General features: G+C 52.8%; 102 protein-coding genes. 49 read left to right on the top strand and 53 right to left on the bottom strand.

From position 1 onward, the window contains the following. Positions 1 to 68 precede the first annotated feature (68 nt). The 14 genes from AMM48_RS21730 to AMM48_RS21665 form a co-directional block, all read right to left on the bottom strand. Positions 69 to 842 carry a flagellar hook capping FlgD N-terminal domain-containing protein gene (locus tag AMM48_RS21730; RefSeq protein ID WP_102785776.1) on the bottom strand — a complete coding sequence of 258 codons (774 nt, stop codon included), beginning with the start codon at positions 840 to 842 and terminating at the stop codon, positions 69 to 71. Between the two features lie 21 nt (positions 843 to 863). Then, entirely contained in the window at positions 864 to 2,474 is a 1,611-nt protein-coding gene (locus tag AMM48_RS21725) for a flagellar hook-length control protein FliK (RefSeq protein WP_158246507.1), read from the bottom strand. Between the two features lie 297 nt (positions 2,475 to 2,771). Continuing rightward, positions 2,772 to 3,269, bottom strand: coding sequence for a flagellar export chaperone FliS (gene fliS / locus AMM48_RS21720; protein ID WP_102785774.1), 498 nt, complete (start codon positions 3,267 to 3,269; stop codon positions 2,772 to 2,774). 57 nt (positions 3,270 to 3,326) lie between these two features. Continuing rightward, positions 3,327 to 5,099, bottom strand: a complete 1,773-nt coding sequence (gene fliD / locus AMM48_RS21715) for a flagellar filament capping protein FliD (protein ID WP_102785773.1) — start codon at positions 5,097 to 5,099, stop codon at positions 3,327 to 3,329. Between the two features lie 106 nt (positions 5,100 to 5,205). Beyond that, entirely contained in the window at positions 5,206 to 5,571 is a 366-nt protein-coding gene (locus AMM48_RS21710; RefSeq protein ID WP_102785772.1) for a flagellar protein FlaG, read from the bottom strand. 84 nt (positions 5,572 to 5,655) lie between these two features. Then, the gene (locus AMM48_RS21705) at positions 5,656 to 6,825 is read right to left on the bottom strand and encodes a flagellin (protein WP_102785771.1); all 1,170 of its coding nucleotides are present in this window, start codon (positions 6,823 to 6,825) and stop codon (positions 5,656 to 5,658) included. A gap of 420 nt (positions 6,826 to 7,245) precedes the next feature. Continuing rightward, positions 7,246 to 8,418, bottom strand: coding sequence for a flagellin (locus AMM48_RS21700; RefSeq protein WP_102785770.1), 1,173 nt, complete (start codon positions 8,416 to 8,418; stop codon positions 7,246 to 7,248). Between the two features lie 278 nt (positions 8,419 to 8,696). Further along, positions 8,697 to 10,994 carry a class I SAM-dependent methyltransferase gene (locus tag AMM48_RS21695; RefSeq protein WP_158246506.1) on the bottom strand — a complete coding sequence of 766 codons (2,298 nt, stop codon included), beginning with the start codon at positions 10,992 to 10,994 and terminating at the stop codon, positions 8,697 to 8,699. Between the two features lie 16 nt (positions 10,995 to 11,010). Further along, positions 11,011 to 11,481, bottom strand: coding sequence for a flagellar assembly protein FliW (fliW, locus tag AMM48_RS21690; RefSeq protein ID WP_022731868.1), 471 nt, complete (start codon positions 11,479 to 11,481; stop codon positions 11,011 to 11,013). A 97-nt stretch (positions 11,482 to 11,578) separates the two neighbouring features. After that, complete coding sequence (locus AMM48_RS21685) at positions 11,579 to 12,808, bottom strand: flagellin (protein ID WP_022731869.1); 1,230 nt, start codon at positions 12,806 to 12,808, stop codon at positions 11,579 to 11,581. Positions 12,809 to 12,835: 27 nt separating this feature from the next. Beyond that, positions 12,836 to 15,244: a flagellar hook-associated protein FlgK gene (flgK, locus tag AMM48_RS21680; protein ID WP_102785768.1), complete on the bottom strand. Its 2,409-nt coding sequence runs from the start codon at positions 15,242 to 15,244 to the stop codon at positions 12,836 to 12,838. 17 nt (positions 15,245 to 15,261) lie between these two features. Beyond that, the gene (locus AMM48_RS21675) at positions 15,262 to 15,723 is read right to left on the bottom strand and encodes a hypothetical protein (RefSeq protein WP_022731871.1); all 462 of its coding nucleotides are present in this window, start codon (positions 15,721 to 15,723) and stop codon (positions 15,262 to 15,264) included. A gap of 4 nt (positions 15,724 to 15,727) precedes the next feature. After that, positions 15,728 to 16,072 carry a rod-binding protein gene (locus AMM48_RS21670; RefSeq protein ID WP_244271342.1) on the bottom strand — a complete coding sequence of 115 codons (345 nt, stop codon included), beginning with the start codon at positions 16,070 to 16,072 and terminating at the stop codon, positions 15,728 to 15,730. 2 nt (positions 16,073 to 16,074) lie between these two features. Then, positions 16,075 to 17,217, bottom strand: a complete 1,143-nt coding sequence (locus AMM48_RS21665; RefSeq protein WP_022731873.1) for a flagellar basal body P-ring protein FlgI — start codon at positions 17,215 to 17,217, stop codon at positions 16,075 to 16,077. Between the two features lie 387 nt (positions 17,218 to 17,604). Between AMM48_RS21665 and AMM48_RS21660 the strand changes: the two genes are divergently transcribed. Both AMM48_RS21660 and dksA read left to right on the top strand, forming a co-directional pair. After that, positions 17,605 to 18,048, top strand: a complete 444-nt coding sequence (locus AMM48_RS21660) for a flagellar assembly protein FliX (protein ID WP_101302049.1) — start codon at positions 17,605 to 17,607, stop codon at positions 18,046 to 18,048. Between the two features lie 150 nt (positions 18,049 to 18,198). After that, positions 18,199 to 18,615: an RNA polymerase-binding protein DksA gene (dksA, locus tag AMM48_RS21655; protein ID WP_022731875.1), complete on the top strand. Its 417-nt coding sequence runs from the start codon at positions 18,199 to 18,201 to the stop codon at positions 18,613 to 18,615. 293 nt (positions 18,616 to 18,908) lie between these two features. Here the strand turns inward: dksA and flgH are convergent, their stop codons facing one another. The 4 genes from flgH to AMM48_RS21630 form a co-directional block, all read right to left on the bottom strand. Beyond that, complete coding sequence (gene flgH, locus AMM48_RS21645) at positions 18,909 to 19,682, bottom strand: flagellar basal body L-ring protein FlgH (protein WP_101302052.1); 774 nt, start codon at positions 19,680 to 19,682, stop codon at positions 18,909 to 18,911. A gap of 173 nt (positions 19,683 to 19,855) precedes the next feature. Next, entirely contained in the window at positions 19,856 to 20,872 is a 1,017-nt protein-coding gene (gene flgA, locus AMM48_RS21640) for a flagellar basal body P-ring formation chaperone FlgA (RefSeq protein WP_102785765.1), read from the bottom strand. Positions 20,873 to 20,984: 112 nt separating this feature from the next. Then, a complete protein-coding gene (flgG, locus tag AMM48_RS21635) occupies positions 20,985 to 21,770 on the bottom strand; it encodes a flagellar basal-body rod protein FlgG (protein ID WP_101302055.1) in 786 nt (261 codons plus the stop codon). Positions 21,771 to 21,835: 65 nt separating this feature from the next. After that, a complete protein-coding gene (locus AMM48_RS21630; RefSeq protein ID WP_102785782.1) occupies positions 21,836 to 22,603 on the bottom strand; it encodes a flagellar hook-basal body complex protein in 768 nt (255 codons plus the stop codon). A 563-nt stretch (positions 22,604 to 23,166) separates the two neighbouring features. Between AMM48_RS21630 and AMM48_RS21625 the strand changes: the two genes are divergently transcribed. The 10 genes from AMM48_RS21625 (at position 23,167) to AMM48_RS21580 (ending at position 34,323) form a co-directional block, all read left to right on the top strand. Then, positions 23,167 to 23,703 (top strand): flagellar basal body-associated FliL family protein, encoded by a 537-nt coding sequence (locus AMM48_RS21625; protein ID WP_102785764.1) that lies wholly within the window; start codon positions 23,167 to 23,169, stop codon positions 23,701 to 23,703. Positions 23,704 to 23,745: 42 nt separating this feature from the next. Next, positions 23,746 to 24,885, top strand: a complete 1,140-nt coding sequence (gene fliM / locus AMM48_RS21620; RefSeq protein WP_102785763.1) for a flagellar motor switch protein FliM — start codon at positions 23,746 to 23,748, stop codon at positions 24,883 to 24,885. A gap of 3 nt (positions 24,886 to 24,888) precedes the next feature. Next, complete coding sequence (locus AMM48_RS21615) at positions 24,889 to 25,638, top strand: DUF6468 domain-containing protein (RefSeq protein WP_102785762.1); 750 nt, start codon at positions 24,889 to 24,891, stop codon at positions 25,636 to 25,638. A gap of 149 nt (positions 25,639 to 25,787) precedes the next feature. Continuing rightward, positions 25,788 to 26,504, top strand: coding sequence for a hypothetical protein (locus AMM48_RS21610; RefSeq protein ID WP_102785761.1), 717 nt, complete (start codon positions 25,788 to 25,790; stop codon positions 26,502 to 26,504). Between the two features lie 220 nt (positions 26,505 to 26,724). After that, the gene (locus tag AMM48_RS21605) at positions 26,725 to 27,111 is read left to right on the top strand and encodes a response regulator (RefSeq protein ID WP_022731884.1); all 387 of its coding nucleotides are present in this window, start codon (positions 26,725 to 26,727) and stop codon (positions 27,109 to 27,111) included. Positions 27,112 to 27,146: 35 nt separating this feature from the next. After that, on the top strand, positions 27,147 to 27,788 hold the full coding sequence (locus tag AMM48_RS21600; RefSeq protein ID WP_022731885.1) for a protein phosphatase CheZ: 642 nt from the start codon (positions 27,147 to 27,149) through the stop codon (positions 27,786 to 27,788). Between the two features lie 11 nt (positions 27,789 to 27,799). Beyond that, a complete protein-coding gene (locus AMM48_RS21595; protein WP_102785760.1) occupies positions 27,800 to 28,663 on the top strand; it encodes a flagellar motor protein MotB in 864 nt (287 codons plus the stop codon). After that, complete coding sequence (locus AMM48_RS21590) at positions 28,663 to 29,391, top strand: flagellar motor protein MotB (protein ID WP_022731887.1); 729 nt, start codon at positions 28,663 to 28,665, stop codon at positions 29,389 to 29,391. The genes AMM48_RS21595 and AMM48_RS21590 overlap by 1 nt, the downstream gene beginning before the upstream one ends. Before the next feature lie 2 nt (positions 29,392 to 29,393). Beyond that, entirely contained in the window at positions 29,394 to 32,903 is a 3,510-nt protein-coding gene (locus AMM48_RS21585; protein WP_102785759.1) for a hypothetical protein, read from the top strand. A gap of 97 nt (positions 32,904 to 33,000) precedes the next feature. Then, complete coding sequence (locus AMM48_RS21580) at positions 33,001 to 34,323, top strand: tetratricopeptide repeat protein (RefSeq protein WP_102785758.1); 1,323 nt, start codon at positions 33,001 to 33,003, stop codon at positions 34,321 to 34,323. Between the two features lie 129 nt (positions 34,324 to 34,452). Here AMM48_RS21580 and fliP read toward each other — a convergent pair whose 3' ends face one another. The 5 genes from fliP to csrA all read right to left on the bottom strand — a co-directional run bounded on the left by fliP (position 34,453) and on the right by csrA (position 37,080). Beyond that, a complete protein-coding gene (gene fliP, locus AMM48_RS21575) occupies positions 34,453 to 35,274 on the bottom strand; it encodes a flagellar type III secretion system pore protein FliP (protein ID WP_102785757.1) in 822 nt (273 codons plus the stop codon). Further along, the gene (locus AMM48_RS21570) at positions 35,271 to 35,657 is read right to left on the bottom strand and encodes a flagellar biosynthetic protein FliO (protein ID WP_102785756.1); all 387 of its coding nucleotides are present in this window, start codon (positions 35,655 to 35,657) and stop codon (positions 35,271 to 35,273) included. The genes fliP and AMM48_RS21570 overlap by 4 nt, the downstream gene beginning before the upstream one ends. Positions 35,658 to 35,828: 171 nt before the next feature. Next, positions 35,829 to 36,164 (bottom strand): hypothetical protein, encoded by a 336-nt coding sequence (locus tag AMM48_RS21565; protein ID WP_022731892.1) that lies wholly within the window; start codon positions 36,162 to 36,164, stop codon positions 35,829 to 35,831. Further along, positions 36,161 to 36,577: an EscU/YscU/HrcU family type III secretion system export apparatus switch protein gene (locus tag AMM48_RS21560; RefSeq protein WP_101302072.1), complete on the bottom strand. Its 417-nt coding sequence runs from the start codon at positions 36,575 to 36,577 to the stop codon at positions 36,161 to 36,163. The genes AMM48_RS21565 and AMM48_RS21560 overlap by 4 nt, the downstream gene beginning before the upstream one ends. Positions 36,578 to 36,801: 224 nt before the next feature. Continuing rightward, positions 36,802 to 37,080: a carbon storage regulator CsrA gene (gene csrA, locus AMM48_RS21555; protein WP_028791477.1), complete on the bottom strand. Its 279-nt coding sequence runs from the start codon at positions 37,078 to 37,080 to the stop codon at positions 36,802 to 36,804. A gap of 283 nt (positions 37,081 to 37,363) precedes the next feature. Between csrA and flgB the strand changes: the two genes are divergently transcribed. The 8 genes from flgB to AMM48_RS21515 all read left to right on the top strand — a co-directional run bounded on the left by flgB (position 37,364) and on the right by AMM48_RS21515 (position 44,925). Continuing rightward, positions 37,364 to 37,765 carry a flagellar basal body rod protein FlgB gene (gene flgB, locus AMM48_RS21550; protein WP_022731895.1) on the top strand — a complete coding sequence of 134 codons (402 nt, stop codon included), beginning with the start codon at positions 37,364 to 37,366 and terminating at the stop codon, positions 37,763 to 37,765. Positions 37,766 to 37,788: 23 nt separating this feature from the next. Beyond that, the gene (gene flgC, locus AMM48_RS21545) at positions 37,789 to 38,196 is read left to right on the top strand and encodes a flagellar basal body rod protein FlgC (RefSeq protein ID WP_022731896.1); all 408 of its coding nucleotides are present in this window, start codon (positions 37,789 to 37,791) and stop codon (positions 38,194 to 38,196) included. A gap of 45 nt (positions 38,197 to 38,241) precedes the next feature. Further along, a complete protein-coding gene (fliE, locus tag AMM48_RS21540) occupies positions 38,242 to 38,568 on the top strand; it encodes a flagellar hook-basal body complex protein FliE (RefSeq protein WP_022731897.1) in 327 nt (108 codons plus the stop codon). 173 nt (positions 38,569 to 38,741) lie between these two features. Then, positions 38,742 to 39,011 (top strand): flagellar biosynthesis protein FliQ, encoded by a 270-nt coding sequence (fliQ, locus tag AMM48_RS21535; RefSeq protein WP_022731898.1) that lies wholly within the window; start codon positions 38,742 to 38,744, stop codon positions 39,009 to 39,011. Between the two features lie 103 nt (positions 39,012 to 39,114). Beyond that, positions 39,115 to 39,879, top strand: coding sequence for a flagellar biosynthetic protein FliR (gene fliR, locus AMM48_RS21530; protein WP_102785755.1), 765 nt, complete (start codon positions 39,115 to 39,117; stop codon positions 39,877 to 39,879). A 52-nt stretch (positions 39,880 to 39,931) separates the two neighbouring features. Continuing rightward, positions 39,932 to 41,002: a flagellar biosynthesis protein FlhB gene (gene flhB, locus AMM48_RS21525; protein ID WP_102785754.1), complete on the top strand. Its 1,071-nt coding sequence runs from the start codon at positions 39,932 to 39,934 to the stop codon at positions 41,000 to 41,002. 279 nt (positions 41,003 to 41,281) lie between these two features. Further along, positions 41,282 to 42,088 (top strand): class A beta-lactamase, encoded by an 807-nt coding sequence (gene bla, locus AMM48_RS21520; protein WP_244271341.1) that lies wholly within the window; start codon positions 41,282 to 41,284, stop codon positions 42,086 to 42,088. 221 nt (positions 42,089 to 42,309) lie between these two features. Then, a complete protein-coding gene (locus AMM48_RS21515) occupies positions 42,310 to 44,925 on the top strand; it encodes a PAS domain-containing sensor histidine kinase (protein WP_102785752.1) in 2,616 nt (871 codons plus the stop codon). 23 nt (positions 44,926 to 44,948) lie between these two features. Here the strand turns inward: AMM48_RS21515 and AMM48_RS21510 are convergent, their stop codons facing one another. The 4 genes from AMM48_RS21510 to AMM48_RS21495 all read right to left on the bottom strand — a co-directional run bounded on the left by AMM48_RS21510 (position 44,949) and on the right by AMM48_RS21495 (position 48,513). Next, positions 44,949 to 45,986 (bottom strand): sodium:calcium antiporter, encoded by a 1,038-nt coding sequence (locus tag AMM48_RS21510; protein ID WP_102785751.1) that lies wholly within the window; start codon positions 45,984 to 45,986, stop codon positions 44,949 to 44,951. A gap of 200 nt (positions 45,987 to 46,186) precedes the next feature. Continuing rightward, entirely contained in the window at positions 46,187 to 47,401 is a 1,215-nt protein-coding gene (gene hmpA, locus AMM48_RS21505) for an NO-inducible flavohemoprotein (RefSeq protein WP_102785750.1), read from the bottom strand. 139 nt (positions 47,402 to 47,540) lie between these two features. Next, complete coding sequence (locus tag AMM48_RS21500) at positions 47,541 to 47,942, bottom strand: group III truncated hemoglobin (RefSeq protein ID WP_022731906.1); 402 nt, start codon at positions 47,940 to 47,942, stop codon at positions 47,541 to 47,543. A gap of 100 nt (positions 47,943 to 48,042) precedes the next feature. Beyond that, positions 48,043 to 48,513 carry an Rrf2 family transcriptional regulator gene (locus AMM48_RS21495; protein WP_102785749.1) on the bottom strand — a complete coding sequence of 157 codons (471 nt, stop codon included), beginning with the start codon at positions 48,511 to 48,513 and terminating at the stop codon, positions 48,043 to 48,045. Between the two features lie 500 nt (positions 48,514 to 49,013). On the opposite strand from AMM48_RS21495, the gene AMM48_RS21490 reads away from it, so the two are divergent. Further along, positions 49,014 to 49,601 carry a hypothetical protein gene (locus AMM48_RS21490; protein ID WP_146030439.1) on the top strand — a complete coding sequence of 196 codons (588 nt, stop codon included), beginning with the start codon at positions 49,014 to 49,016 and terminating at the stop codon, positions 49,599 to 49,601. A gap of 2 nt (positions 49,602 to 49,603) precedes the next feature. On the opposite strand, the gene AMM48_RS21485 is transcribed toward AMM48_RS21490, so the two are convergent. Continuing rightward, positions 49,604 to 50,377 carry a PH domain-containing protein gene (locus AMM48_RS21485; protein WP_158246505.1) on the bottom strand — a complete coding sequence of 258 codons (774 nt, stop codon included), beginning with the start codon at positions 50,375 to 50,377 and terminating at the stop codon, positions 49,604 to 49,606. A 211-nt stretch (positions 50,378 to 50,588) separates the two neighbouring features. On the opposite strand from AMM48_RS21485, the gene AMM48_RS21480 reads away from it, so the two are divergent. Beyond that, positions 50,589 to 51,488 (top strand): DMT family transporter, encoded by a 900-nt coding sequence (locus AMM48_RS21480; protein ID WP_102785746.1) that lies wholly within the window; start codon positions 50,589 to 50,591, stop codon positions 51,486 to 51,488. A gap of 17 nt (positions 51,489 to 51,505) precedes the next feature. On the opposite strand, the gene AMM48_RS21475 is transcribed toward AMM48_RS21480, so the two are convergent. Together AMM48_RS21475 and AMM48_RS21470 are read right to left on the bottom strand one after the other, a co-directional pair. Beyond that, entirely contained in the window at positions 51,506 to 52,039 is a 534-nt protein-coding gene (locus AMM48_RS21475) for a hypothetical protein (protein WP_102785745.1), read from the bottom strand. A gap of 61 nt (positions 52,040 to 52,100) precedes the next feature. Continuing rightward, positions 52,101 to 52,898, bottom strand: coding sequence for a DUF4198 domain-containing protein (locus tag AMM48_RS21470; RefSeq protein ID WP_102785744.1), 798 nt, complete (start codon positions 52,896 to 52,898; stop codon positions 52,101 to 52,103). A 99-nt stretch (positions 52,899 to 52,997) separates the two neighbouring features. Here AMM48_RS21470 and nikR point away from each other — a divergent pair, with 99 nt between their 5' ends. Beyond that, positions 52,998 to 53,477: a nickel-responsive transcriptional regulator NikR gene (gene nikR, locus AMM48_RS21465; protein WP_102785743.1), complete on the top strand. Its 480-nt coding sequence runs from the start codon at positions 52,998 to 53,000 to the stop codon at positions 53,475 to 53,477. A 283-nt stretch (positions 53,478 to 53,760) separates the two neighbouring features. Continuing rightward, a complete protein-coding gene (recA, locus tag AMM48_RS21460) occupies positions 53,761 to 54,834 on the top strand; it encodes a recombinase RecA (RefSeq protein ID WP_022731915.1) in 1,074 nt (357 codons plus the stop codon). Between the two features lie 78 nt (positions 54,835 to 54,912). Here recA and AMM48_RS21455 read toward each other — a convergent pair whose 3' ends face one another. Further along, complete coding sequence (locus tag AMM48_RS21455) at positions 54,913 to 55,983, bottom strand: helix-turn-helix domain-containing protein (RefSeq protein WP_102785742.1); 1,071 nt, start codon at positions 55,981 to 55,983, stop codon at positions 54,913 to 54,915. A 130-nt stretch (positions 55,984 to 56,113) separates the two neighbouring features. On the opposite strand from AMM48_RS21455, the gene AMM48_RS21450 reads away from it, so the two are divergent. The 6 genes from AMM48_RS21450 (at position 56,114) to alaS (ending at position 61,430) form a co-directional block, all read left to right on the top strand. Further along, positions 56,114 to 57,160: a hypothetical protein gene (locus AMM48_RS21450; RefSeq protein ID WP_102785741.1), complete on the top strand. Its 1,047-nt coding sequence runs from the start codon at positions 56,114 to 56,116 to the stop codon at positions 57,158 to 57,160. A gap of 298 nt (positions 57,161 to 57,458) precedes the next feature. Then, positions 57,459 to 57,599, top strand: coding sequence for an entericidin A/B family lipoprotein (locus tag AMM48_RS21445; protein WP_022731918.1), 141 nt, complete (start codon positions 57,459 to 57,461; stop codon positions 57,597 to 57,599). A 97-nt stretch (positions 57,600 to 57,696) separates the two neighbouring features. Continuing rightward, on the top strand, positions 57,697 to 57,873 hold the full coding sequence (locus AMM48_RS21440; protein WP_022731919.1) for a DUF1328 domain-containing protein: 177 nt from the start codon (positions 57,697 to 57,699) through the stop codon (positions 57,871 to 57,873). Positions 57,874 to 58,109: 236 nt separating this feature from the next. Continuing rightward, positions 58,110 to 58,250, top strand: coding sequence for an entericidin A/B family lipoprotein (locus AMM48_RS21435; protein WP_028791480.1), 141 nt, complete (start codon positions 58,110 to 58,112; stop codon positions 58,248 to 58,250). Between the two features lie 38 nt (positions 58,251 to 58,288). Next, positions 58,289 to 58,594: an NIPSNAP family protein gene (locus AMM48_RS21430; protein WP_102785740.1), complete on the top strand. Its 306-nt coding sequence runs from the start codon at positions 58,289 to 58,291 to the stop codon at positions 58,592 to 58,594. A 181-nt stretch (positions 58,595 to 58,775) separates the two neighbouring features. Next, positions 58,776 to 61,430, top strand: a complete 2,655-nt coding sequence (gene alaS / locus AMM48_RS21425; protein ID WP_102785739.1) for an alanine--tRNA ligase — start codon at positions 58,776 to 58,778, stop codon at positions 61,428 to 61,430. A gap of 109 nt (positions 61,431 to 61,539) precedes the next feature. Here alaS and AMM48_RS21420 read toward each other — a convergent pair whose 3' ends face one another. Continuing rightward, complete coding sequence (locus AMM48_RS21420; protein WP_102785738.1) at positions 61,540 to 62,877, bottom strand: DUF2254 domain-containing protein; 1,338 nt, start codon at positions 62,875 to 62,877, stop codon at positions 61,540 to 61,542. 250 nt (positions 62,878 to 63,127) lie between these two features. On the opposite strand from AMM48_RS21420, the gene AMM48_RS21415 reads away from it, so the two are divergent. Both AMM48_RS21415 and AMM48_RS21410 read left to right on the top strand, forming a co-directional pair. After that, positions 63,128 to 63,877 carry a TetR/AcrR family transcriptional regulator gene (locus AMM48_RS21415; RefSeq protein WP_102785737.1) on the top strand — a complete coding sequence of 250 codons (750 nt, stop codon included), beginning with the start codon at positions 63,128 to 63,130 and terminating at the stop codon, positions 63,875 to 63,877. Positions 63,878 to 63,947: 70 nt separating this feature from the next. Then, positions 63,948 to 65,207, top strand: coding sequence for an MFS transporter (locus AMM48_RS21410; protein WP_102785736.1), 1,260 nt, complete (start codon positions 63,948 to 63,950; stop codon positions 65,205 to 65,207). A 101-nt stretch (positions 65,208 to 65,308) separates the two neighbouring features. On the opposite strand, the gene AMM48_RS21405 is transcribed toward AMM48_RS21410, so the two are convergent. The 7 genes from AMM48_RS21405 to AMM48_RS21375 all read right to left on the bottom strand — a co-directional run bounded on the left by AMM48_RS21405 (position 65,309) and on the right by AMM48_RS21375 (position 72,606). Further along, positions 65,309 to 66,151, bottom strand: coding sequence for a tetratricopeptide repeat protein (locus tag AMM48_RS21405; protein WP_102785735.1), 843 nt, complete (start codon positions 66,149 to 66,151; stop codon positions 65,309 to 65,311). A gap of 207 nt (positions 66,152 to 66,358) precedes the next feature. Beyond that, positions 66,359 to 67,783, bottom strand: a complete 1,425-nt coding sequence (locus AMM48_RS21400; protein ID WP_102785734.1) for an aldehyde dehydrogenase family protein — start codon at positions 67,781 to 67,783, stop codon at positions 66,359 to 66,361. A gap of 73 nt (positions 67,784 to 67,856) precedes the next feature. Continuing rightward, a complete protein-coding gene (locus AMM48_RS21395) occupies positions 67,857 to 68,588 on the bottom strand; it encodes an MBL fold metallo-hydrolase (RefSeq protein ID WP_102785733.1) in 732 nt (243 codons plus the stop codon). After that, on the bottom strand, positions 68,585 to 69,700 hold the full coding sequence (locus AMM48_RS22540; protein ID WP_102785732.1) for an ABC transporter ATP-binding protein: 1,116 nt from the start codon (positions 69,698 to 69,700) through the stop codon (positions 68,585 to 68,587). The genes AMM48_RS21395 and AMM48_RS22540 overlap by 4 nt, the downstream gene beginning before the upstream one ends. Further along, a complete protein-coding gene (locus AMM48_RS21385; RefSeq protein WP_102785731.1) occupies positions 69,697 to 70,488 on the bottom strand; it encodes an ABC transporter permease in 792 nt (263 codons plus the stop codon). Before AMM48_RS21385 ends, AMM48_RS22540 begins: the two co-directional genes overlap by 4 nt. Positions 70,489 to 70,490: 2 nt before the next feature. Beyond that, the gene (locus tag AMM48_RS21380) at positions 70,491 to 71,354 is read right to left on the bottom strand and encodes an ABC transporter permease (protein WP_102785730.1); all 864 of its coding nucleotides are present in this window, start codon (positions 71,352 to 71,354) and stop codon (positions 70,491 to 70,493) included. Between the two features lie 163 nt (positions 71,355 to 71,517). Continuing rightward, on the bottom strand, positions 71,518 to 72,606 hold the full coding sequence (locus tag AMM48_RS21375; protein ID WP_102785729.1) for an extracellular solute-binding protein: 1,089 nt from the start codon (positions 72,604 to 72,606) through the stop codon (positions 71,518 to 71,520). A gap of 141 nt (positions 72,607 to 72,747) precedes the next feature. Here AMM48_RS21375 and AMM48_RS21370 point away from each other — a divergent pair, with 141 nt between their 5' ends. From AMM48_RS21370 to AMM48_RS21355, 4 genes are all read left to right on the top strand, one after another. Further along, a complete protein-coding gene (locus AMM48_RS21370) occupies positions 72,748 to 73,371 on the top strand; it encodes a TetR/AcrR family transcriptional regulator (RefSeq protein WP_102785728.1) in 624 nt (207 codons plus the stop codon). Positions 73,372 to 73,544: 173 nt separating this feature from the next. Continuing rightward, positions 73,545 to 74,528 carry a helix-turn-helix transcriptional regulator gene (locus AMM48_RS21365; protein ID WP_158246504.1) on the top strand — a complete coding sequence of 328 codons (984 nt, stop codon included), beginning with the start codon at positions 73,545 to 73,547 and terminating at the stop codon, positions 74,526 to 74,528. A gap of 111 nt (positions 74,529 to 74,639) precedes the next feature. Next, positions 74,640 to 75,485, top strand: a complete 846-nt coding sequence (locus AMM48_RS21360; RefSeq protein ID WP_102785726.1) for a MoxR family ATPase — start codon at positions 74,640 to 74,642, stop codon at positions 75,483 to 75,485. A 5-nt stretch (positions 75,486 to 75,490) separates the two neighbouring features. Continuing rightward, positions 75,491 to 76,678 carry a VWA domain-containing protein gene (locus AMM48_RS21355; protein WP_102785725.1) on the top strand — a complete coding sequence of 396 codons (1,188 nt, stop codon included), beginning with the start codon at positions 75,491 to 75,493 and terminating at the stop codon, positions 76,676 to 76,678. 42 nt (positions 76,679 to 76,720) lie between these two features. On the opposite strand, the gene AMM48_RS21350 is transcribed toward AMM48_RS21355, so the two are convergent. After that, complete coding sequence (locus tag AMM48_RS21350; RefSeq protein WP_022731938.1) at positions 76,721 to 77,137, bottom strand: Lrp/AsnC family transcriptional regulator; 417 nt, start codon at positions 77,135 to 77,137, stop codon at positions 76,721 to 76,723. Positions 77,138 to 77,275: 138 nt separating this feature from the next. On the opposite strand from AMM48_RS21350, the gene AMM48_RS21345 reads away from it, so the two are divergent. The 5 genes from AMM48_RS21345 to AMM48_RS21325 all read left to right on the top strand — a co-directional run bounded on the left by AMM48_RS21345 (position 77,276) and on the right by AMM48_RS21325 (position 83,006). Continuing rightward, positions 77,276 to 78,982 carry a M20/M25/M40 family metallo-hydrolase gene (locus AMM48_RS21345; protein WP_102785724.1) on the top strand — a complete coding sequence of 569 codons (1,707 nt, stop codon included), beginning with the start codon at positions 77,276 to 77,278 and terminating at the stop codon, positions 78,980 to 78,982. A 165-nt stretch (positions 78,983 to 79,147) separates the two neighbouring features. Next, positions 79,148 to 80,218, top strand: a complete 1,071-nt coding sequence (gene glpQ / locus AMM48_RS21340; protein ID WP_102785781.1) for a glycerophosphodiester phosphodiesterase — start codon at positions 79,148 to 79,150, stop codon at positions 80,216 to 80,218. Positions 80,219 to 80,349: 131 nt separating this feature from the next. After that, positions 80,350 to 80,952 (top strand): NAD(P)H:quinone oxidoreductase, encoded by a 603-nt coding sequence (gene wrbA / locus AMM48_RS21335; protein ID WP_022731941.1) that lies wholly within the window; start codon positions 80,350 to 80,352, stop codon positions 80,950 to 80,952. Positions 80,953 to 81,174: 222 nt separating this feature from the next. Then, entirely contained in the window at positions 81,175 to 82,038 is an 864-nt protein-coding gene (locus AMM48_RS21330) for a pirin family protein (RefSeq protein WP_102785723.1), read from the top strand. A gap of 185 nt (positions 82,039 to 82,223) precedes the next feature. Then, the gene (locus AMM48_RS21325; RefSeq protein WP_158246503.1) at positions 82,224 to 83,006 is read left to right on the top strand and encodes a transporter substrate-binding domain-containing protein; all 783 of its coding nucleotides are present in this window, start codon (positions 82,224 to 82,226) and stop codon (positions 83,004 to 83,006) included. Between the two features lie 50 nt (positions 83,007 to 83,056). On the opposite strand, the gene AMM48_RS21320 is transcribed toward AMM48_RS21325, so the two are convergent. The 7 genes from AMM48_RS21320 to AMM48_RS21290 all read right to left on the bottom strand — a co-directional run bounded on the left by AMM48_RS21320 (position 83,057) and on the right by AMM48_RS21290 (position 94,521). Next, positions 83,057 to 85,651: a hypothetical protein gene (locus tag AMM48_RS21320; protein ID WP_102785721.1), complete on the bottom strand. Its 2,595-nt coding sequence runs from the start codon at positions 85,649 to 85,651 to the stop codon at positions 83,057 to 83,059. Between the two features lie 37 nt (positions 85,652 to 85,688). Further along, complete coding sequence (locus tag AMM48_RS21315) at positions 85,689 to 87,563, bottom strand: type II and III secretion system protein (protein ID WP_102785720.1); 1,875 nt, start codon at positions 87,561 to 87,563, stop codon at positions 85,689 to 85,691. A 294-nt stretch (positions 87,564 to 87,857) separates the two neighbouring features. Continuing rightward, positions 87,858 to 90,401 (bottom strand): tectonin domain-containing protein, encoded by a 2,544-nt coding sequence (locus AMM48_RS21310; RefSeq protein WP_102785719.1) that lies wholly within the window; start codon positions 90,399 to 90,401, stop codon positions 87,858 to 87,860. 418 nt (positions 90,402 to 90,819) lie between these two features. Further along, positions 90,820 to 91,800, bottom strand: coding sequence for a helix-turn-helix transcriptional regulator (locus AMM48_RS21305; RefSeq protein WP_102785718.1), 981 nt, complete (start codon positions 91,798 to 91,800; stop codon positions 90,820 to 90,822). A 322-nt stretch (positions 91,801 to 92,122) separates the two neighbouring features. After that, the gene (locus AMM48_RS21300) at positions 92,123 to 93,124 is read right to left on the bottom strand and encodes a hypothetical protein (RefSeq protein WP_102785717.1); all 1,002 of its coding nucleotides are present in this window, start codon (positions 93,122 to 93,124) and stop codon (positions 92,123 to 92,125) included. Positions 93,125 to 93,214: 90 nt separating this feature from the next. After that, a complete protein-coding gene (locus tag AMM48_RS21295; RefSeq protein WP_102785716.1) occupies positions 93,215 to 94,000 on the bottom strand; it encodes a hypothetical protein in 786 nt (261 codons plus the stop codon). Further along, positions 93,997 to 94,521, bottom strand: coding sequence for an RNA polymerase sigma factor (locus AMM48_RS21290; RefSeq protein ID WP_102785780.1), 525 nt, complete (start codon positions 94,519 to 94,521; stop codon positions 93,997 to 93,999). Before AMM48_RS21290 ends, AMM48_RS21295 begins: the two co-directional genes overlap by 4 nt. Positions 94,522 to 94,707: 186 nt before the next feature. Between AMM48_RS21290 and AMM48_RS22250 the strand changes: the two genes are divergently transcribed. After that, on the top strand, positions 94,708 to 95,556 hold the full coding sequence (locus AMM48_RS22250) for a hypothetical protein (RefSeq protein ID WP_102785715.1): 849 nt from the start codon (positions 94,708 to 94,710) through the stop codon (positions 95,554 to 95,556). A 273-nt stretch (positions 95,557 to 95,829) separates the two neighbouring features. Here the strand turns inward: AMM48_RS22250 and AMM48_RS21280 are convergent, their stop codons facing one another. Continuing rightward, on the bottom strand, positions 95,830 to 97,044 hold the full coding sequence (locus AMM48_RS21280) for an NADP-dependent isocitrate dehydrogenase (protein WP_102785714.1): 1,215 nt from the start codon (positions 97,042 to 97,044) through the stop codon (positions 95,830 to 95,832). A gap of 409 nt (positions 97,045 to 97,453) precedes the next feature. Here AMM48_RS21280 and AMM48_RS22245 point away from each other — a divergent pair, with 409 nt between their 5' ends. Continuing rightward, positions 97,454 to 97,627 (top strand): hypothetical protein, encoded by a 174-nt coding sequence (locus AMM48_RS22245; RefSeq protein WP_158246502.1) that lies wholly within the window; start codon positions 97,454 to 97,456, stop codon positions 97,625 to 97,627. A 139-nt stretch (positions 97,628 to 97,766) separates the two neighbouring features. Here AMM48_RS22245 and AMM48_RS21275 read toward each other — a convergent pair whose 3' ends face one another. Then, entirely contained in the window at positions 97,767 to 98,327 is a 561-nt protein-coding gene (locus AMM48_RS21275; protein WP_102785713.1) for a MarR family transcriptional regulator, read from the bottom strand. A 93-nt stretch (positions 98,328 to 98,420) separates the two neighbouring features. Here AMM48_RS21275 and AMM48_RS21270 point away from each other — a divergent pair, with 93 nt between their 5' ends. Both AMM48_RS21270 and AMM48_RS21265 read left to right on the top strand, forming a co-directional pair. Further along, complete coding sequence (locus tag AMM48_RS21270) at positions 98,421 to 99,149, top strand: hypothetical protein (protein WP_102785712.1); 729 nt, start codon at positions 98,421 to 98,423, stop codon at positions 99,147 to 99,149. Between the two features lie 11 nt (positions 99,150 to 99,160). Continuing rightward, positions 99,161 to 99,865 carry a glutamine amidotransferase gene (locus AMM48_RS21265; protein WP_102785711.1) on the top strand — a complete coding sequence of 235 codons (705 nt, stop codon included), beginning with the start codon at positions 99,161 to 99,163 and terminating at the stop codon, positions 99,863 to 99,865. Here AMM48_RS21265 and AMM48_RS21260 read toward each other — a convergent pair. Continuing rightward, entirely contained in the window at positions 99,846 to 100,532 is a 687-nt protein-coding gene (locus tag AMM48_RS21260; RefSeq protein ID WP_244271340.1) for a TetR/AcrR family transcriptional regulator, read from the bottom strand. The genes AMM48_RS21265 and AMM48_RS21260 overlap by 20 nt on opposite strands. A 96-nt stretch (positions 100,533 to 100,628) precedes the next feature. On the opposite strand from AMM48_RS21260, the gene AMM48_RS21255 reads away from it, so the two are divergent. The 4 genes from AMM48_RS21255 (at position 100,629) to AMM48_RS21240 (ending at position 106,638) form a co-directional block, all read left to right on the top strand. Further along, positions 100,629 to 101,732 carry an HlyD family secretion protein gene (locus AMM48_RS21255; protein WP_102785709.1) on the top strand — a complete coding sequence of 368 codons (1,104 nt, stop codon included), beginning with the start codon at positions 100,629 to 100,631 and terminating at the stop codon, positions 101,730 to 101,732. Continuing rightward, positions 101,732 to 103,342, top strand: coding sequence for a DHA2 family efflux MFS transporter permease subunit (locus AMM48_RS21250; RefSeq protein WP_244271339.1), 1,611 nt, complete (start codon positions 101,732 to 101,734; stop codon positions 103,340 to 103,342). The genes AMM48_RS21255 and AMM48_RS21250 overlap by 1 nt, the downstream gene beginning before the upstream one ends. A 422-nt stretch (positions 103,343 to 103,764) precedes the next feature. Continuing rightward, complete coding sequence (locus AMM48_RS21245; RefSeq protein WP_198413578.1) at positions 103,765 to 104,595, top strand: transporter; 831 nt, start codon at positions 103,765 to 103,767, stop codon at positions 104,593 to 104,595. Positions 104,596 to 104,646: 51 nt separating this feature from the next. After that, complete coding sequence (locus tag AMM48_RS21240) at positions 104,647 to 106,638, top strand: alkyl sulfatase dimerization domain-containing protein (protein WP_102785708.1); 1,992 nt, start codon at positions 104,647 to 104,649, stop codon at positions 106,636 to 106,638. A 215-nt stretch (positions 106,639 to 106,853) separates the two neighbouring features. Here AMM48_RS21240 and AMM48_RS21235 read toward each other — a convergent pair whose 3' ends face one another. From AMM48_RS21235 to AMM48_RS21225, 3 genes are all read right to left on the bottom strand, one after another. Further along, positions 106,854 to 107,807 (bottom strand): EamA family transporter, encoded by a 954-nt coding sequence (locus tag AMM48_RS21235; RefSeq protein ID WP_102785707.1) that lies wholly within the window; start codon positions 107,805 to 107,807, stop codon positions 106,854 to 106,856. A gap of 180 nt (positions 107,808 to 107,987) precedes the next feature. Further along, positions 107,988 to 108,836 carry a carbohydrate ABC transporter permease gene (locus tag AMM48_RS21230; protein ID WP_181951602.1) on the bottom strand — a complete coding sequence of 283 codons (849 nt, stop codon included), beginning with the start codon at positions 108,834 to 108,836 and terminating at the stop codon, positions 107,988 to 107,990. Further along, entirely contained in the window at positions 108,833 to 109,726 is an 894-nt protein-coding gene (locus AMM48_RS21225) for a sugar ABC transporter permease (protein WP_102785706.1), read from the bottom strand. Before AMM48_RS21225 ends, AMM48_RS21230 begins: the two co-directional genes overlap by 4 nt. Positions 109,727 to 109,791: the final 65 nt, after the last annotated feature.

Here is a 109,791-nt window from a genome sequence, read left to right as displayed (position 1 = left end):
CACCAAAAAGGCTCATTTTTCTTCTCCTACACCTACAAGGTGTTCATCAAATCCAGTTGAATGCGGCCTTAGGCTGCTTCGTCTTGTTCATCGGTATCGGAACCATCATCCGTTCCCGGATCCGTTCCGGTATCCGTACTGTTCGCGCCCAGTTTAACGTTGGTAAGGGTCGAGAACGGTACAGCGACATCGCCGATGCGCAGATAAATGTCGTCATCATTAATGTCGACACTGTCGACAGAGCCAATGATGCCAATCGCCGTAGAGGCAGGCTTGCCTTTTTCATCTTTGAAGGTATCGCCGTTTGCAGCCATCGGTTTGAGAACCAGCGTGTATGCACCTTCAGCTTGAGCAACACCGCTGTTGTTCTTGCCATCCCAGTGGAAGCTCTGAAGGCCGGAAACATCGGTGAGTTCTTCGGAGTAGACAGTTGCACCGGACTGATCCTGAACCTGCAGCTGCAGGCGCGGAACTTCGGGCGAGATGTTGTATTTGTAATTAAGCTCGCCGCCATCTTTAAGCCAGTTGGTATCCCCAACAGCTTCAATTTCGGCACCGACATAGGACAGAGCGGATAGCTGGCGCTGCTGACTTTGCATGGCCAACAGGTTTTCGAGGTTCTTGTTGCTCTGAATACCTTGTTCAACTTGGGCGAACTGGCTCAACTGGTCAGTGAACTTGTCACTTTCCATTGGCGATGTCGGATCCTGATTCTTAAGTTGCGTGGTTAGCAGGGTCAGGAACGTATCAAAGTTCGCCGAAAGCTGATTGGCAGAGCTGTTTGATGCGGCGTTGGTATCATTCGTTGAAAGACCAACGTTGGTTAAGGATGAAATGGCCATGGGCTTGTCCCTCTACCTTTCCTATATCCGAATATCGACAAGGCCGTTGGGATTGATCCCATAGCCAATGCCAACATGTTCGGCGAGTTCGGCTCCGCTCAGGACATCGCCATCATCGGGGCTGCTGCCCTGATTGGCTGTCATCTGAGATCGACCATTGCCATCCTGACCTTGGCCACCTTCATTCCTGTGCTCGAAGGTGAAGCTTTGACTGTCTGCATTAAGGCCGGCATCTTTAAGAGCCTGCTGTAATGCACGAGAATCCTGACGCAGCATATCCAGCGTTTCACGGGTATCTGCCTGAATGACACCTTGAACACGGCCATCGTGACCGATTTCAAGTTTCACATCGACGCGACCCAGATGTTCCGGGCGAAGCTGGACCGAAATTTTATCGACACCTTCACTCGCAGCATTGCGGATTGAAACCGCGACCTGCTGCTGAACCGGCTGAGCCGGGGCCTGACGTGCTGTCTGACCTGTAAGGCCGTTGGTGCCAGCCTGATTTAGACTGTTGGTACTGTTGACTTGCCCGTTAACCGCTTGTGCCGATCCATCTGTAGCTGTTGTTGCCGTAACGGCGGTATTTCCATTAGCCGTCGCCGCCTGAGGCTGGGGCGATGTATTGGTGGGCGCTTGTGCGCCTGCCGCTGCGGCCATGGCTTGCTGTGCGGCCTGTGCCGGATTGCCTGCAGACTGTTGTGTGGTGCTGGCATTGGTGCCAGCTGTAGCCGTATTGGTCGTCGTCGCATTTGACGGCGTTTCCGTTTTGCCTTTGCCGTCTCCACTCATGGAGTCAACAACGCGCGAGAGGAACTTGTCGGATGACAGCTCGTCTCCCGTGGCATCGCCTTCACCTGCGGCGTTCATCGCCATTTTGACCGATGCGCCAGCGGCGGGCTGCGATAGTGCGGTTGAGCTCATCAATCCGTCGGTGGTGCCGTCAGAAGCAGCACCATTGGCCGTCATGCCAGCGGCAGGTTGACCATTATTCGCCGCTGCTGAGTTCTGTGCTGTACCAGATACTGCGACCGTCTGTGCCTTGGCATTTGCAAGAGCGAGTGCTTCTGGCGATCCCGGAAGTGGCACGGCCTGAACCGGCTGATTCGGGTCGACAACTGTGTTATCGGCGACGCCGTCTGTTTTTGTCGCTTCGCCTGTACTCTGGCTCTCTTCATTGGTTGCAGTATCAGAAGATGTTTCTTTGGCGGTGCTGGCGTCATCGCCCGATGCATCGGGTTCGTTGCTTGCCTGTGCGTCCGGATCGCGCGGCGTATCGTCGCTGCGATCAGCGCTGACATCTTGATGTTCATCGGGTTTCTGTTCGCGGACCTCGGCATGATCGTCTTTGTCGATATGGCGCGGTTCGTCGTCGCGGCGCGCGTTGCGTGCGTCGTACTCGTCAGCGGCATCGTTGTTATGAAGATGCGCTTTTGCGTCTGAGCGGCTTTTCTCCCAGTTGCTCTGGGCAGATTTTGCCGCGTCATTTCTGATCTGCGCGTTACGTTCAGACCAATTATCTTTGACTGAATTCATCACGTCGCCAAAGCCAGAACCGGCACTTTCCTGCACGCTGGAGCCAGGAATAGAGACGGTTGGCATAATGCTGTTTGTAATCGCAGAGCTGTTCATAATTTCGGTCCTCATCGAAACAGTGTCAGAACATTTGCAATTGGCGGGCCAGTTTTAAGTGTTAACAGAATCCTTATATTTTCAGTGAGTTAGCGCACATTAGGTCCTTGGGGTAAAATTTGCCGAGCGGATGCTCTTCATCCAACAGGGCAAAAACGCCCGTGTGAGTTTGGTGAGACACGTCTGATAGGTGAGATGGAAGATAGAGCAGGGCAGAGGACACAATAAGAAAAAGCCCCCGGCATGGCGGAGGCTTTCAAAATCTTACTTAATATGTCTGCGGTCTACATAGCCTAATTAGGCCGAGATCGACAACGTTGACTTGGCAGGGGCCGGAGTTTCATCGCCTGCCGGTTTTCTTTCGCCAGTCGGCTGTGCCGGCTGACCTTGCTGTACAGCCATGATCGCTTGACGAAGTTCGCCTTCACTTTTTTCAGACAAAACATACCAAGAATCTCTGATCGGCCTGAGAAGCCCGATGACTTCTTCTGCAGCCTGAGGGTCGTTGTGGCGATCAACATCCATCAACCGAATAAGACAATGGGAATAAAGCTGTTCAAGATTGAACGCGATTTCACCCCCTTGATCCATATCTAGGGTCTTTGACAAATGGGCGATCAGTTCCTGCGCGTTGGAGTTCGCATTACAACGGGCCTGAATATCTTTACGCTCAATTGCGTTTTGGGCTTCTTGCAGGCGCGACAAAATTTTCTCATACAACATGAACACCATCTTGGCCGGTGAGGCTGTATTAACTTGCTGCTGCTTGTAAGTATGGGCGGCGTGTTCGTTCATGAGACACTCCTTAGTCTACGGCTGGACATGCTAGTGTGCATGTATGGCGGACAAAAGTTAACTGTTTTCTTTGCCTGCAGCCATCAACTCATCGAGAGAACTCTGAATGTTCTTCATTCGCGCAAGGGCAGATTCCATCGCAATGAACTTATCCATAAGGACTTCTCGCTGTCCGGCGAGGCGTTCGTCAATCCTATCAACCTTGTCGCCATAAGATGTATTTTGCGTCTCGATTTCCGAGATTTCCTGAGACAAAAGCCCGTTTTCGTCGTCAAGAATGGAATCAAGTTCAAAGAAGAACTGAGATCCCAAACCTTTGCTGGTGGTAATGGTTGCAGTGTCTGCAGCCATTTTGTCACCACCGTAAAACAACTTAAGGCCGTCTTCGGTTGTAAAGCTTGATCCACTATTGATCGTTGCAACATTACCAAACGTTGTAACGCCATTGACCGTCTTGTCATAGGTGACACTGTTGATGTCACCAGCAGATGCATCAATGGTAAATTCGTACGTTGCGGCACTTGTCTTGCCACTAAAACTGGTCATGCTGACGTCAGAATTATCCGACTTGCCCCGGAATAGGAATAAGTCCATCACTTCGCCTGGATTGTTCAGAAGTGCTGCGTTTAAAGCGGTTTCGTCAATTTCCAGCGTTTTTGAAAGTGTTGGATCTGCATTTGCACCATAGCCAACGAAATCAATTCCAATTTCCGCAAGCACAGTATAATCGTCTTTGCCCGGTCGGTCGGTTACGCCGTCAGCAAATGAGCCAGCAATCTGTTGCAATGCGGCTTCAATACTCTTGACGGATGAGTTGCCCAGCAATATCGCATCGTCAGATGCCTTTCCTGTGGACGTATCGACAAATGTCTTTTCGTTCACAAAGGATTGAACTGCATTATAAGCTTCGACAAAATCAAGGATGGCTGTTTTGGCCTGATTAAGGTCCTGCTCAATGCCAATGGTCACCGTTGTTCCAGGTTCTGCATCATACAGGCTTATAGATAGGCCATCTATCAGATCGGAAAATTCATTTGATCCACGGGTTACTGAAATGCCGTCAAGCTTGATCAACGCATCATTGCCATCATCAATGACATTTGCTGCATCGATGGTGGTTGCATCGGTCAAAACACCAAGACTCTGAAGAACCGAACCCGTATCGTCGCTAAAGGACATACGATTGGCGACACCTTCTTCAGTTGACGTGAAGATGATTGTACTTTCGGTAGCGGAAACTTTGATAACAGATGCCTGTACGCCGGTGTTATCCTTGGCATTGTTGATTTTGTCTCGAATATCCTGAAGTGTATCACCAGCATTTACTGTAATGCTGGCACTGCCGGTACCACCCGTAATAGTAAATTCGCCTGTTCCGGTAAGGCCGGTAACGTCAGCGCCTGCCGCCACAGCCTGCGTGTCACTTGAAAGCTTGTGGTTGCTGGCAATTTGATCAATTTCGAAGGTGTAGCTACCGGACTCGGCGGCATTTGTTGCGGTAACACCGATCAGAGACGCTGCCGTCGAACCGTTGGAAGAGGCAAAGATTTGCTTTGATTCGAAGACATTTTTAGAATTGTCATAGCTCGTGGCACCATAAAGGTTTGCCATCGAGTCCTTAAGTGTTCCCATAAGCGTCTGCAGCTCTTTGAGCGCGACAAGCTTTTCGTCATTTTTCTCAATACGAGATTCAAGATTGTCTGCCGGAATACGACGTGCTGCAATCATTTGGTCAACGGTATCGACAAAGTCGATATTCGAAGACCCACCAGATAGCTGTACGCGACCATTTTCGCCGACATAAATGTTATTTAGGTTTAAGCTACTCATTGGTTTAGCTCCCTGGGCGCTATCAGTAGGCTTCGCTGTAAGCTTGCATTTCCATCAACCAATTGGTTGGAGCAAGAAGCGTGCCGACTGGTGCCCAATCACCTTATTAAATTTCTTCGTCCACAACACTGCCGAGGTATTCACGCATCTGGGAAAACAGCTGCTGCAGTTCTTTGGACGGAAGTTCGCGCAGGATTTCACCGCTGGCGCGATCTGTGATTTTTGCCACGACGCGTCCGGTGTCTTGATTGAAATTCAATTCAACACGCGCATCGTTGTTTGCAATTTCCGGAATATCAAGGTTGGCAAGAGCCTGCTGAAACTTTGAAGCTGGGCCATTGTCAGTGGTCTGAGGCCGTACGGCTGCCAGATCAAGTTGTTTTGGAGCATTGCTCGTCGTCGCAGAAGGAGCCTGAACAGAAGAACTGCTGCTCTTAGTGGTGCTTGAAGTATATGTGCTAACAAGTTCCATTTGACCCTCCTATGCCATCCTAGGGCAAAGGATAAACCGGATATGGGATGAGGGTTAACCCTCATCCCAACTCGGATATCCGGATTACTGCAAGAGACGCAGCAGGTTCTGAGGCATCTGGTTCGCCTGAGCCAGCATAGCCACGCCGGACTGAACCAGAATCTGTTTGGAAGTGAACTTGGTCATTTCCGCAGCAACATCAAGGTCCATCAGTGTCGAACGAGCTGCCTCGTTGTTTTCCTGTGACGAGGCCAAGTTTTTGGCCGCGAAATCAAGACGGTTCTGACCCACACCCACGTTAGAACGTGCAGTCTGCAGCGTATCAATCGCAGTATCAAGGCCTGCTATTGATGCCTGAGCACCTGCAAGAGTGCTGACGTCAAGTGCTGCAACACCAAGTGCGGCAGAACTGACCGAGGTCAAGTTGAAGGTGAGACGGTCAACCGCGGCATTGTTGCCGGAGCCGATCTGATAGGTCAGGGCGGCCGGGCCGGTCTGCGTTGCAACATCAAAGGTGTTGTTGGCGGTGATATCTGTACCGAACGCAAAAGCAGAGTTCAGAGTAAGGGTGATACCAAGTGCACCAAATTCTACGTCGGCAGTTTGAGCTCCTGCCAAGGCAGTAATACCAACATCGTCCAAATCAACCGACTGCGAGAAGTTCGCCTGGTTCGTATTGGTCAGGGTCATGATGTTCGTGGCGTTGTCAAAGGTGATCGAAATCGTGTCGGCAGCAACAAGACCAGCATCGGTGTTGATTTTGAAAGCCGCAATACCATCAGCAGCTTCGATGTTTGTACCAACAGCTGCAGGGTCAACACCAAAGGTGGTCTGGCCGGAAAGCAGCTGAATGCCGTTGAAGGAGGTTGAGTCCGCTACACGCGAAACCTCGGCATCGAGCGCCTGGAACTCGTCATTGAGGAAGCCGCGTTCGGTGGTTGACAAGTTGTCAGATGCTGCTTGTACGGCCAGCGTTTTCATACGAGTCAGAACGTCGTTGATGGTCGACATGCCACCATCGGCGATCTGAAGCATGGAGTTTGCCTGACCAACGTTAACCGTTGCAGTCTTGAGCGCTTCTACCTGTGAGTTAAGACGTGCACCGATTGCCATCGAAGCGGCATCATCGCGAGCAGAAACAACGCGGGTACCTGACGAAAGTTTAGTCAGCGAGCGGGTCGCCATTTCGTCAGAATTGCTCAGGTTACGGTGAGCAACGTTAGCGGCATAGTTGGAAATAATATTAAGAGCCATTGTATTTCTCCTACATGGATAGCTCGGAACAGCTTGCTGCCGTTCGAGGACTGGCAACATCGCCAGAACTGTTTCCAAAAAGATCTTCCTGATCACTTGGAAACGAATTTGTTTCTACGCTGAAATATACGTATGTATGGTTTTGTTGTCTAGCAAAAAGTGAATAAAAAATTAATGAATAAAAACAGTATGTTACTTCGGGTTCTGTGCTTCGAGTATCACGTTTTGGTTCAATGTGGTTATTAAAGTTACAGCTATTTAGTTCATTCTCATCTGATTCGCGAATCGATTTGGTCGACGCATGATCACTTAATGTTCTTCACAATTATATGTCTGTCTATCTGTGCAGGTAAAAGTAAAGAAGGGCTCGCGAGAGCCCTTCTTTAATAATTATTCGAAAGAGAACGCTCGTGGTGGCGGTTAGCCCTGCAGAAGACGCAGCAGGTTTTGCGGCATCTGGTTCGCCTGAGCCAGCATGGCCACACCGGACTGAACGAGGATCTGCTTGGAGGTGAATTGGGTCATTTCAGATGCAACGTCAAGATCCATCAGCGTTGAGCGAGCCGCCTCATTGTTCTCTTGTGAAGATGCTAGATTCTTAGCCGCGAAATCAAGACGGTTCTGGCCGACGCCGACGTTGGAGCGTGCTGTCTGCAATGTATCAATTGCAGTATCAACACCTGTAATAGCCGCCTGAGCGCCGGCAAGTGTGCCAATGTCAAGGGCAGCAACACCAAGAGCAGCCGAGCTCACTGACGTCAAGTTGAAGGTAAGGCGGTCAACTGCCGCATTGTTGCCGGAGCCAATCTGATAGGTCAGGGCCGCCGGGCCGGTCTGCGTTGCAACATCAAAGGTGTTGTTGGCAGTGATATCGGTGCCGAAGGCAAATGCAGAGTTCAGGGTAAGGGTGATACCCAGTGCACCAAATTCCACGTCTGCAGTTTGCGCGCCCGCCAACGCGGTAACGCCAATATCGTCCAAATCAACCGACTGTGAGAAGTTCGCCTGGTCCGTGTTGGTGAGGGTCATAATGTTAGTAGCATTGTCGAAGGTGATCGAAATCGTATCGGCAGCCACAAGGCCTGCATCGGTATTAATGGTGAATGCGGCAATGCCGTCTGCAGCTTCAATGTTCGTACCAACTGCAGCAGGATCAACGCCGAAAGTTGTCTGTCCAGAAAGCAGTTGAACACCGTTGAAAGATGTGGAGTCTGCAACGCGGCTGACTTCCTGGTCCAGAGACTGAAACTCGTCATTCAGGAAGCCGCGTTCTGTGGTTGACAGATTGTCAGATGCTGCCTGTACGGCCAGTGTCTTCATGCGGGTCAGAATATCGTTGATGGTTGACATGCCGCCATCGGCGATCTGAAGCATGGAATTTGCCTGGCCGACGTTGACCGTTGCAGTCTTGAGCGCCTCAACCTGCGAATTCAGGCGGGCCCCAATTGCCATCGAAGCAGCATCGTCGCGTGCGGAAACAACGCGTGTACCTGATGAAAGCTTCGAAAGTGAACGGGTTGCCATTTCGTCAGAATTGCTCAGGTTACGGTGAGCAACGTTGGCGGCATAGTTGGAGATAATATTAAGAGCCATCTTTCTATTCCTACGTTGGTTGCGTGCGGCGAGTTTACACAATTCACCGGTGTTTCACTGGGCTTTGCAATTACTTAGGAATGTTGCTCAAGCCCGTTGCTCAGGAAACCATCCTGAAAAAGTATACTATCTGCCAGATAATCATTCAATAGGTGTGCCAGTTTACGTCATATGTGCTGTAGAGGTTGTATTTGTTGGCGCGTTAGATCTATCTAATGTTTTTCCGTCATGTCTTGTGGGAATTTATAACCTGCCTTTATGCGGAGAGTCGGCAAATGTTACCTACCAGGTTTGCGACACCAAAACTGGTACATGCCCCTGAATGTGTCAGGGAAACGTTCCTCAAAGCGGCACCATCGATCAAGTTGAAGGCTTTCCGGGCAATTCGGGTTTTCTTTCCGGAACTGGATCAGTGTTTGTGGGGTTGGTGTTTCAAATCCCAGGAACTCCAACCCTAGTTTGTCGAGGGCGGTTGCTATTTCAGGAATTGTAAAACGATGCTCTTGAACATGAAAGATCAAGTCTCTGCAAGGACTCAGGCTGTAAAAGTCACCGCGCATGCAAAGCTGTATGAGTTGCGGGTCGCCTTTTTCCGCAGCGGCAACGATATCCTGCCGACATCGACGCATTTCTGCGGCAGAAGATCCATAGCCACCTTGCTCAATAAACTTACGGGCGGCGATGATGTCGGGACGGCCTTTTTCACTGTAAAGCCCGATTTTCATCAATCCGCCATCACGCAGGAGGTCGACCAGAACCTTCCATCCTGCCAGCGGATCCGCCATATGGTGAAGAACACCACCACATTCGATCATGTCGAATTGTTTGCCAATCTTGTCAAGTTTGAGAATATCACCCTGTATATATTCAAGATTTTTGATCCCGGCTTCACGTGTTTTACGCAGCGCATAGGAAAGACTGCCAAGACTTAAATCAACGGCAGTTACCTTTGTGTCTACAAATCGTGAGGCGGCCTGAATTGCATGTTGGCCGGTCCCGCACCCTGCAACGAGTGTCTCTGGATTTTCAGGTGCCGTGTAATCATCGAGTTTGAATGAAAGCGGCGGCGCGCAAAGCACGTCCTTTACCGGTTTGGGAATTAGATGCGAAGTGTGAATCCAGCGTGGATAAGGGTTTTCCTCATACTGAGCGCGAACGTTTTGAGAGGTTGCGTCCTCAATATCTGCTATCTGAGGAATTGACTTGCGTAATGTCTTTTCGGTCTCAGGTTCTGTGATCTGAAGGCGATACACGGCCGCGCCTTCATCGTTATCTTTAGTCTGCGGGATTTGCGACTTCCATGGCATGGTATTGAGCGGCTCATAGCACGCAATCAGCAACCACAGGTCTTTGGAAGCAGTTTTTCCTTGGGCAAAGAGGCCTTCGACCTTTTGTTTCAAATTCTTCAGATGTTCTTGTTCTTTCGCATCAACAGCGTAGGCGTATTCATTGATGAAACATTGCTGCGCCAATACCGATATGAAGTTTATTTCTTGATCGTTGTGTTCGCCGCAACATGCACGAGAAAGTAGGGCGCGCCTTAGATTGGTCAGCAGTCTTTCTATACGTAAATCCGCTACTGGAACCTTTGTCATCAAGCGCATGAAAAGCGTTATTTGGCTAAGACTCTTTATATCGTCTTGAATTGGAAAGTCTTCAACGATTGCTTTATCAGCGTTGTCGAGAAGGCGCGAAAATTCACCACGATGCCTTAAGGCGCTGATAATTGGGAACATCAGGCTGGCGGGCGACATGTCTTGCTTGTCGAGAAGTGCCAGCAATGATTGTTCCAGGCCGTCACTCGTGCTGGAAAAGGACATGCCAGCGACACAGTCACGAAAAGCGTCCCAATGGCGATCGTTATCTGGCTGAAAGTTAACGGCCTGACTGTGCAGTTTGAGGGCTTCCTGGTGGCGCGACAGATATTGCAGAGCGATGCCTGTTGATGTCAGGATATCCGCGTCCGTCGGGCTTATTGCCCGGGCTTTTAGAAAGCTCTCAAGTGCTTGATCGTATTTCTGCTGTTTGATAAGAATTTCGCCAATAGCCTTGAGGCCCTCGGCGTGGTTTGGTGCAATGCTTACCGTTTTGCGGTAGCATTCAAGTCCCGCGTCAAGTTTGTCTGCGGACGCAAGGAGCGCGCCAAGGTTTTTATAGGCAGCAGCATATTTGGGTTTCAACGCTATGGCGCGACGATAGCATTCTTCAGCCGCAGCAGTATTACCAGTTGTGTTAAAAACCACACCTAAGTTGTTATATGCTTCAGGGTTGTCGGGAAAAATCGAAAGTGAACCCTGCAAGCATTCGATTGCTTTGGCATGTTGCCCAGCTTGATGAAGTGCGATACCTGCCAAGTACAGCGCCGTCGGCTGTTTGGGGTCAATTGCCAGAATATGCTTATACACCTCCAACGCCTTCGAAAGGTTGCCGCTAGAATGGTGCTGTTTTCCTGCGGCAATAAGCTGCTGTATCTCAACAGATGGTGCTGGCATGCTCGCACGAAGGGGACGTGCCGATAATTTTGAAGAACCTGACGTGGACTTTTTTTCGTTGCGACGACGTTCACTTCTGTTCATTTGGTGCCTAGTCTTTTTAAAGGTCCATTTGTACAGGGTAGCGGTCATTGCCCATGACGTGTTGCCATGCTACTTGACGACCTGTATCAACGAGAATTGGCGCGCGCACGTTAGTGGACAGCCTGATGCCTTTGCCATCCGGTGCACTACGAATGGTGACGACCATTAAAATGGCCATGTCATCGGAATTAATAGCCAAGCTTTTATGCGCTATCATCAAATCCTTATCGTCATAAACTTCGCTTTCCATATTGTATGGTGCGACGATGAAAGACAGGTTGGCATCTGTCAGGCTTTGATAAAGCTTGAACTGATCAAGCGAACTATTCGGGATATTGGCAAGCCCAAAGACATGATGTTCCGGGAAGCCAAGTAGGCCAACAGGCATGTAAATGCCTTTTTCCCAGCTGAATTCGATATCGCCGAATCGTGTTTCTACAGTCACGAATTCAGGGGTTTCTGTCTCGGCAACGTTTTCGGTTTCCATGCCCGCTTTACTCCGACGGTCCAATGTTTTAGCTGTGCAACTGGCAAGTGATTGAACAGGCAAAACAGTTAAAGATACAAATTATTATATTAGATAATCAACGCAAATAGTTAGCCAATGATAAATCTGCAGCACGCGAAATCGAAATGAAACTTGCCTGGAGTGCCGTCTCATGCTGAGACAACTCAGCAAGGGTCAACGGCACGTCAACGGTTTCAATGTCGGAAATCGCCTGCGCGGCAAAAACTTTAAAGTCTTCGTGGCGTGCTTCGAAGCGTTCAATATTGGAGATATCAAGACCAATCTGTCCCTGTACGTTAGGCAGATTATCAATTGCGTCGGAAATAAAACCAATCGCGACGACAAGAGCATCTTCATCTTCGGTTCCGGCGGCAACGCCAAGTCCTTGGATCAATTTCTTGAATGCAGGATTGTCGGCCAGAATACCATAAGACACTTCATATTGATCATCAACGCGCGCATTGAGGATGAGTTGGTCACCGTCATAATAATCTGCATCTTCCCGCGGATTGGGGATTTTTTCCATTCCCAGAACCGTAAGAAGGTTGCCAACACCGCTTTCTGAGATGGTGATCGACCCATTTCCAACATTTTCGATATTTAGGCGTGGATCTCCTTCACCGCCCAAGCCCCGCATAGATGCAATTGCACCATTGGTCGTCACGCTGTTGATTGCGTCACGCAAGTCACCAATATCATCGGTTGCGGCATTATAGTTCACAGTGCTGGTAACACTGTTACCATCGACATCTGTACTGACAATCTGAATTTGCCCCGATGTAATGCCAAGCGAGGTAAGCGTAGTTGCGTCTGTCAGAGTAACATCTGCGTCGCTGATATAATTGTCCGGCGCATAAATCTTATCAAGATCAACAGCCGGTTCTTCAGAGCGGCCACCGGCAAACAGATACCGGCCGTCAAGGTTAGTATTGAGCAAGTTGGCGACTTGCTCCATGGCCTGACGAGCCTGTCCGCGAATATTAACGTCGTCGCCCTGTAGGGCAGAACTTGCTTGAATAAGAAGCGTCTTCATTTGCGTCGCAATGGTTATCATGCTGTCGACAGCTGTTTCCATGCTTTGAAGACGCAGCTTAGCTTGCGTCGTGTTGCGCAAATACTGTTCTGTGCGGGTATACTCACCCTCAAGATTAAGGAGGCGCTGGGTGCTGTCGGCAATGCCCGAATAGTCGCGTGATTTATAACCGCTCGATGCTTGGTTTTGCAGATCAGTTACGCGCGCTGCGTTTCGGAGCGCGAGATCCGAAAGCAATGTATGGTTCGTATATGTTGCGACGCGGGTTACCATGAGTGCCTCACTTTTCTAACTCGCAGTTTAAACTGCTCTGAGCAATGCATCAAACATTTCATCAACCGTCGTTATGACTTGGGCTGATGCGGTGTAGGCGCGCTGGAAGATGATAAGATCTGACATCTCTTCGTCAAGGTTAACGCCCGCTTCGTTCTGGATGCGTGTGCTCAAGTCAGTCACCAGGTTTGTCTGGAATTCATAACCACCTTGCGACACGGATGCCTTGGTTGCCGCAGTGGCAACAATGCCAGCAGCAAAATCGGTCAACGAGGTGCGTTCTCCAGAGAGGCCGCCAGCGGCTTCAAACTGGATGTCGGAGCGTTCAAAGGTGTTGCTTAGCGCTAGAGCGGAAGTGTTGTCGCCTTCGTGAACGCCAAAGCCAATCCCCAAGCCTAGAACGGTGGTGAGGCTATCTGCATTGGGTAGCCCACTATCGCTGAAATAGAAGGGGTCGCCGTCGGCATCTTTAACGCTTAGCGTGTAACCGCCAAGTTGACTGTTAAATACGACACTTGCAGTGATGTTGTTATCGGTCAGTGTTGCGCTGTTGTTGATTGCATTGGCGATATCGTCAAGCGATGTCGTACTGTCGTAGTCAATGTTAACGTCGGTGAAGCCACCGCTAACGGTCAGGGTGTAGTTAAGCGGCGGTGGCACCAGCGGACCAAGGTTTGGGATGGCCGCAGCGTTGTCTACGACCGCGGTTGACGTTTCATAGGTATCGGCATTCATCTGGCCGCGTACAATACGCGATGGGTCGTTTTGGATGGCGGCAGATACGTCCATGTTACCAGCGAGAGTCGGCTGATCTTCGGTCATGCCGATTTTACCTGTAAGTGTGCCTGCGTCCGTGATCGTCATGTTGGATGTGTAATCAAGCACAAGGCGGTACCTATTGCCATCTTCCACGATGAAGGCAGCTTCTTCTGAGGCAGCGACAGTCATGCCCGCCCCCTGAAGAGCAGTACGGATATTGTCACGCACATCTTCAAGTGAATCTGTTGCGGCATAGTTCACCGTGATCCCACCAGCCAGAACACCTGATCCAGCGGAGATAGTGAAGGAACTCGCAGTTGCATTCAGAGCTGTGGTAGAATTGCTTTGTGCCGAGGACGTCATCGTATCGGAACGTTTGACTGTGGCGACAAAGTCATTCAGACCAAAGTAATGTGAAAAACCTTGCTCGCGACCATCACTGGTCGTGATTTGTCCATCAAGTTCATTGATTGCGACACGGTTGCCGTCGGATCCTTCGATCACGAGTTGATTGTCAATCAGAGACGCCGTGAGGTAACCACCGGCGTCGGAACCGTTAATGGTGTCAATGATGCCTTGCACTGTTGCCGGGGTTGTCGGCAGCGTAATGTCGGACCAGCTATCGGCGGCGACAAGTTGACCATCGTCATCAAGTGCTGCGACCCGGAATGCCCCAGTTGCTGTCAAAGGGTCACTGGTGGCGACCATACGGTTACCTGAAAGGTTGGTCGGCGGTGGGAATGCCGTGCCTTTGTTATGTTCTTCGTTAATCGCGTCGCGCAATTCGCCTGCCAGTTCATTGATCTGGTCATTGAGGGCGGGAATTTCCGAATCGCGCATATCAAACAGGCCCTTCAGTGTGCCTGTACGCAGCGTATCAGTGATATCTGCACCACTGAGTGATATGCCGGACCCACCCGTGCCGGGTTCGAAGCCTGCGGTTTGGGTGAAGGACAGGTTATTCGGCGTGCGGTCCAGTAGCGTGTTCGCGCCATTAGCCGAATAGATTACGATCGAACCGTCGTTCCGACTGAACGTCGTGACGTCGATGATTTTAGACAACTTGTTGAGCTTCTGATCACGCTGATCTTCAAGTTCGGTCGTCGGCTGGTCAAGGTTGTTAAGGCGCACAATACCGGTATTGAGCTCGGAGATTTCACTCAGAAGTGTGTTGGCGTTGTCGACCTCATCGGTGATCTGGTCGTCAATATCATCACGCATGTCCTGAAGCTGGGTTGACAGCTTCTCGAACGATTCCATGACTTGAAGGGCGCTCTCGATGGCTTCGACGCGCGGCGAGTTCTGATCGGGAGTGACGCCGAGTTGTTCAAAGGCATCTGCCAGGTCATTAATGCGTTGGCTGATGGCGGCATCTGACTGCGGGGTGCCAAACAGGGTCTGGATACGCTGGAAGAATTCATAGCGGACTTCTTCGCGGCCGGCTTTACCCAGTTCTCCACGCATTTCACGCACCAGGCCCTCGTTCACGTTGCGATAGATATCAGCAACCTGTGAACCAGCTCCCTGACCATCAAGGGTAAGGGTTTCCTGTCCGGCGATCTTTTTTGAATAGCCCGGGGTGTTTACGTTCGAGATGTTCGAAGACGTAATCGCAATACGAGCTTGCGCCGTGTTAAGGCCTGAGATCGCTGTGTTAAGAGCCTGGGTTAGTGACATGATATTTGCCTTTAACCTTAAAGCGTTTCATTGACGCTGAATGAACCACCAGTCTTGTTGATGGTCCGGCCATATCCGCCAATTGATGCCTTGCTGGCCTGAGCTGAGCGGTTATAGGTCGTGCAGTCGTCTTTAGATTTATCGTTTACCGCACGGACAATGGCCTGCACCACACGTTCGTTGGTTGCCTTGGCGGCCTGAAGCACGGTCATATTGCGTCGGGCGGTCTCCTGAAAATCGGCCTGAAGATCACGCAGTTCCGCGCGTTCTTCTTCGGGTAGTTCCCGAAGTTCTTCGCCGCGGGCGCGCAATTTAACGACGATCTGTTCGTATTGCATCGACAGGGCAGATTTTTCCGACAGGAACTGCTCGTATTCATCGCGTGCGATGGTCCGAAGGCCCGTGGTTTCACGTTCCAGTAGGGACATCAGGTCGTATGTCACGCTTTTAAGTTCTGCAATCAACTCTTGAGTGGTCATTTTTTCACCCCTCCTGGATCTTAAGGATTTCACGTGTGACAGCATCTGCAATTCCGATGCCACCTGCACGGGTCATCTCTTGGGCATATTGTTCGACCAGCATGGAACGCATCATCGTTTCACCATGGCCACCACCAAACATTTCGTTGGTTTCGATGCCCGAGAACATATGATTGAGCATCTGGCCAAGAAACATGGATTCAAATTCTTCGCCGGACTTGATGGCTTCTTCTTTGGATTTAATATGGCCATCGGTCAGCGAGTTTACACGTGCCGAGATATTGTTCTGAGCGCCGTTCTGTGCACTTGCCTGTGCTTGCGCCATCAGGGCAGTGGAGCTATCAGCCATCATCACATCACCTCGATTTCAGCCTGAAGGGCGCCAGACGTTTTGATTGCCTGAAGAATGGTGATCATATCGCGTGGTCCGACACCAAGGCTATTAAGGCCATTAACCAGTTCCTGCAGGCTAACGCCGCTATTGAGGACACCAAGCTGGTTGTCTTCGCCTTCATCGACCTCAATATTGGTGCGGTCCACAACCTCGGTATTCCCGCCTTGAGAAAACGGAGAAGGCTGTGAAACCTGAGGAGTTTCAGTAACGCGAATGGTCAGATTGCCTTGCGCAATTGCGACCCGGTTAATGCGGACATTTTCACCCATCACAATCGTGCCGGTGTTTTCGTCAATCACCACGCGGGCGATCTGATCTGGCTCAACACGCAGCTGTTCGATATCGGTCAGCAGTGCAACGACATCCTGATTGTAGCTGTCAGGGATGACCAGGCGAACAGTGCCCGGATCGCTGGCGCGTGCTGCAACCTGGCCCAAATAAGCATTGATGGCATCTGAAACGCGGCGTGCGGTGGTGAAATCTGGATTTCGCAGAACAACAGACATGTCTTGCATGGAATTGAGATTGAAATCGATTTCACGTTCGACAATGCCGCCACTGGCGATCCGTGCGGACGTTGGAACGCCTTTGACAACTGTTTCTGCGTTGCCACCAGCCGAGAAACCACCAACTGCAAGGTTGCCCTGGGCGACGGCATAAACTTCACCGTCTGCACCAACCATCGGGGTTACCAGTAATGTACCGCCCTGAAGACTTTCAGAGGTGCCGATGGCACTAATGCTGACATCAATGCGTGATCCCTGACGGGAAAAGGGGGGCAGTGTTGCGGTTACCATGACGGCGGCAATATTATCAGAGTCAATATCTTCGATCTGATCGCGGACGTTGATCCCAAGACGCTCAAGCATGGCGACCATGCTTTGGCGGGTAAATTCTGCATCGCCCAGATCATCGCCGGTACCGTTCAAGCCGACCACAAGGCCATAACCAACCAGCATGTTGTCACGGACGCCTTCGAAATCGGCGATATCCTTGATGCGCGACTGAGCATGGGCCGGGGCCATCTGCGTCAGGGCGAGCATACCCAGCGCGACGGCGATCGTCGCTTTGCGTGCTATGTTGCCAAGACCTGTGATCATACTGTTTGTTCCGCTTCGACTTGGGATGCCTTGGCATCCAACAAATGGTGCGATCGATCATGTTAATCGCGTTTGTAAGCTGTTTTGCGAAAATCGTGCCAACTACCGCTTCGTGCGGGCTTGACCTGTAAGCTGTCGTCTTTGCCGAGTTTATCGGGCGAAAATTACGACTGTTTTTAGATATGGGGACCAAAAGTGCGGAGCCGTTTTAGCCACTCGGCATTTTTTTCCCGTTGCGCGGTTTCCCAGATTGAGGGAGACTCTATCTCATACGTATATAACGTATCGAGGCGTGGGTTTTATTTCGGCAGAATATAGCAGTTTGGAACCCAAACGTCATACGGCGTTAAATGCAAGATATTACCACAGACAGGACAGGCACGGGTCATGAAGGTTAGCGGTTCCAAGGCTGCCGGTACGAGCGGAGCGACGCGTAAAAAGGCGTCTGGCACGTCTGGTGGTGGCGGTTTTGCAGATGCCATGCGTTCGCTCGATTCTGGTGGAGAAGCCAGCGGTGCGGGAAGCGTTCATGGTGCTAGTGGTGTTAGTGCACTGGATGCGCTCCTCGCACTTCAGCAAAGTGGTGATGCACTTGATTCGCCCAAAAAAGCAGGCGTATTGCGCGCCAAAAGCGTGCTTGAACAGCTTGAGGCCGTGCGCGACGGGCTTTTAAGTGGGGCCTTGTCTGGTGCGCGTTTGCAGCAGTTGGTTGGGCTGCTTGATCAGCAACGTGAAAATATCGACGATCCGGAACTTTCCGCCGTACTCGACGAGATTGATCTGCGTGCACGGGTCGAACTGGCCAAACTGGAAGTTTCCGGGCTGATTTAAGTCTGAAATTTCCTGTGTGTCGCACCTGAGAACCCCAGAGTTCTGGGGCTATTCGTATTCATTCATATTTATTTGTTCAATCATCTTGCACCGTTGGCGTGCTGCATCTATATTGCCGCGCGATCGAACAGTCCTGTATAGAGGGCATACATGACTATCACTCTGCCACCAGACTATCGTCCTGCTGAGGACGAAGAATTCATGAACCCGCGTCAGCGCGAATATTTCCGTCAGAAACTTCTGACCTGGCGGGCAGAACTTCTGCATGAATCATCTGAAACATTAGCGAACCTGCAAGATGGCGGGCTTCAAGAAGCTGATCTGAGTGACCGCGCATCTGCGGAAACGGATCGGTCACTTGAGCTTCGTACTCGTGACAGGGCGCGCAAGCTGATTTCAAAAATTGATGCTGCTTTGCGTCGAATTGAAGACGGATCTTATGGTTACTGTGAAGAAACCGAAGAGCCGATCAGTTTGAAAAGACTTGAAGCTCGTCCAATTGCGACCCTGAGCATCGAAGCCCAGGAACGTCACGAACGGATGGAGCGCACACGTCGCGACGATTGATCGCGCCGGGTGATAAAAAAGATAAAGGACCGTGCGAATGCCGGTCCATGCCATGCAACGTCATGGCCTTGTGGGAGATTACTGGTTAGGGATAACCAAAATCAAAAAGCCCGGTCTTTATGGCCGGGCTTTTCTCGTTTCACACAATCAGCCAAGTTTTCAACTTACAAAACCAAGTTACGATAATGGCCTTCGGGCAAAAAAAGACCACCCGAAGGTGGTCTTTTGAGGGGGGGGCTTGTGCGGTCTGCGGGAACCCAGAACGGAGCAGGCCGTCGATCAATGTCTGTCGATTAGAATGGTAGAATGATGTCAAGTACTTCGCTGCCGTAACGCGGCTGCTGAACATCGGAGATGGTCCCGCGTCCACCATAAGAAATACGAGCTTCGGCAATCTTGTCGTAGCCGACTTCATTGGCCGAACTGATATCAGCCGCCCGGATCACGCCGGCAATCTGGACTTCTCGGACTTCGCTGTTGACGCGGATTTCCTGACGGCCGTGAATGACATAGTTCCCGTTCGGCAGAACCTGAATGACAAGGGCGGCGACACGAAGGTTGATATCTTCGTTTCGATCCAATGAGCCTGCACCACGGTTTGACGTGGCGCTATCCATGTCAAACATGGACGAAGGGTCAATCGCTTCGGGCAAGACCTTGGTCATTTCGGCTTCAAGGCCAAACAGGTTGGGCACTGCAAGATCTTCGCTGTTGGTGCGCGAACGGCTTGTGGTGTTGGCAAAGGCTGCACTGTCGGCCATATCGACAACCACGGTAAGGATGTCACCGACCTGACTGGCGCGCTGGTCCTTGAAGAAGGACCGTGCACCCGACCGCCACAGGGAGTTCGGGTTGCTTTCCGCGACCTGTGGGGCAGGCATAGGCAGGCTGACCGGTCGATAGGCTTCTGACTGGGTCGGGTTGTCGATAGATGACAGTTTTGGCGGTTCGCCAACTTCAGAAAGGCGTTTCATCGCGTTGCAGCCAGAAAGTAAGGCTGTCGCGCCGATCATTCCTGAGACAAGCGCGATACGCCGCCATGATATGTGTGTATTTTTTCCGGGCATGTCGTCCTCCTGGGTTCCTGCCAAACATTACGCAAGCAGCGTGCCAGTTTGAAGGTTCGCCTTTGGGAAATTGATGCCGTGCATGGGGATGAAGAGAGACTGATTTCAGCCATGTCTTTGGTCTTGCTAGGTATATTAGGTGCCAAACGTATCCGGCTCAGGTTGTTTCTGGTTTATTGGGACATGGCTGGTAATGCGCGGACGTCATTTTCGCCGACGACTTCCACCTGAACGGTCTTGTTGCTTGTTTGGTTTACGACCCGGATGACGTCACCCTTTGATCCATTTTCCAATGCTTTACCGCGTGCTGTCAGTGACATGTTCTCCGTCACGAGGCGAATGATGACCAGTGCGCCGCGTCGAACAAGGATGGGATTGGTAAAATCACGGAACATAAGCGGTTCATTCGGATTGGCAGGGCGGATCACTTCCTTGCCAATCAAATCGTTTATGTCGCGGATCGCGCCGGACGGAACGCGTTCTGTACGAAAATCACGATATTCCACCTGATCGGGCCGAATGATACTTCCGCGTGAGATGGGTTCAACCAGTACCGGTACGCTTGAAAGGGGGTAATATTTGCCGCTGATGCGATATGTGCGTCTTTGTGCAGTCTGTGCGCCAGTCGTAATGCTGGCGACAAAGCGGTTCGTGCGGCTATTGATATCAAGACCCGTGACGTCAACGGTGGTTTGGGCATCAACGGACAGGTGGATCTGGAAATTCTCGCTCGAAAGATCGACTGTAAAAGGCCGTTCAACACCGTGTTGCGTCAGGGCATCTTCGACAGCGTCCTGAATTTCTTCCATGGTGATAACTTGGCTTGCGCGCGTGATCAAGACTTGATCGGCCGTCGTGCGTGGGCGCCAGTTTATGTTGTGGCGCTGCGCGATGCCATAAAGCCAGCGGTAATCAAGCACAACCTGTTTACCTGGTTGCGGGGCATGGGCCACGGAGATGTCGGCCTGTTGCGGGTCGATCCCGGAAAATAGATCCCCAAGCGTGACATATTGCCCGTCAACCAGCGCGTCAGGTTTGAGCAAGATGTTTTCATCAAGCTGCTGACTGTTGCGAGACAGGCCACTTTTTCCGTTCTGCGAACTCTGCGCAAAGGCAATCTCAGGCCCCAGTCCAGAACCGAGTGCTAGAAACGCAATCGCAAGCGTGAGGATTATTTTCTTTGTATTCATGAGCCTACTATACCACGGAACTGTATATAGGGCGTAAACACAGTTTACGCAGACACACGTGCGGTCAGAACGTGGTCGGCGTAAATTTGGTACGATCAGTCAGGACGCCAAATTAACGTAGGTTGCTGACTGCGCTCATCATTTCATCTGTGGTGGAGATGGATTTGGAATTCATCTCATAGGCACGCTGTGCCTTGATCAAGTTGGTGATTTCCTGAACCACGTTGACGTTCGAAGCTTCGAGGTAACCTTGCAAAACCGTACCATAGCCAACATCACCCGGCGCGCCGGCATTTGCCTGACCAGATGCTTCGGTTTCAAGGAACAGGTTGTCGCCCAACGCATCAAGACCCGGTGGGTTGATAAAGGTGGCCAACTGAATTTGGCCAAGGTTCTGAAGTGCGACCTGACCATCAATCTCGGCAAATACTTCGCCATTGCTGTTGATCGTGACGGAAGTTGCATTGTCGGGAACGGTAATGCCCGGTTGAACGGCATAGCCATCCTTGGTCACCAGCGCACCATTGGCATCGAGCTTTAACGTACCATCGCGCGAATACGCAGTTTCACCGCTGGGCAGGTCGATCTGGAAATAGCCGCGGCCCTGAATGGCGATATCAAGTTCGTTTTCCGTCAGGCTCAAGGACCCTTGTCCCATGTAACGGCCAATTGCGGCCGTTTTCACACCAAGGCCAACCTGAACGCCGACCGGTACAATTGTGCCGGTGTCTGACGAGGGTGACCCTGCGCGGCGCATGTCCTGATACAGCAAATCCTGAAATTCGGCACGCTGGCGCTTATAGCCAGTGGTCGTCATGTTGGCGATGTTGTGTGAGGTTACATCCACGTTGGTGGATTGGGCCTGCATCCCTAGGGCGCCAATATCAAGTGACCGCATTTCTTGTCTCCTTCGTCTGCGCAGACTGTGCGCCAAATTTTACTCAAGGCCGTGTTCGCAAGCCCCTAGGCGCGAATATCACCAAGCTTGTTAATCATATTACGCATCCGTTCATTCTCGCTTTCGAGCGAACGGGTAACGGATTGATAGGTGCGAAGCACGTCAATCATCTGGGTCATGGCCCCGATCGAATTGACGTTTGATTTTTCAAGTGCGCCCTGAACGATGCCGGGGTTCTCGACAAGTTCCATTGCGGCATTATCCGGGTTGCCATCTGCATTATCCGGTGCGCGGTAAAGAGTGTTGCCCGTTACTTTCATTTCCTGAACGTTGTCGATGGTGACGACCTGAAGTTTGCCAACCTGACCAATGTCCGTGGAAATCGTGCCGTCGCCTTTGATTTCGATCTGCCCGTCTGCTTCGTTAAAGAACAGAGGTTGACCAGCGTCACTCAACACAGGATAGCCATCATTGGTGATAAGCTGCCCGCCCGGATCCAGGTTGAAATTGCCCGAACGGGTATACTGTGTGCCCGACGGGGTTTCGACGGCAAAAAACATGTCTGGTTGGCTCAGTGCCACGTCGAGTGGGCTATTGGTATGTTCAATATTGCCGACCGTCGTGTCGCGATACTGCGAGATGTCCTGAACCAGCGAAATTTCGCGTTCGCCGCGGAACGGGGCATCCTTGTTCTTGGCCACCCAGTCTGTGAACATCATCCGCTGTTCTTTGTACCCGGTCGTGTTCATGTTCGCCAGGTTCTGCGAAATGTTGTTCATCATGCTGCGGAGCGTCTTTTGCCGCGACAGAGCGATATATGAAACGTTTTCCATGGTCGACTTCCCAGTTGGGGCAGATGGGCCGATTAAGGCCGTGAATTTCCCAAAGACAAATGCGAACGGCATGCCAATATGATTAATGCATTGTTTTAAAAAGATAAAAATTAGATCCGGCATTTGTTGCCGGGCGCAATCATTGCGGTAATTGCAGAAAGTGCCGCTTGTCAGTGGCAGGGCGGAAAAAGTATTCCGGTTTGGGGGATGGTATGGTCTCAAACCTGCACCAAATCAAAGATACGCCGTCAAATCACAATGACGCTAAATCGTGGTTTAGTTGCTTGTGCAAAATTTTATGAAGACTAAGAATACAAAGAAAACCACAGAAAAATGGCAGTTCTTAAGCCGTATCCTGTAAGGAAGGTGTGCTGGTAAGAGTTTGAGCGCGTATGATGCCCTGACCCGGCAAGTTCTGACTGTCGGTCGTGGATGGCAAGTGTTACGAGCTAATGATCAGAAGAGAAACGGATTTTTAACGTGATAGCGTTATGGCTTTTAATCCGGCACAGTGTTTGCTGGATGGAAAGTCAGAAATCCAGAACGCAGGAATTTGCGAACCAATGGGCGAAGAAGCCGACGAAATCGAAATGGACGAAGGTGGCGGTGGGCGCAGCAAGAAGATGCTGGTCATTGTCATTCTGATCGTGCTGCTTTTGCTTGGCGGTGCTGCGGCAGCCTATTTCACCGGGTTGCTTCAGCCAGTCATTGATATGTTGTCGGGCGGCGATAGCGCGCCGACCGAAGAAGTGATTTCAGAAAGTTCGATCGAAGACGCACCGGGTGTTCCCGAAAACGTCGGCTTTGTTGATCTGCCCGAGATTCTGGTCAACCTGAATGCCGGGGGCGGCAAGCAGAGCTACCTTAAAATCCGGGTCAGTCTTGAAGTTGCCGATCAGGCAATGCTGCCGCAAGTCGAAGAAATGATGCCGCGTATTGTCGACAACTTTCAGGTTTACCTTCGCGAATTACGGCCCGAAGACCTGTCAGGGTCCGAGGGCATGTTCCGGCTGCGTGAAGAATTGCTGATCCGAGTCAGTGCGGCGGCGAAACCAGCTAAAATTAACGACGTTCTGTTCAAGGAAATGCTGGTACAGTAACCTTGTAAAAGCCCGAATGCCAAAATCAGGAACCAATTGCTGATGGCTGATGAAGACGAAGATGATGATGCACTCGCTGCCGAATGGGAAGCCATGGCCGGTGGTGATGACGAGGGTGGAGATGACGGCGGCGAGGATATGGCCGCCGAATGGGAATCCATGCTCGGCGACGATGATGAGGATGATGCTGGCGATGAAGCTGCGGTCAGCAGCGGGCCATCTGCGCGTGTCCTAAACCAGGACGAAATTGACAGTCTGCTTGGTTTTGATGATGGGTCTGGTGCGGGTGATCAGTCGGGCATTCAGGCCATCATCAATTCATCGATGGTGGCTTATGAACGTCTGCCGATGCTTGAGGTGGTGTTTGACCGCCTCGTACGTATGATGTCGACGTCGCTTCGTAACTTCACATCTGACAACGTTGAAGTGTCGCTTGATAACATCCTGTCGCTGCGATTTGGGGATTACCTTAACTCGATCCCGTTGCCTGCAATGCTGGGTGTGTTCAAAGCGGAAGAATGGGACAACTATGGTCTTTTGACCGTTGACTCGGCCCTGATTTATTCCATCGTTGACGTGCTGCTGGGCGGGCGCCGTGGTACGGCTGCCATGCGTATTGAAGGGCGTCCTTATACAACAATTGAACGCAACCTTGTCGAACGCATGATCCATGTGGTCTTGGGCGACCTTTCCGCCGCGTTTGATCCGCTGAGCCCTGTGACCTTCCGGTTTGAACGTCTGGAGACGAACCCGCGTTTTGCAACGATTGCCCGTCATGCCAATGCGGCCATTGTGGCCAAGTTGCGCATCGATATGGAAGATCGCGGTGGTCGGCTTGAGCTTCTGATACCGTATGCGACACTTGAGCCGGTTCGTGAACTTCTGCTTCAGATGTTCATGGGCGAGAAGTTCGGTCGCGATTCCATCTGGGAAAATCACCTCGCAAACGAGCTTTGGCAGACCCATATCAACCTGTTGGCAGTGCTCGACGAGCAGGTGATGTCGCTGGGCGATGTTATCAACCTTGAGGTTGGCAACCGTTTGATCCTTAATACCAGTCCGACGTCGCCAGTTGAGGTGCGTTGTGGTGACGTCCCGCTGTTTAAAGGGATGATGGGGCGCAAAGGCGACCGCATTGCGATCCAGGTACGTGATCGTGCGCGCATAAACGAGGAAGATTAGTCAATGGACTTCGCGTTCTATCTGGATCTTGTGATGATTGTTTTGCTAATCGCAACGATCATCTATGCCGTGATCCTGAACCGAAAATTGGCGGCTTTTCGGCGCAGCCGCGAAGACATGCAGAACTTCCTGACAGCATTTAATGCCGCAAACGAACGCGCGGAAACCTCGATCAGGGCGCTTAAGGAAATGGCCGAGGATTCCGGTGAAAAATTGCGCGAAGATATCGAAAAGGCTGAGGCGCTTAACGAAGACCTGACCTTTATGGTGGATCGCGGTGAAAGCATCGCCAACCGTCTTGAAAAAGCGGCAAGCGATGTCAACGCGGGCCGCCGGGGTGGAAATTCTGCGAGCGGTTCGAACCCATCATCAAAATCGGGCAACGCTGGGTCGGGCAAACACACTGCCGGGGCGTCTGATTTGGCGTCATCGGGCAAAGATCGCAACGATGTGATTGATGATCGCGACGGATATGGCGTGGAAACACGGGCCGAAGAATTAGCCGCCCGCATGGTGCGCGATATGGAACGCGGTGGCCGCAGTGACGCCCAAGACCAGGACCCTGAACCACGGATGGGCAAAACAGCCGGTGGATATGATGATGACGGTGGCCGGTCCAGAGGCGGTTATGGCAATGGTGGTTCAGTAACTGGTAACGGCGGCATGTCATCTGATGTCTATGATCAGGATGAAGACGCCGGTCGTTCCGAGGCAGAGCGCGAATTGCTCGCGGCATTGCGATCAGTTCGATAGAGGGGTGCCCGAACACTGTTTGGGGCTGCCGGACTTGTTATTATGACATTCGTTTTTATCTAAAGAGTGTGGTGTCATTCTGTTAGATTAAAGACAAAACAAGCGTGAAGGAGCATGGGCACAAGATGCCAAATTGCTTAGGTGAATAAATGTCTGGTGTGCGTATCCTGCCTTTGGTCGTTCTTGTCGGCCTGATGGTGTTGTCAATGCGGGTGGTCAACCTGTTCTCGGAAAGTTCGGATAAAGCCGAAATCGCCGAAAACACAGGTGTGAGCATGGTGCAGATGGCGCAGGCGCAGGCCCCTGCCACCGAAGAGGCGGCAACGCCGCCTGAAACACCGGATGCCGGGGATCCCGGCTTGGATAATCCGGCTGGCCTGACCATGGAAGGTGAACCCATGGAAGAAGGCGACGTTCCGCCAACACTTGGCGGTGATCCGACCCTTTTCACACAGGAAGAAATCGATCTGCTGCAGAACCTTTCGGTGCGTCGCGGAGAACTTGACCGTAAGGAACAGCGCCTTGATGAACGTGAAAGCCTGATTGCTGCGGCTGAAGCCCGCATTGATGCCAAGATCGACGAAATGAAATCGTTGAAAACGGCGATTGAGGGGCTTGTCGAGACCAAGGAAATTCAGGAAGACGACCGGATCAAAAAGTTGATCAGCGTCTATGAAAAAATGAAACCAAAGGATGCAGCCCGCATCTGGAATGATCTTGATATGAATATCTTGCTGCAGGTCGCTCTGGGCATGCGCGAGGCAAACACCGCAGCCGTGTTGTCAGAAATGACACCAGACCGCGCGCGGGCCTTGACCTCGGAACTGGCCTACAAGCAGGACATCAACATGCTGCCGTTGCAATAAGACGGCAGCTTAATTTGCACTAACGCGCGTTGCACCTTGTTATTGAAGGGTTGGAACGTGCAATTATTCGAGTATAGTCAATGTGATGGCGCAAACTGGTAATGGTCAAAAACCTTGATTAACCATTATTAAATATGTACATCACGATTATTAGGGGCCTTACCAATATGCGCGTTTCGTGCGGTAAGGGTAAGAGATCAGATAGCTGATGGAGTTGTGAATGGCCGTCGATCCGAATATGCCGATCCTGATTGTGGATGACTACAAAACCATGTTGCGTATCATCCGTAATCTTTTGCGGCAGCTCAACTTTACGAATATTGAAGAAGCGACCGATGGTAGTATGGCGCTTCGTAAGTTGCGTGAAGCTCCGTGCAGCCTCGTGATTTCTGACTGGAATATGGAGCCGATGACAGGGCTGCAGCTTCTTAAAGAAGTCCGTGCAGATGCCAAGTTGAAGGACCTGCCCTTCATCATGATTACGGCAGAAGCCAAGACCGAAAACGTGGTCATGGCGAAAAAAGCAGGTGTATCCAATTACATCGTTAAACCGTTCAACGCAGAGACGTTGAAGGGTAAAATGAAGACTGTTATTGGTGATTTCTGATCAGGGGCGCGGGACATTAGTCCCGCGATACCGTTATGTCCAAAGCGTCCAAGGACGAAATACGCCAATTGTTGAATGATCTTCATGCGCGTCTCGAAGGGGATGATCTGAAGATTGAACAACTCTCTGAACTGATGGATCAGCTGTCACGCTTTGTGGGTGACAAGCCGACCGGGGATCAGAAGCGTCTGTTTGGTGAACTTGACGAGCTTTCAGGCATCATTCGCAAGATGAAGTCTGAAATCGCGTCGCTGCGTCCGGACGATATCAAGGCTGAATACATTCCCAACGCAACAGACGAACTTGATGCGATTGTGGATGCGACAGCGGGGGCGACCCATGAAATTCTTGATGCCATGGATGCACTTGAAGAGTTCGCTCGGACGTTGCCCGCCGAACAGGCCGAAATCGTAACCAGCGCAACAATGCGTGTTTACGAAGCTTGTAACTTCCAGGATATTACAGGGCAGCGTACGACCAAGGTCATTAAGGCTCTTAAATCCATTGAGGAACGTGTTGAAGGACTGGTGGCGGCATTTGGTGATGAAATTGCCAAATACGCAGCAGCCAATCCGAAAACGAAAAAAGAGCCAGAAGGTGATGAGTCACTTTTGAATGGCCCGCAGCTTGAGGGCAAAGGCGTTTCGCAGGCTGACATTGACGCGATGTTTAACTAAGTGGCGTTGATATGGCGGAGATAGAGGACGACGGACCTACACCACCAACACCTCCTGCGAATGGTGCGGTGGCGCTGTTTCTCGCTCTCTATCTGTTGCTTTTGGCGTTCTTTATTCTGCTCAATACCATTTCGACCTTTGAAGAGGTCAAAACACGCGAAGTGCAGGAAAGTCTTTCTTCTGCGTTTGCGTCTATTTTACCCCCCACGACCAGTTTGCAGACCGTTACCTCAATCGAAGGTCCGGTTGTTGCGGCCGAGGACATGCAGGACAAACTGGGGCATCTTTTCCAGACGGCCATCAAAGTTGTTCGGGTTCAGGTCATCCAGCCCGGAAAATTGATGGAAGTCATCATGCATGTGGATCAGCTGTTTGATCCCAATTCCATTCTCATTCGCGAACGTCAGTCCGAGTTCATGGACCAGCTGGCAAGGGTTTTGGCCGATGATCAGGGCTATGCGTCTTATGAAATGGAAATGGTGATGGGCAGTGAAGTCGGCTCCAAGGGGACGGTCGAAATTGAAAACAACCTTCAAATCGCCCGTGCCGGATCATTCGCCCGTGAATTGATCGACGTTGGCGCACCACAGGATCATCTTTTTGTGGGTATTGATCCCGGCGCTGATCCATTTATCGTGACCTTCCGGTTTTTCTGGAACCTGGGGCCGAAAGAACCACCCCAGCCGATTGAGCGTGAAAGCGGTGCACCAAATGGTGCAAATGACGGTGCAACGCCTGCTGGCGTCGCGCCAACTGGAAACGGGAACACCGGTATCTTTGCGCCGCAAAGAATGACCATCCCGCTTCCGGGTGGGAACCAGCCTGCTGTCAATCAACCAATCCCGCTTGGACCGCAGGCAGGGGGAGGGAGCTGATGGCTGAAGAAGAATTCAAAAAGCACGAAACTCGAAGTGGTCCACCGGTCTGGATGCTCAGTCTGGCAGATTTGATTTCGTTGCTGCTGACATTCTTTGTCATGCTGTTTGCAATGTCGAAAGTCAAAATTGACCGCTGGGACGAGGTTGTCGATTCTTTGTCGCAATCGATCAAACCATCGCCGCGCGAAGAAAATGACGAACCGATGGCCAGCCTCAACATTCCGCGCGTTTATCGCAAACCGGCAATGAACCTTGATTATCTCAGTGCCGTTATTGATGATGCGATTGATGATAACCCGGTACTTGGCGATGCACGCATGTCGCGTGATGCCGACAAACTTGTGATTTCACTTCCGGGTGATCTGTTGTTTGTCAGTGGCAGTTCGGAAATGACCCAAAAGGCACGGCAGGCGCTTTTTGTGCTGGGTGGTGTTTTGCGAAACATCGGTAACCGTGTCGGTGTGCAGGGGCACACGGATCCCAGACCGCTCAGCGGACGAGGCGTTTATGCCTCAAACTGGGAACTTTCGCTGGCCCGTGCTGCGGCTGTTGCGAACGAATTGAAAAAATCAGGTTACACAGATTACATAAATATTTACGGATTTGCTGCATCAAGATACGACCAGCTTCCTGAAACGGTCGATGAAGATACGCGCTTTGAAATGGCGCGTCGGGTCGATATCGTCATCGAACCCCATGGCGGAAGCGGGATCGGAGGCACGTAAGTATGGCAAATCTTGCTGTGCGCATCCTGCTGGCGGCTGCGATCACGGCTGCCACGGCAATTTTATTGCCCATTAGCGGAATGCGCCCTGCAATGGCCCAGGCGGTTGATCCAGTGATCATCCGTTCCGGGATGCATAGCGGCTATGGACGAATTGTTCTGCAATGGAGCAAGCCGGTCAATTACACCGCTGAAATCATCGGTGATCAGCTCGTTGTGCGATTTGACGCGCCGCTCGTCGCATCCCTGCGCGGGGTGCTTACCCCGGTTTCTGAATATGTTGCAGACGGTTTCTTTGATCCGGATGGCCGCACAGTTGCCTTTGTGCTGCGTGATGATTTCGAAGTGCGGGCCTTTAATGTCGGCAGCAACGTGGTTCTTGATATCCTTGATAAACCACAAGCCACTCCACCTGCGCCAACACCGCCGCTGCCGACCAGCAAACCTGCTCAGCAAGAACAAACGTCACCGCAAGTGACACCTGCACCGACCGTGCCGGTTGAAACCACAAATATTGAAAACACTGATCCCGATTTGCGCACCCTTGATGTGCGGGTTGGCCGTCATCCAACATTCTACCGACTGGTTTTTGATTGGCCCAATCGTACCGAATATGAGTTAAGCGGCGCGCAAGGATCACAAACGGTTGAATTCGCATCCCCAGCACGCATTGACGGGGCGGCAATTTCGCGTCGTCTGCCCGAAGGGGTGCGCATTCGCCAATCGGCGACAAACCCGCTTGATGTGGCTATTGATACAGATCCACCGCGCTCGTTGCGCCATTTCCGATCTGGTAACAAGGTTGTCGTTGATATTATGGGCGCACAGCGCGCCCCGGTCAGCACCGCCGAAGACGACAGCCGCCCGTCAACGACAGCGACCCCCAGCACCGCTGCAACGCCGCCTGCACCCGCATCTCAAAGCAGTGCACCGGCTGCGCCAGCTGCTCCGCCAGCAACAGCCAATGCCGATTCCGGGCAAACGCCAGATGGGCTCAGTCCTGCGGCGAACGACGGGATTGATCCGACCTCACCAGAAGCCTTGGCAGCACAGGCGCTAGCGGATGCTCAGCAAAGTGGTGCGACGGTGGGGGGGGCACAGGAACGCGAAAGCATTGGCGATCTGTCGGTTACGGTTGAGCAAACGGCAACTGAGATGTCGCTTAACTTCCCGTTTGGGCAGCCCGGTGGGGCGGCAATCTGGTCACGTGCCGGGTTCTTGTGGGCGGTATTTGATGTTCGGGCCAATCTTGACCTTGAAGCCGTCCGTCAGGAAGCAGCCCAGATTGTCGGGGTGATTGAGCAGATCGACAGTCCCTATGCGACCGTTGTGCGCCTGACCATCCCCGAAGGGGTGGGGCTCTATACCACTGTCAATGACGCTGGCGATTGGCGGGTCACGCTGCAACAAGGTATTCTGCAGCCGATTGAAAAACTTGGCCCCTCGATTGAGCTTGATGAACAGACCCGTGCACGCCTGATTGTGCCGCTTGATGATATCGGGCCAACCATTCCGATTGATGACCCGGAAGTGGGCGATATGCTGCGTGTTGTAACCACATCTCAACGGGGTTATGGCATCGAGGTTGCCCTGCGCTATCCAGAATTCGAAGTGCTGCCATCCGTGCAGGGGGTTGTGGTCGCGCCCATGAACGAAACTGTACAGGTTACCAGTCGTAGCGACGGTCAGGCCGTGGTTGTTACCGCCGAAGATGGTCTTAATATCTCGCCTGAAGGTGCGCGGTTGCTGGCGTCCGCAACCGGGGTGCGGGCTGCGACGGGCGATGGTCGCGAAGGGTTGATCTTCGAGCTTGATGACTGGCGACGCGGGGGGCTGGATAATTATAACAACGCCATTCATAAGTTGCGCGGGGCGATTGCGCAAAGTGGTGACGAACATCGTAACAAGGCCCGACTGGAACTGGCGGAATATTATTTGGCCAATGGCCTTGGGCCAGAAGCAAATGCCATCGTTTCCGTTATGGAAGAAGACGATCCGCTGATTGCGCAGAAAGTCCAGTTCCGTGCCTTGAAGGCGGCGGTCAAATTCCTGAATCGTGATTACGCCGAAGCCGAACGACTGCTTGACGACGACCGCCTGAAGGCGATCCCGGAAATGCAATTATGGCGGGCCGTGACCCTTGCTGCACGCGGGCGACCGAACGAAGGCGCACGTGACTTGCTTGAAAGTGTCCATATTCTTGATTTCTATCCGCCAGAACTTCTGGGGCGGATCGGACCGATTGCGACCGAGCAGGCACTTTTGGTTGGCAATCCCGAAGCAGGCATGGACCTGATTGAAAAAATGCTGCTGACCAGCGGGTTATCCGAAAGCAAGATCATGGATATCCAGTATCTCAAAGGCATCTTCGAAGAGGAAGCTGGAGAACTGGAACAAGCAGTGGCGACCTGGGATCAGGTGGCCGAGGGCGAAAACCGCAAAGCCCGTGCCCATGCCATCTTTGACAGAACAGAACTTTTGATGCGTTTGGAGCGGCTGACAGCCGATGATGCGATCGAACAGCTTCAAAAGTTGCGGTTTGCATGGCGTGGCGATGCGTTTGAGATGGCGTTGCTCAAACGTATTGGTGAACTGCAGATCGAAAACAAAGACTTCCGCGATGGATTAAATACCCTGCGTCAGGTTGCGATCTTCTTCCCGAATATGCCGGTTGCCATAGAAGCAACTGACTTGATGCACAAGACGTTTGAGAACCTCTATCTGGGCGACGACATCAACAATATTTCGGCGATCAAGGCGGTGGCCCTGTATGACGAGTTCCGCGAACTGACCCCGGCCGGTGAAAAGGGTGATGAGCTGATCCGCCGTCTTGCCGACCGGATGGTCAGTGTCGAACTGTTTGAGCGCGCCGAAGAGTTACTCGAACATCAGGTTGATTTCCGCCTTGATGGGGTGGAAAAGGCACGTGTTGGGGCACGGCTTGGTTTGGTCTATTTGCTTGATAGCAAACCTGAACAAACCATCAGTGTCATTGAAAAGACCGAAGAAGCGGGCATTTCCGAAGAGCTTGATACCCAGCGGCGTCACCTTAAGGCGCGTGCTCTTTTGGATGTTGATCGCGGGGCCGAAGCCATTTCATCGCTTGAAGGTGATTTTTCCAAGAATGCCGAACTGCTGCGGGTCGACTACTATCGTGGAACACGTGACTTCTTATCGGCGGCAGAAACCTTCCAGCGTCTGGTCGGAGGGGATCAGGGCGATGTGATTGACGGGTTCTCTGACGAGCGTGCGCGCTATGTCTTGAACTGGGCAGTAAACCTCGCGATGGGGGGGCAGGAGCGGACGCTTAATATGCTCAAACGTCGCTATGGAGAGGTCATGGCCGCCAGCCCGTTTGCAGAGGCATTTAATCTGATTACCTCGTCACCGACACAGGGTTTGATCGATTATCGGACCTTGGCAGACAAGGTTGACGAGGTAGAGAACTTCCAGGGCTTCCTCGCAAATTATCGCGATCAGTTGGAAAAATCTCAGCTTAGTGCTATAAATTAAAGCTCGAACAATGGTGTGAGCCGCATGCGGAGCTAAAAAGCACCGATTTGCGCCCTTTTTCCGTTGATGTTTTGGTTATGGCGAAAGAGTTGCTGTGATGGATCGCGCTTTAAAGATGGTCTATTATGATGACGTAAAGGTGGAAAAAGACATCTTTGCGCAGCTTTCGCTTGCCGAAAAGCATTTTCAGGGCGCAGGAATGCCGCGTGATGAAAGTGCGACTCGACGTATCCTTGACCAAATTCACCGTCAAAGCCGTGCGTTTGCTGCGATCTGCTATGGCTACATGCGCAGCAAGGGAATCGGCGTTGCCGAGGACCTTGGCGAAGGCCAGCAATGGTACCGCGAAGCGGCGTACTGGTTTAACGAAGAAGCATCATCGGGTGAGTCTATTTCGGCCAACAATCTTGGCTATCTTTATGCCAAGGGGCTTGGCGTTCAGGAAAATGCGGAAACCGCCGCGCACTGGTTTGAAGAAGCCGTTGAATTTGGCTCCGTGGCAGCACTTTATAATCTTGGTGTGTGCTATCTGAACGGCTGGGGTGTTTCTCAGGATGATGAAACGGCAATCGAGTACCTGCAGCGCGCGAGCGCACTGAACGACCCGTCAGCAGCCAGTGTTCTTGCCTATCTTTATCTTGAAGGCCGTGGTGTTAGCCGGGACCCATCCAAATCTTTTGAATACAACATGCGCGCGGCACGTGCGGGCAGCGTCGAAGCCGCATCGGCCCTTGGCTATGCGCTTGGCGTTGGTCTTGGTGCTGAACGCAATGTGGCCGAAAGCATCAGTTGGTTTGAAATGGCCGCCAGCGAGGGTGATGCATACGCGCAGGCCAATCTTGCGATGTATTTCTGTCACTCCTCGGATCTTAAGCTGTTTAACCGCGGCTGGACGATGTTGACACATGCCTGTGATCAGGGCGATGTGTCCGCCAAATATCAGATGACGCAAATCCTGATTTTTGGTGTACCCCATCGTGAACCCGACTACGCCGCAGCACTTGATATTGCGATGGATTTGGCTGAGCTTGGCCATCCCGGCGGTTATCACCTGATTGGGGTGATGTATGAACACGGCCTTGGCGTGCCTGTTGACATGGTGCGTTCGGCGACGTGGTTTGAACGTGCCGCACGCAAAGGATCTGCCAACGGTCAGGCTGGCCTTGGTCGCCTGTATGCCATCGGCAATGGCGTGGAACAGGACAATGTGCTGGCGTATTACTGGCTACGTATGTCGTCCCCTGCCGAAGGCAGTCAGGCATACCGCGAAATGGAAGCCGTTTTGGCCCGCATGAGTGAAAAAGAACGTCGCGTGGCCGAAAAATACGTTGCCGAAAATCCCGGCCCACGCCGCGGCAGCTTTGGTTTGAAACCGCTCGAGAATGGTGTTTTCAAATCGGGTACCAAGTTCGGGAACTAAAAAGCGTAGCGTTTTCTTCGCGGAAATGACGGTCGGGACGATACGTCCAACGCACTAAAAAGCCGCCTGCACATGCAGGGCGGCTTTTGTTTTGGGCGGTTGGTTTTTGGGGTTCGGCGCTTTCGGGGGCTACCCCCCGAAACTTTCCACCAAAGATCCGGCAATCAAGTACCAGCCGTCGACCATCACAAAGAAAATCAGCTTGAATGGTAGCGAGATGATGACAGGTGGCAGCATCATCATCCCCATCGACATCAGGATACTTGCAACCACCATGTCGATGATCAAAAACGGAATGAACAACAAAAAGCCGATTTCAAACGCCCGGCGGAGCTCGCTGATCATAAAGGCCGGGATCAGGGCGCGCAGCGGAATGCTTTCGGGGGTGGTGACTTCGACCTTTGCCAAATTAACAAACAATTCGAGGTCGCGGTCGCGTACCTGCGTCATCATGAAATCATGCACCGGGCTTACAGAACGCTCAAACCCTTCGAACTCATCAATGTCGCCATTGATCATCGGCTGAATGCCCTCATCCCAGACCCTTTCAAGGGTTGGCATCATGATGAACAGGGTCAGGAACATCGCCAGGCTGACAAGAACCTGATTGGGTGGGGACTGCTGAATGCCAAGGGCTGTTCGAAGCAGGCTGAGGACTACGATGATACGGGTAAAGGACGTCACCATCATCAGGATGGCCGGTGCGATGCTCAGGATCGTGATCAGGCCGATCAACTGAATCATGCGTCCCGATGACGTCACCCCCGGGCCTTCGCCCAGATCAAAATTAAACGTTTGTGCATGAACCGTATCGCCACCGATCAGAATGGCAATCAGGGGCAACAGTGACCAGATCGCACATAGCGTCAACCAGCGCGGTGCGCGCCACCGTGCGGGCGACGACGCGGTCGTGTTGTGCGACGTATCGTTATGATCGAAAGAACGGCTCATACGGGGGTTTTCCTGTCGGTCGTGTCGATGGTCTTGCGGGTGGCAGACAGGATATCGGCATCTTTTTCCCCGGTTTCCGGGGGATCTGTAACGTCACTGTCGAGAAGGTCGGTAAAATGGGTGCCGATGTTGCGTTCAACGATCATATCGCCATTTGGCCCCAACAAGACCAGATGTTCGGTATCATCACGTTTGAGAAGTACAAGACGGCGTTTGGTATCAACAGGAACCACTTCGACAATGGACAGGCGGCGTTTAATACCGCGCCGGTTGATGTTGCGCGCACCAGGCACAAAACGCCGTGCAATCAGGGCAAACACCCCGATAATGCCCAGAACAAAAATCAGGGCAGCAACAAACCGGAAATAAGCGCTTAGTTCCATCAGGTAGTCATCCCCGTGATCGACCCGAGACTGTCCAAAAGTGACGTCTTACCCGCAACGACCATATTTCTGTTTACCGCGACCACACCGGTCACACAAGATGTCAAACCGATGTTCGCACCGGTAAGGCGTTTGAAATCAGCCTTTTGCCACCATGGAAATCAAAAACCCTTATCGGGTTTTGGCCGCATGGGCATAGGCGTTTGTTGCCTGTGCAGTGTTACTGATGCCACGCAGTTGACGTTGAAGGTCGGCGTATTCCTGTTCCATATTGGTTTCAAACAGGGCCAATTCATCGGTAAGGGCTGCAAGCAGCGGTGTCACATCGGTGCGTTGTTCCGGGTTCATGGAACGGGCCTGCGCACACAGATCGGCAACTTTGGTTTCAAGGGCTGAAAGCTCAACAACCTTGCCGTCTTCAAGATACCGCTGACTGGTTCGGATCAGCGACAATACGCGCTTAAGATCCTTCTTGAACTGATCGGGTTTGAAATGTTCAGGGCTCATGATTGGCCTTCCCCGTTTCGATCACCTGATGGTGCAGCCGAGACCCTGTCGGTCGGCTCGGTCTGACTGCGCGATGGATCGCCGTAAATACGGTTGATCCGGTATATATAGTTCAAAATCTCGGCGACGGCAGCAAACGCTTCAAGCGGAATTTCGCTTTCGACTTCAACCGCCATCAGTATTTCCGTCAGATCGGTGTCCTTGCGGACCTTGATCCCGTTGGCAAAGGCCACCTGCAATATCTGTTCCGCAACGCCGCCTTCGCCCTTTGCACTAAGGACCGGGGCGTTGTCACGACCATGCGCATAGCGAAGGGCAACAGCCTTTTGCTCAGACGTTCCGGGCGCGGCAAATTTTTCCGTTTTGGATGCCGGTGCGTCCGTTATGTCATATGTGGGTTTTTTCCCGCTCATACTGCCCTTCAACCCGGGACGCTTTTGCCTGAATTTCAAATCTCAGGTTCGACCATAGACCCGAGATGGTCAACAAATCGTTGTCGAACCAGTTCACCACAGAAAGTTGCAATATAGGAGGACAGATGTCCGGGCCGGATTTAGGATATCCGCGACGTTAACGACGGGTGTCGGTTAAACGGGCACTGGAAATGGTGCCGCCCGGCGCGGGGACGGATCAAATGTCAGCTATCATCGGCGTCCTTGCCGATGTCAGCTTCTTTTTCGACCGTTTTGGCGGATGGCGATGAAGATTGTCCGAGATGACGGATAAGGTCTTCGCTGACGGCGGCAGAACGGTTTTCTTCCTGAATGCGGTCATAGAGTTCGCGTCGCAGGACCTGAACGTCTTCAGGGAATGTGAAGCCGAGCTTAACGGTCTTGCCACGGACCTCAACGACAGTGACCTCGATATTGTCGTCAATGACAACGGAGTCGCCGACTTTTCGTGTGAGATAGAGCATACGGTGTCCCGGTTTCGCTAGATGGCAAACATAATTTACCAGATCGTGCACAATATGCCCGCTTTCAAACGCGCGGTCTAGTACCAGCCTTCATTTGCGGGAAATCTATGCGAATTCAAGGATGTTTTCGGCTCTGGCACGCTTCATGCATTTAGGTTGGCAGGATTGTTCGGCGCGGCAAAAATCGCCTCTTTGATCAAACCGGCCCCGCAAGGGCGATGGCGTTAACGTCGGCTTTACCCGCGCACCCAATACTGAGCAAAGCGCAGACAAGGAGCAGAAAATGGATATCGGCAAACTTGGCATGTTCGCCAACCTTAAAGAAAAGATGGACTGGCTGACACAGCGTCAGGAAGTCATTGCGCAGAACATCGCCAACTCCGATACGCCAAATTACCGCCCCGACGATCTGAAAAAGTTCGATCCGAAGAATATCGGCCGCGATCGCCAGTTCATTCTGGCCATGAACGCGACCACGCCGGGCCACAGCCAGGGCCTGCATAAACCGCAAAACTTCAAGGACGAGGAAGTGCGCAAGAACTACGAAGTCGCACCGGGTAAAAACGCCGTCATCCTTGAAGAACAGATGGTCAAGATGAACGAAAACCAAGTCGATTATCAGACCATGACCCGTCTTTATTCCAAGCAGAAATCGATGTTCATTTCCGCCCTCGGCCGCATCTAACCCGATCGTAGAGAGTTAAAATCATGGAACTTTACAAAGCTTTTCAAATCTCTGCTGCTGGTATGCGCGCCCAGGGGACCCGTCTTCGTATTGCCGCGGAAAACGTTGCCAACGCCGATAGCCTTCCGACCCAGCCGGGACAGGACCCATATCGCCGTAAACTTCTGACGTTTAAAAATGTCATGGACCGCGAAGTCGGTGTTGAGATGGTTAAGGTCAATAAGGTCGTGCCTGATCGCTCCGATTTTGGTATGAAGTACGAACCAAGCCATCCAGCAGCCAACGATCAGGGGTACGTTCAGACCCCGAATGTCGAAACACTGGTTGAAATGATGGACATGCGCGAAGCACAGCGTTCCTATGAGGCCAACCTCAATGTGATCCAGTCATCGCGCAGCATGTTGCTTAAGACCCTTGATATCCTGCAGTAAGCAGTCATATCTAAAGGACCAAGACAAGTTTAAGGATCTCAACCGATGGTCTCCAGTTTCAACGATGCCATTTCTGCCTACCGCAATGCGGCTGCGGGCAAGACCGATACCGTCGCCGAACGTGTCACCGGTACGGGCAATACCGTTGATCCGGGGGAGAGTTTTGCCGACATGGTGCGTGGGGCGGCATATGATGCCCGCGATACCATGGTCAACAGCGAACAGATGACCCAAAAGGCCATTACCGGCGATGCTGAACTCCATGAAGTTGTGACGGCGGTTTCGGCGGCTGAAGTGACCCTGAGAACTGTGGTTGGGGTGCGTGACAAAGCTGTTGAGGCGTATCAAAGCATCCTGAACATGCCGGTCTGAATGCAGGCATGATGGCGTAAAGACGAAACCGCACGATAGACCGTGCGGTTTTTTGTTTTTGAAGAACCATTTGATACAACAGGAAATCATGGCAATCGGGCGGCCATATCCTGTATGAAGAATGAACCGGCGGCATGATCGCCAGCAAGAGTACGACGAGGCGGGAAGACCAGATGGATCAAGCGGAAATCATGGATGTGGCCTATGACGCAGTTTGGACACTGCTCAAGGTGACCACGCCGCTGATGTTGATCGCACTTGGGGTCGGTCTGGTCATCGCGCTGTTTCAAGCCCTGACACAAATTCAGGAAATGACACTGACGTTCGTGCCCAAAATTCTGGTGATTTTTGTGGCTCTTCTGGTGTTGTTGCCGTGGATGATGACGGAAATGGTCGAATTTATGGGCCGGATGGTTGATCATTTCATCGGACTGCCAAATTAGCGACGGCTCGCGGGCACTTGTTTTTTTGTCCATGTGCAACACGCACGCGTTATCCCGCCACTGTCATTCGCCCCGTTTCGTAACCCAAGGCAGCCAAGGCAAGATGGATCTTCAGGAGTTTCTTACTCTTAACGTCTATGTCGTCCTGATGAGTTTCGCCAGGGTCGGGGCCGCTTTTATGTATATGCCCGGTATCGGGGCGAGAAGTGTCCCCGCACGCGCCCGTCTTTTATTTGCTTTTTGGGTCGCGGTCGTGATTTCCCCGCTTGCGGGGCCTTTGTTCCCGCCTCAGCCTGCGGATGCGGCGTCTTTGCTGTTGGCTATTGGGTATGAAATTACGGTCGGGCTTTTCTTTGCCTTGTTCGCGCAAGTCATGCTGGCCGGTTTGCAAACAGCGGGGGGCATTATTGCCTACCTGTCATCGATGGCTAATGCTTTTTCATCTGACCCGCTGTCGGGCGCGCAAAGTGCGGTGACCGGCAACCTGTTGATTCAGGTCGGGATTGTCTTGTTGTTTGCCACCGGGATGGATCACTTGATGATCCAGGCCTTGTTTGAGAGCTATACCCTGTTTCCGCCCGGCGGGGCCTTGCCGGTTGGCGATATGAGTGAGTTTTTCGCCCATGCGATCAGTGACAGCTTCATGATTGCCGCCCAAATATCGGCACCGTTCCTGATTGTTGCGCTGGTATTGCAAATCGCACTCGGATTGTTAAATAAACTGATGCCGCAATTACCGGTTTTCTTCGTTGCCATGCCTGTTCAAATTGGGTTGGCACTGCTTTTATTGACGCTGGCATTGCCATCCATGATGATGGTGTTTCTTGAATACTACGAAAACGGACTTGAGGCATTTATCAATCCGTAGGGCAGAGTGCTCCGATTGTCGGGGTGATGCTCTGGCCATGAATGGGTAGCCAATGGCAGAAGAAGACGACAGCCAAAAGACAGAAGACCCCACAAGTAAAAAGCTTGAAGACGCGCGCAAAAAGGGTCAGGTGCCGGTTTCCAAGGAAGTCGGTAACTTCATGCTGTTGTTTGGTGGCGGTCTTGTCTTGATGATGCTTGGGCCGAGCATGGCCGAAGCTGTTCGCGATCTCTCGCTTGGCTTTATTGAACATCCGCACATGATTGATGTTAGTCGGGCAGGCATGCCGATCCTGTTTAAGGATGTGATGCTGGGAATGCTGTGGGTTCTGGGCATCCCGTTTGTGCTTTTGGTTTTCTTTGCGGCGGCCGGCCATCTGTTACAGAACGGCCTTGTGGTGGCCGTCGACCGGATCGAACCAAAGCCAGAAAAGCTTAACCCACTCAAAGGGCTTAAAAATCAGTTTTCGATGAAAACGATGGTTGAGTTCGTCAAGAATGTCTCAAAGCTTTTGCTGGTCGGTGTCGTTCTTACACTTGTGATCATGCCAGAACTGGTTGACGTCGAACTGTACCCCCAAATACCATTGGCCTTAACGCTTGAGCGTCTCTACGACATGATCGTGATCTTGTTGATTGCGACCATTTCACTGACGGCCGTGATTGCCGGCTTGGACTTTGCCTACCAACGGTATGAGTTCAACAAGCAGATGAAAATGTCCAAGCAGGAAATCAAGGACGAATATAAGCAGACCGAAGGCAGTCCGGAAATCAAGGCCAAAGTCCGTCAAATCCGTATGCAACGCGCTCAACAGCGCATGATGTCAAACGTTCCCTCTGCCGACGTGGTGATTACCAACCCGACCCATTTTGCGGTCGCACTTAAATACGACATTGATACGATGGGTGCCCCGATGTGTGTCGCCAAGGGGCAGGACAACATCGCGCTTAAAATCCGTGAAGTGGCCGAAGAAAACGGCGTGACCGTCATGGAAAACCCGCCGGTTGCCCGTGCGCTATTTGCCACGGTTGAAATCGATCAGGAAGTTCCCCCCGAACATTACAAAGCCGTCGCCGAGATCATCTCGTTCGTGTTCCGTCAAAAAGGCAAGAAGCTGGGATAGCGGACTTATTGCTAAATTGTGAATTCCGCCCGGCTTCGGCGTTTCGACATTTTTCCACCTCAATTTCGGCATGATCCTGATTAAAAACGCGCAGCTTCTAAACAGCGTGCTCCGTTGGCATGCATGCCATACGGGGGATTCGTTGCGCCAACCAACTGAAAGTGGAAAATATTGTCTATTGTGAAAAATCATGCTGGCCGTCTTGTCGCGGGCAGTCTTGCGGTCCTGATATGTATCGCGCCCTTGTCTGTCAGGGCAGAGGACACCACGGATGACATCGTGCAAACCGTACGTGATCTTGAAGGCCGTCTTGACGCCCGGATCGGTATTGCGGTTATGGACACTCAAAGCAATCAGAACTGGCATTATCGCGGGGACGAACGTTTCCCGATGACCAGCACGTTCAAAGCCCTTGCCTGTGCCGCGATCCTGTCGCGGGTTGATGAGGGGAAGGAAAACCTTGAGCGTAAGGTGGTCTTTGCAAAAAGTGATCTTGTGACCTATTCACCGGTCACGGAAAAACATGTCGGGGCGCCGGGTATGACGATTGGGGCATTATGTGATGCTACCATGTCGCTAAGTGACAATACCGCGGGCAATTTGATCATGGATGCACTGGGCGGTCCCGATGGGGTAACGGCCTTTTTGCGTGATATCGGCGATAATACGACCCGTCTTGATCGACGTGAACCGGAACTGAACGAAGCCGTTCCGGGGGATCTGCGCGATACAACCACGCCCGATGCAATCGCCCGAACCCTGCGCGATCTGGTTTTGGGCGATGTGCTGTCCGATCCATCGCGCCAGCACTTAAAAAGCTGGCTGGTCGGCAATAAGGTTGGCGGGCCATTGATCCGGGCGGGCATGCCCGATGACTGGGTGATCGGTGATCGCACCGGTGCTGGTGGCTACGGATCGCGGGGTAATATTGGCATTATTTGGCCGACCGGGCGAAAGCCGCTGGTTGTGGCAGTTTATATTACCCAAACTGATGCGTCGTTTGATGCCCGTAATGCCGCGATTGCCGAAATTGGGAATGCCATTGCTACTGCTGTCGCGGTAAAGACCAACAAGGAGCCATTGTGACGGCTCGCCGGTATATAACTTGCTGGTATAAATAGAACCCTGAGTGGGGCGTCGGCACCTGCTGATCGCCCCGCCATATTATTTATCCTTGAGGCAAGGGGACAAAACCCGCCCGACGATTACAAGGTGGTGCCCGGTAAAACTTGCCGGTAGCCAGTCGTCTCATAACCAGCTAAAAGTATAGACTATTGTGATAAGTTATTGGCTTTAAAGGCGGTCGCGTGCTGTTTCGGGGGCTCATCCTTGCTGTAAGTGTCGCATTTGTTGCGTTTGTCTATGTCCTGCTTGAGGTCATGGCAAAGGCAGGTCTTGATGCGCGTCTGATGTGGATCATCGGGTCGATGGTGACCGGGGTCGCAATTGTTGCGGTCGGGGCATTGTCGCTGTCTGCGCGTTGGCGCAATGGCGGGCATGACGAACTCGGCCCCGTGATCAATGGTCTTTCGAAATCCGATATCGGCGTTGCGCTGATTGATGCTTATGGCCGGACGATCTATGCCAACCCGGCGTTCTCGCGCAAACTGGCGATCGAACCCGGGGCGGATATGCTGTCTGCCCTTGAAGCACGTCTTTCCTATCTTGATATCGGCAGTGCCGATCTGGCCGAACTTCGCACCCGTGCCATGCGCGGCGAAGGCGGGGAGATGTACATCGACCTGTCGCGATCTGAAAAGTTTGTTGCGGCTGATCATCTTGCGACACCCGATGATGCCCAGGGAGACCGCGAAAACATAACCAACGCCAGTGACGACACTGCGCCGGTCGCAATGGCAAATGGCGCATGCCTGCGCATCGCGGTTACGGCGGGTAATGCCCGTTCCGGCCAAATGTTATGGACGGTCGATGGTGTTGATCCGTCTGTCATGACAGAGTCCGGTGCGTCGGTATTGATGCCGTCGCATGGCGAGGATAGCCCATTCCAGATTGCCGCCCAGCAGGCCGACGATATGCCCACCATGTTGCCCGCTGTTGCCGGTGCGATTGCGGGTGGTCTTGAACATGCTGATCAAATGATTGAACGTCTGCCGGTCGGGGTGTGCGGGCTGGATGAAGAAGGCCGAATTCTTTACCTCAACCGCCGTTTGGCAAGTTGGCTTGGCGGCGATCCCGAAGATTTCAACAGCGGGTCACTTGAACTGGCTGACCTGATTGTCGGTGACGGGATCAATGGCGAGGTCAAGCTTAAGGTCAAGGGCGGCGAGCCGATCCGATGCTTTGTCACCCATTCGATCAATGCTCCGGGCACGGGCCCGGTTCGCAGTCAGGCCGTGATCTTCCCCGATCCGATGCCGGCCCACGAATGGGAACATGCACTGGCAGAAACCGAGCGCCGGGTACGCTGGTTCTTTGATGAAAGCCCGCTGTCGATTGTGCTGGCTGATATGTCGGGGACTGTGACCGATGCCAACCGGGCCTTTATCGTTACCGCCGGGCAGCGCCATGAAAATGTGGTGGGCCGGTCGATCCTTGAACTGATCCTGCCCGAAGACCGCGACGAGGTTGCGCGTTATCTGTCCAAGGCCGTTATGGGCATGGGCAAGGGCGGTCAGATCGAAGCCCGCCTTTCGGGCGCGCGCGGTGTTGCTGCACAGATTTACCTGCAACGGGTTGCCGGGCGTTCGGGCGAAGCCGGTGCGTTGCTTTTGAACTTCCTTGATACGACCGAGCAGAAGAACCTTGAGGAACAATTTGCCCAGTCCCAGAAAATGCAGGCGGTTGGTCAGCTTGCCGGTGGTGTGGCGCATGACTTCAACAATCTTCTGACCGCGATGATCGGGTTCTGCGATCTGTTACTGTCGCGCCATGGTCCGGGTGATCCGAGCTTTGCCGACATCATGCAGATCAAACAGAATGCCAATCGTGCGGCCAATCTTGTCCGGCAATTGCTGGCGTTCTCACGCCGTCAGACCCTGCAACCCAAAATTATCAACATCACCGATGCGCTGGCAGAAATGTCGAACCTGCTGCGTCGCCTGATTGGTGAGAAGATTGATCTTAAGGTCAATCATGGCCGTGACATCGGGTTGGTCAAGGTTGATCCGGGCCAGCTTGATCAGGTGATTATTAACCTTGTGGTCAATGCCCGTGATGCGATGGCAGGCGAGGGCGGCGTCCTGACGGTTCAGACCAGCACCGAAATCATTGACGAGCCAAAGGCAACTGGCACGGAAGTTATCCCGCCGGGCGATTATATCGGCATCAAGGTGTCTGATAACGGCATTGGTATTCCCAAGGACAATCTGACTCGCATTTTCGAGCCCTTCTTCTCGACCAAACAACGCGGCGAGGGGACCGGGCTTGGCCTTTCGACTGTCTATGGCATTGTCAAACAGACCGGTGGCTTTATCGCCGTTGACAGCGAAGAAGGCAAAGGCACGACCTTTACCATCTATCTGCCGCGCTATGAGGCGACCGAGGAAGAGCTGGCTGAAACGCAGGCCGTCGCCGAAGAAGCCCCGTCCCGTGATTTGACGGGAACGGGGGCAATCCTTCTGGTTGAGGACGAAGACGCGGTGCGGACCTTTGGCGCCCGTGCACTTCGCAGCAAGGGTTATGAGGTGCTCGAGGCCAATAACGGCGAAAACGCGCTTGAAGTCTTAAACAAGACCGACAAGACGATTGATCTGGTGATTTCCGATGTGGTGATGCCCGGGATCGATGGCCCGACCCTGGTCCGCATGCTGCGTGAACAGAAACCGGAACTCAAAGTCATCTTTATCTCCGGCTATGCCGAAGATACCTATCGCGATGAACTTGACGAAGAAAACGGCGTGCATTTCCTGCCCAAGCCGTTCTCGCTCAAGGATCTGGCGACCAAGGTCAAAGAAGTGCTTTAAGTCTGTTGGACGTCGATGCCCAGTTAAGCTGACAGGTAAAAGATCGAGCTCAGATAAAGTCCCAGCATCGCAACACTTTCCCATCCGATATTACCGATCCCGCGTTTCTCGCGGTTAAGCATGCCGAGCAACAATACCCCGGTCATCAGGATCACCAGCCCGATGGTAAACAGGTGCTGGTCGGTAAAGGCGGCATAAATCGATCCATCGCGATAGGCAATATCGGATGCGGCGAGGAACAGCACGTCAAATGCATTCCCGCCAATGATATTGCCAAGGGCAAGGTTCACCGCCCCGATGCGAACCGCAGCAATGGCCGAAACAAGCTCGGGCAGTGAGGTGGCAATCGCGGTCAGGAAGGTGCCCACAGCGGTTTCGCTCATGCCGGTTTTCTCAACAACAGCAAGGCCGCTTTGTCCGATGGTGTGCCCTGCAACCGCCGTCACCCCGGCAAGGATGAGAAATTCACTCCAAAGGCGCAGGTTACTTTCGGGGTGTATGTCTTCGTCGTCTTCCTTGGCATCTTCGTCTGTCACATCGGTTTTCTTGGGGTGCCACATCGGTTCGCTACGGATTTCTGCCAGCAAGGACAACCCGAAGCCATAGATGACAAACAACAGGATCGACGCCGGATGAATGTGAAAGATCATCCATTCTGGCCCAGCATAGGCCAGAATTGGCACGGCAAGCATGCTCACCAGCAAGGTTGCCTGCGCCAGACCGGTTGCACTGGCCGCAGCATGTTCAAGGTTGCTTTTGCGATAGACAATATCGGCCGCAGCCAGAAAAGTTGTCTGTGCGGCAATCCCGCCCAGCGCATTCCCAATCGCAAGATCGGTATATCCCTGCCATGCGGTGGTGACCGACAGCACACTGCCCGGAAGGCTGGTAGACATACCGACAAACAGGGCACCGGCGATGATCTGTCCCATGCCGGTACGCTCTGCCAGTTTGACGGCAACGCTGGCCAGTCGTACGCCAGCAAAACCAATGGTGATTGTGCAAATGGCAAATATCGTAATGATTCCGGGCAAGGGTAGCTCGGCGATGTCAAAGGGCATGCGGCGTCTTTCGAAAATGTCGGGTTCCCATGCCTTTAACTTCTGACGAAGCTTCTTGTTCCACGAAATGCTTGTCGTTCTAGAAGAAATCCGGCGCGGAAATAACCTGCAGTTCCTGTTCTGAAAACCTTCTGGTTTGCATTCATTCAAATTGGCAAAGGACGCCCGATATTATGGGGCGTCCTTTTCTTTTGCGGGCTTTATGCGGCAATTTCGTCGTCGGTCGGACCAAAGATTTCGTAATGAATCTGGTCGTGTGAAACGCCCTGTGTGTGAAGGTCATTGACCATTTTACGCAAAAACGGCTTGGGTCCGCACAGGAAGAAATCAGCCTTGGAAAACGGTGTGTTGTCCTTAAGCCAGTCGGTCGAGATATAGCCGGTCAGATCATGGGTGACACCGGGTTTATCCTGGGGTTCCGGGGCACTGTAAAACGTGGCGACAGACATGTTGCCATGCTGATGGGCGATCTTGTGAATATGGGGGCCCATCGCATGGGTTCGACTGTTTAGCGCACCATGCACATAGTGGGTTTCCACATCAGGATAATGCGCGCCGATGGTTTCAAGTATGCTGACCATCGGGGTTAATCCAACCCCCGCTGACAGCAACACCACCGGGCGTTCGGGCTCGTCGGGCAAATAGAAATCACCGGCAGGCGGGGTGATTTCAATGATGTCACCGATTTCGGTTGCTTCATGCAAGAACCGCGACCCGCCTTGACCTTTGGGTTCAAGCTTTACCGAAATTCGGTAGTCCTGATTGTTGGGCGCGCATGAGATCGAATAATTCCGCTTGATTTCAATACCATCGGCAAGACCAAGGCGCAGTGTAAGATACTGCCCCGGCCGATGTGCCAAAACCGGTAAATTATCGACCGGGGAAAGGATGAAAGAGGTAATAACCTCGCTTTCGGGGTATTTGGCCGTAACCCGAAACGGGCGCCAGCCTGTCCAGCCACCGGTCCGGCTTTCAAGGTCGGTGCGGATGTCAGCTTCGCGGCCAATCAGGATATTGGCCAAGAACCAATAGGCATCCCCCCACGCCGCGAGGATTTCATCATTGACCTTATCGCCAAGGACTTCGGCAATCGCCCCCAAAAGGGCGCGTGCGACATAGGCGTAATGTTCAGGAAGGATGTGATAACCGATATGTTTATGCGCAATGCGTTCGACGACGGGAACCAGCGTGTCCAGATTATCGATGTTGCGCGCATAAGCCAGAAGGGCCCCGGCAAGGGCATGGACCTGTGATCCACTGTCTCCTTGGTTGGAGTGATTGAACAATGCCCGGATGTGGGCATCCTCAAACAGCTTGCCATACATGATTTTGGTGATGTCCGTGCCATAGGTTGAAAGGGCGGGGACAGTGGATTTGACCAGCGTGATGGTGTGCGGCGAAAGGGGTTTTTGCATAACCGGATCTCCTCAAAGGTGGTGTCCAGACACAGCAACACTGTTCAGCTTTTGCGAAGCTGTGCGGGACAGGGCGAAAGAATGAAAAAGCGTTAGGAACGGCAGCCGGGAACCGGGGACGGAAGGCCCGAAAACGACGTTACCCGGATATTCCCGATGGATGTAGCCCGCCGTGGGTTGGCTCATACATCACATATTTCAGCCGGTCGGCGATGCGTGCGGCTTTTATCTGCATCAGTTGGGCAACCTCAACCGGCAACAATTCGGTGGTGGTTTGTGTCCATAAATGCAGCCAGCGATCGAACATTACCGGGGTGATTTCATGGGCGTGCAGGGCATGCAGGGCCAGTGGGTTTCCCTTGTATCGGCCCGTGGTCAGCATCAGTGACGACCAGAAATCCTCAAGCCGGGCAAGATGTTCATCCCAGTCCTCAATAACGCGGGAAAAGATCGGGCCAAGTTCCGGGTCTTGCCGGACACGCTGATAAAATACGGCCAGCACTTCGGGGAGCTTGTTGGGATCAAGGGCAGGAGATGTCATGACATGGGTCTCGTTTAATAAGTATTTAAAATGCATATATATGGTTAAATAGGTATTGTAAATGCAAATTAATATAACTCAAAAAATCATCGTGCTATGATTAACGTAGGCCATTGATATGTATTTGTTTTTCGGAATTCATATCAATCAAAAGATCGAACAAACCGCGCTGCCGCGACAGCACATCGGCCAATGTCATCTTATCGAGTGTTTGGAAAAACGACTCTTCGGCTTCCTTAAGGATCACGGCCAGCCCACAGGCCGGTGCCAGACGGCATTCACCACCGTCTTCGCGCATGCATTCAACCAGCACGGACTGGCTTTCAAGTTGGCGCACCAATGTCCCGATACAGATGTCTTCGGGTTTGCGTGACAGTGCAATGCCCCCGGCACGCCCACGCACGGTTTCAAGATATCCTTCTGCCGCCAACCACTGGGTGACCTTGGCCAGATGATTGTATTTGGCATTGTGAATGGCGGCAATTTCGCGGGTCGACATCAAGGCACCATTTGAGGCTGCCAGATGCATGATGACCCTAAGGGCGTAATCGGTAAAACGTGTAAGCTGCATACCGTCATTCTAGTCGAAAAAGATGTATTTGAAATACGAATAATACTGCACTGATCTGCAATGCTTTGTTTTATGCATGGTAACGGGCTTAACACTAAAAATTACCGGGCGCCGGATTTGTCTGGTCGCCTTAAACGGGGAGGGGGCTCAGAAATTTAAACCCCTGATTTTCTATGCCGTAATAAAGTCCTGTGAACTTATCCTTCCGATGTAGCCAAATGTAATCTTACCGATTATCGTGGTGCCATACCGGATCGGAAAATAAGGTTCGGACAGGCCGCAGGTCACAATTTTCTGCGGTTGTACTGGTTGGAACGGCATATGTCCCGCAAGGGATAACAACAAAAAAAACGAAATGCCGTGGGGTTTAGATGGCGCGTAATCCAAAGAACAGGTTCGTTCGATCCTGTTTCGTTGCCGTAATTTTTGTAATCGCTCTTTTCCTTTCTTTCAGTCTATTGCCCGCAGCGCATGCTGCGGAAAAATGCCTGCGCATCGGCATGCCTGAAATTTACACCGACCAACGCGGTATTGAGCCCTATCGCACTGTCATGGCCGAGGCCGGGCTTTGTGTCCAACCCGTTCCGATGCCCAATGCAAGATCCGTTCTTGCGATACGAAGGGGCGATATTGATGGCCTGTTTGCTGCTGTGAACGATTTGCCCGATCTTGCGGGTGTCGCCGTTGTTCGGGGTAAGGTTACACTGGGGAACGTCAAGGGGCTGTTGATTGTCCGCAGTGGCGATGTTTCCGGGATTGGGGATCTAAAAGACGAGCTCCTTGGTATCTGGCTTGGCGAAACCTGGTCAAAAAACCTGATTGCCAGTTACCCAAACGTCATTGGGGTTCCACGTGGCCCGCAAATGATGCAGCAAATGCTGCGCGAAGGTCGACTTGATGCCATGCTCATGGATGCCTATTCGCTTAAGATTTCTGGCGGGGTCCCCGACGGGTACAAGGGCATTCCGATTGCAGATATCGTCGTCCATAGTTGGCTGCGCGCCGAATTTGCCGAATTCCTGCCCAAGCTGGATGAAGGCACACGCGCATATCAAAAAAAGCTGTTTGCTCTATCGCGCGAGCCCTGACCCTAACGATCAAGATGTTCGATGCTGTCTTGGCTGTTGGTTGCAATCGCCTGATCGTGGCCACGATGGGTGATGTCAATCGGATCCCCGGTATTATGATTGGGGCGCACGCGACCAAAATAATCGGAAAGTTTCTTGGCAACATCTTCGGGTTTGCTGACCTGACGCAGGGTAAAGCTGTGCCCCAAACGGTCGGTGATGTGCAAGTTACCGTAATCAAAAATATTGCCGACGACACTTTTGCTGATCCGGGTCGATTTGATCGACTCAAACCCGCGATCATCCTGATCCTTGCGCAGCACACCGCTGCGCGTAACGATGCGGTTGTTGGTGATCACACGTTCAAAGAAAAACAGGTCCCGTATGGCCGTCAGCGGCAAAAGGATGCTGTCCTTTGCGGCCTGTGTCGAAATGCCAAGTGCGCGGCGCAGGATTTTCCAGACAATTGAAATCGCAGCAATGATCACGCCAAACAGGGCGATGGAAAAGACAAACTCGTATTCTTCCCAAACCTGATCAAGGGCGGCGAATGCTTCGGGCCCGGTCAACAGGTTTCTGAACTGTGGCATCAGGAAATCGTAAATTGCGCGCCAGTGATAGGACGCATAAATCAAAACTGAAATCCAGATGATTTTAATAGCCCCCGGCACCAGAACCGACACGCCGGAAATCGGCAAGTCCATGATCACGACTTCACCATCCTGAAGATGGCGGCGGATGCCTTTGAACGGTTTTCCAGTCGTTTTGTTCTGGGGGGTGTTACGGGGGGATGCCATTGGTGCTGCGATATCCAGATTGCGATGTGTTGAGATGAGCATACGGTGGGGTGGAAAAATCGCAAGCCATTGAGCGATTTGTTTGAGATGCGTTTTGTTTCACGCACCAAGCGTGTAATTTGAAGTTGCAACACCGTAAAAAATCGCGCTTATCATGGCGGCCTGCTGCCACCACTGCCGGTCACAAAAACACTCTTTGGAAACGCGCCCCATGGTTCCCTACCTCGGCGAAGCCGCCGCTTTTAGTGCCGCCCTGTGTTGGGCGACATCAAGCATGATTTTTTCCAATATCGGTGGCAAGGTCGGGGCGCAAACGGTTAATCGCGGGCGGCTGGCCTGTTCGATTTTTTGCCTGACGATCCTGCATTGGGTGATGGAAGGCCAACCTTGGCCCAATGCGGTGACATGGGAACAGCTTGGCTGGCTATCGCTGTCATCCATCCTCGGCCTTGTGATTGGCGATGCCATGCTGTTTCAGGCGTTTGTCATGCTGGGCGCGCGTCTTTCGATGCTGTTGATGTCAACCGTGCCCATCATGGGGGCGGTGTTGGCATGGGTGTTGTTTGATGAAATCCTCATACCAATTGAAATTGCCGGTATTGCCTGTGGCGTCGGGGGCGTTTTGTTGGTGATTGTCGGTAAAAAAGGCCGTCCGGTGGGATTGGCCGGACGAAATTATGTGATTGGTATTCTGTTTGGTCTTGGCGGGGCGATTGGTCAGGTCAGCAATCTGATCACGGCCAAATATGCTCTGATCGGCGGCTATTCGGCCCTGTCGGCAACATGGATCAGGACCATGGTGGCGGTGATTGCCATGTGGGGCTTTGCGCTTTTGCTAGGCCGGGTGCGCCGGACTGTTACCGCCTGTATTGCGCCTGATGTCGGCAAATGGCTGTTTCTGGGTGCGTTGATCGGACCGGCGGTGGGGGTGTGGTTGTCGATGCTGGCGGTGCAAAATGCGAATGTCGGGATTGCATCAACCTTGATGGCGCTGCCACCGGTGATCTTGATTGTCTATGAAGTGACGATCTTGCGCAAACCGGTCGGCTGGCAGGCGGTCATGGGCACCTGCCTTGCCTTTTGCGGTGTCGCGCTTTTGTTTATGCACTGATGTATTTTGGGCCGACCTTACGTTGGTTTGACCCGCCGGGACCACAGGAATACGCCACCAAAAAGATTGACCAAAAGGCTCATACCAAACAGAGCACCTGCCCAAACGGGCAAGTCAAACAGGGCGGATGTTCCGCGCAACGATGTATGCGGTTTCGTGGGGCTGGCCTTTGTCGCCGTTGCGTCGTTGGGGCCGAGTTCGGGTGCATGATGGGTCAGATTAACGATGTGTCCCATGCCATCGGCAACCTTGATCTGCCAGCCGTTTGACAGCGCACCGGATATATCTTCGCCGATGGTTTCCCGATCAACCCCAAAGGCAAAATGGCCGGTACGGTCAGTGCGGGCCTTTTGCCATGTTTTGCCATTTGGCCCGATGACGATGACCTCGGCAAACGCCATTGGCGTCCCGTCGGTATAGCCAAAGCGATAATTAATTGTATGACTATTGTCTGTAACCTGCCATCCGGCCCCGTGGGCATGTGCGGTTGACGACCCTGCACAAAGCAGGGCCGTCAACGCCATTACCACAGCGGGCAGCGGTTTGATCATTTGTATGACTATTCGTTTTGCCATGAGTCTGACCATGCATCTGACCTCTGAGGGCATCGATTTAATCTGCGACATTAAAGGTAAAGGTCGCCCGTAGGTTATGACCGCGAATGCCTTGTTCCTGATCAGAAACATCGGTGGCAACCCGCACCACCCACATGCCAGGCGCACTGATGCGGACCTTGGCAATGCCGCTGCCGCGTTCATCGGTCAGTGTTTCACTGGCATAGGCCCATGACGACGGCGTATCGGTAAATCCGCCGTAAGTCGCCAAGACCGTGGTTGTCAGCGGCTGCCCATCAAGCAGTATCTGGAACGTGGCATCCTGACCGATTGCGGTATCGCGTGGATCAGAAAGCGGGACAATTTCAAGTTTATCGCCAATCGGGGTTCTGACGAAATCATCGGCGCCATCGCCGGAAGCTGCGCCGACCAGATGTTTGGCAAATTTTTCATAGCGGACCGCGGCAATCGCATCGGTATGTTGATCAAGACCGCCTTCCTGCCAACCATCCGGGGTCTGCGACCAGACAACGGGTAGGCGATGCGCTGATAGCCACGCGGCCGTTTCTGGCACATCAAACGTCCCGATCAGGTTGGGGGCGTCGGGGTTGATTTTGAAATCAAGGGCTGTTTTCTGATCGCGCGTGATCAAAGTCGCACTAAGATGCTTGGCGGCTTCGGCTTCTTCCGGGCTGCCAAAAATATGGCTCGAATCAAGTGTGAAAGTCGCCGTATCGCCTGGTTTGACATCGGTTGTGCTGCTAATCGCGGTGAATTCGTGGGCGGTTGCCGCACCGCTCAAAATACAGCCAAGGGCGGCAATAATCACACCGGGTGCGAACTTTGATTGAAACATCTGCTATCCTTTGGGAAATTAGGTCTATAGAAAAGACGTTATGAACTTTTCAAATTTGTTCATACGAGTCAAGCTGATGATTTTGAAAAGGGAATTGAGATGACCCGCATCACCGTATCGATTGAAGATGATCTGATGGAGGCCTTCGATGCCTTTCTTAATCAGCGCGGCTATACCAACCGATCCGAAGGATTTCGCGACCTGATCCGTGAAAAGCTGCAAAACACCAAGCTTGCTGAAGATGCAAACGGGGTGGGGATTGCGGTCTTAAATTATGTGTATGATCACGAAGAACGCATGCTGGCATCCCGCCTGATGAGTACTCAGCACGAACATCATAATCTGACGGTATCGACAGTTCATTTTCACATTGATCATGATACCTGCCTTGAAAGCGTGACACTGCGCGGCAGTCTTGCCGAAATTCGCGCCTTTGCTGATAAGGTTCTGGCCCAGCCCGGTGTGCGCCACGGTGAACTTTACTCCGTGCCCGGCGAGATGCATGTGGAATCCCATCACCACGGCGGCGATCATCATGGTCATGCGCATAAGCACGAACATCTGAAAATCACGACGTAATTTCCTTATTTTCCGCAGCATTACGGTATGGCCGGGCATGAGAGTGCGGTCAAAACAGGGTTGTTTGATCTACATATTCAGAACCGCAAATGAGAACAAACTTGCAACATCAAGAATTCTATGTAAATGTTCGCATTATGTTCTCAAGCGCTCTGCTGGCGTGCACAGGCAATTCAATCTGTTAAGGCAGCAGGCTTCTTAAGCGGTGGCGTTCCGCATTTAGGTCCGGGGAACCGCCTGCGTTGCATCCTACCCGGCCCTGTGGAATAAGAGAGTTCGAGCAATGATTCAGACCGCGCTGCATTTGGTGGATAAGGATACTATGGATAAGCAGAAGGCACTCGAAGCCGCCCTCGGGCAGATTGAACGCGCATTTGGCAAGGGCTCGATTATGAAGCTCGGCCAGCGCGATAGCGGCATTGATATTTCCGCAATTTCAAGCGGTTCGCTTGGGCTGGATATCGGGTTGGGCATTGGCGGTTTGCCGCGCGGCCGTATTGTTGAAATTTACGGTCCGGAAAGTTCGGGTAAGACCACACTGGCCCTGCACACCATCGCCGAAGCCCAGAAACTGGGCGGTACCTGTGCGTTTGTCGATGCGGAACACGCGCTTGATCCGGGATATGCCCGTAAATTGGGTGTGAATACCGACGAATTGCTGATTTCGCAGCCAGATGCTGGTGAGCAAGCACTTGAAATCGCCGATACGCTGGTGCGTTCCGGTGCGATTGATGTTCTGGTCGTCGATTCGGTTGCTGCCCTTGTGCCGCGCGCCGAACTTGAAGGCGAGATGGGCGACACCCACGTTGGCCTGCAGGCCCGTTTGATGAGCCAGGCGCTGCGTAAACTGACCAGTTCGGTTTCGCGATCGAACTGCATGGTGATCTTCATCAACCAGATCCGTATGAAGATCGGTGTGATGTTTGGCAGCCCGGAAACCACATCGGGTGGTAACGCACTTAAGTTTTATGCGTCTGTCCGACTTGATATTCGCCGTATCGGTCAGATCAAGGACCGTGACGAGGTCGTGGGCAACCAGACCCGTGTCAAAGTTGTTAAAAACAAAATGGCACCGCCGTTCAAACAGGTCGAATTCGATATCATGTACGGCGAAGGTATCTCCAAGATGGGCGAAATCCTTGATCTTGGTGTTAAGGCCGGCATTGTCGAGAAATCAGGCTCCTGGTTCTCCTATAACTCGACCCGTATCGGGCAGGGCCGTGAAAACGCCAAGACTTTCTTGCGTGAAAATCCGGAAATGACCAACGAAATCGAAGCCAGCATTCGCGAGAGTGCCGGTCTGATTTCCGAGGCGATGACAAATATGAAAGAAGACGATCCGTCAAACGACGATTGATCTTCTTTGATCTACGACAAAAAAACGGGCGTGCTTTGGGTGCGCCCGTTTTTGTGTGTCGAGGTGTCTGGGGGCTGATTACTGTGAAATGCTGGTTTGCTGCGTCACGGTCGAATGGCTTTGCCATTTGGTTGGCGTGCTGCCGGTAATACGCAGAAATTCGCGATTGAAATTTGATTTGGTATTAAAGCCACTGGCCAGCATGGCGGTGGTGACGTTCTGTCCCGTTTCCAATTCCCGGCAGGCATGTTCAATGCGCAGCTTGTTGATATAGCGCGACACGTTTTCGCCAGTGACAAGATTAATCGCGGTTGAAACCTGCTTAAGCGGAAAGCCCAACCGCCGCGCCAGCCGTGCCAGCGTCAGATCAGGATCAAGATAAAGCTTCTTGCCAATGACCAGTGCTTCAAGCTGTTCCATGATGGCGTGAACGGGCACATCCTCATTGGTTTTATGAGGCGCGTTTTCCTGTCGGTGCATTCCGGGCGCGGTTGATGGGGCATCATATTCATCACCGTCCCCCTCAACCGGTTCGGTGACGATGTCGGGCGACAAGCACAAAAAACCGATCATCAAGAGCGCCACAGATGAAAAAACACTCAAAATCAGGCCTGGCGCCCCGTGGTAGCCATAGCTGAGCGCAAGTGTGATGCAAATGTCGCTGATCGCGGATGCAATCAGCGCAATGGCAATGATCCGCCAGATCACAGCGGGGAAATGCCCCGATGCCAGCCGCGTATTGGCAAGGTCATCGCTATGACGATGCAACATCACAAGGATCGCCACCCCATAGCCGACAAATATCACGGCAAGCAAAGCGTCGATGGTGACCGGAATGGCCAACACCGCACATGCCATCACACCCGGGATCAGAAAATGAAGCAGATCACGGGATTTGGGTTGCGATCTTATCGCGCCATCAAGGAAGGCGACCCACGCCAATGCCGGAATCAGTGATGCGGTGATCGGTTGGAGCAAGCGCAATTCGCTGACCTCGTAATATTGCACAACCGATACCGTCACACTTTGGCATGCACACGCCAAAAGCAACGCCGCCAGAAGCCGGGGCGTCTCGGTAAACAGGGTTGCGCGCAAGAACAGAAAGCCCAGCAGCAGGGCCACAACCATCGGAACGGGTAAAACGATCATCGACGTTTAATCAACTTATCAACCATGTCCCAAAACCGGTTTTGCGTGTCCTAAAACCGGTTCGAGGACGCCACACCGCGCAAACCGGCGCAATTTCAAACCGTTAAACATTAAAACACGGATTGAAATCATGAAACATGTAACTTCTGCGATGCTTCTGGCCTTGGGGCTGGGTCTTTTTACCGCGGGGACATCCATGCCTGCCACGGCCGGACAAGACATTGCCGGGTATGATCGGTTCGACGTGCAGGCTGCCCACCGGGCCAGACCGCTTGCAGCATCAATCTGGTATCCTGCGGGCAGTCACATATATGTGGCCCCGGTCGGCAAAAGTGCGATCTGGCAAAGTACGAATGCCTATATCGGGGCGGCAATCGAACCGGGGAAACATCCGCTCATTTTACTGTCGCATGGATCGGGGGGCAATATGGATGGGATCGGCTGGCTGTCATCGCAACTGGCATTGCGTGGTGCGATTGTTCTGGCAGTTAATCATCCCGGCACCACCACAGGCGACTCATCCCCGCGCCGGACGATGTATCTTGGGCAACGTTCGGCGGATGTCACCGCCGCCCTTGATCAGGTTCTCGCCAATCCTGAGTTTGCGCCCTATATCGACACCAACAACATATCTGCCGTCGGGTTCTCACTTGGCGGGACAACGGTTCTTAATCTTGCGGGGATGCAGTTTGATCGCGCTGCTTACCGCGACTATTGCGTTAAATATCAAGACAGCGCGCAAGATTGCATTTTCTATAAAAAGGGCGGGGTGGATTTCGCGCATTTGCCCGACGATTTCACAAACGGTTATCGCGACACGCGGATTAGCAAAACCGTCGCAATCGAACCGGGAATGTCCTTTGCCGTCAAACCCGACAGTCTGGCCGATGTGTCAAATCCCGTGCTGTTTATCAAGCTGGGTCAAGAGCACGGCTGGCTGGCGGGGGATGTCAGTGCGTCGGGAAGCAACCTTGTCGCAAAGGTAAAAGATGCATCCTTGGCGGTGTTTGCCCCAGCCTATCACCTGACATTTCTGGCGGAATGTGAACCCGGTGCCGCCAAGCTTCTTGAAGAAATGGACGATGATCCGATTTGCACGGACCCGGTGGGGACTGATCGCAGTTTGGTCCACCGGCAGGTTGCTGACGAAATCGCAACATTCCTTGGTTTGCCGTAAACAGCCAGTGGGGGCTTGGTGTGCGCCCCATACGATCAAGATGACTAAAACGGGTGTGCATTGGCACGCCCGTTCTTTCTATATGTCGAAAATACGGATTAAACACCCAGAGTTTCACGTGCCCCAAAATGATCACGATTGGTGTAAGGCAATAGAAAACCTATGATTTTACCTGCCTTAATCTTGCCAAATCAACAACTTGGCAGTGGGGAGTGGAACAAGTTTGCAACTGCCCCGTTTGTTTAGTGTGAACAGTTTAATCAATACAAACATCTGCAAGCAAATAGGAGCAAACAAGATGTCTGATATTATGAAAAAGATTTTCGCCATTGCAATGATTTCAGGTATGGGGCTCGGCCTTGCCGCCTGTGAAACTGCAGATGGCTTTGGTCAGGACGTTGAAGATGCTGGCGAAGCCATTCAGGAAGAAGCTGAGTAAGTCATTCATTCTTCCGTGCGTTGAGTTTGATCGCACCATCGGTGTGATCCCGTTCCGTTGGGGCGGGGAATAAAACGCACACAGTAAGGAGAAAGTTATGTTGGGTTGGGCAATCTTTTGTCTGGTTCTTGCCCTGATCGCCGCCGTTCTTGGTTTTGGTGGTCTGGCCGGGACATTCGTTGGAATTGCAAAGATACTGTTCTTTGTCTTTATCGTGCTGTTCCTCGTTTCACTTCTGGTCAATGCGTTGCGTGGGCGCGGCCCACCTGTCTGATCAGGTGCAAAAATAACACGAGCGAACCAGAACGGGCGTGCTACGGCGCGCCCGTTTTGCTGTGTGCCCATTGGGCAAATACCAAGTAAACAGTTGCCAGTTGCATGCTCCGGGGACAATATAACAACCTGATTTTTGCCGCTTTTAAGCATCATCAATCGTGTATAAACTTGGTTGAACCCGAAGCTTCGTGGCTTCAAAATCAACATGTCGTTAAAGGCAGGAGCAAAGAAACGATGTCGGTCCTTGTAAAACGTATTTTGGCGCTGGCGCTGATTGCCGGTTTTGGTATGTCACTTGCCGCGTGTGAAACCGCAGCCGGTTTTGGCCGTGATGTTGAAAAACTGGGTGAGCAGATTCAGGAAGGCACCAACTAGGCATTCGTTGATACATACGGTTTCCAAAGGGTTTGGCCGTGATCACCTGCTATCTGAAATACATCATTGATGGGCATAAAATCCCCGAGTTCGAGGATTATGCCCGTCGCTGGATTCCCATCGTCAATCGCATGGGTGGCACCCATCACGGCTATTTCCTGCCCCACGAAGGGGCAAGCAACATCGCCTATGCGCTGTTTAGCTTCCCAAGCCTTGCGGCCTATGAGGAGTATCGCAACCGCATGGCCGAGGACGGGGAATGCGTTGCAACGCTCGACCTTGAAAAACGCAACCGCAGCATCATCAGCTATGAACGCAGTTTTATGCGCCCGGTTCTTGAATAACGGTTTGCCCTGCGATGGCCTGACGAAGGCATATCTGCCGTATATAAATGCGGAAATCGCGACTTAAACACCGCAAAGCTTTTCCCCCGACTGGACAGCGCAGGGCCGAGCCGCTAAATAGGGCAGTCCTGCCCGCGGTGTTGCGGGTGTGTTTGTTCCGCGTTTTCCGGGTTGGAGAGATATGCAGACCGTTAATGATATCCGCACCACGTTTCTGGAGTTCTTCCGCAAGAACGGCCATGAAGTTGTTTCATCCAGCCCGCTGGTGCCGCGCAATGACCCCACCCTGATGTTCACCAACGCCGGGATGGTTCAGTTCAAGAACGTTTTCACCGGTCAGGAACAGCGCGACTATTCGCGCGCGACCACGTCGCAGAAATGCGTACGCGCCGGGGGCAAACATAACGACCTTGAAAATGTCGGACGGACCGCGCGCCACCACACCTTTTTTGAAATGCTCGGCAACTTTTCGTTTGGCGATTATTTCAAGGAAAACGCGATTGAATTTGCCTGGAACCTTATCACCAAGGAATACGGCCTCCCGGCGGATAAGCTGCTGGTGACTGTCTATCATACCGATGACGAGGCCTATTCGCTGTGGAAAAAGATCGCTGGTCTTCCTGATGACCGCATCATTCGCATTCCGACATCCGATAACTTCTGGTCGATGGGCGATACCGGTCCGTGTGGCCCGTGTTCGGAAATCTTCTTTGATCATGGCGAGCATATCTGGGGTGGTCCTCCGGGCAGTGCGGAAGAAGACGGCGACCGGTTCATTGAAATCTGGAACCTTGTCTTTATGCAGTATGAACAGATGGCAAATGGGGATCGGGTCGATCTGCCAAAACCGTCGATTGATACCGGCATGGGGCTTGAACGTATTGCCGCCGTTTTGCAGGGCAAGCACGACAACTATGACATCGATTTGATGCGTGCTCTGGTCGAAGCATCGGCTGATTTCACCAATACCGATCCTGATGGGCTGCATAATGTGTCGCACCGCGTGGTTGCCGACCATCTGCGTTCGACCAGCTTCCTGATTGCGGATGGTGTTTTGCCGTCCAATGCCGGTCGCGGTAACGTTCTGCGCCGGATCATGCGCCGTGCCATGCGCCATCTTCATATGGTCGGAACGCAAGACCCGGTAATGTATGAACTGGTGCCGACACTGGTGCGCAAAATGGGCGGTGCCTTCCCGGAACTGGTGCGTGCACAGGCCTTGATCGAAGAAACGCTCAAGCTTGAAGAGCAGGGCTTTAAAACCATGCTCGATCGCGGGCTTAAGATGCTTGACGATGCGACCGATGGCATGGACGAAGGCGCAATCCTTTCCGGTGATGTCGCCTTTAAGCTTTATGACACTTATGGCTTCCCGCTTGATCTGACGGCTGATGCGCTCAAGGAACGCAAAATCGGTATTGATGAAGACGGCTTTAGCACCGCCATGGAAGAACAAAAGGCCAAGGCACGTGCTGCATGGTCGGGTTCGGGCGAAGCGGCAACCGAAGAAGTCTGGTTCGATATTCAGGACCGCGATGGTGCGACAGAATTCCTCGGCTATGAAACTGAAACCGCGGAAGGTGTGGTCACGGCCCTGATCAAGGATGGTGCCGAAGTTAAATCTGCTGCCAAGGGCGACGAAATTGCCCTGGTTGCCAATCAGACGACCTTCTTTGGTGAGTCCGGTGGCCAGCAGGGCGATTCTGGCATCATCAAAACCGAAGCCGGTGCGGTGATTGAAATCACTGCGACCCAGAAAAAGCTCGGCACCTTGCATGTGCACCTTGGCAAAGTGGTTGAGGGCGCGGTTAAAGTTGGCGATGCAGCAGAATTCCGCGTTGATCATGCGCGTCGATCCTCGCTGCGTGCCAACCACTCGGCGACCCATTTGCTGCATGCGGTGATGCGTAAACATCTTGGCGATCATGTCACCCAAAAAGGGTCGCTGGTGGCCAACGACCGCCTGCGCTTTGACGTGTCGCATCCCAAACCGGTGACGGCCGAGCAAGCCGCGCTGATTGAAACCGATGTCAACCGCCTGATCCGTGAAAACAGTGAAGTATCAACCCGTTTGATGACGCCCGATGAGGCGATTGAACTGGGTGCCATGGCGCTGTTTGGTGAAAAATACGGCGATGAAGTCCGTGTTGTGTCGATGGGGCTGCCTGAGGCCAACGAACATGCCTATTCGTTGGAACTTTGCGGCGGTACGCATGTCAAACGCACCGGCGATATCGGCATGTTCAAAATCGTTTCCGAAGGGGCGGTTTCAAGCGGTGTGCGCCGTATCGAAGCCCTGACCGGATCGGACGCGGCCAATTATATGGCCGCACGTGAAAACGTGCTGAGCACAGTGGCCGCCGACCTTAAAGCCGCCCCCGAAGACGTCCCGGCCCGTGTGAAGGCGCTTGTCGACGAACGACGCCGTCTGGAACGCGAAGTTTCCGATCTTCGTAAAAAGCTGGCGACCGCAGGATCGGCTGAGGCATCGGGTGGCGATGCCTTTAAGGACGTTAACGGCGTTAAAATGGCCCTGCGTGCGCTTGACGGTATTCCGGCCAAGGAACTCAAAGGCATGGTCGATGAGCTGCGCGATCAGATGGGATCGGGCATCGTTGCGCTGATTTCCAACGATGGTGGCAAGGCATCCATCGTGGTTGGCCTGACCGAAGACCTCAAAGACACATATAGTGCTGTTGATCTGGTGCGTATCGGTGTTGAAAAACTTGGTGGTAAAGGCGGCGGTGGCCGTCCGGACATGGCGCAAGGCGGTGGTTCAGACCCGTCGCAGGCCGATGCCGCACTGGCTGCGATTGAAGCCCATATCGCAGGCTGATCGCCCCGCAACCGAATGTAAAAAAGGGTCCCCGCGTGGACCCTTTTTTAATGGGATTCAGGTAAGTGACTGAGACCGTACCACCAGGTAAACGGATCAAATGATCAGGTTAGGCCGTTCTCTTGCGCAAGATGCATTTAACAGCGCGTTCCACAGCCTGACGGTCTGATGCTTCGGGGATGTCACGTGCGGCAGCATGGCCGATCAATTTTGCATGACGACATAGAATATCACGCTGCTCGGTGTTTTCGGTCAAGCCAATCAGGCTTTCCAGTACTTCGGCCATCGGCAGCAAAACGTCTGGCTTTGCCGTGGCGGCTTGCCGGATTTGGTTAAAGGCCGCACCAAGCATGCCGCCAAAATCGGGAAGGTAGCCGTAAAGGCGGTTCTGATCATCGTCATCCTTCCACAACCCGACAGGGTAATGAAAAGACATTGCCTTTGGCAGGGCCCGACCCAGACGGTAAATCACGGCAATGGCGGTAAAGGGATCATTGATCCCTGGCGACAGGGCGCGCAAGGCAATCTCGACAAGTTGGCGCAGGGCAAACTCGATATCAAGCATCTCGGTGCGTTGGTTGCCGATCATGATGTGTTTGGCGGTGTCTTCCTGACAGGCCGACATATCGATGTGTGATGCGCCCCCATCGTCAGGGGATTTTATTTCACCTATGGTTTCGCCTTTAATGACGTGCTGTCCGGCATGGACAATCAGCGCGATCGTGATGTCATGTTTGATCGCAACATCGCGCAAATGATCGTAATCAAGTCCCTGCACATAGCCCGATTTTGCGGCGATGATAGCGCTAACATCGTTGATGTCGGTGCTCTTGGGCAGGGTGCAGTGATCTTTTTGGGCGGCCTCAATCGGGCTTTTAAGGGTATCAAGGGCAGAAGAAATTGTGTCTTCAAGGTTACTGCCAACCCGGTGAATGACTTGGTCGGCGACAATGGATCGTCCGAGGTTATGGACAAACAGGATCAGCACAAACAGGCAGATCACAAAAAGCCCGATGGCCGACATGGTTGCGATTTGTGGAACCTGATCGGGTTGGGTTGCACCCCCCATGATCACAAGCGTGCCGATGAAAAACAGGATTGATCCGACAAAGCAGCCAATCGCGTTTTGGGTTTTGGGATCACCCATGAAATTGCGAATGGTTCGGGGGCCAAGGGACCCGGCGGCCAAGGTCAGGACAACCATGGTAATCGAAAGGGCAAACGTCGTCATGGTGACAAGCGTCGCCAGCAAGGTCGATATCAAATCGCGTGCGGTTTCGGTGGTGCTAAACTGCGGCCAGAAGTCGGGCAGGCTTGCCGCAATATCCGCATCGGTAACACGGACAGAGAGCAAGGCCAGAATAACGCCGCCAAACGCATAGAGCAGTGGAGTGAACCAAAGGCTGTGACTTAGAAATTCCCATATTCGGATGAAGCGTTGGAACATTTCGAAACAGCCCCGTTCTTTTTGCTGCAGCCCAAAGAACTGCGGGTGAGAGGAATAAGTACCTTACTTTAAACGCTCAATAGGAAAATCAGTTCCCTTGTCGGTGTATTATATACCCGACACCCCTTCGTGTGCCCATCACTGAAAACAGGGGCGAATATCAGTTGGAAACCCACCTATGCAAAAACAGCGATTGTTCCAAATTAAAAAATGAACCAAATTCGATTTTACGTCATTTACGATCCAATGAATGGAAGACTGGTCTGATATGGTTGCGCAGAACCGTATGGAAAAACGCCAAAACCGCGAAGAATTAATCCTTGATAACGCAGGGAAACTGATTTCAGAAGTTGGTTTCTTTGAGCTCAAGATGTCGGATCTGGCAAAGATGTGTGACATTTCGGTTGGAACCCTGTACGGGCATTTTGCCAGCAAGGAAGACCTTCTGATCGGCTTGGCCGTCATGGCGGGGGCCAAGCGGGCGCAAAAATTTGACATTGCACGCAATCATGACGGCAGTGCGATTGAAAAATACATCATCGCCAGTTTGCTTGATCTGCGCTTTTCCATCGATCATCCGCAATTGTTCGAAGCCGAATATCTTGCGCTGGCACCATCGGTCTGGAAACGGGCAACACCGGCCCGTCATCAGGCCCAGCTTGACCAGATTGGTGCCGTGACCGAGATGTTTCAGACCTTTTTGAACGCCGGGGCCGATGCACTGGGTATTTCCGGTGATCTTCCCGAGCGGACGGATCGGGCCAGGAACCTTAACCTTGGCAGTTGGGGCTTGGGATACGGCATCAATGTACTGGTTTTATCAGAAATTACCGACCGGCATTACGGGCAGGAATTGCGCAAAAATGCGGTCAATATCCTGTGTGATGCGTTGGCCGATTTGCTGATTGGTGCCGGATGGCAGGTCGATGATGCACATGAAAAGGTGCGAGCCCTTGCCCGGCGGTATGCCACCCCGGCGACCGAAATGCCCCAAACCTGATTACGCCCGCCTGCCTCCACCACCTTGATCACGTTAATTACACATAATACCAAAGCCCCACGGAGTTCCCATGTCGCAGGAAAACAAGGCAATGTCGGCAGTCTTTCTGACTGTTCTTTTTGGCTTTGCCGGTTTTAGTTTGCCCTATCCTGTTTTCGGTCCGATGTTTTTAAAGCCCGAGCTTGGCTTTCTTGACCCGTCTGTTCCGGAACAATATCGCACCATTCTGCTTGGGGTGGCGATGGCACTTTATCCAATTGGGCAGTTTGTCGGTGCGCCATGGCTGGGACGGATGTCGGATAAAATCGGGCGCAAGCCGGTTTTGCTGGCGTCTCTTTTGGGGGCAGCCAGTGGCTATATCGTGGTGGCGGTTGGGGTTGCGACCGCGAACCTGCCAATGGTGTTGATCGGTCGATTTGTCTCCGGCCTGTGCGAAGGCAACATGGCCATCGCACAATCGATTGCATCAGACATCAGCACACCCGAAAACAAGGTGCGCAATTTCGGTCTTTTGACGGTGGCGATTAATGTTGGCTGGATCATTGGTCCGTTGATGGGCGGGTTCTTTTCGGACCCGACGATCCATCCATCCTTTAACGTGTCGTGGCCGTTCTTTTTTGCTGCGGGTATGTATGGCTTTAACTTGCTGGTGGTCGCAGTTGTTTTACGGATCCCCGAATACGCGCGGCGCCGGGGGCGCACGCCCGACGATGGTCCGCAAACCAGTCGGACTATCTGGCAAACCTTGACCGATCCGGGGCTGTTACCGGCCTTTGTCGTATCGTTCTTTAGTTATTGCGCGATCTTTTTGTTCTTCTGTTTCTTTGGGGTGTATCTGGTTCAAAACCACGATGTGACCAGCAGCTTCCTTGGCATGTGCTCGGCGATCATTTCGATCCCGTTGATAATTGCCGGCTTAACCGTCGAACGAGCCCAGCGTCCGATTGGATTGCGCGGGGTTGCGGTCCTTGGGCACTTGTTCCTTGGCATTGGGTTGTTGACCTTTGTCCTGCCCGATGGGCTGGTCTGGATATTCGTGCCGATGTGTATTGCGGCATTCGGGATTGCGTGGTGTGAGGTCACCACCAGCCTGTTTATTTCCAACGGAACCGGGGCGCATGAACAGGGGCAGGCACTTGGCATTTATCGGTCCGTCCACGTTCTGGCGGAAACCGTTGCCGTCTTGCTGGGTGGGGTTCTTGCCGGAATGAACAGCAATGCACCCTTTATCGTCGGATGTATTGCAGCCTTCATCTGTGTGGCGGGTATTCTGGCTTGGGTGAAAACCCGTTCGGTGACGCCGACCGCGGAAACTGTCGCGGTGTCTTAACCATCCAAATAAAAAAGGATGCGTCAGCTATATGCTGTGCATCCTTATGACTGTGTTATGATTTGGCAAATGCCCGTGCTGTTACACGGGCATTTGTTTTTTTAATAGGCAACTTTGGCCAAGGCGGCACGCGCTGTCAGGGCGGCGGCCTCGGAGCTGCCTTTGCGTTTGGCATCGGGCAGTTTGGCCAGCGTGTCGGCGAGGGCGCGGATGTCGTCAAGATCATCGATGTGGGCACAGACATCCATCACCCGGTTCCAGATGGCGTCATGATCCATGCCACCCATCACCGTCAGCGCAATGGCGCGGTTTAAGGTGGCTTGCGCATGTTCTGGCTGTTGGGCGAGGATTTTTTCAAACGTTTCAAACGCTGTCATCGGATGACCTTCGCGCAGATCAATCACCGCAAGGTCATTGGCCGCCGTCATCGACGTTGGATCAATCCGCAACAGCTGTTCGACAGCACGGCGTTCGCCTTCGCCATCTTCGTTGATCCGATAACATGCAGCCATAAGCCGATGGATTTTTTCCGACCCCGGATTGTGATGGGCTGCGGTTTGCAAGCTCGCCAGGGCACTTTCGGCGTGGTCAAGTTCCAGCAGGGCCTGCGCGCGCAATGTCAGAAATTCCGGGTCGGTTGGCTTGCTGCGTAAAAGGATATCAACATGGTTCAGCGCACTGCGCGCATCCCCCTTTTGCAGCAGGGCGCGTGCAATGTGATGCAGGCAGTCTTCGTGGCCTTCATCAGATTGCAGCACCGTACGATATTCGCCAAGTGCTTCGGTGATCGAACCTTTTTCATGCAGGGCCCGGGCCAAGCCAAACCGGGCATTCAAATTGTCTTCATCTTCGCCAAGTGCCTGTCGCAGCATGTTGATTGCCGCATCAAACTGTCGCCTTTTCAGGGCCGAAAGTCCCATTTCAGAAAAGGACATCGCGTTCATTTGTGGTCTCCCAATCCTTCGAAAATCCGTTGTCCGGATCCCTCAATTTATCGATTAACGATGGGATTATAATGCCCGGTTTGATCATTACCAGCCCTATATCATGTGGGGAGGATTGCAACCGGTTGCGCGGTATATTTTGTCACAAAATCAAAAGGCCCCGGAACATGCCGGGGCCTTGTTAAGGCAGGGGGTGCTCCACCGTGATCAGGGCTTGTGCAGCATTTTGATTTCCATGAAATCTTCAAGGCCAAACATGCCACCTTCACGGCCAATGCCCGATTGCTTATAGCCGCCAAACGGGCTTCCGGCGCGCGGGAAGGCACCATTGATGCGGACCATGCCAGCCCGCAATTTACGGGCAACCCGGTCAGCCTTGGCCGCATCGGGGGTCTGGATATAGGCCGCCAGACCATAGGGCGTGTCATTGGCAATCTTGATGGCGTCTTCTTCGGTGTCAAACGGGATCATGACGACGACGGGGCCAAAGATTTCTTCGCGTGCGATGCGCATATTATTGTTCACATCGGCAAAGATGGTTGGTTTGGTGAAGTATCCTTCGTTAATGCCATCAGGTTTGCCCACACCCCCGACCAGAAGTTTTGCCCCTTCGTCGATGCCGGCCTGAATAAGGGTTTGAACTCGGTCATACTGAATGTGGCTGACCAGCGGGCCGATATGATTGCCCTCAACCGTTGGATCACCGACGGTTGTAGCATCGCCAACGCGCTTGGCGACCTTGACCGCATCATCATAGATCGACCGTTGCACCAGCATCCGGGTTGGCGCGTCACAGGTTTGACCGGTGTTGTTAAAGACATCGAGAACGCTAAAGGTAATGCGGTCTTCGATATCGACATCATCAAACACGATGTTGGGCGATTTGCCGCCCAGTTCCAAAGTAACGCGTTTGATGGTTTCTGAGGCATCCTTGGTAATCGCCTTGCCCGCACGGGTCGATCCGGTAAAGGACATCATGGCAATATCGGGGTGGCGCGACATGGAAGCACCGGCAACCGGACCAGCCCCCTGAATAAGGTTAAAGCTACCGGCCGGGAAGCCGGCCTCATGGATCATTTCAGCATAAAGCATCGCGTTCAGCGGGGTGAATTCGGATGGTTTGAGCACGCAGGTACAGCCGGTCGCCAAGGCCGGAATGACTTTGAGCACAATCTGGTTCATCGGCCAGTTCCATGGCGTGATCAGGCCGCACACCCCAATCGGTTCACGCAAAAGCGTCTCACCGTTATACAGGGTTTCTTCGGTTTTAAGGTCACGGAGGGCTTTGATGAAATCTTCAAGATGATCAACGCCTGCCGCGGCCTGCTGTTCGTGCGACATGGTCGTTGGTGCGCCCAGCTCGGACGTAATGGTATCCGCGACTTCATGATAACGGCGCTTATAAATCGCAAGCAGGCGCTCAAGCATGCCAAGCCGTTCATCCACCGTTGTCTGGCTGTAGGTCACAAAGGCGCGCTTGGCTGCGGCGACGGCAAGATCGACATCTTCTTCGCTGGCCAGCGTAATCTGGGTGATGACTTCTTCGGTCGCCGGATTGATGACGTCCATTTTCTGGGACGAAATCGGATCAATCCATTTGCCATCGATATAGAATTTACCTGCGTTTTGCATCGGAAGTCTTCCTGATCATATTGGGTTGGTTGGCCGTGCCGTGGTGTTTGCGTTCAGTGCGGTAGGCCTGTTTTTAGGTCCGTTCGCGCAGCCAGTTTTTGATAATTTCGCGGTGGCGCTCACCACTGTAACTGGCGAAATGTCCGCCGTGAACCACACGGACAGGCAAGTCATAAAGCCGTTCCATGGAGCGCACGTAGTCCTTTGCATTGGCATGATAGGTGTCTTCGATCAACGGCCCATCATACACAATATCACCGGAAAACAGGATGCCGGTTTTGGCTTCCCAAAGGGCAATGCCACCCGGTGAATGCCCCGGCGTGTGAATGACTTCAAAATGCCGGTCTCCCAGATCAATCACATCGCCGTCCTCAACAATCCGCGTTGCCGGGGCGGCCTTGACCGCATAAGTGGTTGAGGCATATGGGGCGGGCGGCAGTTTGGTGAAAATGTCATCGGTGACATACGGATCGGCAAGCGTGTTTTGACGCGTCGGGTGGGCCAAAAGATCGGCTTCGCAGCGATGGCAAATCCGGTTGTCAAATTCGTGATGACATCCGATATGGTCAAAATGGGTGTGGCTGGCAACGGCCTGAACGGATCGTTCGGTCACGAGTGGCACCCATTCGGTGAGCGACACAACCCCCATGCCGCTATCAATCAGCATATCGCCATCACGTCCGCGGACGTGCCAGATGTTGCAACGATAGAACTCTTCGATAAACGGCTCCCCGATATAGGTGATGTCATCACCGACACGTTTGAGGCTGTACCAGTCTTCGGCTTTGGCGCGTTCGATACTCATGCCGCGTCCTCGGTTTTTGTGGTGTCGGGGTGCCCAGCCAGAACAACGACGGATGCCGGGTCAATCGTCAAATCAATCCATGCCCCGGCCTCAATCACCGCAGATTGGGGCATATGGGCGGTGAGGATGATGTCTGGCGCGTCAACCGGTTCAAGATGGGCGCGGTGATGGGTGCCAAAGAACGAACCATCGGTGACCTTGGCCTTGCCAAATGTAATACGCGGGCCGGTTCCCGTGCTGGCCCGGAAATGTTCGGGGCGAATGGCAAGGGTGACTTTTGCACCCTTGGTCAGGTTCTCATCGCGAAGTGCGGTTTCAGGAAGGCTGACCGCACCCAGCACAGTTTCAATATCGACGATGCCATCATGGCAGTTGCCAAGGGTACCGGGGATGAAATTGACCTCGCCCATGAAGCTTGCGGAAAACAGGGTTTTGGGCCGCATGTAAATGTCTTCTGGTCGTCCGACGTCCTCGATATTGCCAGCATTCATCACGACAATCCGATCGGCAATCGCCATGGCTTCTTCTTGATCGTGGGTGACGTGAACGAATGTGGTGCCGACCCGTTTCTGAATGGCTTTCAACTCATCCTGCATTTGACGGCGGAGTTTTAAATCAAGTGCGCCCAGCGGTTCATCAAGCAACAAAACGTCTGGTTCGACGGCGAGGGCACGGGCAAGGGCAACACGTTGACGTTGCCCGCCCGATAGTTCGTGCGGTTTTTTATCGGCCGATGATTTCAGCCCGACCATATCAAGAAGGTCTTCGGCCTTGGCATGGCGTTCGGCCTTACCGATTTTGCGCATTTTCAGGCCAAACGCGACATTGTCACGTAGGCTCATATGGGGAAACAGGGCGTAGTCCTGAAACATCGTGGTGGTCGGGCGTTTGGATGGCGGCACATGGCCCATATCCTGCCCGTTAATTTCAACTGTGCCAGAACTTGGCGACAGGAAGCCCCCCAGAAGCGACAGAAGGGTCGTTTTACCGCAGCCAGATGGTCCCAGCAGTACGATAAATTCACCGGCCTCAATCTCAAGGCTGACATCGCGAAGGGCGGTAAAATCGCCAAAGATTTTGGTGGCATTACGGATGGAGACTGGGGCGGTCATTTCTTTGCCGTCCTTCTAAAGATACTCAATTCAAGAATAAGCAGCAGCGCAACCGATACAAGGAAGACAATGCTTCCGATCGCGTTGGTTTTCGGGTTCAGGCCCGACCGCAGCATGCTCCAGATTTCAACTGGCAGGGTGACGTCAAAGCGCGACAGCAGGAATGAGATGATAAATTCATCCCAGCTAAAGGTCACCGACAGGAAGAATGCTGCCAAAATCGATGGCATCAACATCGGTGCGCTGATTTGGGTCATCACCTGCCATTCGGCCGCGCCCAAATCACGGGCGGCCCTTTCGATGTTTTTCTGATGGTCGCCCATGGATGCATAAATGATGGCAAAGCACAGCGGCAAATTAATCACCACATGGCCGATCGCGACTGTCCAAAGTGACAGTGACACGCCGAGCCAGTTAAAGGTGGAGAGCAAACCAAGGGCAATGATCAGGTAGCTGACCGTCATTGGTGCCACCAGAAGCCCGCGTTGAAGCCGCGATGCCGGCAAGATAAACCGGGCCAGACCATAGGCAGCACAGAAACCAAGGACGCAGGCAATGGTCGAGGACGCGATGGCGACCATCAATGAATTGCCAAGGGCTGACATCAGGCGGGTATCGGCGAAAACTTCCCCATACCATTTCAAGGTAGCACCGTTAAACGGCGGAACGGGCAGGCGGCCATCCTGAAACGAAAACAACACAAGGACGACGACCGGCAAAAAGATAAAACCATAAAGGGCAATCAGATAGGCCCATGACAGCAGTTTGGAAAAGCGCGATGAAATCATGGTCACGTCCTTTCCATTTTAAGCCAGCGCGCACAGGCAATATAGGCCAGTGTCACCACCACCATCAAAATGATTGAAAGGGTGGCGGCCATCGGGAAATCGGCGCGCCGACCAAGTTGCAGCATGATGATTTGCGGCAAGGCCAGTTCGTTATTACCGCCCAGAATTTGCGGGGTGATGTAATCGCCAATGCACAGAACAAAGGTCAGAAACGCACCGACCATAATGCCCGGCAATGTGAGCGGTAACACCACATGCCAAAACACCTGAAACCCGTTCGCGCCAAGGTCGGCGGCCGCACGTCGGTAGTTTGGTGGCATCTGCACAAGATTTGCATAGATGGTTAAGGTCAGCAGCATGACAAAGAAATGCACAAAGCCAATTACCGTGGCCGAGCGTGTGCTGGCCAGTTCAAGCGGTTCGGCAATCAGGCCAATGTGCATCAGGGTATTGTTGATCACCCCGTTTTTGGCCAAGACCAAAAGCCACGAATAGGACCGCACCACATAGCTTGTCCAAAATGGCAGGATCGCCATGATCAGCGCCATGCGCTGCCATTTTTGCGGGATACGTTCGGCAATGATCCATGCCAGCGGATAGGCCAGAACAACCGAAATAAGGGTGACGGTAAAGGTGATTTCAAGCGAAACAAAAAGCCCTTTAAGCAAATGGGCCTTTTCAAAAAACGTGATGTAATTGTCCAGATTCCACGCCATGACCAGTTCGCGGCCCTTGCGGGTCGCAAGGCTGATGGCGGCCATGACGATAAACGGGATTACGAAAAACGCGACGGTCCACAGCAGGGCCGGGGTCACAAAACCCCATGCCCGGCGATTTTCGCGTGTTTCAAGGGTGGCAGAAGCCATCACGGTATCCTTGTCTGCAACGATTAAGACCGGTAAAGGCCCGGTTGCTTTCTTTGGTGGCGTGGGAATGGGGGCGACCGTCGATCAAGCGTAACGCAAGTTCGAACCATTGCCCCGCAAAAAAGCGAGGCAATGGTGGGTGCACAATACGCAAGGGAGGTGCTTACTGTTGAAGCATCTCGACCCAGGCATCCTGCATCTGTGCATCCAGATCGGCATCCGGGATCGGATAAAGTTGCGAATTTTTAAGGTATTCTGCCTGATCATCCCAGCGAAGGGCGGCTTTTTGCGCATCTGTAAGGTTCGCACCAGCCTTGGCGTTGGCGGGCATCCCCCAATAGCATGATGAGGTCGCAAGGCGCGATTGGCCTTCGGGGCTCAGGATGTATTGAACGAATTTCAACGCAAGGTCGGGCTTTTCGGAATCCTTCATCACCGCAATTGATTGCGCCCAGCGAAGTCCGCCCTGTTTGGGAATGATCCAATCAAGGTTCGGCTTGTCTTCGGACAGAACTGCGGTGATCCATTCACCACCACCGACAAGAATATCGACCTCACCTGTGGCAAGGGCGGTTTGGGAAGACACAACTTCACCGACCTGTTTGGAGACCTTTTTCATGGCAAACAGCTTTTCCTTGATCGCGGGCATGTCATCCGCACCAAGGTCGGCTGTATCAATACCAAGTCCAAGCCCGACAAGCCCAATGACCGGCAGGTAATAATCATAAACCGCAATGCGTCCGGCATATTTGTCCGACCAGATTACCGACATGTCTTCCATGTCTTTGGGATCTACTTTGGTCTTGTCGAACGAAATGGTGTTGTAGCCAAATTTTTCTGTGACGGCATAGGTCTTGCCATCCATCATATTGTTGTCGGCCATCACGACTTCGGGGAATAGATCGGCCGTTGGCAGGGCGTCAGCCGGAATTTCGGCCAGAATGCCCATCTCAACAGCGCGGTGCACATCAACACCATCAATCACCATCACATCCCAATCCCCCGGACGTGATTGTTCAATGATCGAAAGGCCAGCGCCCGTGCCTTCGTATTCCTTCAGATTGACTTTGACGTCGTATTTTTTCTCAAACGGCGCGATCAAGGCCGGATCGGTATGGTCGCACCAGACAAGCGCGTTCAGTTCTTCGGTTGCCTGCGCAGATGGAACGATGGCAAGTGCGCCCAAAAGCATGGTCGTAGCGCCGCCCAGCAGCTTATTGCGGGTTTTCCCCGTGGAAACGTGACGAAACATTGGCTCTCCCTGATTTCATATTGAGGCCTCCCTTTGTTGGGTTTTCGACACTCATGCCGGTGTCGTTGAAAAAATATTGAACGTGTTCATTTTTTGAGTCAATGTAAATTTTGAACCTGTTCAGTTTTCGTCGGAGTAAGAATGTTAGGTTTGCGTGCCCAAAAGAAAGCCGATAAGAACCGCCGTATTCTTGAGGCCGCGACGACTTTGTTTCACAAGGTTGGCTATGATGCAGCGCGCATCGAAGACATTGCCGAGATGGCCGGTGTCTCGGTCGGAACGTTCTATAACTACTATAAAAACAAGGGCGACATGCTGATGGCCACCGTCTCGATGGAGGTCGAGGAAGTCCTTGAGGCGGGGAACGGGATCATTGCGCAAAACCATGATGACGTCGGGGCGGCTTTGGCCGAACTGATCGGCACATACTACGCCCATTCGCTTACGTATCTGTCGAAAGAAATGTGGCGGACAGCGATGTCTCTTTCAATCGGACAACCCGAAACACCGTTTTCAAAACGTTATACTGCCCTTGATTACCGCCTGTCCGAACAGGTTCGCGATCTGTTTGCAGCGTTGCAGGCACGTGGCATTATTCGACAGGACGTCGATTGCGATGCGATGGGCGAACTGATCTTTAACAACGTCAATATGATGTTCATCGAATTTGTTAAAAACGAGGACATGGATGTTGACGGGTTGCAGGCGGAAGTGGCACGGCAGAACGCGCCAGTTGCCTTGCTTGTTTCAAACGTCGCGCCCTGATCGACAGCCTACATCCATTGGGAAGCACGGGTCTTTAAACCAGCGTGCGCCTCATCACAGTTGAAATCGTCAATCAATGATAACAACTTCAATAAGATAAGCTGTGATAAAGCGATCATAAAGCCGTGGACAAAAAACGCGCGGTGTGACGTTGGGGTGAATGAATGCCGCAGATGAACAAAGATCAGACGCGTGATGCGTTTGACGATGTATCGGCGTACGAACGAGATGTTGATGTCGGCGACCTGATCCTTGCCGATGGCGACCTTTTTGAATTGCCCGGTGCGCAGGGCCGATTGGAACGTCTTGATTTTGGCAACGGCATGTATCTGCACCGCGCCGAACTTTATGTCCGCGAAGATTCATATTTTAACGTCAAAAATTCTTTGCCGCCGGGATGGTTGTCCGGGGCGATTAATGTGATGGGCAATCTTGAGGTTGAATGCCCGGAAGGCAAGCTGCATTTAATGTCGCCAGACGCGGCGATGGTGATGCGGGTTGATCCGCTTGGAACGCGGTATTTTCTGCCCGCCGGGCAAGTGATCCGGCATGTTGGTGTTGTTTCCACGCTTGATCCTTTGCGCGAAAGATTTGGCGACAGGTTGCCCGCGGCGATGGCGCCGTTTTTGTCGGATCGTCAAGATGTTGTTCTGATCAAGCCTGTGCCCACTTCCAACCGGATGCGCAGCATCGTCAGTGCGATGTTTTCACCGCATGTGACCGGGCTGGGCCACAAGTTCAAACTTGAAGGCCTATCGACCCTGTTTCTCGCCGAACTTATTGACAGTTACCGCGCTCTGTCCGAGGCGGACAATGTTGCACCAGAACTAACGACTTTTGAAAAATCCGCGCATGACGCTGCGGTTTCAAAGATCACCCGCAATCCGGGGGCGGCGATATCGGTTCCCCAGCTGGCCGTTGATGTTGGCGTGTCCGAAAGCCGTTTAAACAGCTTGTTCAAGGCCGAAACCGGTAAATCCTGCGGCGAATTTATCCGCAGTGAACGCATGGCGCTTGCGCAAGAACTGCTGATCGCAGGTGACATGACCGTCAAACAGATTGCCGAAAAAGTCGGCTTCAACCATGTCAGCAATTTTTCCCGGTCCTATCGCGACTGGTTTGGGGAAAGCCCAGCCAGTGCCTTGCGCAGAAAATAACGCTAAAGCCAGCTTGTCGACACCGATAATTGCGAAGTTTTTCTGATCCCTTGCTCAAAGGCGTGCAACGTCTTAGGTTAACGTAAACGTCAACCTTTACTGCAGGGCAACATGAAATTTCAAGGCACAGAAAATTACGTCGCGACCGATGATCTGATGGTTGCGGTCAATGCGGCGATCACGTTGCAGCGACCGCTTTTGGTCAAGGGGGAACCCGGGACCGGCAAAACCGTTCTGGGCGAAGAAATTGCCAAGTCATTGGGCAAAAAACTGATCACATGGTCGATCAAATCCACCACGCGTGCGCAGCAAGGGCTTTATGAATATGACGCAGTGTCGCGCCTGCGCGATAGCCAACTGGGTGATGCGCGGGTTCACAATATTGCCAATTACATCGTTAAGGGCAAATTGTGGGAAGCGTTTGAGGATGAAAGCGCGCCGGTATTATTGATCGATGAGATTGACAAGGCCGATATCGAATTCCCCAATGATTTGCTGCAAGAACTCGACCGCATGGAGTTCTTTGTTTACGAAACACAGGAAACGATTAAGGCGACCAACCGTCCGATCGTGATCATTACGTCCAATAATGAAAAAGAACTGCCCGATGCGTTTTTGCGCCGGTGCTTTTTCCATTACATCCGTTTCCCCGATGCAGATACCATGAACCAGATTATCGAGGTGCACTATCCCGGTATTCAGAAACGACTGGTCGCCGAGGCGCTTAATCTGTTTTACGACATGCGCGATGTGTCGGGGCTGAAAAAGAAACCATCGACGTCCGAACTGCTTGATTGGTTGAAACTTCTGATGGCTGAGGATCTCCCGCCCGAGGCGCTGCGCGCCACGGATGCCAGAACTGCTGTGCCCCCATTGCACGGGGCGCTTTTGAAAAACGAACAGGACGTGCATCTGTTTGAACGGTTGGCTTTCATGACCCGGCGCGAAGGGCGGTAAGCGCAATGTTCACCGGCTTTTTCTATAAGCTCAAAGAAAACCGCGTTCCGGTATCCTTGCGTGAATACCTGACATTGCTTGAGGCGGTGGAAAAGGGATTGGCGGGATATTCGGTTGAGGATTTCTATTATCTGGCGCGCGCAAGTCTGGTGAAAGACGAGCGCAACCTTGATAAATTTGATCGGGTCTTTTCCGAACACTTCAAAGGGGTGATTGATCTGGCCGACGGGATGGATGAGGTGGCTGAAACCGAGATCCCCGAGGAATGGTTGCATAAACTGGCCGAGAAATTTCTGTCTGAGGAAGAAAAGGCCGAAATCGAATCACTGGGCGGCTGGGAAAAGCTGATGGAGACGTTAAAACAGCGTCTAGAAGAACAAAAATCCCGTCATCAGGGCGGTAATAAATGGATTGGAACGGCAGGCACATCGCCGTTTGGCGCCTATGGCTATAACCCCGAAGGTGTGCGGATCGGGCAGGACAAATCACGCCATCGTCGCGCGGTAAAAGTCTGGGACAAGCGCGAGTTTAAGAACCTTGATGACAGTGTTGAAATCGGCACGCGCAACATCAAGATCGCACTTCGTCGATTGCGCAAATGGGCGCGCACAGGGGCGGCCGATGAGCTTGATTTGCCCGGCACGATCACATCAACCGCGCGTCAGGGTTGGCTTGACGTGCAAATGCGCCCCGAACGGCACAATTCGGTTAAGGTCCTGATGCTGTTTGATATTGGTGGATCGATGGATGACCATATCAAGGTTTGCGAAGAATTGTTTTCAGCGGTCAAAACCGAATTCAAACATCTTGAATATTACTACTTCCACAATTGCCCTTACGAAGGGTTGTGGAAGGACAACGCACGCCGCCGATCTGATCAGGTGTCGACGTGGGATGTGATCAATACCTATGGATCGGATTACAAGCTGGTGATTGTCGGCGATGCGACCATGAGCCCGTATGAGATTACGTATCCAGGTGGTGCAGTTGAACATTGGAACGAAGAAGCCGGGGCGGTGTGGATGCAACGCCTGCTTGATCATTTCGACCATGCGGCATGGATCAACCCGCAGGTGGAAAATTGGTGGCCGTACCATCAATCAATCCAGATCATGCATCAGTTGATGGCAGGACGCATGTTCCCGCTGACGCTTGATGGGCTGGATCGCATGACCGGGGAGCTTAATCGTTAAAGCCCGCACGCAGTCCATACATGCGTACATTCAGGCTCCCAATCAGGCCGGCCCAAGAAACAGGTAACTTTCGGTTTTGGCTATGCCTTCCATGGCGCGGACCGTGGTCACGGTCTGATGGAAATCGGAAAGGGCGGGCACCTGAATTTCTGCAATCAGGTCCCATTGGCCATTGGTGGTATGCAGGGCAGAAAATCCAAGGTTCTTGCGCAAGGTTGCCACCATGGATTTGACGTTCTTGCCCGACAGCTCAATCATCATCATCCCACGAATGGTCCCGTCCGCGGCATTGTCACGCAGGCGGACCGTGAAACCGGCAATCACGCCCTGTTCGGTTAGGCGGTCCATCCGGGTTTTGACTGTACCAGCCGCGACCCCCAAAAGTTGAGCCAGTTTCGGGACCGAAGCCCGGGCATTGATACGCAGTTCGGCAAGCAGGCGACGATCAAGATCATCCATGGCGGGCTCTTTGGATTTGACGATTTCAGCAATTGTTCTGATGAAAGTGTCAGTTTGTCGCGCAAAATTCCACTAAATTGACGTTTTAAATGATTTTGGCGCGGCATATTATTGCCTCTATCATTAGGGAGTAATCACATGACCACGTCTGACACTCCGTGGGCGCCTTATGCCCGGACTGCTGAAATTGCCGACCGACTGACCCGGTTTGGCAGTGTTACCGGCACGGCTGGCGAAGCTGATATCACCGGTTTGATTGTCGAAATTCTAAGTGAAATTCCCTATTTTCGGGACAATCCCGGCGATATCGCCGTGATCGACAGCCATCCGGTTGCCGGTGGTGCAAAAATGGCAAAAAGTGTCGTGGCGCTGGTGCGGGGCACCGGGCGACAGGCATCGAGACAGACACTGGCAATGGCTGGGCATTTCGATGTGGTGTCGATTGAAAACTATCACGATCTGAAACATCTGGCTTTTAGCCCCGATCAATTGCGTGATGCCTTGATACGCGATCTGTCCGGACGGGCGACGCCAAGTGAGGCCGAAAAACTGGCACTGCGTGATTTTCAAAGCGGCGATTTCATTCCCGGTCGTGGGTTGCTGGATATGAAAAGCGGTGATGCGGCAGGCATTGCCTTTCTCGAACATTTTAGCCAGCAAGCTGAGCGACAGGGCAATGTCGTTTTGTTCCTTACTCCGGATGAGGAACGCAATTCCTGTGGGATGCGCAGTTTGCGCAATGCCTTGCCCGAGCTATCTCGACGCTGGGATATCGAGATTGTCGGCGGGGTTAATCTGGACGCCAGCAGCGATCCGGCAAATGGTGAAATCGGCAGGGCCATTTTCCATGGATCGGTCGGCAAATTGTTGCCCTTTGCGCTGGTGGCCGGGTTGCCGACCCATGTCGGATATCCGTTTGACGGCATTTCTGCCCACGCGATGGCATCTGAAATAATGGGGGCGATTGAAGCCAACAGCGATTTATGTGACAGCGGTACGCATGAAACGGCCCCACCCCCGGTCTGTCTCGAAGCCCGCGACCTGCGCGATAATTATGAGGTCACCACGCCGGAACATGTTTGGATGGCGTTTAACTGGCTGGTGATGGGCAAAAGCTGTGCGGACCTGATGGCCGATTTTACCGACATCGTGACCACGGCCGGCAACCGGGCGTTGGAGCGGTTTGAACAAAATGCCAAGTCTTATGCCAAGGCCAACCAGCAAGCTGCCCCCGCACCGGTGCCGCCTTTGCGTGTTTTAACGGTGGCGCAATTACGCGATATGGCATTTGGCGCTGGCGGGAAGGGCGCGCTTGATCGGATTGATGCCGTTTCAACCGCAAGTGCGGCGGAGGGTAATCCACTGAACCGCAGCCGCAAGCTGGTGCGTGCGATGCTTGACGAGGCCCATTTGCGCGGTCCGGCCGTGGTGGTCGGGGTTGCCGGATTGCATTACCCGCCGGTCCATGTCGATCCGAACCAAGAAACCGACAGGGTTTTCCTGGATGCCATTGATCGGGCCCGGTCCACGATCGAGGCCCGCCATAAAACGGAGATTTGTCACCGTGGCTATTTCATGGGGATTTCCGATATGAGCTTTTTCGGGCATGCGCCGGATGTGGGCAATACTGAAATCATCGCCGCGAACACCCCGATTGCCGAATTGGTCGATCATCCGGTGGCGGATGCGCTACGCTATCCGGTGGTCAATATCGGACCATGGGGACGTGAATATCATCAGCGTCATGAACGGCTTTACGCGCCTTATGCTTACGGTGTGCTGCCTGATTTTCTGGCGGAGATTGCGTCGGAATTTCTTGGCAGTACGGATACACCCGACGGGTAATTGTGGAACTCAATCGATCACCATGCGTTGTCCCTAACGTGTAACAGTTTCATGAAGAACATAAAAACGGCGCATTGGCGCGTTTGTGTGTGATGAAGCTGAGCCTATAGTCCAGAAAACCCTGCCGGAAACATGGTGGGGCACATGGAATTTAAGGAATTTGGGATGCTGGTACAAAAAATGATCCGCACGGCGCTGTTGAGTGTCGGCCTGTCGGTCGCAGGATTTCTGATGGCGCCGGGACTGGGTGTTACACCTGCGGCGGCACAGGATATTACCCAGGAAAGAATGGTGATTGCCCATCGCGGGGCATCGGGTTATTTGCCTGAGCATACCTTGCCTGCTGTGGCACTGGCCTATGGCATGGGGGCGGATTACATCGAACAGGACGTGGTGCTGTCAAAGGACGGTGTGCCGGTCATCCTGCATGATATTCACATTGATACCACCACCGATGTCGCAGCCAAATTCCCCGATCGCAAACGCGAAGACGGGCGGTATTACGCGATTGATTTCACGCTTGCTGAACTCAAAACCCTGAATGTCACCGAACGGTTCAAGGCCGATACCGGCGAGCAGGTTTTTGGCGGACGTTTTCCCAAGGAATTCGGGATGTTTAAAATCCCGACCCTTGATGAAGAAATCATGATGATCCAGGGGCTGAATAAATCCAATAAACGTGAAGTCGGAATTTACCCGGAAATCAAGGATCCGGCATTCCATCATGCCGAAGGCAAGGACATCGCCAAGACCGTGATCACGGTGCTGGAAAAATGGGGATATAACAATCCTTCGTCCAATTCCTTTGTGCAGTCGTTTGATTGGACGGAAACCAAGCGCATCCGTAATGAGCTTGGCTATCAGGGTAAGCTGGTTCAGCTGATTGGCGAGAACAGGTGGGGCGCGCCCAAAGGTACCGATTACGACTATCTGAAATCCGACGATGGTATCGTCGAAATGGCCGGCGTGGTCGATGGGATCGGTCCATGGTTGCCCCAGGTTATCGAAGGGCTAAGTGCGGATGGTAAGGCCATCATGACGCCAACCCTGATTGCCGCCCAGCGTGCGCAACTGATGATCCATCCCTATACCCTGCGTGCCGATCAATTGCCGAAATGGGCGGGGGATATGGATATTGCGCTTGATGCAATTTTTGATGATGCCGGGATTGATGGAATCTTCACCGATTTCCCTGATCAGGTCGTGCAATATCTGGCCGAACATCCCGCATCCTGATGTGCTGATAAACTCAAACATTTTACAGTCTGTTGCGTTATGCGCACCAGACTGTTTCTAACTTTCACGTTCCCAATGCGTGCCTGCAACGGCACTATTGCAGGCGATGAAATTCAACCAAGGAGGCGATAATGGCTAAAGTTCTCGTGCTTTATTATTCGATGTACGGACATATCGAAACCATGGCGAATGCCGTGGCCGACGGCGCGCGCGGTGTGGCCGGAACCCATGTCGATGTTAAACGTGTGCCTGAAACCATGCCCGAAGACGTGGCAAAGGGTGCGGGTGCCAAGCTTGATCAGGCAGCCCCGGTCGCCACGGTTGACGAATTGCCTGAATATGATGCGATCATCTTTGGTGTGCCGACCCGCTTTGGCAATATGCCCGGTCAGATGCGCACGTTCCTTGATCAGACCGGTGGCCTTTGGGCCAAAGGGAAACTGATTGGCAAAATTGGTTCTGTGTTTACATCCACCGGGACCCAGCATGGCGGTCACGAAACCACCATCACCTCGACCCATACGACGCTTCTGCATCAGGGAATGGTGATTGTTGGTGTGCCTTATAGCTGTGCGGGCCTGACCAATATGGACGAAATCACCGGTGGGTCGCCTTATGGTGCGGGTACGCTTGCGGGTGCGGATGGTTCACGCCAACCGTCGCAAAACGAACTCGATATCGCCAAGTTCCAGGGTAACCACGTTGCCGAACTGGCCGCAAAACTGGCGGGCTGATCACGATCAGTCGCAATCACGTAAACCACCAAAGGCAGCCTTGGGAAACCGGGGCTGCCTTTGATATGGGCTTGGGCCCAAAGGCGACCTTCAGACGTGTTTGTTGGTCATAGGGAAACAATCAGGTGCCTGATTGAACCTTGTTTGGCGACAGTTTTGTGCGAAAGTGGGGTATGACATTTGCCCGGTTTTGCGGGCGCATCAAAATACAGGAGGTCACCCATGTCCGACGCTGTTTCCAATCTTCGCAATGTCGCCAAGGTTTTACGGGCGATGGATACATCCGATGGTGCGGGTGTGTCGCTTAAACGGTCCATCGGGACGCCAGAGCTTGATATGCTTGATCCGTTCCTGATGCTGGACTCGATTTCGACCGATAATGCCGATGAATATATCGCAGGCTTCCCCGAACATCCCCATCGCGGTTTTGAGACCGTGACCTATATGGTCGAAGGGGCGATGCGCCATCAGGACAGCATGGGCAATGAGGGCGTTTTGCGTTCTGGCGGTGCACAGTGGATGACCGCGGGAAGCGGGATCGTTCATTCGGAAAAGCCTGAACAGGAAGGCGGCCTGTTGCAGGGATTCCAGCTTTGGATCAATTTGCCAGCAAAGGACAAAATGATTGATCCGCGCTATCAGAACCTTGAGCCAAACGAAGTTCAGGAATTCTCACCGGCCAAGGGGGTGAACCTGCGTTTGCTGGCGGGTGAAATGTTTGACAAAGCCGGCCCGATCAATGGCATTTCGACAAATCCTGTTTTTGTTGATGTCAAACTTGATGCGGGAGCCGAGGTCACCATCCCGTTGCCCAAGGGGCACGCAGCCGTGGTCTATGTCTTTATCGGGGAGGCCGTGGTTGCGCAGAAAGACGTCCCGACCCATCATCTGGCTGTTCTGGCCAATGGGGAGGGGGTGACGCTTACGGGCGGTGAAGATGGCGCCCGGATGCTGGTGATTGCCGCACGCCCCTTACGTGAAGAGGTCGTGCGTTATGGCCCGTTTGTCATGAGTAGTAAGAAAGACCTGATGCAGGCGTTTGACGATTTCCAGAACGGAAACTTCGTCCGCAAGGCGGCATCGTAAAGTTTTACGGTGCCACGTGCGCCAAACTATAATGCAAAAGCCCCGGTCTGTTCAGTCATCTGTTCTGGCCGGGACTTTTTGTATGTCAAAGGTTTGAAGGCTGTTTTGATATAATTGCAACCTTGAAAAGCGGGTGAGTTTTTCTAACCTATAGGATGTACGAAACAGACGGTGAAGACCGCGTAATGACATTTGCAGTACGACGCATCTTTTATGCTGCCGTGACATTGGCAAGCTTTGCGGCAGCGATGCCTGTAAATGTGCCCGCATATGCAGATGACCTGCGTCAGGAAATGCGTTTGGTTACGGGGGATGCTTTCCCGCCTTTTGCTGACCGGGCATATGATGGGGGCGGTATTGTTACCGAAGTTGTCCGCCGAAGTTTCGATGTCATGGGCTATCAAAATGTTTCGGTGATCTGGCGGTCATGGCTCAAAGGGTTTGAAATGACCGTTGAGGGACGGGTGGATGGCACGTTCCCCTATGCCCAGACACCATCGCGCAAGAAACTGGTGCTGTTTTCCGAACCGATTACCAACCTGTCGGCCTATGGCTGGTTTGCCAGAAAACACGAAAAATATGATGACAATATAGATCTTCTGGGAAAGTCGCTTTGCCTGCCATTGGGGCATGGGGAACTTGGCCATACCGGAAAACTTTTGGCATCGGGACAGGCGAAACGTGTGTCGCCGCCCGATATGAAAACCTGTTTTAAGCTGCTGGCGGCAGGACGGGTCGACAGTGTCGTATCCCCGGTACCAGAGGCCCTCAATGCCATGTCAGAGGCAGACCTTTCGCCTGATGATTTCGACCATATTGGCCAGAGCCTGTCGAACATGCCGCTGTATTTCGTTGTCGGCGTCAATCACCCATCGGCACAAAGGATCATCAAGGATTTCAATGCCGGTCTAGCCACGTTGCGCGAGAGTGGTGAGCTTGAAAAAATTCTGTCTCAAGCACGGTATTAGGCGCGGCGTTGATCTTGTCCCCGACGCGGGCAGCATCAAATTGTTCAACCCTAATCTTCTGCGCGCTTCACGTCTGTACTTGAACTGGTATTGGCAATCCAGGGGCGGCCATCGGACACCACATCGACCTTGTTGGCATTTGTATTTTTGACCGTGTCGAACGAGTTGTTTGTGGCATTCCATTTTTTCAGAACGTACTGGCTGCCACTCCAGGAAGTGATATAAATACTTCCGTCTGTCCCCGCCCCAACGTCTTCTGCGCTAACGCTTTGACCCCGCGGGCGATTTTCAAATTTTGTACCCGTAAATTGCTGGACGTTATTATTAGAATCAGCAATCCACACATCGCCCGCCCGACCAATGGCGACCTTACTAACGTCATCATTGCTAAACTTGGTAAACGCGTTTGTTCCGGGTTTAAGTTGATAAAGCTTTTGGCTAATCACGACGTAAACCGTGCCATCCGCGCCAATCGATAAACTGCCGATACTGCCCGATGTGACTGAATAGGTGCGTCGCACGCTGCCCGTTGATGACAGTTGATAAACCGATCCGTTTTGGGTCGTCCAAATGGTGCCATCGCTTGCAACGTCGATATTTTGCAGGTTTTGATTAAATGAAAGAGAAACTTCTTCAAATTTCTCTGTCGTGCTGTTGAATTTCAAAAACTGTTTCGCGCCCTGGTTTTGCGGTTGGCCATAGACATAGACATCATCATTTTGCCCCACGGCAAATTCTTCAATCGTGTTTAGGTTCGTGGCAAAGGTGTCGAAGCTAATGTTTTTTGAAAACGTAAAGGCGCTTTCGGATGTAACATCCACCACTGCGGCGGTGTCGCCGGTGCCGGTGGTATCGCCGACGGTTGACGCGGCGACAAGACGGTCAGCCTGTTCATCACGTTCAAAGAATTTGGAGGCCAGAACAAGTGTGTCCTTGGTTACTACCCAAGGATACCCATTTGGACCCACTGCGACACTTTGTGGTGTATGGCCGGGTGTGCGCACCACGTCAAAGGTCTTTGTATCCGTGTCCAGACGCATCAGAAGGTCCTTGTCGGACACCACATAGACACTGCCATCCGGACCAATTGCGATGCTTTTAGCTTTTTGCGCGAAAATTTCGCAGGGTGATGACGCGCAACGCTGCACCAATTGGTCAGAACGGATGGTCCAAGGGATGCCGTCCGGGGCCACCGCCACCAGAAGGCCCTGTCCGGAAATACGGTCAAACCGGGTCATGGCGTCATTGAGTTTCGATAAAGTGCCCGAAGCATCGGCAATCACCACAGACCCGTCCCCGCCAATGGCAATGTCAGACCCCGTCGCACCGGGGATTTGTTTCCATAGATTTCCCGTATGGCGAAACACCCGCCCCAAAGTGGAAATGCCCCACGGGTTTCCCAGTGCATCAACCGCAAGACGCACCAAGGTGCCGGGGAAACTTTCGAACTGTTTACGACTGTTCGACCACCGCAGGACATTGCCCGCAGCATCCAGGCCAAACACACTGCCATCGCGCCCGATCGCCAGTGCCGAGGCGGTCTTTTGAGTGTTCACAAAGGTAATATCTTCGTTCGTTGTCACCGCGACCGGATCAATCGTGGCATCGTTCCCTGCTGCGGGGTCGACGGTCTTGGTGCCAGTTTGCCCGGTTGCGCCAGTTTGCGGGGAAACCGGCGACGCGCTTAGCGTCGCTGCTGTTTGAACTGGCGCTGTGGTCGCCGGTGGTACTTGGGCTGGTGGCGCAATCGCTCCTGATGGTGTTAAAGGTGCCGCCGAAACCCCCGGGGCAATGGCGACGGGGGCGGTATCGATAGGGGCGACCGCCAAAGGTGCCTTTATTTCCGGTGCCCGGCCTTCTTCGGTTTTGATTTTCTCTGGTGCGACCAACAGGGTGGTCGCCATAATGACGCCATCCGTGAGGACAGCCCATGGCCCGCCGTCGGGGGTTGCCGCTGCCGCTGTTACACCTTCAACTCCGGCGACTGCCTGCCAACTGCGCTGACCGTCGTTCCAAACCCTTATTCGGCCCTCGGCATCGGCAATCACCACCGTATCGTTCCCGCCAATGGCAATGTCGACGGCACGTCCGGGCAGGACCCCCCAGTTTTTGCCATCAAACGCGGCAATACGACGATCACGGGTTACGACCCACGGATTTCCCGCCATGTCCAATGCGATGCGATATGCCTGACCTTCCACTGGTTGCCATTCACTGCGCAAGGGGTTCCATTTTTTGATGTCACCACTCACCTTGGCGATGTAGACATTACCCTGCGCGTCGGCGGCGACATCTGCAACGTCTGTGTCTTTGCTTTCCCACCACAAACCGTTATAGCGAAAAACCGCGCCCTCTGCGTTGACCGCCCATGGGCGGTTTCCCTCTGCTGCTGAAATCCGGACGAAATCGCCGGACATTTTGCGCCAGCGTTGTTCCAGCGCATCCCAGCGCCACGGCGTGCCATTTGGGGCCACAACATAGGCCTGCCCCTGACTGTTGATCGATATATCAACAGCCGTACCGGGCAGGCGGGTCCAATTCGCAGCCGTTGGTATCTCTTGCGCCCAAGCACCCTTGAGAAGCATGACCGCACCAAGCACGACGCAGAACAAAACCAGACAAAACCGCACTATCGCCAACGTCATCGGACGACCTCGCATCACAGTTTCTAAAAATAAAACGTTATTGATCAAGCAACCGGTCACGCACCATCGCAATGTGTTGCTGGCCGGTGGCATCGTTTTGCCAAGACTGAATTTTCACATCCCCGTTTCTGAATTCCTCAAAGAATTCACGTCCTTGAAGCTTTTCAATGACTTCGCTAAAGGTCGCGCGCGGTGTAAACCAATCCTTGTGACGTTGCTCAAGACGTTCAATGTCACGTTCCAGATCTGACATTTCCTCGATCATGCCATCGCGATCAACCTGTGCGCGACGGGCATAAAGGGGGCGGCGTGGCGTCATCAAAATCAGGACAGACCGTTCGAAGTGGCGCTCAACCCGCTGAGAGAACAACAGATTAAGGATCGGAATATCCATCAAGCCGGGCACGCCATCGGCTGATTTGGATGTTTCGCGCTCGCTCAATCCGCCCAGCACCAATGTCTCGCCGAACTTCATGGTTACGGTCGAGTTCACATTGGTTTTGGTGGTGTCGAGACGGAATTCAAATACCACTGAATTGGACGGGTCGGTCAGGAAGGTACGCTCTGCGACCACATGCAAGCGGATCATATCGTCGGGCAAAATTTCCGGCGTCACGGCAAGTTTGACGCCAACCTCCTTTTGCACCGACACGCTGTCACCATTTCCGCCCGAAACCGCCGCAGCAAGAATTTCAGTTCCCGAGAAGAATTCCGACGTTTGCCCGGCTTGTGCGACCAAACTTGGTTTGGCCAAAACCTGATTGTTCGCATCAGCGGAATTGGCAATGTTCAAGGAATATGTCACGGCTGGAATGCTGATTGCGCGTGTGATTGTTTGCGTGCTTTCCTCCAGTCCGGTATTCAAATAATCCTTGGTGCGTGTCGATCCATAGCCAAACCCCGCCGTCCCGGTCAGGGGGTCGCCAAACTGCAACTGCAATCCGTTCAACAGATTGATTCCACGCGAATTGCGAACATCTTCCTGGGTTCCGATCAAGACAACATCGACCACCACCATGCTTGTATCGGCAAAACCTTGCTGTCCTGAATTACCTTGCGCGGAGGGGGCGCCATATCCCCCCTGCTGCTGAGAATAGGGATCGGGTGCTGCACCGTAAGGAGCAGGTGCCGCCGCACCGTAGGGATCACTGGAACCGTATGGATTGTTGCCCGGACCATATGGATCATTGCCATATTGTGCCATCATAACCTTGGCATCATTGTCATAGAACGATTGCCATCCCTGAACCCGGTCTTCGAGATATGCGATCGTTTCCGGTCCCAGAACGGCCTTGCGATAGGCCGATACAAACGACGATGCCCCCGCACGATCATCCATCGCCGCCAACGACAATGCGGCGGCTTTCAGGACTTCGGGCTGCTCCTTGGTCTCTGGGGCCACAGCCAGCAAGTGTTTAAGGGCGGCTTCCGCCGTTTTGGGGTCACGGGCATAATATGATGCGGATGCCAGACTATACAGCACCGCCGGGTCGTCACCACGATGAAGGGCGACGGCCGCGAAATAGCCCTGTGCGAGGACATAACGCCGTTGGTCCATATACAAAAGGCCCAACTGATAATTGGCCGACAAGTTCCCGGGGTCGAATTTAAGCGCCTGTTTGTATCCTTGCTCGGCCAGCTCGAACTTGCTGGCGTCGCCCTGAACCCCCATCAGGTGATAGGTCAAACCGTTGAGAAACTGCAAATCCGGATTGGTGATATCAAGTTTCAAAGCCAGATTGATCAAGCGTGATGCTTCATCCATGTTCTGGGCTTCCAGTGCGTTAATACTTTCGCGCACTAGTACTTGAACGGCATCATCTTGGACGACGGAATGTGTGAGAACCGGTTTTTGGGCAATATCGCGCGCCACTGACGGCGTTGCATTACCACCCAAGGCGCCATCAGACATCAAACCTGCTGTCTGACAACCCGCAACCAGCAACGTTGATAGAACCAATGCGCCCCTAAAGGACGTCTTAAGTATCGGATCGCGTTTAAATTGTTTACGTATCTGGACCAAGCGCCACTTCCCCACAAAGAATCAACCGTCTTAATTGCTTAAATGCAAAGCGCCCCCCGGCGCCGACGGCCATTTATCATTCGATCTTTGGCAATCCGGGGTACGAGACTGTCCGGATTGCCAAAGCCATCAAAAACTGAAAAACAGAACGAAAAGGGCTGAAATTGCCTCAGCCCTTTTCCCTTATTCCATCTGGTAAATTTGATTGTTCTTGGTCAGGCGCCATACCTGCCCGCCGCCAGCACCGACGGCGTTAGACTCCGTGTCTTGTGCAATCATATCCCAATCGCGTTTCTTGCCATTGAACAGGTAAGTCTTGCCGTTCGTGCCAACGATGATCGCTGCACCTGGGATATCAACCGCAATATCGACAGCAGTACCAGGAAGCTTCTCCCACTTCCTGTTGTTGTCATGGACATAGATATCGCCTTTGTCGTTCACGACCCAGGGTCGACCATTCTGATCAATGTCGATCCGTTTTGCCGATCCGGCAACGTTTTGCCAGCGGTTTCCGTCGCGGAAATGGATGCTGCCATCCACACCAATGATCCAGACACCCTTGGCACTGGCACCAATATCCTGTGCCGCCGGGCCGGGAATACGCCGCCATTTGGACCCCGATTGGGAAAATATCTGCCCCGTTTCGTTGACGACCCAGGCCTCATTATCGGAAACGGCAAGACGGGTTGCCGCACCGGACATTTTGGTCCATCGCTTTGCGGTTTTCGCGCGTTTAAATATTTCATACCCGCCACCGGCCTTGGTCATGCCGATTACATACGTCGTTCCATCCGTTCCAATTGCGACATCGGTGGCTTCTCCCGGTACAAGGTCCCATTTCGCCGAACGCCCGGCCGAGGCGTCAATACTGATCGATTCAATCTGGGTTAACGTGATTGTGTCATTCTTAGTTTGGCCGCCATCAATAGCAGTATCGATATCGAAGTTGCCGACAACAACCTTGCCGTCTTCAAACGTCACGCCGCTCTGTGCCTTATCAGACGGCATCAATTTCGCCCAAGTCTGTACTTGCGGCTTGATCGACTCCTGGGTCATGAGGCCCCAGTTCGTTAATACCTCTGTCCGCCCGTTATCGGTCAATAGAAGGCGGGATAAGTTTACGGGCTTTTGCGAGTTCGCCAGGGCGTCAGTGATAATGGATGACTGTTTGATCTGATCCAGGGCAATATCGGTTCCGATGCTGGCGACAATCGAGCTTGCGGTCAAAATAATCATTGTCGGCGCCATAAATGCCATAGAGGTGGAAGCGACATTACTCGTCGTTGCTACTATTCTCGTTGTTTGTTCAATGCCTTCTTTCAGGTAGGGAAAAATTGCTTGGCCAACCGTCCCCACCGCTTTGGCGACGGACGTTGATACAATCGTTGCGGCCCCAAGCCCTGCATATGCAACGACAACTGCAGCACCAGGTGCAAGTAACATGATGTCGCCTACCTGGTCTTCCATTTGTGGCGGACGAACACCAATATCATTGGGATTCAAGCCGTCTGACATACCTGGACGCACTACCTTCAAGCCGCGCTCCCAGCTTTGCCAGACGCTTTGCATTTCTGTCGCCACCAAAAGCCGGGATTTTTGGACGTACAAGGCCATATAGTTCAACAAGTCCCGTTCAGGCTTGGTCTTTGGCCCTCTTTTGATCACGTTGAAAACATGCATATAAACGGCCGCCTTTAGGACCACCGATTCCTCGGGTTCCGTCAGGATTAGGTTCCAAGCTTCGGCTTTTAGCTCGTCTGTTTTGGCTTTATTGAGTCCAGCTGCTGCGATGTAATTGGTGATGCCTTCATCGATCAGCGTACGGTCCTTAATCACCTCGGCAACAATCTCATGGGCGCCAGGCAGACCGAACAACCCATTCGGCGTGCGTCTTGCGGGTTCCCAACGCATGGTAAGGTATTCACAAGCCTGATTGGTCTTAACGCCATAAACCGACCGGACCGAATTCACCGGACATGACCAGCAGGTTCCCCCGTCGATGAAGTCGAAATGTTCCCCGGCCGGACATGATAAAGAGGCCATTTTGGTCGCCGACACCAATGATTCATTTCGGAAACACGCTTGGCTTCCTGTCACCGCATTGATGGTGCGGCTGAAACCGTCCGGACAGGTGTAGCAGCTGCCATTGAGATCGGGGAACGCCCCTTCGGGGCAAACCCGGTCGATGAATTCGGCCCGGCGCGCGTCTTCAAAAATCTTGCCGCAGGCATCCCAAGAATCCACCGAGGACATGGTGCGTCCGAACTCGGCCGGGCAAGCCCAGCACTCGCCGCCGTTGCGACCGTCAAAGAACGACCCTTTAGGACAAGCCTTATGCTTGCCTGTTCGCGTCGCGCCTGTGTATTGCGTGGAAATTTGCTTGGAACAGGCTTTCGGCGTATCGACCGCGAAACCGGTTCGGTTGTAACCACTTGGGCAGGAGAAACAGGACCACGTTCCAATATCAAAGAAAGACCCGTTTGGGCATCTACCGACGGCATTGCGGGTCTTCGTCGCCTTACCAAAACCACAAGGCGGCATAAGCTTACCCGTCTTCAAATCCATCGCACCGCAAATCACATGGCCTTCCTCTGGGGGCGATCCGGATACGATCGTCAGTGATTGTGTTTTTGCATCAGACGCATTTGCCAAAGCACCGATGATGAAAACAATCAGGACAAGTAAAGTTCGCCAGACTGTGTCCGCGGACCGAAAACGGGTTCCCATGGGTCATTCCTCAACCAAAACATGTTGTCTTTTGCGCCTGTAATCCTGCGATGGATCGAAGATCAAAGCGCAAATGCCACGGGATTTTCCCATGGACTGCGTTGGGGATGAGAAGAACCGGGATAACCCGAAATGATTGCCTGACAGCAGATCAATCAGCGACACACCAAGTCTCTAAAGAGCAAGGCCAAAGCGTTGAATGCTGTCAAAGAACAGTCCTGACAAGTTTCAGGACTGTCCACTGAACAGAGTGTTCCCCAGTCTCCGTCACGTCTGAAAATGAAGACAAGACGGCCCAATCCCCGCGCAGAGAATTGAACAGGTGCTGCGATAAGGAAACACGTATTCATAAGCGGTCATACGTTTATGACGCTTTTCGGATATTGCGGCCGTTTTTCGGATATTGGAGGGAGATGCTCTATGCGTTTTTACGGACGGTATCGGATGGAAGTTCGCCAAACTCCCGATAATAATCCTGTGCAAAACGGCTCATGTGTGTGAAGCCCCACTGTTTCGCGACGTCCGAGATCGCATGTCCGTCTAACTCTGCCAGCAAGATTGCCCGGACGCGTCTCAATCGAACAATGCGCAAATAGGCCATCGGGGTCTTACCATACGCATCCAAGAACCCCCGTTGTATTCCGCGATACCCACACCCAGCTACAGCCGCGATGTCGGCAAGCCCAATTTTCTTGTCGGCATGGGCGTGGATGTAATCACGCGCACGTTTGATGTAAAATGGAACAACCATCGTGGCATCACGGCCATTCATGGTGTCCTGATAGCTGTTGGGCAGAAGGCTTAGGCACTGGGTTAACAGGATGTCTTCCATCTGTGCTGTGACGATTGGATTGTGCATTTCGCGCAAGGGACCATCAAGTGCTTCGGCGACATAGTGAACTGTATTGCGGAAAATAGTCCAACCAAGCGCACAGGAATCAATCGCGGGATCGAAACTCAATCCCATCAAATCGATGTCTTCGCCAACCAGAGAACGCGCATGATTTTTCAATTTTTCCTTTGATAACCTAAGGACGAAGGCGCCGAAGTTATCTTCCGTGGCGCTTACCGGTGCAGCCAAGTCACGCATGAACCCCCGACCGGCTGAGAATGTCAGCTCTTTTCCACAATGTTGGGCAACCCCCGAGCCACTGGTAAGCATATATAACAGCAGCCCGTCCGGATCCTGTTCAGAAGAAGTCACACTGAGTTTGGTCGCATCGAGAGTCACATGCATTAGGCTGATGTCACCAGACTCCACGGCGGCAACACGGACATTCAATTCCGCATTCGGCCCCTTAATATCAAAGTCATGCCGCGAGGCAAGATCCATGATGGACTCGCGAACCTCATCTAAATCGTTCGAAGACAAAATCGTATGGTTTTGCAGATAGGTCATTGCGGCCCCCAATGTCCATCCCCCGAATAATGGGCCATTGCCCAGATAACAGAGCAATGACGACCCAAACGTCCGGTCAAGGAAGACACCCGGATCATATTCAAAAAGAATGTAATAATCTATTTAAGATTGATTTGCAGGCAAGGCACAATAGGTCTTATGGCCCGTTAAGTCCTTAATACCAACAACACAGTGCAAAAAAGCCCCGCCAAGATATCTCGGCAGGGCCTTTCGCAATGGGTTCCAATATAGGGCAGTATCAAGCCCGTATATTTAAAATGGGCTTTTGCGATGGTGCTCACCCAATGTCGGGGAGCCCAATTTACGACGTGGCTGGATCGGAAACGTCATCTTCAAGAACCCAGCCGTCATCCGTGCGGCAGGCTGATTTTATCTGCTGACTGGTGCGGTTGCGGGCGGTCAGTTCCTGCCGGTAGGTACGACACCAGACACCTTTTTCAGTTTGAACGGTCTTGAGCGGTGTGATTGCAATCTCAAGCGTTGCCAATGATGCAGTTTGTGTTTCACCGGAATTGTTGTTTTCAAGCGCGGCCTGAACGGTTTTACTCAGGCTTTGACGATCGCGTTCGGGAATTTTTGCCGGTGCCGGACCAAAGGTGGTCAGTTCTTCGCTTTGGTCCTGTCCGGAATTCCATTTGCGTTCACGTTTGACATAAAACCCGACTTCTGGCGCGTACCACCACGTGGTTGTTTGCATCCACCACTGTTTATAGTACCGCGAACATTCCACGACAAAACTGTCAAACGTGCCCGCAGGAACCGTTACCGTCTCAGTTGCCGGGACCTTGCAGGTTAACCATTGTTCATAGGTGTTGGTTTCACCAGTATCTGGGGCCGTACTTTCCGATCTGGTTGAAACACGCACCATCTTGTCGACTTCAAGCGGCCAGATGCTTTCAGATCTTTCCTTGATCGTCGCGGTGCCGGTTCGTTTTTGGTCATCCTTATCTGTATAAGACCAATCAAGGTTGGGGCCGGTGAAGTCGGCAGTTGTTTCAAACACATAGTCGCCGCCGCCATTCCATTCAATGCGGTCACCCTCGATGTCACGGACATAAATCGCGCGCCCGCTATCATAGACAAAGGCGTCCCCAATCCCGAAATCGGGTAAGGATGCGGTGCCAAGTTCTGGACCGGTATTCGGGGTTTTTTCAGCATATTCACCCAGTCCATCGTTGATATTGTTCAGGGACTGGGAAAAATCGCTCATGGTGTTTTCAAACGTCTGACAGGCGCCAAGTGTCCCCAGGCCCGTAACGCAAGAAAGCGCCAGAAAATGGCGCAGAAGTTTTGACGTACTCATTGTCTTGATCCTGCTCATTCTTTTTATTTCGGGCGTCCTACGATCAATCGCAACTGACAGCGCCGCCGAACGCCGGGGCTATCAGTTGCCTTAAAGTTTCTGTTTCGGGCTGTCGGGCGTGTCGGCATCGCGAAGCTCAACGCCGGGGATCAGGCGATACACGGTTTCCCAAGCACCTTCATCCGTCCGGCAGGCGCGGCCATAAAACTCTTCAAGCCCGTCGCTATTGACCGGATTAACCGGAAAAGTAACCCGATATTCCCGGCAGAACCGCCCGGCCTGACGGAAGGTTCGTAACGGTTCAATCTGGATTTCTTCGTTGGCACGATGATCGGGATCAAGTGCTACGTTGCGGATACTCCCACTGAGCGTTTTTTCCAAGGTCTGGCTTATTTCCATGTCCAGAACCGGGTTGTTCACAGGGGAATAGGAAGCAGACTGAGCATTGGGTGTTGTGAAAGCCCCAATGTTGTCCGTGGTCATATTCTGATTAAACACATTACCCCCGACAAAGGCGATCAGAACCGCCGCTGCTGCCCCGATGCCGGTCCAGATTGCACTGTTGCTGTTGGCAGCCTTGCGTATGGCAGCAGACTGATCTTTTCTATCCGTCGAATGCACATGACCAGAGATCGGTTTCTGATCAAGGATATCCGCAATATTTTGCGAAAGCTCCGGATAGATCGCGTCATTGAGAAGTCGTTCAGACTGATTGCGCAGCATGACGGATTGTCCGGCCATGACGTTGAATTGCCGTGTTAGAACAGGACAATTGGCAATCCGGTCCTCAAGCTTGCGGCATTCCGTCGGGGCAAGTTCGCCGTCGATATAAGCCGACAGCAGTGTATAGTCTTGTTCTGTGAGTGCTGTGGTCATGGCGAACCTCTTTGAATGTCGTCACGGTTGGTGTTCTGGCTATCATCATCATGCATCATCGCAAGCGCCTTGCGTGCCCGTGCGACGCGGCTCATCACTGTGCCTGCTGGGGCATCAAGAATGTCGGCAGCTTCGCGGTAGCTGTATCCTTCAATAAGAACCAGTGTGACCGCTGCGCGCTGATCTTCGGCAAGTGCAGCAAGCGCTGCCTGTAAGAACAATCTGTCCGTCCCACCATGGCTCTGTCCGGGAAGTGCACTTTCGCGCGCATCTTCAAACGAAATGACATTGCCTCGGCGTTGTTCGCGGCGCTTTTCATCAATCCAGCTTGTCTGGATAATGCGATAAAGCCAGCTGTCGAGACGTGTGCCCTGTTCGTATTGATCAATGCGTTCGACGGCTTTGATATAGGCAGTTTGCACAAGGTCTTCGGCTGCGACAACGTCGCGCGTCAATGACCGTGCAAATCGAAGCGCGCGCGGTAACAGGTCTGTCAGTTCCGTCTTTAGTGCGGTGTCCAATCCAACCGTCCCGTTCTGGTTCTGTTGTTTATATTGTGTATAGAACGCGCGCGCGGTGCTGTTTCTTCCATCACACTTCAAAAAAAATGTGCGAAAAATTTTCAGGACAGGGGAAGAAAACCAATCGCGGTTTCGTTGTCCTGCCAAATGAACGCATCTTTCCACCTAATGGACTGGAGAAAAACAATGTCGAACCAAGAGATGAAAACTCTGCGCACCAAGATTGCAACGGCAGGTATTCTGGGCTTCGGGGCCTTTGCCCTGATCGCAACGCCGGTTTCCTTCAGTTCGGACCATTTTGGCCTCACCGATAATGCTGCTTTTGCCCAAGGCAATGGTAACGGCAACGGTGGCGGCAATGGCAATGGCGGTGGAAACGGCGGTGGCAACGGTAACGGTAACGGCGGCGGCAATGGTAATGCCGGCGGTAACGGTGGCGGGAATGGGAATGGCGGCGGCGGTGGTGCCAACGGCGACAGTGGACCAAGCGGCCCTGATGGCCCAGGCAACAGCTCCAACGCGGGCGGTAATGGCAAGGGCAATGGCGGCGGAAATGGCAATGGCGCCGATGGTCCGGGCAACAGTGCCGCGGCGCGCTCAAACGCAAGCAGCCTTGGATTGCAGTCTAAAGGCGCACGTTCGGCATCCACCGAAACCGACGAAGAAGACGATATTAAAGGCCGTTCAATGCCACGGGGCATAACCACGGCACCGGGCCTTGCAGGTGCCTTGCCGCCGGGTATTCAACGCGTATTTGGCGCTCCAGCCGGTCCTGATGTTGATCCCGACGTCGAACAGGAAATCATTACCAAGGGCTGGAAAGAATTGACCCGTCCTGATGCTGGTGATGACACGCCCGACGATGGCGAACCCGATATTGGTGATACAGGCGATATTGGTGATACGGGTGACACAGGCGATACTGGTGATACTGGTGATACTGGTGACACTGGTGACACTGGTGATACCGGCGATACAGGTGACACGGTTGGGGATACCGGGGATGCTGCTGAAACGGGTGATACCGTTTCATAACAACCAACCCCAAAGCAGTTGATCCTGCTTTGTATGCTGCGGTCTGTCTCGTGGCCGTTGCAAACTCAAAACCCCGCTTGGTCTTTACCGGCGGGGTTCTTTTTTGCCGTGGTGCGGTCATCATGCTGGTCAATTCATCAGGTCTGGCTTGCACTGGCTTCGCGGACCTTTCGATGACCACCCAAGTTTAGCGTCTTTCGCATGCTGCATAAAAAACAAAACCCCGCCGGATGCACCGGCGGGGTTTCTTGATTGGCGCAAAGCTTTGGGCAATCAGCCCATTGCAGCTTTGAGACCTTCGTCCAGTTTGTCGAGGAACTGGGTGGTGGTCAGCCATTTCTGGTTCGGGCCGATCAGAAGTGCCAAATCCTTGGTCATGAAGCCGGCTTCGACGGTGTCGACGCAAACTTTTTCAAGGGTTTCAGCAAATTTGACGACTTCTGGCGTACCATCGAATTCACCACGGTATTTCAGGCCCTGCGACCATGCAAAGATCGACGCAATCGGGTTGGTCGAGGTTTCTTTGCCCTGCTGGTGCTGGCGATAGTGACGGGTCACGGTGCCGTGTGCGGCTTCTGCTTCGACGGTCTGCCCATCCGGGGTCATCAGAACAGAAGTCATCAGACCGAGCGAGCCAAAGCCCTGTGCCACGGTGTCAGACTGAACGTCGCCGTCGTAGTTCTTACAAGCCCAAACGAAACCACCGTTCCATTTCATGGCACATGCGACCATGTCATCGATCAGGCGGTGTTCATAGGTGATGCCAGCAGCTTTGAATTTATCCGCAAATTCAGTCTGATAGACTTCTTCAAACAGATCTTTGAAACGGCCATCATAGGCTTTCATGATGGTGTTTTTGGTCGACAGGTAAACCGGCCAGCCAAGGTTAAGACCATAGTTCAAGCTGGCACGCGCAAAGCCCTTGATGCTGTCATCAAGGTTATACATCGACATGGCAACGCCCGAAGACGGGAAGTCAAAGACTTCGTGTTCGATGGCTTCACCGCCGTCTGCCGGCTGGAATTTAATCGTCAGTTTACCTGCGCCCGGAACTTTAAAGTCGGTCGCACGGTACTGGTCGCCAAATGCATGACGGCCAATAACGATCGGCTGGGTCCAACCCGGAACCAGACGCGGCACGTTCGAGCAAATGATCGGCTGACGGAAAACGGTACCACCGATGATGTTACGGATGGTGCCGTTCGGCGACTTCCACATTTTTTTCAGGCCGAATTCCGTTACACGTTCTTCGTCCGGGGTGATGGTCGCGCATTTAACACCAACGCGGTGTTCCTTGATGGCGTTTGCCGCATCAATGGTGATCTGATCGTCGGTCTCATCACGTTTCTGAACCGAAAGATCGTAATATTTCAGGTCAATGTCGAGATAAGGCAGGATCAGTTTGTTTTTGATGAAGTCCCAGATGATCCGGGTCATTTCATCGCCGTCGAGCTCGACGACTGGATTCTTAACTTGAATCTTGCTCATAGAATACTCCCTTGCTGGCCGCTGCCGGAATACAGCGCGGCTGCCATTCAAGATGGTTAAATCTTTGTCTTCCGGCGCGCGAGGGAGCGCCCTGGCCGCGTCGGGAGCCCGAACATACAGGAAGCCATCGGAAAATCAAAGAGGGTGCGGCTGCAACAATGTGATGAGGGCGCAAAAACCCCGAAACCTGCGCGTTCCAAACGGGTTTGCTACCGGTTTGCAGAGCAAAAAGTATAATAATCCCGAACGTTTAGGGCACGTTGTCACGAATTTCGCAAAATTGCTCCGATTGCAACGAATGCCCGGTGACCCTGATCAGGATCAATGACCAATCGTTCAGTAACGCGATATGGTAATGATATTGGCCGGGGCAGGGGGAGACTCCGGAAACCTTTTTTGGGGAAGTTTCATGAACCTGATGAATGAAAACGTCATTGTTCTGGTGATCTGTATCGTTGGTTTTTGTCTTCTGGGGTTTGGCTTTACCAACCGCGACCGGAACTGGGGTGTGGTGCTGATGTGGATCGGCGTTGTGACCATGCTGGGCCCGATTGCCTGGCGGTTGCTGACGCTGTTTGCATAAACGGGCAGTGGCAATGTTTGCAGATCGGGCAGTTCTTGAACTTTTTCTGACCCGGCTTTGATTGGGGTAGGGCTGCAATCGCGCAGAATATATTTCTCAACACCCGCGAATGACGGGAACAAGACAGATTAGCGTGAGACTATTTTTCGTGTTCGACACAAATCTTTTCAGAGTCCTTGTCTGACAGCGGCACATTCAAAAGTCCGCAACGGTTGGGCATGGCCGCGTTTCCCGGTTTGTCCGTGCGCAGGAAAAAGCGGCAGCTTGCACAAATTCCGAAGCTTTTCCCTTTATTACGAAGGATTGCCTCATTCAGGACTTGAGAAAGGGCATCTTGTAGGGACAAACCGTTCCGGGTTGCTTCGATGCAGGATGCTAGCTTTTGTCGCGGGTCATTTACCAGCTTCTGTTGTCCCGTAGGGGTAAGGGCAATATCTACCGAGCGTTTGTCACGTGCACTGGGCGTTCGCTTAATGCACTCCTTTTTCTCGAGCGCAATCAGTGTCTGCGAGACTGTACCGCGCGTTGAGCCGAGATATTCTGCAAGCGCTGCTGGCGTTCGTGAAAAGCTGTTTGCTTTGGCAAGATAGCGTAATGCCTCCCATTGTGCCGGGTTTAGATGGCCTTTTTGTTCTTCGGCCTGCATCAGGCGCGCTATCCGTTCAATCAGATCTGCCGCTTTATGTGCGTCGGTGTTCATTTTGATAGCTACTCGATACTAAATGATTGACTTTTTTGTGGTCCGCGAATATACATAATAGCGACTCGATACTATTCACGCAAGGATCGCAAAATGAACGCACGTATTCTCTCCCTGGCTGGAGCCGCCCTGATCGCAGGCGTGGTTGACAGCTCAGCATATGCACACCGGATTGAAGCTCCCCTGACTGCAGATCATCCTGCGTTTGACATTCATCATGCCGATATCGTTCGCAAAGATACAACCCTTGAACTCACCATGCATTTCGAGGGTCGTCCAGGAACCGAAACACCAGATTCACATGGACAGTTGGCTGGCGCCCCGGTCTGGTCATATGTGTGGCCAACCACGATTGACACCTCTGTAATCGGTTTTGATGCAGGTGCCGGTATTCTTTCGTTTGCGGTAACATCCCATCCAGACTTCGATGACACGCCTCTTTTTGATGAAGACGGTGATGGTGATCCGGAAAATGACGGTCGTCGCTGGCATTCACATTGGGTGGTTCTTGTCCCGGATGATTCCTGTGGACAGGGCGGGTTGAAGGTTCGCGATATTCCTGAGGGTGCAACCCCCAGTCTGCCCAAAACCTGGCCGGGTCTTCCTATTCTGATAGACAGCCCCGGTTGGCATCCGCGCTTCACCCAGGACAGTTTGGTCGTAACGGTCCCATTTGATGCGCAAGCTGATCTTAAAGGAATCAATTTTGATGCGGTGACGGCTGCCTTGCAGGTGAATGCCAGCGTTCATGATCCTCTTTTGTGTGTGACCGATGTGTTTGAAGCGGCCGGCGGCCTGAAAATGCCCGGCATGATAGACTAAGGGAGCCGCCGATGGGAAAAACAGCATTGGCCATTCGCCATATCGGTTTTGAAAACCTTGGTGCTTTTGCTCCGGCAATAGGCGCTGCGGGGTATGACATTTGCTATCATGATGTTGGTATTGATGACCGGGACGGAATGGAAACGCTTGACCCCGACCTGTTGATCGTTCTTGGGGGGCCCATCGGCGCGCACGATGAACATAACTATCCTTTTCTTAAGGACATTATTGGTTTTATTGCCAGTCGACTGGAACGTGATCGGCCGACTATGGGAATCTGCCTCGGGGCACAACTGATTGCGCGGGCGGCCGGAAGCCGCGTGTATCCCGGGCCCGTGAAAGAAATCGGTTTTTCTCCGATCACACTAACCGAGGCCGGACAGAAATCGTGTTTGGCGGTCTTTCATGAAAACCCGACAACTTTGCACTGGCACGGTGATACTTTTGATTTACCACAAGGTGCGCAGCTTCTGGCAAGCAGCCAGCAATATGAAAACCAGGCCTTTTCTCTTGGCGAGAACACTATTGCATTCCAATTTCACTCCGAAGCGACGTCAGTTGGTTTTGAGCAATGGCTGATTGGTCATACAGCGGAACTGTCGGATGTAGGGATAAATATCCCCCAGCTTCGTGCAGATGCTGCGGTGTTGGGGGCGTCACTCCACAAAAAGGCTGACGCTGTTTTCAGGTCTTGGCTCAACCAAGTTCGGGTTTGATTGGCGATCTATCTGCGTGGCTATCGCCCGGCTGGATGCCATAGCCACGTAGGAACATGTCGACAGCGGCAATCACATGGCTGTGCAAGTCCTTGGCCTGGGGTTCCCAGTCGATATAGGACATCTGGCGAATGTCGTAATCGGCCTTGACCAGACTTGAGAAAAACACCGCAGCCTGTTTTGGGTCGGCCTTGGGAAAGTTTCCTTCGGCCATTTGGCGTTCGAAATAGGATGCAATGAACTTGCGTCCGGTCATCAATCCGCTTTCATAAAACACTTTTCCAAGTTTGGGAAACCGGGGAACTTCGCCCAGAAATAGCCGCATATACCGGATGGTATCGGGTGTTGTCAGAAGCGTCATCAAGGTTTCGCCGTAATGAATAAGGGCCGCGCGCAAGGGCAGGTCGGTCAACTCAAGCCCCGCCATGACGGAGGTTACCCGCCCCGTGCAATCACGGATGACGGCCTCAAAAACCCCATCCTTATTGCCAAACAGCTCATAGATTGTCCGGCGTGATCCGCCCGCTTCGGCGGTGATCATTTCAAGTGTCGTGCCCGCAAGACCGTGCTCACAAAACAGTTCTCTTGCCGCGTCGATCATGACGTCACGGCGTTTGAGCGTTCTGGGGTCTATTTTCCGTGTTTCGGACTTTTTTGCGTCGGACAAATGATTTGTTCCAATTCTAGACTTGACGTTTGGTACTGGTTGGTACCATAAAGATGCAAATGGTACTAGGCAATACCAAAAGGAACTAAGACAGTCATGAGTGTGAAGAAAATCATTCTGCCCCTGATCGCAGCGGCGGTTATCGGTGGCGGTGGATACTACGGGTTCTACTGGGTGACCGAGGGTCAGTATTTCGAAAATACCGACAATGCCTATTTGCAGGCCGACGAGGTTGCCATTTCGCCCAAGGTCTCTGGCTATGTTGGTCAATTGCGGGTTGATGAAAACCAGTCGGTACGCAAAGGCGATCTGTTGTTGTCGATCAAGGACGAAGATTACCGTCTTGAACTGGCGCAGACAGATGCGGCACTCGAAGCGCGCCGTGCAGCCGTAATCACGATGGATCAGCAGATCGTGCTTCAGGAAGCCGCGATCACGCAGGCCGATGCTAATGTGCGTATCGCCAAGGTCGAATTGGACCGCACGACCGAAGATTTCCAGCGCTATGACGATCTGGTCAAAAAGGGGGCTGCCAGCCGCCAGAAATTTGACTATGCCAAAGCCGACCGCCAGAAAGCACAGGCGCAGGTTGCGGCTGCCAATGCGACCATGGCGGTTGAAAAAGGCCGTCTTGGTGTTTTGCAGGCTCAGAAAATTGAAGCCGAACGTGCCGTCGGTCAGGCAGAATCTGCCCGCGACCTTGCCGTGCAGGCATTGGACGATACCAAGATTTATGCACCGTTTGACGGCGTGATCGGCAACCGGTCGGTTCAGACCGGGGCACTGGTTCAGCCCGGTGAACAATTACTCGTCCTTGTCCCGTTGCCGGGCGTTTACATCGTGGCAAACTTCAAGGAAACCCAGATCGGTCACATGGCACGTGGCCAAAAGGTCCGGGTGGAGGTTGATGCCTTTCCCAATGCCGATATCACCGGCCATGTCGAAAGTTTCGCACCGGCCACGGGCGCACAGTTCAGTCTGTTGCCGCCTGAAAATGCAACCGGCAACTTCACCAAAATTACCCAGCGCGTGCCGATCCGCATCGCACTTGATAACAGCAAATGGGCAACAGCCCTGCGTCCCGGTCTGTCGGTGGTGGTTGATGTCGATACCCGCGATGCCGATGGCACGCAACATGTCGCCGGATCCGGACTTGTGCCCGGTGTGATTGCCAGTACGGAAGTTTCGGAGCTTAACTAATGAGCAACACCGCCCCCAGTTCACCTGATACATCCGCCTCACCCGCGCAAGGGGGAATGCCCGTGCAAAGCGGACAGGTTGATCGTATCCAGTTCATTGGCTGGGTGGCGATGGTTGTCGGTATGTTTCTGGCGATCCTTGATATTCAGATCGTCGCCAGTTCGCTTGAAAACATTCAGGCCGGGCTTTCGGCAAGTCCCGATGAAATAGGCTGGGTACAGACAAGTTACCTGATTGCCGAGGTAGTGATGATCCCGCTTTCGGGGTTCCTGTCGCGTCTGATGTCGACCCGCTGGCTGTTTGTGATTTCGGCCATCGGTTTTACGGTGATGTCGATTGCCTCGGCCTTTGCATGGTCAATCGAAAGCATGATCTGGTTCCGGGCGCTGCAGGGGTTCCTCGGCGGGGCGATGATCCCGACGGTGTTTGCCACGACCTATATCATTTTCCCGCCGGAAAAACGCAATACCGCCTCGGTGATGATTGGCCTGATTGCCACCATGGCCCCAACTGTCGGTCCGACATTGGGCGGGTTTTTGACCCAGTCCCTGTCGTGGCACTGGCTGTTTCTGATCAATGTCATTCCGGGGATTTTGATCGCAACCGTGGTTGGGATGACCCTTCGGATTGATAAGGGCGACAGATCCCTGCTTAAGGGGTTTGACCTTAAGGGGCTGATCGCCATGGCGGTGTTTCTTGGCAGTCTGGAATATGTGCTCGACGAGGGGCCGAAAGACGACTGGTTTGATGAAACTGCAATCGTTTACGGGACCATTGTCTGTGTGATTTCCGGGATTTATTTCTTCTGGCGGATGTTTCGCTATGACAAGCCGATTGTTGATCTGAAATCCTTTGCAGATCGCAATTTCACCATGGGCTGCGTGTTCAGCTTTACCCTTGGCATCGGCCTATATGGCAGTGTCTATATCATGCCGCTGATGCTGGGCCGTATTCGCGGCTATGACAGTCTTGAGATTGGCATTGTCATGGCCGTGACCGGTATTGCCCAGTTCCTGTCCGCCCCGATCGCGGGCAAGATGACGGCAAAATATCCGCCACGTGTCGTTTTGGGCATCGGGTTACTGCTGTTTGCCGTCGGCCTTGCGATGCATGGCTTTAACACCAGCGAAGTATCATTCAATGAGCTGATCTTTCCGCAAATCGTGCGCGGTGCGGCTTTGATGTTTTGCATGTTGCCGGTGACCAATCTGGCACTTGGTACTTTACCGCCCGAAAAGATCAAAAACGCCAGTGGGCTTTATAACCTGATGCGCAACCTTGGCGGGGCGATTGGCATGGCGGCGATCAATACGTTGCTTGATAAACGCATTGATTATCACTTCTCGCTTTTGTCCGAACATATCAACCCGGCCAGTACCGCCTTCAAGCAATATCTTGCCACCATGATGGCGCGCTATTCAGAAATGGGCATTGCCGAACCGAAGGCAGCTGCGATGAAAACCATCGTCCAAATCGTCACGCGCGAAGCATCGATGATTTCGTTTAACGATGTCTATCTTGCGATGGCCGCGACCTTCTTCATCGCGTTTCTTTTATTGCCATTGGCAAAACCGCCGCGCGCGTCGGTGGACGGAGGTGCCGCGCATTAACCCGATATGCCATTTGGACCATGGTCCTGACGGCGCAGAAACAGGCCGCACACAGTTCCCCCGACCCCGCGAGCTTTTAAGCTCGAGTGCGGCTTGGCCGGTCCCCGTCCCCCGGGGGCCGGCATTTTTTTGTTTATGACAGAAATATGATCTGCGGTTTTGTAGGATGATTTTTGTTCGCGACTAGGGTGTCTTGGTGTAAGCTATGGCAAACAAAAGATAAAATTAAGACGACCATGGACATGGCAGACGGCATTCGGGGCAGGGGAGCCTTATCCCTCTTCTTCGGGAAAAAGGTGCATCCGTGCTGTATTTGAACACAGTACGGAAATGAATTGCCTGTTCTTTAACTGATGGGACCGCCTGGCACGATCGTAAGGTCAAAGCATAATTGCTTTGGCCCATTCGTGAGGTGTGCCGCTATGTCGTTAAAAAGCATTTTTCCCAGAATTTTCGGTCTTGGATTTTTGGGCACCTTTGGCGTTGTTCTGTTTGGCTGGGGGACAGCCGCACAGGCGCAGTCCGATGATTCCGATCTGGCCAAACAATTGGCCAATCCGGTGGCCAGTCTGATCAGCGTACCCTTTCAATTAAATTACGATGGTGGCTATGGCTCCGAAGACGGCGACAAGACGTATTTAAACGTCCAGCCGGTCGTGCCCTTAAGCCTTAATGACGACTGGAACCTTATTTCGCGCACCATCCTGCCGCTCGTTTACCAGAACGACATTCGCGGCAATAGCGGCACCGATGCCGGACTTGGTGACACGGTGCAAAGTTTCTTTATCTCCCCTGTTGAACCCACATCTGGCGGCCTGATCTGGGGCGTTGGTCCGGCATTGCTGTTGCCGACGGCAACCGACGATGCACTGGGCAAGGACCAGTGGGGCGCGGGGCCAACCGCGGTTGGTCTCTATTCAAAGGGCGGCTGGACCTATGGGGCGCTGACCAACCATATCTGGAGCAGCGATGAAGGATCGGCCGCGTCTGAAACCAGTGCCACCTTTTTCCAGCCCTTCCTTACTTACACCACCTCCGATGCCTGGAGTTACATTCTGAACTCCGAAACAACCTATGACTGGGAAGGCGACCAATGGTCCGTCCCGGTCAATGCACTGGTGACCAAACTGACCAGCATTGGCGATCAGAAAATCAGTGTCGGCGGCGGTGTTCGATACTGGGCCGAAAGCCCGGATGCAGGGCCCGACGGTTGGGGCATCCGCCTGCAATTAACGTTCCTTTTCCCGAAGTAAGTCCCGAAAAAAGCGGGCAAATTCCAAAGTAAACAAACGGAGTTTGAAACAATGACGAACTATAGTCTGAAAAATGTGACAGGTGCGCTCGCGGGCGTTCTGATGTCGTGCGTCATTGGTGGGGCCGCATTTGCGGCTGATCCAAAACCGGCAACTGAAACAACACAGACCACGAATGCAGCGGTCCTTGATCAGTTGCCGTTCGATAATACGGATGATTTTGAAGATGCTGCGCGTGGCTTCATCGCACCGCTGCCCAACAATGGTGTGATTACGGGCAAGGACGGTCAACCGGTCTGGGATGCGTCCGTCTATCAGTTTGCAAAGGGCAAAGAAGCCCCCGATACGGTGAACCCCAGCCTGTGGCGTCAGTTGCAATTGATGACGCAGGGCGGCTTGTATGAAGTCACCCCGCAAATCTATCAAGTGCGTGGTGCCGACCTGTCGGTGATTACCTTTATCGAAGGCGATACCGGCATTACCATCGTCGATCCGCTGATTTCGGCGGAAACCGCGAAGGTCGCACTTGATCTTTATCGTGAACATCGCGGCAACAAGCCGGTGGTGGGCGTGATCTATACCCACAGCCATGTTGATCATTTCGGTGGCATTCGCGGTGTGGTCGATGAGGCCGATGTCAAGGCGGGCAAGGTGCATATCATCGCCCCGGAAGGTTTCACCGAAGAAGCCATTAGTGAAAACGTGTTTGCCGGCAACGCGATGAGCCGCCGTGCGACGTATATGTATGGCAACCTTCTGGGCAAGGGGCCGAATGCCGGTCTTGGAACCGGTCTTGGTCTTGGCACGTCGACGGGCGAAATCACCCTGATCGAACCGACCAATATCATCATGAAAACCGGCCAGACCATGGAACTTGATGGTTTGAACTATCAGTTCCTGATGGCGCCGGGGTCCGAAGCGCCAGCCGAAATGCATTTCTTCATCAAGGAGCTCAAGGCCCTTTGCACCGCCGAAAATGCTACCCATACCCTGCATAACCTTTATACCCTGCGCGGGGCAAAGGTACGTGATGCACGCGCCTGGGCCGGATATCTGCAACAGACGCTGGAAATCTGGGGCGGGCAGGCCGAAGTCCTGTTTGCGCCGCATCACTGGCCGGTCTGGGGCAAGGAAGACATTGTTGAACGTTTGAAAAAACAGCGCGACATCATGAAGTACCTGAATGATCAGACGCTGCGTCTGGCCAATATGGGCTACAACATGGAAGAAGCCGCCGAGATGATCAAAATCCCGGACGAGCTTGCAAACTATTGGGCCGCACGCGGTTATTACGGATCGGTCAAACATGACATCAAGGCGGTCTGGAACTTCTATCTTGGCTATTTCGATGGCAATCCATCGCGTCTTGATCAGTTGCCGCCTGCCGATGCCGGCCCGAAATTCGTTGAATATATGGGCGGTGCCGATGCGGTGATCGAAAAGGCCCAGGCTGATTTCGACGAAGGCAATTATCGCTGGGTCGCACAGGTTCTTGATAAGGTCGTGATGGCCGAACCGGACAATCAGGACGCCAAGGACCTTTTGGCCGATGCGCTTGAACAAATGGGATATCAGGCCGAAAGTGGTCCATGGCGTAACTTCTATCTGTCCGGGGCACAGGAATTGCGCGGTGGTATTCAGGAATTGCCAGCCCCCAATACCTCATCGCCCGATATCATCAAATCCATGCCGCTGACCATGTTCCTTGATTTCCTTGCGGTGCATGTCAATGGCGAGCGCGCGGCAGGCAAACGTATCTTCATGAACTTTACCATGACCGATACCGACGAAGCCTATGGTGTGGCGCTCGAAAACGGGGTGCTGAACTATTACAGCTCAACGTTTGACCAACCTGACGTGGCGCTGAGTGTGGCACGTTCGGAATTCAATGACGTCATGCTCGGCAAGACCACGCTTAAAGATCAGGTCGATGCAGGCAAGGCCGACCTTGAAGGCGATGCGGCCATGTTCGACGTATTCAGAACGACACTCGATACGTTCGAATTCTGGTGGCCCATCGTGACCCCGAAAGAAACGATGTAATCTTTTCGGCCATTTGAATGGTTGATACATGAAACGCCCGGGAATGAAGTCCCGGGCGTTTCTGTCTTTCGGCAGGGAGATCACCGAAAGTAAGGCAAGACACGGTGTCATCACACCCAACTTAATCGGGGGACGTTGGGCGATGAACGTTCCCCGGGGAAAGGGAACCGTGCCTTGCCCGTCGCATGGGTGAGGTCAACCCGCAGCGATCAGGGTCAGGCCGATTTCGCGGCCAGCGCGCGTTGTTTTGACGCATGGCGCTGTTTGGAAACCGTAATCTGGACTATCCCGGCCATGATCAGCAGGGAAGAGATCCAGAACACACTGTCATGTGTCGGCGGCGGCGTGAGGTCAAAATTGGCGGCAATCATTTCAAGCCCAAGCAGGATGAACGGCAGGATACTGGTTGACAGAATATACTTTTCAATCCCGGCGGTTTTGATGGATCGCAAGGATAAAACCATTGCCGGACCGCGAAACAACGCCCCGATCAAAAGCCCGGCCAGCAACGTTTCGGTGCCAAAGAACCCGTCCATCGAGGTATAGGGCAGGGGAACCGGACTGATCAGGCCGATCAGGGGCGGGAATATCAAAAAGATCGATGCGGTGATCAAAAGCAACACCCCGGTAAAGCGCAAATGCGCCCAGGCGTCCTTGATCTGATTATCGGGATGCAGTTCGGCCAGAACCGATGATGCGATTGCCGTCACCTCGGACGCCAGCATCAATAAAACCGCCGGATTTGAAAAGCCGCCGGGCAAATGCCACGCCAGCCAGACCGCGCCTGCAATCAATGTCGCATGGCCCAGCCATTCCGAATGCCCCGGTACGCGGCCAAAAATAAAGGTGGCGGCAAGGGCGGCCAATGGCATGCCGGTTTGGGACAGAATCCCGCTTTCGGGCGCGCTGATATATAAAAGCGCCATTGTCCATGTCACCCCGGTCATCACCCGCAAAAAGCCATAGGCCCAATTGATCGGCAGGGTAAATTGCCGCCACGGAATACGCCTGCCCGGTGCCAGAAGCACAAGTGCCAACCCGCCAAACACCAACTGCCAGCAGGTCATGGCATAGGGGTCAATGTCAAAGCTGGTCAGTGCAATTCGGTTGCACACCAGCAACATCGCCCAGAACAAGGTGGTGGTAAAAAGCAGGACCAATACAGACATATGATAAATTCATAAAAGTTATGATTGATCGGGTATTCTGCACCGGTTACGTGAAAATGACGACCAGATTTTTGGGATAATTATCTGAAATTAATTCATGAAAACAAAATCCCGCCGCAAGAAGTCCTTGCGACGAGATTGTATGGGGTGGTGTTTGATTCTGGTTTTTTATGCTGTGTCTTAGCGAATGCCAGCCCTTAAGAACGCCTGAATGAACTGGCGCTGGAAAATCAAAAACGCCATCAAAAGCGGTAAAATGGTCATGAGGGTGGCCGCACTGATCACTGAAATATCCACCCCGGTTTCCGGTGCGCCGAATAAGGACAATCCCACGGTTAACGGCCGTGTGTCGGGCGAATTGGTGACAATCAGCGGCCACAGGAAGTTGTTCCAGTGGGTTGCAATCGACACCAGCGCATAGGCCAGATAGACCGGCTTGGCGGCAGGCACATAGACTTTCCACAAAACCCCCATCCAGCTGCATCCTTCAATCCGCGCGGCTTCTTCAAGCTCAATCGGAACGGACTTGAATGCTTGTCGCAGCAGGAAAATACCAAACGCACTTGCCATATAAGGAAGGCCAATACCAAGGGCAGTATCAAACAGGCCAAGTTTGGAAACAATCGCGTAGTTTTCGACAATCAGCACTTCGGGCAGGATGAAAAGCTGCAAAAGCACAAGGATGAAAACCGTATCGCGGCCTTTGAACTCAAACCGGGCAAAGGCAAACCCGGCCAGCGTACAGAGCACAAGTTGACCCGCCAGAATAAGTGTCACCAGCACAACGGTATTGGTGAAATAGCCAACCCAAGGCACCGCGTTCCAGACATAGACAAAATTCTCAAACGTCAGCGGGTTTGAAAAATCCATGCCAAGGGCCGTACCCGATGGCTGTAATGCCGCCCATGTGGCAAACAGCAACGGCGAAATCCAGACAATCGCCAAAACCCACGCCCCGACGGCATCGAAAACCTTATCAAGGTCGGGCAGGCGGTGTTTGGATGATATTGATGTAACAATCGTGTTCATCGGTAATGGGTCCGTTTTTCAACCAGCCGGAACTGAATGACGGCAACAATGCCAAGGGTCAGAAGGATAAGGATGGTCATGGCCGCGGCGTGCGGGCTGTCGAAATAGGCAAATGCCATCTCCCAAATCCAGTACAGGATCAGCTTGGACGCATTGTTCGGCCCGCCCTTGGTCAGGATGAACAGATGGTCGATCAGTTTGACCGAATTGATCATCGCATTGACGAACACAAAGATCGTGGTTGGCATCAAAAGCGGCAGTAAAATCCGCCGGGTATAGGTCCAGCGACCCGCCCCCTCAATCCGGGCTGCTTCGCGCAAATCGGGCGGAATGGTCTGAAGGGCGGCGAGATAAAAGATCATGAAAAATCCGGATTCTTTCCAGATCGTCACGATAATGATCGACGCCAGTGCGGTTTCAGGCTGACCGAGCCAGTTGGTCGGTTCTGCGCCGAAAAAACCGGTAATCTGGTCAATCACCCCCAGATCGGGCGTATAGAAAAACAGCCATAAATTGGCCGCAGCAATCATCGGTAAAATGGTCGGCGTGAAATAGGCACTGCGCACAAAACTGCGGGCCGGAATATGCGCATTGGCCCAAAGCGCCATGGCCAAGGCAAAGAAAATCGACACCGGAATGGTGATGCCAGCATAAATCAGATTGTTAGACGCCACCGTCCAAAAGGTCGGATCGGCAAACAGATCGCCATAATTATCAAGCCCGGCAAACACCGACGGACGGCGCGTGGTGCCGCGCGTAAACAGGCTATGCCACAAGGTCGCAATGGCCGGGTAAAAGGCAAACAGGCTCATTAATGCCAAGGCCGGGGCGGCGAGCATCCAGCCATAAAGCGCCAGTCGGCGCTTTTGAAGTTGGGCCATCTCGTTCATGGTCGGCACGTCCTGAAATCAGAAAACTGAAAGTCATCAAAGAAAAAAGGTGCCGAAGCGGGCAT

The organism is Thalassospira sp. GB04J01 (assembly GCF_000751115.1).
Classification (GTDB): domain Bacteria; phylum Pseudomonadota; class Alphaproteobacteria; order Rhodospirillales; family Thalassospiraceae; genus Thalassospira; species Thalassospira lucentensis.
This window is presented reverse-complemented; position numbering and strand designations above follow the sequence as displayed.

Excerpts from the sequence above, each read along its gene's own strand:
- AMM48_RS21730 (WP_102785776.1), bottom strand. The coding sequence starts at position 842 with ATGGCCATTTCATCCTTAACCAACGTTGGTCTTTCAACGAATGATACC.
- AMM48_RS21725 (WP_158246507.1), bottom strand. The coding sequence starts at position 2,474 with ATGAACAGCTCTGCGATTACAAACAGCATTATGCCAACCGTCTCTATT.
- fliS (WP_102785774.1), bottom strand. The coding sequence starts at position 3,269 with ATGAACGAACACGCCGCCCATACTTACAAGCAGCAGCAAGTTAATACA.
- fliD (WP_102785773.1), bottom strand. The coding sequence starts at position 5,099 with ATGAGTAGCTTAAACCTAAATAACATTTATGTCGGCGAAAATGGTCGC.
- AMM48_RS21710 (WP_102785772.1), bottom strand. The coding sequence starts at position 5,571 with ATGGAACTTGTTAGCACATATACTTCAAGCACCACTAAGAGCAGCAGT.
- AMM48_RS21705 (WP_102785771.1), bottom strand. The coding sequence starts at position 6,825 with ATGGCTCTTAATATTATTTCCAACTATGCCGCTAACGTTGCTCACCGT.
- AMM48_RS21700 (WP_102785770.1), bottom strand. The coding sequence starts at position 8,418 with ATGGCTCTTAATATTATCTCCAACTATGCCGCCAACGTTGCTCACCGT.
- AMM48_RS21695 (WP_158246506.1), bottom strand. The coding sequence starts at position 10,994 with ATGAACAGAAGTGAACGTCGTCGCAACGAAAAAAAGTCCACGTCAGGT.
- fliW (WP_022731868.1), bottom strand. The coding sequence starts at position 11,481 with ATGGAAACCGAAAACGTTGCCGAGACAGAAACCCCTGAATTCGTGACT.
- AMM48_RS21685 (WP_022731869.1), bottom strand. The coding sequence starts at position 12,808 with ATGGTAACCCGCGTCGCAACATATACGAACCATACATTGCTTTCGGAT.
- flgK (WP_102785768.1), bottom strand. The coding sequence starts at position 15,244 with ATGTCACTAACCCAGGCTCTTAACACAGCGATCTCAGGCCTTAACACG.
- AMM48_RS21675 (WP_022731871.1), bottom strand. The coding sequence starts at position 15,723 with ATGACCACTCAAGAGTTGATTGCAGAACTTAAAAGCGTGACATACGAC.
- AMM48_RS21670 (WP_244271342.1), bottom strand. The coding sequence starts at position 16,072 with ATGGCTGATAGCTCCACTGCCCTGATGGCGCAAGCACAGGCAAGTGCA.
- AMM48_RS21665 (WP_022731873.1), bottom strand. The coding sequence starts at position 17,217 with ATGATCACAGGTCTTGGCAACATAGCACGCAAAGCGACGATCGCCGTC.
- AMM48_RS21660 (WP_101302049.1), top strand. The coding sequence starts at position 17,605 with ATGAAGGTTAGCGGTTCCAAGGCTGCCGGTACGAGCGGAGCGACGCGT.
- dksA (WP_022731875.1), top strand. The coding sequence starts at position 18,199 with ATGACTATCACTCTGCCACCAGACTATCGTCCTGCTGAGGACGAAGAA.
- flgH (WP_101302052.1), bottom strand. The coding sequence starts at position 19,682 with ATGCCCGGAAAAAATACACACATATCATGGCGGCGTATCGCGCTTGTC.
- flgA (WP_102785765.1), bottom strand. The coding sequence starts at position 20,872 with ATGAATACAAAGAAAATAATCCTCACGCTTGCGATTGCGTTTCTAGCA.
- flgG (WP_101302055.1), bottom strand. The coding sequence starts at position 21,770 with ATGCGGTCACTTGATATTGGCGCCCTAGGGATGCAGGCCCAATCCACC.
- AMM48_RS21630 (WP_102785782.1), bottom strand. The coding sequence starts at position 22,603 with ATGGAAAACGTTTCATATATCGCTCTGTCGCGGCAAAAGACGCTCCGC.
- AMM48_RS21625 (WP_102785764.1), top strand. The coding sequence starts at position 23,167 with ATGGGCGAAGAAGCCGACGAAATCGAAATGGACGAAGGTGGCGGTGGG.
- fliM (WP_102785763.1), top strand. The coding sequence starts at position 23,746 with ATGGCTGATGAAGACGAAGATGATGATGCACTCGCTGCCGAATGGGAA.
- AMM48_RS21615 (WP_102785762.1), top strand. The coding sequence starts at position 24,889 with ATGGACTTCGCGTTCTATCTGGATCTTGTGATGATTGTTTTGCTAATC.
- AMM48_RS21610 (WP_102785761.1), top strand. The coding sequence starts at position 25,788 with ATGTCTGGTGTGCGTATCCTGCCTTTGGTCGTTCTTGTCGGCCTGATG.
- AMM48_RS21605 (WP_022731884.1), top strand. The coding sequence starts at position 26,725 with ATGGCCGTCGATCCGAATATGCCGATCCTGATTGTGGATGACTACAAA.
- AMM48_RS21600 (WP_022731885.1), top strand. The coding sequence starts at position 27,147 with ATGTCCAAAGCGTCCAAGGACGAAATACGCCAATTGTTGAATGATCTT.
- AMM48_RS21595 (WP_102785760.1), top strand. The coding sequence starts at position 27,800 with ATGGCGGAGATAGAGGACGACGGACCTACACCACCAACACCTCCTGCG.
- AMM48_RS21590 (WP_022731887.1), top strand. The coding sequence starts at position 28,663 with ATGGCTGAAGAAGAATTCAAAAAGCACGAAACTCGAAGTGGTCCACCG.
- AMM48_RS21585 (WP_102785759.1), top strand. The coding sequence starts at position 29,394 with ATGGCAAATCTTGCTGTGCGCATCCTGCTGGCGGCTGCGATCACGGCT.
- AMM48_RS21580 (WP_102785758.1), top strand. The coding sequence starts at position 33,001 with ATGGATCGCGCTTTAAAGATGGTCTATTATGATGACGTAAAGGTGGAA.
- fliP (WP_102785757.1), bottom strand. The coding sequence starts at position 35,274 with ATGAGCCGTTCTTTCGATCATAACGATACGTCGCACAACACGACCGCG.
- AMM48_RS21570 (WP_102785756.1), bottom strand. The coding sequence starts at position 35,657 with ATGGAACTAAGCGCTTATTTCCGGTTTGTTGCTGCCCTGATTTTTGTT.
- AMM48_RS21565 (WP_022731892.1), bottom strand. The coding sequence starts at position 36,164 with ATGAGCCCTGAACATTTCAAACCCGATCAGTTCAAGAAGGATCTTAAG.
- AMM48_RS21560 (WP_101302072.1), bottom strand. The coding sequence starts at position 36,577 with ATGAGCGGGAAAAAACCCACATATGACATAACGGACGCACCGGCATCC.
- csrA (WP_028791477.1), bottom strand. The coding sequence starts at position 37,080 with ATGCTCTATCTCACACGAAAAGTCGGCGACTCCGTTGTCATTGACGAC.
- flgB (WP_022731895.1), top strand. The coding sequence starts at position 37,364 with ATGGATATCGGCAAACTTGGCATGTTCGCCAACCTTAAAGAAAAGATG.
- flgC (WP_022731896.1), top strand. The coding sequence starts at position 37,789 with ATGGAACTTTACAAAGCTTTTCAAATCTCTGCTGCTGGTATGCGCGCC.
- fliE (WP_022731897.1), top strand. The coding sequence starts at position 38,242 with ATGGTCTCCAGTTTCAACGATGCCATTTCTGCCTACCGCAATGCGGCT.
- fliQ (WP_022731898.1), top strand. The coding sequence starts at position 38,742 with ATGGATCAAGCGGAAATCATGGATGTGGCCTATGACGCAGTTTGGACA.
- fliR (WP_102785755.1), top strand. The coding sequence starts at position 39,115 with ATGGATCTTCAGGAGTTTCTTACTCTTAACGTCTATGTCGTCCTGATG.
- flhB (WP_102785754.1), top strand. The coding sequence starts at position 39,932 with ATGGCAGAAGAAGACGACAGCCAAAAGACAGAAGACCCCACAAGTAAA.
- AMM48_RS21510 (WP_102785751.1), bottom strand. The coding sequence starts at position 45,986 with ATGCCCTTTGACATCGCCGAGCTACCCTTGCCCGGAATCATTACGATA.
- hmpA (WP_102785750.1), bottom strand. The coding sequence starts at position 47,401 with ATGCAAAAACCCCTTTCGCCGCACACCATCACGCTGGTCAAATCCACT.
- AMM48_RS21500 (WP_022731906.1), bottom strand. The coding sequence starts at position 47,942 with ATGACATCTCCTGCCCTTGATCCCAACAAGCTCCCCGAAGTGCTGGCC.
- AMM48_RS21495 (WP_102785749.1), bottom strand. The coding sequence starts at position 48,513 with ATGCAGCTTACACGTTTTACCGATTACGCCCTTAGGGTCATCATGCAT.
- AMM48_RS21490 (WP_146030439.1), top strand. The coding sequence starts at position 49,014 with ATGCCTGAAATTTACACCGACCAACGCGGTATTGAGCCCTATCGCACT.
- AMM48_RS21485 (WP_158246505.1), bottom strand. The coding sequence starts at position 50,377 with ATGGCATCCCCCCGTAACACCCCCCAGAACAAAACGACTGGAAAACCG.
- AMM48_RS21480 (WP_102785746.1), top strand. The coding sequence starts at position 50,589 with ATGGTTCCCTACCTCGGCGAAGCCGCCGCTTTTAGTGCCGCCCTGTGT.
- AMM48_RS21475 (WP_102785745.1), bottom strand. The coding sequence starts at position 52,039 with ATGATCAAACCGCTGCCCGCTGTGGTAATGGCGTTGACGGCCCTGCTT.
- AMM48_RS21470 (WP_102785744.1), bottom strand. The coding sequence starts at position 52,898 with ATGTTTCAATCAAAGTTCGCACCCGGTGTGATTATTGCCGCCCTTGGC.
- nikR (WP_102785743.1), top strand. The coding sequence starts at position 52,998 with ATGACCCGCATCACCGTATCGATTGAAGATGATCTGATGGAGGCCTTC.
- recA (WP_022731915.1), top strand. The coding sequence starts at position 53,761 with ATGATTCAGACCGCGCTGCATTTGGTGGATAAGGATACTATGGATAAG.
- AMM48_RS21455 (WP_102785742.1), bottom strand. The coding sequence starts at position 55,983 with ATGATCGTTTTACCCGTTCCGATGGTTGTGGCCCTGCTGCTGGGCTTT.
- AMM48_RS21450 (WP_102785741.1), top strand. The coding sequence starts at position 56,114 with ATGAAACATGTAACTTCTGCGATGCTTCTGGCCTTGGGGCTGGGTCTT.
- AMM48_RS21445 (WP_022731918.1), top strand. The coding sequence starts at position 57,459 with ATGTCTGATATTATGAAAAAGATTTTCGCCATTGCAATGATTTCAGGT.
- AMM48_RS21440 (WP_022731919.1), top strand. The coding sequence starts at position 57,697 with ATGTTGGGTTGGGCAATCTTTTGTCTGGTTCTTGCCCTGATCGCCGCC.
- AMM48_RS21435 (WP_028791480.1), top strand. The coding sequence starts at position 58,110 with ATGTCGGTCCTTGTAAAACGTATTTTGGCGCTGGCGCTGATTGCCGGT.
- alaS (WP_102785739.1), top strand. The coding sequence starts at position 58,776 with ATGCAGACCGTTAATGATATCCGCACCACGTTTCTGGAGTTCTTCCGC.
- AMM48_RS21420 (WP_102785738.1), bottom strand. The coding sequence starts at position 62,877 with ATGTTCCAACGCTTCATCCGAATATGGGAATTTCTAAGTCACAGCCTT.
- AMM48_RS21415 (WP_102785737.1), top strand. The coding sequence starts at position 63,128 with ATGGAAGACTGGTCTGATATGGTTGCGCAGAACCGTATGGAAAAACGC.
- AMM48_RS21410 (WP_102785736.1), top strand. The coding sequence starts at position 63,948 with ATGTCGCAGGAAAACAAGGCAATGTCGGCAGTCTTTCTGACTGTTCTT.
- AMM48_RS21405 (WP_102785735.1), bottom strand. The coding sequence starts at position 66,151 with ATGAACGCGATGTCCTTTTCTGAAATGGGACTTTCGGCCCTGAAAAGG.
- AMM48_RS21400 (WP_102785734.1), bottom strand. The coding sequence starts at position 67,783 with ATGCAAAACGCAGGTAAATTCTATATCGATGGCAAATGGATTGATCCG.
- AMM48_RS21395 (WP_102785733.1), bottom strand. The coding sequence starts at position 68,588 with ATGAGTATCGAACGCGCCAAAGCCGAAGACTGGTACAGCCTCAAACGT.
- AMM48_RS22540 (WP_102785732.1), bottom strand. The coding sequence starts at position 69,700 with ATGACCGCCCCAGTCTCCATCCGTAATGCCACCAAAATCTTTGGCGAT.
- AMM48_RS21385 (WP_102785731.1), bottom strand. The coding sequence starts at position 70,488 with ATGATTTCATCGCGCTTTTCCAAACTGCTGTCATGGGCCTATCTGATT.
- AMM48_RS21380 (WP_102785730.1), bottom strand. The coding sequence starts at position 71,354 with ATGGCTTCTGCCACCCTTGAAACACGCGAAAATCGCCGGGCATGGGGT.
- AMM48_RS21375 (WP_102785729.1), bottom strand. The coding sequence starts at position 72,606 with ATGTTTCGTCACGTTTCCACGGGGAAAACCCGCAATAAGCTGCTGGGC.
- AMM48_RS21370 (WP_102785728.1), top strand. The coding sequence starts at position 72,748 with ATGTTAGGTTTGCGTGCCCAAAAGAAAGCCGATAAGAACCGCCGTATT.
- AMM48_RS21365 (WP_158246504.1), top strand. The coding sequence starts at position 73,545 with ATGAACAAAGATCAGACGCGTGATGCGTTTGACGATGTATCGGCGTAC.
- AMM48_RS21360 (WP_102785726.1), top strand. The coding sequence starts at position 74,640 with ATGAAATTTCAAGGCACAGAAAATTACGTCGCGACCGATGATCTGATG.
- AMM48_RS21355 (WP_102785725.1), top strand. The coding sequence starts at position 75,491 with ATGTTCACCGGCTTTTTCTATAAGCTCAAAGAAAACCGCGTTCCGGTA.
- AMM48_RS21350 (WP_022731938.1), bottom strand. The coding sequence starts at position 77,137 with ATGGATGATCTTGATCGTCGCCTGCTTGCCGAACTGCGTATCAATGCC.
- AMM48_RS21345 (WP_102785724.1), top strand. The coding sequence starts at position 77,276 with ATGACCACGTCTGACACTCCGTGGGCGCCTTATGCCCGGACTGCTGAA.
- glpQ (WP_102785781.1), top strand. The coding sequence starts at position 79,148 with ATGCTGGTACAAAAAATGATCCGCACGGCGCTGTTGAGTGTCGGCCTG.
- wrbA (WP_022731941.1), top strand. The coding sequence starts at position 80,350 with ATGGCTAAAGTTCTCGTGCTTTATTATTCGATGTACGGACATATCGAA.
- AMM48_RS21330 (WP_102785723.1), top strand. The coding sequence starts at position 81,175 with ATGTCCGACGCTGTTTCCAATCTTCGCAATGTCGCCAAGGTTTTACGG.
- AMM48_RS21325 (WP_158246503.1), top strand. The coding sequence starts at position 82,224 with ATGACATTTGCAGTACGACGCATCTTTTATGCTGCCGTGACATTGGCA.
- AMM48_RS21320 (WP_102785721.1), bottom strand. The coding sequence starts at position 85,651 with ATGACGTTGGCGATAGTGCGGTTTTGTCTGGTTTTGTTCTGCGTCGTG.
- AMM48_RS21315 (WP_102785720.1), bottom strand. The coding sequence starts at position 87,563 with ATGTCTGATGGCGCCTTGGGTGGTAATGCAACGCCGTCAGTGGCGCGC.
- AMM48_RS21310 (WP_102785719.1), bottom strand. The coding sequence starts at position 90,401 with ATGGGAACCCGTTTTCGGTCCGCGGACACAGTCTGGCGAACTTTACTT.
- AMM48_RS21305 (WP_102785718.1), bottom strand. The coding sequence starts at position 91,800 with ATGACCTATCTGCAAAACCATACGATTTTGTCTTCGAACGATTTAGAT.
- AMM48_RS21300 (WP_102785717.1), bottom strand. The coding sequence starts at position 93,124 with ATGAGTACGTCAAAACTTCTGCGCCATTTTCTGGCGCTTTCTTGCGTT.
- AMM48_RS21295 (WP_102785716.1), bottom strand. The coding sequence starts at position 94,000 with ATGACCACAGCACTCACAGAACAAGACTATACACTGCTGTCGGCTTAT.
- AMM48_RS22250 (WP_102785715.1), top strand. The coding sequence starts at position 94,708 with ATGTCGAACCAAGAGATGAAAACTCTGCGCACCAAGATTGCAACGGCA.
- AMM48_RS21280 (WP_102785714.1), bottom strand. The coding sequence starts at position 97,044 with ATGAGCAAGATTCAAGTTAAGAATCCAGTCGTCGAGCTCGACGGCGAT.
- AMM48_RS22245 (WP_158246502.1), top strand. The coding sequence starts at position 97,454 with ATGAACCTGATGAATGAAAACGTCATTGTTCTGGTGATCTGTATCGTT.
- AMM48_RS21275 (WP_102785713.1), bottom strand. The coding sequence starts at position 98,327 with ATGAACACCGACGCACATAAAGCGGCAGATCTGATTGAACGGATAGCG.
- AMM48_RS21270 (WP_102785712.1), top strand. The coding sequence starts at position 98,421 with ATGAACGCACGTATTCTCTCCCTGGCTGGAGCCGCCCTGATCGCAGGC.
- AMM48_RS21265 (WP_102785711.1), top strand. The coding sequence starts at position 99,161 with ATGGGAAAAACAGCATTGGCCATTCGCCATATCGGTTTTGAAAACCTT.
- AMM48_RS21255 (WP_102785709.1), top strand. The coding sequence starts at position 100,629 with ATGAGTGTGAAGAAAATCATTCTGCCCCTGATCGCAGCGGCGGTTATC.
- AMM48_RS21250 (WP_244271339.1), top strand. The coding sequence starts at position 101,732 with ATGAGCAACACCGCCCCCAGTTCACCTGATACATCCGCCTCACCCGCG.
- AMM48_RS21245 (WP_198413578.1), top strand. The coding sequence starts at position 103,765 with ATGTCGTTAAAAAGCATTTTTCCCAGAATTTTCGGTCTTGGATTTTTG.
- AMM48_RS21240 (WP_102785708.1), top strand. The coding sequence starts at position 104,647 with ATGACGAACTATAGTCTGAAAAATGTGACAGGTGCGCTCGCGGGCGTT.
- AMM48_RS21235 (WP_102785707.1), bottom strand. The coding sequence starts at position 107,807 with ATGTCTGTATTGGTCCTGCTTTTTACCACCACCTTGTTCTGGGCGATG.
- AMM48_RS21230 (WP_181951602.1), bottom strand. The coding sequence starts at position 108,836 with ATGAACACGATTGTTACATCAATATCATCCAAACACCGCCTGCCCGAC.
- AMM48_RS21225 (WP_102785706.1), bottom strand. The coding sequence starts at position 109,726 with ATGAACGAGATGGCCCAACTTCAAAAGCGCCGACTGGCGCTTTATGGC.